Raw genomic sequence first — 115,343 nt, 5'->3', positions numbered from 1 at the left:
CTGCAGGATGCTGCCTCCAACGGTATATTTTAAATGAATTCCTGATATCCCAGGTATAGCAATGAATAATCTCAGAAGGCTCGATCTGAACCTGCTCGTCACGCTCGACGTGCTGCTCGCCGAGCACAACGTCACGCGGGCGGCCGAGAAACTGAACATGTCGCAACCGTCGGTCAGCGTCCAGCTGCAAAAACTGCGCGACGTGTTCGGCGATCCGCTGCTGCTGCCGGGACCCCGCGGGATGCGGCCGACCGCGCGCGCGGAAGCGCTGCGCGAGCCGTTGCGGGAGGCGCTCGAGGCCGTCGAGCGGGCCGTGCTTCCGGCCACGCCGTTCGACCCTGCAACCGCGACGAACACGTGGCGCGTGGCCGCGACCGACTACGGCGAATCGACGATCGTGCTGCCCGCGCTGCACACGCTGCGCTCGACCGCGCCCGCCACGCGGCTCGCCGTCGTCGAGCTCGTGCCGCCGCGCATCGAGCAGGATGCCGAACGAAACGGCATCGACCTGGCTTTTCACACGACCGAAGGCTCGCCGCCCGGCATGCGGCGCCTGCCGCTGTTCGTCGAGCGTTACGTCCTGATCGGCCGTGCCGGCCATCCGAAGCTGAAGCGGCGCCCCACGCTCGCGCAGTTCGGCTCGCTCGAACACGTGATCGTGTCGCCCGACGGCGGCGGCTTCTTCGGCGTGACGGACGAAGCGCTCGCGAAGGTCGGCGCCGCCCGGCGCGTCGTGCTGTCGGTGCCGCACTTTCTGTTCGTGATGTCGGCCGTCGCGAGTACCGATCTCGTCGCGATGGTGCCTGAACGGCTGGTGCGCGACGTGCCAGCGCTGCGCGTGGTGGACGCCCCGGTCGAGGTGCCCGGCTATGAAATGTCGATGCTGTGGCACGAGCGCATGCATCGCGATCCGGCGCATCGATGGCTGCGGGAGACGATCGCGGCGGCGGTCTGACACGCCGGTCATGGCGCGGCTGACATCTGCTGTCACCGGGGGCTTGAAAGTCAGCCGATCACTGTATATATTTACAGTGTTTCTGCGTCATTTGACCCGAATTCCATCATCCCGAGACGGTCTTTAGTGAGGCGACCATGTTCCAGTCATCCGCATTCGATCCCGAGCAGCCCGGCTTCAATCCCGTCCATTTCGAGCGCGCCGCGCAGCGGGCGGTCGTCGATCTGCAGCGTGTCGTCAGCGGCCCTGCCCAGCGGGCGCTCGGCCTGCGGCGCCGCACCCACCCGGCCGCCGTCCGCACGATGAGCTGGCAGGCGCTGCTGAACGTCGAGGAGCTGGCATTCTCGAATGCCGGTTTCCTGAGCCGCAACGAGCCGGCCGTCGTCGATGCATTCATCCGACTGCGCGACAGTCGGCTGGTCGCCGCGGACGTCGAGGAGCCGGTCGACTGGCGCCGCGACGACGACGACCTGCCGGCCGTCTATCTGATCGTCAAGGCGATGCTCGAAGCGGAAGAGGAAGAACGGGCCGAAGCGGCCTGAGCCGCGCGGGCCTTGCGCGGCTGCGTTCTGCCGCACGTCGGGTGGCAGCGCGATCGACGCGGCCGCTCATCGCGGTTCGGCTTCCGCGGTTCGACGCATCGGCGCAGCGCGCGACAAGCCCCGCCCGCCGCGGATCACCGCCGGTGACTGCCACCGGGCGAACGGCGCAGCAACGCCCGTTACAGCCGCGCCGCCAGCCGCGCCCCCTGATCGATCGCACGCTTCGCATCGAGTTCGGCGGCCAGTTCCGCGCCGCCGATCAGGTGCACCGAGCGCCCGGCCGCCTGCAGCGGCGCGAGCAAAGCGCGCTGCGGCTCCTGCCCCGTGCAGAGCACGACCGTGTCGGCTTCGATCAATTCGTGATCGGTGCGCTGCTCGCCATACGACACGTGCAATCCGCGTGCATCGATCAGTTCGTAATTCACGCCGCCGATCATCTTCACCTGCTTCATCTTCAGCGTCGCACGGTGAATCCAGCCGGTCGTCTTGCCGAGGCCCTTGCCGAGCGGTGCGGCCTTGCGCTGCAGCAGCGTCACCTCCCGCGCGGGCGCCGACACCCGCGCACGCGTCACGCCGCCGCGCGTCGCGGCCGGGTCGGTCACGCCCCACTCGGCCTTCCAAGCGTCCAGATCGAGCGCCGGCGACTCGCCGTCCTGTACCAGATATTCGGCGACATCGAAGCCGATCCCGCCCGCGCCCACCACCGCGACCCGCCGGCCGACCGGCTGCCTGCCCGCGAGCACGTCGATATAGCTGAGCACGTTCGGCCCGTCCTGCCCCGGAATCTTCGGGTCGCGCGGCGCGACGCCGGTCGCGAGCACGATTTCGTCGTAGCCGCCCGCGATCAGGTCGCTCGCGTCGACGCGGCGGTTCAGGTGCAGCTTCACGCCGGTCAACTCGACCTGCCGGCCGAAGTAGCGCAACGCTTCGTGAAACTCCTCCTTACCCGGGATCCGCTTCGCCATGTTGAACTGGCCGCCGATCTCCGGCGCCGCGTCGAACAGGTCGACCTGATGGCCGCGCTGCGCGAGCACCGTCGAGCACGCGAGCCCGGCCGGCCCCGCGCCCACCACCGCGATGCGCTTCGACTGCGGCGCGGGCGTGTATTTCAGCTCCGTCTCGTGGCACGCACGCGGATTCAGCAGGCACGACGCGATTCGGTTCTTGAACGCATGATCGAGGCACGCCTGGTTGCAGCCGATGCACGTGTTGATTTCGTCGGCCCGGCCCTGCGCCGCCTTGACGACGAACTCGGGATCCGCGAGCAGCGGGCGCGCCATCGACACCATGTCCGCGCAGCCGTCCGCGAGAATCTGCTCGGCCACTTCGGGCCGGTTGATCCGGTTGGTCGTCACGAGCGGAATGCCGACCTTGCCCTTCATCTTCTTCGTCACCCACGCAAACGCGCCGCGCGGCACCGACGTCGCGATCGTCGGCACGCGCGCCTCGTGCCAGCCGATCCCCGTGTTGATGATGGTCGCACCCGCGCGCTCGACCGCCTTCGCGAGCTGCACGGTTTCGTTCCAGTCGCTGCCATCCGGAATCAGGTCGAGCATCGACAGCCGGTAGATCAGGATGAAGTCGCGGCCAACCGCTTCGCGCGTGCGCTCGATGATCTCGATCGGCAAGCGGATGCGGTTCTCGTACGCACCGCCCCACTGGTCGCTGCGCTTGTTCGTATGCATCGAGATGAACTGGTTGATCAGGTAGCCTTCGGAGCCCATGATCTCGACGCCGTCATAACCGGCTTCGCGCGCCAGCTTCGCGCAACGCACGAACGCGCGGATCTGCCGCTCGACGCCGCGCGCGCTCAGTTCGTGCGGCGCGAACGGCGAGATCGGCGACTTGATCTTCGACGGCGCGACCGCGAACGGGTGATAACCGTAGCGGCCCGTATGCAGGATCTGCAGCGCGATCTTGCCGTCCTCCGCATGCACCGCATCCGTGATCTCGCGATGCCGGCGCGCGGCGGCCGACGTCATCAGCGTGCCGCCGAACGGCTTGGTCCAGCCGGCCACGTTCGGCGCGAAGCCGCCCGTCACGATCAGGCCGACGCCGCCGCGCGCGCGCTCGGCGAAATACTCGGCGAGGCGCGGCAGCGTCTTGCGGCTGTCCTCGAGGCCGGTATGCATCGAGCCCATCAGCACGCGGTTCTTCAGCGTCGTGAAGCCGAGATCGAGCGGAGCGAGCAGGTGGGGAAAGGGGGTCGTCATGATGATTCGGCCAGTAAGCGATGCCTGCCATCGTAGGCGGGCGGCGCCTTGAACGTGAGGGGGCAAACAGCCATAATGCTTGTCATTTCCGGCCAAAACGACATGACCTCCCCGTCTCGCAAGGACCGCCTCGGGCTGCGCCGGCCGACGATTCCGGTCGCCTATACGCGCCTGCTGCTGCAGGCGCTGGCCGCACGCGGCGTCGATCTGGCCGCCGTGCGTGCCGGCACGGGCCTGCGCGACGCGGTGCTGGCCGAACCGGATGCACGCGTCGCGCCGTCGCAATGGGGGCGGCTCGTGCTCAACGCGATCGAGATCGGCGGCGATCCGGGCATCGGGCTCGCGTTCGGGCTGCTGCTGAAGCCGACCGTGCACGGCTTTCTCGGCTATGCGACGCTGACCGCGCGGGACATCCGCGAAGCACTGTCGGTCACGCAGCGCTACTTCCGCATGCGCAATCGCCAGTACCGGCTGACCTATGCGGAAGACGAACGCGGCGCGACGCTCGAACTGCACGGCGTGCAGGCGAATCCCGTGCTGCAGCATCACGTGATGTTCGAATTCGTGCTGACGGGGCTCGCGCAGAACATCGCGCAATGGGCCGGTCGCCCGTCGCCGCCGATCAGGCTGCAATTCGCGTGGCCGGAGCCCGCGTATTTCGCGCGCTACCGCGATACGTTGCCGCCGGTGGCATTCGGCTGCGCGGCCAATGCGCTGTGGATTGCGCGCGACGTGCTCGACTGGCCGCTGCCGCTCGCCGATGAAGTCGCGCACCGGCAGGCGCTCGTGCAGGTGGAGCGCGAATATGCGCAGGTGCGGCAGGAGGAAGGCGATCTGGTCGAGCGGGTTCGCGCGGAGCTGGCGCGCGCCGCCGGCGAATACCCGGGGCCCGACATGCTCGCCGAGGCGCTGCTCGTGTCGACGCGCACGTTGCGGCGCCGGCTGGAGGAAGCCGGTTCGAGCTATCGGCAATTGCTCGACGAAGCGCGGTTTCGCGACGCGAAGCAGTTGCTCGCCGCGTCGGACCTCGACCTGAAGACGATCGCCGAGCGGCTGCAGTTCACCGACCCGGCGAATTTCACGCGCGCGTTCCGGCGGTGGGCCGGGCAAACGCCAAGCGCGTTTCGGGAAGCGGCTGCGAGGTAATCGCGTCAGCGGTGACCCGGGCACCGGTGCGCGAATCACGCCGGACCGCTCGCGGCAGGGTGCGGGTGCGGCTGCGCGCGGATTTCAGTGCCACGCGCCGGCCAACCTTTCGCCCGGCAATGCCGGACGGCCCGCCGAAAGCTGTGGCGTATGATGGGCGCCACATCAAAACGACGTCGCGCGGCCCCGCGCCCTCTCCGACCCATGCCCAATCGCACCACCCTGATCGAGGCCACGATCGACCGCGTCGATACCAACCTCATCCGAGTCAAGGCCGATGTCAGGAAGAACCCGCCATACCGTTTGACGATGCAGAACGTCTGCTACTTCGTCACGGCCAGCGACGTCGATGAAGAAGCATTCAAGCAGATCGAGAAACTGAGGCCCGGCATGTCGGTGCGCGCCTGCACATTCGAGCATCGCGGCCGTCGCCGAATCGCGTGGATCAGGAGCGGCAACCTTGCCATCGCGCCGTACGACGTGCGCGCGCAAAAGCGACGGAACCTGTCGCTGCTTGCCTGGTCGTCGTGCCTGCTCGTGCTGAGTCTGGGTATCGCTGCCGCGGCACTCCATTCAGGTTGGGCGTTCACCTCGGCAATGGCCACCGTCGTGGCCACCGTCGGTCTGGTTGGCAACGTGGTCGCCATCGGCGGCTTGTCCGACCTGATCTTCCAGCCGCAGCGACGCGAAGCCCAGGATGGCTGGCTAGGCGAACCGTCCGGTTTCAGCGCGGAGCGGAGCGGCCCATGACGAACCACGACATGCAGACCGTATCCGGCCGCGTGACGGCAATCGGCCAGCAATCGATCGAGACGAAGATCTGGAGCAACAACCTGGGCGCGACGACGCAAAGTATCGAGGAAATCACACTCCAACTCGATTCGCTCGCGTCCCCCCTCGTGTTCAGGACCAACCGGACGACCCGCCTGTTCATCGCCGATGGCGATCGATTGAACGTCGCCTATGCCGACGACCAGGATCGCCAGATCGTCTACGGCATCCGCAACATGACCGACGGTTCGGCTTATCTGCTGCGCCCCGCCAAAGTCGCCGGCGCCCGGGCCGATCTTTTCGTCATGCTCATTTGCGTGGTCGCCGCGGCCGTGGTCAGCGGAATCGTATCCGCGGTGACGCTCAGCATGGACTCGATGTTCGACGTGTTTGCGCTGATCAGCGCGAGTGTAATCGGCTTGTGCGTGCTGAGTGCGATCCTGCGCATCCTGTTCGGCGTGATCGTGTGGCCCGAAATCAGAAGACTGGCGCAGCCGGGCGGCAAACGCGAAATGAACGCGGCAGCTCAAGCGCTGTCGCTCACGCAGGAAGAAACCCGACACGTACGCTTCATCTGACCGGGACAGGTGCGGCTACCGCGCGGCGAACGACGCTGCTCGCCCCGGTTCGCATCGCCGCGGCCACCGCCTGACTCGCCGTCAATGCGCGCCGCTCGTTCAGGTCAAACCGGATCCGCCCGGACGAGCATCAGCGCCCAGATAAATCCGCGCACCGCCATCCCCTTCGCCCGCCTCGATCCGCACGTCGCCCGTCGCGGCGGCAATCGCGTCGTACACGTCGTCCGTCACGCACACCACCGGCACCGCGATCGCATACAGCTCGGCGGCCACGATCGCGCCGATCGAGACGATCAGGTCGCGCTCCTTCAGCACGATCCCGACCGGCCCCGTGCCGTTGCGCACCGCTTCCGCGAGCACGCTGCTGCTCGAACTCGAGCCCTTCGCGTGCGGCATCACCATCACCTTGCCGGCAAGGCTCGCGCCGGCTTGCGGATGCCCACGATCGACGATCCTGCCCGCGCCCGAGTCGTAGCCGCCCCAGAAGCTCAGCGGCTTGTCGAGCACGAACGGACGCGCACACGCGCTGCCCGGCACGAGCGTGTCGCCCGCCAAGAACTTGCCCGTCGCTTCAGTCATCGAATCGCACCTTGCCTTCGTACGCGGACCGCACGCATTCGCGCATGCTGCCGTACGCGACCGTCACGCCGATGTTCGCGGGCGCATATGACGCCCACTTCCCCGAGTTGGTCATCACCAGCCCCGACAACTGCTTCATCACCGGCGTGATGTACGTGCAGGTATCAACGACGATCTGGATGCCGCGCGCGGCGAATTTCTCCGCGAGGCCGGCTTCTTCCAGTTCCCACAAAATGAAACGGCTCGTGTTCACGTAGAAATCGCAGGCCGGCTTGCCGTCGAAGGCGTCGAGCAACGTGTCGAGCGTGCGGAATTCGGCCAGCGAAAAATGCGGCGTGCCGAGCGCGACCGCGACGAGCGCGTCGCCGGCCGCGCCGTGATTCAGCGTGCGGCGAATCTCGTCGAGATCGGCCATCGTGATATCGACTGCGCGTTGCGCGGCGCGCCCGTGCAACGCGGCGTCGAGCGTCGGCGCCTCGGGCGTCACGCCGACCGCATGGAACAGCGCGACGGCCCCGCTCGACGCGGCGGCCGCGCCGAGCGCCTTGAGTTCGTCCTTGGTGGTGTCCGCCGGCAGCCCGACGATCGCCGGCACGACCGCGCCCGCGATCTTGCCGACCGCCAAGCCGAGCGCGGCGAAATAGATGTCGCGCGACGGCAGGCCGGCGAAATCCGGCGCGTTGAACACGATCCGCGCGGCGCGGTTCGCGTCGACATGCAGCCCCGCATACGGCGCGCGCCCAGTGATCGCGGCGGCCAGGTCCAGAAAATCGCCGTAGCGGCTCGTGCGCGCGCCGAGCACCGAGTTCGCGAACACGATCGCATTCGATTCGGCCCACGCGATCTGCTCGCCCAGCGCGGGACGATGCTTCAGTTGATACGGCGCGCACGTGAAGCTCGATTCGCAGCCGAGCCGCAAATGCGCGTCCATCAGGCGCTGCGCATCGCGCTGGATCGTGCGGTCGCCGTGGTACAGCTCGGGATGGATCAGGTCGAGCGACCCGACGTTCAACGTGGTCGGCACCGCGACCTTCGCGCCCGTGTCGACGAAATAGTCGACGAAGTCGAGGCTCGTCTGGCCGTGATACAGACAGCCGTCGATATGGGCGGACGTAATGTCGATCAGGTGAGGCGCGGACATCACTTGCGCGGTGCGCGCGACGATTCGCATCGCACGGGCGACGCCGTCGCCGAAATCCCCGCGCAACATCGCGTCGTCGCGGTCACTCAACTGCAGCATCCGGTTGCTCCTCGTGACGCGTGCCGGCGGCGCCGGCTGCGTGAAATCTGTCAGAGGACTCTACAACTGGAAATAAAAACTGTCCAGATTTTCACGAATCCGGACCCACACAAAACCACTTTCAGCGAAATTCGGCGACCAAATCACATAATGGCTCGCATTCCGATCCAATTCCCCCTAACGCTCCGCAGTCAGGCTGAACAACTCGTCACGCAGCGCCTTCGCGCGATCGCGGCCGAACTGCGCGTCGAATTCGTCCTGCGCGGCCTGCCACGCAACTTTCGCCTGCGCGAACGTGCGCTCGCCGAGCTTCGTGAGATGGAGCGCATGCGCACGCGCATCGTGCTCGGATGCAGCCGTCGCGACGAAGCCGTCGCGCTGCAACGGCTTCAGCGCGCGCAGCAAGGTCGTGCGATCCATCACGAGCGTGTCGGCGAGTTCGCTCATCAGCAGGCCGGGCCGGCGTTTCAGGTTCACCATGATCGAGAACTGGGCGGGCGTGACGCCAACCGGGGCCAGATGGCGTTCGTACAGTTGCGTGACGAAGCGCGCCGCCTGGCGCAGCGCGAGACAGTTGCACGCCTCGGAAATCGGAATGTCGTTCATGTTCCGGAATCTATATGTGCATATGCATAAAGTCAATGTACACTCCGCGGTAACAATGGCCGGCGGCCGGCCATCGCGTCAAGGAGACGGACATGGACTACATCGACAAGCTGCGGATCTTCCGGTCGGTGGTGGAGATGCGCAGCTTCACGCGCGCCGCCGACATGCACGGCCTCGCGCGGCCGGTCGTCTCGCGCGCGGTGGCCGATCTGGAAGCGCGTTTCGGCAGCCGGCTGCTGCACCGGACCACGCGCCAGGTGTCGCTGACCGAGACGGCCGAGCGCATCTACGAGCGTTGCGCGGCCGTGCTCGACGAGCTCGATGCGCTGGAAGTTCAAGCGCAGGCACACACGCGCGAGCCCGAGGGCCTGCTGCGCCTCGTCGCGCATACGACGGCCGCGCTGAACCGGCTCGTGCCGTTGATCGCCGGCTTCAAGGCCGCGCACCCGAACGTGCGCCTCGACGTCACGCTGACCGAGCGCCCTGTCGATCTGGTCGGCGAAGGCTACGACATCGGCATCGTCGTGCCGTACATGCTGACGAGCGAATCGACCGTCGTGCGGCTGATCGAGCGCATTCCGGTCGTGATCGTCGCCACGCCTGCGTATCTGCACGCGCATGCGCGCCCCGAAAGCCCGGCCGACCTCGCCGATCATCCGTTCGTGCCGATCTCGCCGTCGCTGCGCCGCCCGGCGCTGTCCTTCCGCGTCGACGGCGACACGGTCACCGTGCCGTTCCGTTTCGACATCTCGTCGAACAGCCCCGTGTTCAACCGCGAAATGGTGATGCACGACTTCGGCATCGGCGTCGTCCCGAAAACGCTCGTCGAGGCCCAGCTCGCGTCGGGCGCGCTCGTGCAGTTGCTGGAAGGCGCCGATCTCGTCGATGCGTTCGTCGAAATCAAGCTCGCGTACGCGAACCGCTCGCTGCTGCCCGCGAAGGTGAAGGCGTTCATCGACTACACGGCCGCGTATTGCGACCGCGAAGGCTGGAGCGTTCCGGCCGCGGCGTGACCGGGCGCGGGAACGCGCCTTTGCGACGCCGATTGGTACAGCCACGACACCAATCTGATCCTGTCCCGCCCCTCGCTTCGCGCCGCCCCGCCCCCTAACATGTGCACATGCACAAGACTACGCTCACCGATGACGATTGCTTCGCGGTCCGGCAAGCCGCCCGGCGGATCTCGCAGTTCTACGAGCGTTATCTGTCGCGGGCGGGCGTCACGCCGTCGCAGTACAGCATCCTCGCGCTGCTGCGCGACCGGCCCGGCCTGACGATGGCGACGCTGTCGAACGTGCTGGTGATCGAACGCACCGCGCTGCTGCGCGCGCTCAAGCCGCTGGTCGGCGCGGCGCTGGTGACGGGACGGATCGAGCCGCCATGTCGTGGTCAGACGTTCGCGCTGACCGCGCACGGCGAAACCAAGGTGGCCGATGCGCACGTGCACTGGCTCGCCGCGCAGGAAGCGTTCGAGCGGTACTTCGGGTCGGCGCAGGCGGCCCGACTGAGAGACGAATTGTTCCGGATCACGCACAACCTGCCGGAACGCTAACCCCTTCCCCGATCGACGCGACGACGTCGATCGCTTTGATCAGTGCATATACATAGGTGAATCGATGGATACGACTCAAGACGCTGCCTCGTCACGCGAAGCAGCCACAACCGAGCGGCCCGCGAAGCAACAACGCCGCGTGCCGTGGATGCGCATCGCGGCGGGCGCCGTCGTCGTCGTGGTCGCGGCTGCCGCGCTCGACTGGCTGTTCGTGCTGCGCTTCCAGGAAAGCACCGACGATGCGTACGTCGGCGGTGACGTGACGGTGCTCGCACCGAAGGTCAGCGGTTTCGTCGACAAGATCCTCGTGACCGACAATCAGCGTGTGAAGGCCGGCGACGTGCTCGTGCAGCTCGATGCGCGCGACTACGACGCGAAGCTCGCTCAGGCCAGCGCAGAAGTCGACAGCGCGCGCTCCGCCGTGACCGAACTCGAAGCGAAGCAGCAGCTGCAATTCGCGGTGATCGGTCAGCACGCGGCAGACAAGAATGCGTCGTCGGCCGAGTTGACGCGCGCGGCATCCGATCGCGTGCGCTATCGCGAACTCGTGAAGTCGGACGCCGTATCGAACCAGATCGTCGAGCGCGCGGATGCCGATTACTCGAAGGCCGGCGCGGCCGTCGAACGCAGCGACGCCGCGCTGCTCGCATCGAAGCGGCAGCTCGACGTGCTCGGCGCGCAACTCGCCGATGCGCGGGCCCGCGTGAACACCGCGCTCGCCGCGCAGCGCGTCGCGGCGCTCAACGTCGAATACACGACGATCCGCTCGCCGGTCGACGGCTACGTCGGCAACCGCACGGGCCGCGTGGGGATGCTCGCGAACGTCGGCGTACCGCTGCTGACGGTCGTGCCGGCCTCCGGCCTGTGGATCGATGCGAACTTCAAGGAAGACCAGCTTCGCAAGATGCGCGCGGGCGATCGCGTCGACGTCGCGCTCGATGCGTCGAGCACGCGCCTGCACGGCCGCGTCGACAGCCTCGCACCCGCGACCGGCGCGACCTTCAGCGTGCTGCCGCCCGAGAACGCGACCGGCAACTTCACGAAGATCGTCCAGCGCGTGCCCGTACGCGTGCATCTCGATCCGCAGCCGGGCATCGAGCAGGTGCTGCGCCCCGGGCTGTCCGCGGTCGTGACCGTGCATACCGACCACAAGAACTGAGCGGGAGCCGACGATGACCACCGCGTTTTCCGGCGACCCCGCGTCGCAACCGACCAGGCAGCGCGTGTTCGCATTCGCGCTGATGTGCGTCGGGTTCTTCATGGCGACGCTCGACATCCAGATCGTCGCGTCGTCGCTGCGCGACATCGGTGGCGGGCTGTCCGCGAGCCAGGACGAACTGTCGTGGGTGCAGACGGCCTACCTGATCGCCGAGATCATCGTGATCCCGATGTCGGGCTGGCTGTCGAAGGTGATGTCGACGCGCTGGCTGTTCGCCGCGTCGGCCGTCGGTTTCACGATCACCAGCATGCTGTGCGGGCTCGCATGGGACATCAACTCGATGATCCTGTTTCGCGGCATGCAGGGCGCGCTCGGCGCCGCGATGATCCCGACCGTGTTCACCACCGCGTTCGTGCTGTTCCCCGGCAGGCAGCGGCTGATCGCGTCGACGACCATCGGCGCGCTCGCGTCGCTCGCGCCGGCGATCGGCCCCGTGATCGGCGGCTGGATCACCGACCAATGGTCGTGGCACTGGCTGTTCTACCTCAACCTCGTGCCGGGCATCGCGGTGGCCGTGCTGGTGCCGCGCTACGTGCATATCGACGCGCCCGATCTCAGCCTGATCAAGCGCGGCGACTATCTCGGCATCGCGTTGATGTCCGGCTTCCTCGGCTGCCTCGAATACGTGCTCGAGGAAGGCCCGCGCAAGAACTGGTTCGGCGACGACGCGATCGTGATCTGCGCGTGGATCGCCGGCATCTGCGGCTTCCTGTTCATCGTGCATGCGCTGACCGCGAAAGATCCGATCGTCGACCTGCGCGCGCTCGCCGTGCGCAACTTCGGGATCGGCAGCCTGCTGTCGTTCGTGACCGGCATCGGGATTTTCGTGACCGTGTTCCTGACGCCGCTGTTTCTCGCGCAGGTGCGTGCGTTCAGCTCGTTGCAGATCGGCATCGCGCTGCTGTCGGTCGGCGCGTTCCAGTTGATCGCGTTGTGCGCGTATGCGTTCGCCGCGCGCTACTTCAGCATGCGTGCGCTGCTCGTGTTCGGGTTGATCTGTTTCGGCCTCGGCTGCTACCTGTACACGCCGATCACGCACGACTGGGGCTGGCGGGAGCTGCTGCTGCCGCAGGCGCTGCGCGGCATCGGCCAGCAATTCAGCGTGCCGCCGATCGTGACGATGGCGCTCGGCTCGCTGCCGCAGTCGCGGCTGAAATCGGCGAGCGGGTTGTTCAACCTGATGCGCAACCTCGGCGGCGCGATCGGTATCGCGGTGAGCGCGACGATGCTGAACGACCGGCTGAATTTTCACTATCTGCGGCTGAACGAGCACGTGAGCGCCGGCGAACCGCAGATCGCGTCGCTGCTCGACCGCCAGGCCGCGTACTGGGGATCGGTGGCCGGCAATACGCTGAATACCGCGCAGGCCGGGCTCGCGAACCTGCATCGGCTGATCTACCGAGAAGCGCTGACGCTGACTTATGCGGATGCGTACTATGCGCTGTCGCTGTGCTTCGTCGTCGCGCTGCTTGCCGTCGTGTTTTCCAAACCCATTACGTTGAACGCGCCGCCGCCGGACGCGCACTGAGGTCAAGGGATCGTCATCATGAAGAAGTTACTCGTCGCGCTGGCCGTCAGCGCATTCGCCGCCGGGTGTGCGGTGCAGCCCGCGCAGCATCCGGCGCTTCAGGATTCGGTTCGAACGCTCGCGCCTGATGGTTGGGATACCAATGTGCCGCGCGCGGATATCGACGCCGCCGCCTGGTGGGCGCAATTCCACGATCCCGTGCTCGACAAGCTGATCGCCGCGGTGCTCGACGGCAATCTCGATCTGCAAGCCGCGGCCGAACGCGTGAAGCAGGCACAGGCGCTGACCGTGCAGAAACGCGCGGTGCTGCTGCCCGAACTCGACGCGACCGCGCATGCGGCCGACGCGCGGCAAAACACGCCGCCGCCGCTCGGTTACGTGCGGCAGGCCGGCGCCGGGCTCGCGCTGAGCTGGTCGCCCGATGTGTTCGGCGGAGAGCGGCTCGATCTGCTTGCTGCTCAAGCGGAGTTGGTCGGGCAAAAGCATGCGGAAGATGCGATGCGGCTCGCGCTCGCGGCCGATGCGGCATCCGCGTATGTCGATCTGCGCTGGGCGCAGCAGGAATTGAAGATCCTGCAGGACAACGCGAAGATCCGCCAGCATGCGCTCGAACTCACGCGCAAGCGGCAGGCGTTCGGGCTGTCGACGGAACTCGACGTGACGCGGGCGCAGAACCAGCTCGATGCACTCGAAGCCCGGATTCCGCCGACGCAGGCGCAGATTTCGCATCAGCTCAATCTGATTGCCGTGTATTCCGGGCGCACGCCGGAATCGGTCGATCGGCTCGTGCTGGCGCAGGCTGGCGAGATTCCCGCGCCGCCGGCGGGCGCGCCGGGGACGTTGCCTTCGCAAGCGTTGTTGCGGCGGCCGGATGTGCTGACTGCCTATGCTCAAGTCGAGCGTCGTGCGGCACAAGTCGGCGTGGCGAAGGCCGAACGGTATCCGAAGTTTTCGTTGAACCTGACGGACGGGATTCTCGCGGCTTCGTATCTCGGGTTGCCAACGTTGACCGATAACCTGTTCAGCGCGGCGTTGAGTGCGACGAGTCCGATCTTCAACGCGGGACGGATTACCGCCGATATCTCGCAGAGCGAAAGCCGGATGCGCGAATCGGAACTCGGGTTACGACAAACGATGCTGCAAGCGTTGCGGGAAGTCGAGGATGCGCGCGCCAATCTCGTCAGTTCCGATGAGGCGACGCGGAAGTTGGGTAGCGCGCTTTCGGCTTCGGACAAGGCGCTTGGGTTGGCGAATCAGCTTTATAAGGGCGGTGCGACGGATTTTCTGGATGTGCTGTCAGCGCAGGAGGTATATCTGCGCGATTCGGATTCGCTCAACCAGGTCAAGCGCGAGCACGCGCTGGCGGCGGTGGCGTTGTATCGGTCGCTTGGGGGTGGGTGGAGCAGGAACGATGCGGCGGGTGGGCCGGAGGTGGAGGCGGTCGCGAAGAATTGAAGCCGATGCCTGATACAGATGCAGGCCGCGTCGACGGCTCGCACCGTTACTCAACCACGGCGCGGTGGTTATCCGGCATCGGCCAGCGGTAGCCGATCACTTCGTTCAGCGGGTACGCGAGTTCGCGAACTTCTTCCAGTTGATTGCCGCCGAACAGGTGGACGTGTTCGGCGTCGTGACGCAGGTAGAAACCGACGTGCCCTTTCCAGCTCGTCGGGTCGTCACGCGTCAGGATCGCGATGCAGCCGTACACCGGACGCTCCAGCGGTTTGCCCCATTCCAGCCACGAGCGTGCGAGCGCGGAGCCGGTGCCGCGGAATCCGGCGTGCGCCATGCACCAGTTCACGAACGACGAGCACCAGGAAATCTTGTCGTCGTAGCCGACCAGGTTCGTCTGGTTGTTGTACTCGACGATGCGTGGGTTGATGCTGCCCGGCGGGTGGCGGCGGATGCCGAGTTCGGCCAGCGCGACGGGCATCCAGGGTGGGTGGACGGCGTTCACTTTGCTCTCAGGGTTTGATAGGGTCACGTCGTTCTCGGGAACGTGTCGGGGTTGTTTCGCTCAATCTTCGCACGAATATCGCGAATCCACGACGCCCTTCATAGATTACGATTTCCGTCGACTCCCCCCGTATCATGGAGGCAGCGCCCTCGACTCCCTGCCCGCCATGCGCATCACGCCCCTGCCGCCTCTTCAGTGCCTCGTCGCGTTCGAAGCCGCCGTGCGGCACGCGAGTTTCACGAAAGCCGCCGCCGAACTGCACCTGACCCAAAGCGCGATCAGCCGCCAGATCCAGCAGCTCGAGGAATTCCTCGGCCGCTCGCTGTTCGTTCGCGAACACCGTTCGCTGCGGCTGACGATCGCCGGCGAGCAATACGCGGCGCAGGTCCACCATCTGCTCACGCAATGCGCGCAAGCCACGCACGACGTGATGAAGCCGTACGGCGATCTCGAGCTGACGATCGCGTGCTCGTCCGGCGTCGCGCTGCTGTGGCTCACGCCGCGGCTACCGAACTTTCGTGCCACGTATCCGAACATCAAGCTGCGCCTGATCGTGCGCGATAGTCTTGCATCGATGTCGCCCGCGGAATTCGACGTCGGCGTCTACTACGTGCGTCAGCAGGCGCCGGCCGAATACACCGCACGCCGGCTGTTCGACGAAGAAGTGTTCCCCGTCTGCGCGCCCGGCTATCTGGCCGGCCGCACGCTCGACGCGGCCGATCTCGCGAACGAAACGCTGCTGCGCCTCGAAGACGGCCAGCGGCAATGGATGTCGTGGTCCGAATGGTTCGACATGAACGACGTCGACCGGCAGAAGGCGCAGCCGCAGGACATCACGATCAACTCCTATCCGCAGATCGTGCAGATGACGATTCTCGGCCAGGGCGTGTCGCTCGGCTGGCGTTACATGATCGACGCGTGCATCGAAGCCGGGCTGCTCGTGCGCGTGACGGAGGCGTCCGCGAGCCACGGCGGCGGCTATTATGTGATCTCGCCGAACGACCGCGCGCAGAACCAGGCCGCCCGCCTGTTCACCCGCTGGCTGTTCGAACAGGCGGAGCAGCAGACCGGGGCCTGAATGCCCCGAACGCCCGAACACGACGCATGCGTGCAGCGCATGCCTGCATGCGAATCTTTCGTTTCAGAAAAAAATCCGGCTCTCCTTAGTATGGGATTCGAGCGGGGCAGCCGTCCCGCCTTCTGACCAAGGAAGAGACCATGCAAGGAACGCTTTCCCCGCGCGCCGCGCCTTCCGTCGATGCGGCGGTGCAACAGCGCCGCCGCGCCATCGTCGCGACCGTCATCGGCAACGGCCTCGAATGGTTCGACTTCACCGTCTACAGCTTCTTCGCGGTGATCATCGCGAAGCTGTTCTTCCCGACCGGCAACGAACTGACATCCGTACTGCTCACCGTTGCGACGTTCGGCGTAGGCTTCTTCATGCGGCCGGTGGGCGGCATCGTGCTCGGCGTCTATGCCGACAAGGTCGGGCGCAAGGCCGCGCTGTCGCTCACGATCCTGCTGATGGCGGCCGGCACCGCGCTGATCGGGATCGCGCCGACTTACGAACAGGCCGGCATCGCCGCGCCGCTGATGATCGTCGTCGCGCGGCTGCTGCAAGGCTTCTCGGCCGGCGGCGAGATGGGCGGCGCCACCGCGTTCCTCACCGAATACGCGCCGCCGGAGAAGCGCGCGTATTACTCGAGCTGGATCCAGTCAAGCATCGGCTTCGCGGTGCTGTTGGGTGCGGCGACCGGCACGTTCGTCACGACGTCGCTCGACACGCAGGCGCTGCATAGCTGGGGCTGGCGGCTGCCGTTCCTGCTCGGGATCATCGTCGGGCCGGTCGGTTACTTCATCCGCAGCCATATCGACGAGACGCCCGCGTTCAGCGCCGTCGAATCGCAGGCGAAGGAAAGCTCGCCGCTGAAGGAAGTGCTGCACACGTATCCGCGCGAGACGTTCGCGAGTTTCTCGATGGTCATCCTGTGGACCGTCTGCACCTACGTGCTGCTGTTCTACATGCCGACCTATTCCGTGCGCACGCTGCATCTGCCGCAATCGACCGGCTTCACGGCCGGCATGGTCGGCGGGCTGATGATCATGTGCTGCTCGCCGATCGTCGGGCGACTCGCCGACGCGTGGGGACGACGCGTGTTCCTCTCTGGCTCGGCGCTCGCGATTCTCGTGCTCGCGTGGCCGATGTTCTCGTGGATCAACCATGCGCCCGGGTTCGCGTCGCTGATCGTGTTCCAAGCCGTGTTCGGCGTGCTGATCGCGACCTATACGGGGCCGATCCTCGCGGCGTTCGCGGAGCTGTTTCCGACCAAGGTGCTGTCGACCGGGTTGTCCGTGGCGTACAACTTCGCGGTGACGATCTTCGGCGGGTTCGCGCCGTTCCTGATCACGTGGCTCATCGCCCGCACCGGCAGCAACATGGCGCCCGCGTTCTACGTGATGCTCGCGGCGGCCGTCAGTTTCGTCGGTACGCGCTTCGTGAAGGATGCGAAGCGTGCGGCTTCCGCGACTCGATAAGGATTTTTTCCCATGACCATTACCGTGCTTCAAGGCGGCAACGTGCTCGACCTCGAACGAGGCGTGTTGCTCGAACATCATCATGTCGTGATCGAAGGCGAGCGGATCGTCGAAGTCACCGATCGGCCGGTGGATTTGCCGAATGCGCAGGTGATCGATGCGCGCGGCAAGACCGTGATGCCGGGGTTCATCGATTGCCATGTGCATGTGCTGGCGTCGAATGCGAACCTTGGCGCGAATGCGACGCAGCCGAATATTCTCGCGGCGATTCGGTCACTGCCGATTCTCGATGCGATGTTGTCGCGTGGGTTTACCAGTGTGCGGGATGCGGGGGGCGCGGATTGGAGCCTGATGCAGGCGGTCGAGACGGGGCTGATTCCGGGGCCGCGGATTTTTCCGTCGGGGAAAGCGCTGTCGCAGACGGGCGGGCATGGGGATTTCCGGCCGCGCGGCGATGTGCTGGAGCCCTGCTCCTGCTGTTTCAGGACGGGGGCGATTGCGCGTGTGGTCGATGGCGTCGAAGGCGTGCGGCTCGCCGTGCGCGAGGAGATTCAGAAAGGCGCGACGCAGATCAAGATCATGGCGTCAGGCGGCGTGGCTTCGCCGACCGATCCGATCGCGAACACGCAGTATTCGGAGGACGAGATTCGGGCGATCGTCGATGAGGCTGAAGCCGCGAATATTTATGTGATGGCGCATGCGTATACGGGGCGGGCGATCGCGCGAGCCGTGCGATGCGGCGTGCGGACGATCGAGCACGGGAATCTCGTGGATGAAGCGGCCGCGGCGCTCATGCATGAGCGGGGGGCGTTCGTGGTGCCGACGCTTGTAACTTATGACGCGCTGGCCAAGCATGGGGCTGAGTTCGGGATGCCGGCGGACTCCATCGCGAAGGTGGCTTCCGTGCAACAGAAAGGACGCGAGTCGCTTGAGATCTATGCAAAGGCCGGCGTGAAGATGGGGTTCGGGTCGGACCTGCTCGGCGAGATGCATGCGTTTCAGTCCGGCGAGTTCCGGATTCGGGCGGAGGTGCTTGGGAATCTGGAAGCGCTCAGGTCGGCGACGACGGTGGCGGCGGAGATTGTGAATATGACCGGGCATCTTGGGGTGGTTGCCGTGGGGGCGATCGCCGATCTCGTCGTGCTGGATGGGAATCCGCTCGAGGATATCGGAGTCGTTGCCGATGAAGGGGCGCGGGTCGAGTGTGTGTTGCAGCGGGGGGCGGTTGTGAAGCGGCGGGCCAGCGGGCGGTGATGTGACGCCATTCGGTAGTTTCGGTAGGCGCGGCGCGGCCTCACGGGCCTTGCAGTCGTGACAGTTGTTGACGATGGCTATCGGTGTGAGTCGCGGCGTTCGCGACAATGGCCGGGACGGTGTCGCCCCGGCGGTCAAGCGCATTCGGGAAACGCTTGCTTCCCAGTCGCTAGAGCCGCATCAAGCGGCCCTTGCAGACGTTATAGCGGCGACGGTCCTCGGTCAGGATCGTGGTACGACTGCTCTCGCAACGCCAACTGGCTGTAGTCCGGCGTGATCGTGATCTGCCGGGTCACGTAGTTGGTGTCCAGGTATACGCGGTCGCCAGGCTTGAATCCGAAGATCTTGAAATCAATGTCGATCGCCTGCATCCACGGCAGGTACGGCCAGCCCCGCTTGGGTAGGTCCGGGTAGTTGCGCAGGACCAGCTCAAACGTCTTTTGCATGTTGACGGGTTTGTTCTTTCTACGACGTGGCTTAGTATTGGCGTCAGCCATTTCCGACTCCTTTGACGAGTTGGTGGTGGTCAGCGGGTCGTATGGGTTGCCGCCCATGCGGCCCGCGCTTCTTTGTTGCCTCGGGTTTCCCCTTCTTTCTCCCCTCTTCGCTGGGTCTTGTTGGGCAAGACGGCTTTCTTTCGACCATCGGGGCGGAGGGGGCGGTTGCGTTCAGCTTCCGATGGCGAGAAGCAGAGCTTCATGACCAGTGTAGTCGGGTTGGCATCTCAGAAATGGGGAAATGAGGGGGATGGCCATTCGGTATAGGGACGTGCATGCCAAATGTGCGAAGCTGCCTTGTCGAGCACAACCATTATGCGACCCTGCTCTTGATGCAGATCTATTCGGGCGAATCCGATTCGCATTGCGTGCAAAATCGAGGTAATCTCTTAACAAGGCCCCTTCCGCATGGGGCACGAGTGACGATAGAGCCACATTCACGACGAATACGAGACCAAAATGAGTGCAATAGCAACCGCCGAAAGAGCAAAAACAGCCATAGACCTCGGAGAAAGCCACTTCCGAGAATTCAAGAGCGCATTAGATGGTCGCCCCGGGGAAAAGAAAAAACGCCCCATCAAAGAAATCGCCACGGATATCGCACAAACCCTAGTTGCATTCGCAAATGCTGACGGCGGCGAGCTGTTAGTCGGAGTAGAAGATAACGGAGATATAAGCGGCATACCCACACTTTCAGCCAGCGAATGGGAAATCCTAGATAATGCAGCTCGAGATAGAATACATAAAGACACTCCACTACCCTCAGTAAAGCGACAAAAGATTTCGATTGACGGGAAAACACTACTATACCTCTCGGTCCCAAAGAGCACTGAATATGTCCACGTAACATCAGATGGGCGCTGCCTCCAGCGGCGAGACCTTGAGTCAGTTCCAGTTTCTGCCGAAGTTATTCAATTCGACAGACGTGAGAAAGGGTCACGAGAATATGACAGGCAATTTGTAGACGGTGTCACCGCCGACGATCTCGATCTTGATTTAGTCCGCATCGTGGCGGATCAGCTAATGAAAGGAATGTCAGTCGAGAAATGTCTTCAATATCTCGAGTTGGCTGAGTACGGCAATTCCCAACTTCGCTATCGACGGGCGGCATTGCTCCTTTTTTCCAAAGATCCTTCAAAGTGGCATCCGCGCCTTCAAGTAAGAATTCTAAAGGTAGACGGTGACGAAGTAAAAACCGGAGAGGCTTACAACATCGTATCGGACAATATAACTCGAGGAAACGTACTCCGATTAGTCGACTCCGCCTGGGAAGCACTGCGTCCACACCTAGTGCAAACGAAGATAGACAAGCAAGCACGCTTCGAGCAAAGATCGATATATCCTGAGCTCGCATGTCGCGAAGCAGTTCTTAATTCGATTGCACATCGCGACTATTCGGATGAAGGCCGAGGAACGGAGATATACATTTTTGACAACACCCTTGAAATCCGAAATCCCGGAGCACTTCTTTCAACGATCAGAATTCGAGACATTATGGAGCGAAAGGGGGTCCATCAGTCTCGCAACACGTACGTTTCAAGAGTCCTGAGAGAGCTTGGATATATGCGAGAGTTAGGAGAAGGAATGAGGCGCATATATGATTTAATGCACTCAAATGAACTAGCACCCCCACAACTCGAAAGCACAACAGATGGCTTTAGCATCACACTAACAAATAAAGCCATGTACTCACAAAATGACTTACTTTGGCTAAGTCAATTCGATGACTTCGATCTCGACAGAAAACAAAAAGCCATCGTATTACTAGGACAGGGCGGACGCATCTTTTCCGCCGCTAACGTATGGGATGCAGTCGGAATTGTCGACACAGAAGATTATCGAAAACTGGTCGATTCACTTCTTAAAATGGGAATTCTTCAAAACGAAGTTGAACGCAGCGTTGCGCAAAAACTTGCACGAAGAAAGAAAATTCCATATAAAGAATACCCTCGCTACAAGATTGGCTTACCTCAACCCGAAAAAACGGACACCAAGACCGTCGAATCTACGCATTCATCCATCAAATCCGAAAACTCAACCAACGAACCCAGCAACATCGATTCCTGCCGAATATTCATAGGAAATCTTCCGTCCGACATCGGAAATCAAGAATTATTTGATATCTTCTCAGAAATCGGAGACATTGTAGACCTTCGCGTACCTCGCTACGGAACTCGCTCGAAAGGTTTTGCCTTTATTGAATTCTCATCACCGGAGTCAGCAAAAATCGCAATCAACAGAACCGAAAACGATCCAATTTTATACAAAGACAGAAAATTAGTAATAAATTCCGCCCTTCGAAAAACAGGGAAAGCAACCCGCTAACATAATTTCGAGAGAAAAGGTGGTCGCCAACAGTATTTTTACTGACATATTAAGAGACCATACACCCGACAAAAACAAGGGCGACCACCGATCTGTTAATTTATTTTACTACCCCTCGCCGATCGCGTCATTATCGACAGCAACATTAGATTAATTCACATGCATTGTAGACGCGGCCTATTCAATGACTGCAACTACCAAGTCTCAGGCTCCCTACACCAGCGATTGATAGCTTGCCCAGCTAACAAATTCTTTGAAGAGAAACAATATTGCCGCCGCTCCTCAGCCACTCTCCCACTACACGTCGCCCCACGGCACCGCCGCATCGCCCACAGGATATAAATCCTCTCCCATTTAACCGACGCCACCCACGTATTCGCCCCCTCTGGCACTTCATCCTCGCTTTCACAACAGAAAAGCCTTCATCACGGCGTCAACCGACTTCAACTCGGCAAATCGGCACGTCGCCGCATCGTCGGCGAACATGTCCGTATAAACGTCTCGTTATCGAAGACAACGGCTAACAACATCATGTTGACTTGAGCCCGCCTCCGTCGTCTTCACCGTAGCGTTCAAAAGCGTAACTTTCGGAACGAGAAGATTCACCTTCCCGTCATCCGACTTGAGGAACCGCCTGCGCATGTCCGGCCCCGACGCCATCCCGTCACCGGCGATAGCGCTCTGCACATTACTCTCTGCCTCCCCGGAAAGCCCTTCCGCCGTGCCCGATCCTGGATCGGAGCCTAACTAAAAGCCTCGACAGTTTTTCGGCTCGACGAGATAAGCATGAATTGATGCCCCCTTCGCCCCGACCGTACCAACCAACGCGAACAGCGCAACTGCGCCACCGGCAACTTTCAGTCCCGAAAGGCTTATTATTTTTCATGACACCCGCGAACCTAGACCCAAATGCAAAAACGGCCGCCGTGAACCAACGGCAGCCGCCCTCAAAAACACGCCCCAACTCTGAACTGCTGACTCGCCCTTACTCACCCACCTTAAAAGCCGAAACCAGCTTCGTCAATTCCGCCGCCTGCTGCTTCAAACTCTCCGCCGCAGCCGCGCTTTCCTCGACCAAAGCCGCATTCTGCTGCGTCATCTGATCGAGCGACTGCACCGCGTCCCCGATCTGATCGATCCCGGCACTCTGCTCCAGGCTAGCCTCTGCAATCTCGCTCATCATCGCGCTAACGCCCTGAACCTGCGAGACAACATCACTCATCACCTTCCCCGCCTCACTAACGAGCCGCGACCCGGCACCCACCGTCCCCGCGCTGTGCTCGATCAGCGATTTGATCTCCTTCGCCGCCTGCGCACTGCGCTGCGCCAGATTCCGCACCTCCGAGGCAACGACAGCAAACCCACGCCCCTGCTCCCCCGCCCGAGCCGCCTCCACCGCGGCATTCAACGCCAGAATATTCGTCTGAAACGAAATACTGTCGATCATCACGATGATCTCGGAGATCCGCTGCGAAGCGTCACTGATCTGCTCCATCGTCGTCACGACCTCGCCCACCACCTGCCCCCCGCGCGCCGCCGTATCCGCCGCGCCGTTGATCATCTTCGCAGCCGTCGTCGCCGTCTCGGTGTTGTTGCGCACCACGGCCGTGATCTCTTCCATCGACGAAGCCGTCCGCTCCAGGTTGCTCGACTGCCCTTCGGTACGCTCGCTCAGATCAGCATTCCCCGAAGCAATCTGCGCCGACCCGGTCGCAATCGACGCCGAAGCCGCACGAATCCGATGAACCAGCGTCGACAGCGACGACACGAACCGGTTGAACGCATCCGACAACTGCCCGATTTCGTCCTGGCTCTCCACCGCCATGCGGCGCGTCAAATCACCCTGGCCGCTGGCAATTTCCGACAGCAGCGTCGCCGCACGCCTAATCGGCGCAGCAATCGCACGCCCCACCAGCCAGATCACGAGCAACGCAACCCCAAGCCCCACCACCGCCGCGACCAGCGCCGCGCTGCGAATCGCACGCGTCACCGGCCCGAGCAGTTCGGCCTGCGGCACCTGAACGACCACATACGCATTCAGCTCCGGAATGAACGACGTCGCGATGAAGCGCGCGCCGCCATCACCCTCGTAGCTCAGGTACGCATACGGCTTGCCCACAAGCAACGTCGCCGACGCATCACCCGGCAGGCCCGGCTCATCCTTCAGGAAATGCTTGCCGTCGATCAGCGACGTATCGCGATGCATCATGATCGCGCCGTCGGGACGCACGAGATACGCAAATCCGGTCTCGCCGATCCGGTAAGCGGAGATGCCCTTCGCGAGCGCATCGACGGACAGGCTCATGCTTGCCGCGCCAACCGGCACGCCGTCGAGTTCCACGCGGCTGTTGATGAACATCATGTAGCCGCCGACGGTCACTTCGCGATCCATGTTCACGTCGTACGCCTTGCCCGACGACAGGAAGCTGGTGAGCCACTGATCCTTGTCGGTCACCTTCCGCTGCAGGCCGGCTTCGTTGTAGTAGTTGCCGCTCTTCACCGACACCCACTGCACGGACGCGGCTTTCTGCTCGTCCTTCACGTTCTTCGCGAGCTGGATCCAGTTACGCGTGCCGGCATCGGGTTCGCCGTCGGCTTCCCACTGCAGCAGAAACGCATCGCGCGCGAGAATGCGCGACGCGGCGATCGGGCCGGCCATCTGGCGCTGCACGTCGGCGCGGATGCCGTTGACGGCGGTCGGCAGTTCTTCGCGCACGACGCGATCGCGCACCGCGTTGCCGATCAGTCGAACGCTGAGCCCACTCGAAATCGCGACGAACACGAGCAGGCAACTCGTCATGCTGAGAATCAGCTTGTTCTGAATGGAAAGCTTGCGCCAGAAATGCATGGGGAACCCTCGATAACCGCTCGGTCTGAGCCAGATTGGGTTATCGGCAGGCGGGCGCAGAAACGCATCGCTGATTTCAGATAGCGATCATTCGAGATTCGTTATGTTGTTGTCGGGCTGGCATATGCGGCCGCCTATATAGGCAGAAACGGCGCAACCTGAACGCCAATCAATACGCGACGAAAATCGTCACGCGCCGGTTTCGCGCTCTTGATGCCGCATCGTCCCCCGCGACGAGCATTGAAATGCCTGCCACGATCGCCCGCGTCAGGTCAGAACTCCATATCGAGTTCGTCGATGTCTTCGTGCTCGGCCTTCGCCGCGTCGATCCACTCGGCGACGAACGGGTGCGTGAGCACCTGCATGCAGTACTCGGCGACGTCCGGTTCGAGCTTCACGTCATAGGTCAAAAAGCGCGTGACGACCGGCGCATACATCGCGTCGGCGATGCCGATCTCGGCCCCGAACAACCATGGGCCGCCGTACTCGGCCAGGCACTCGCGCCAGATCGTCACGATCCGCTCGATGTCGTGCTGCGCGCGCGACCAGATCCGGAAGCCGGGGAAATGCCCGCGCAGGTTCATCGGCAGCGCGGATCGCAAGGCGCTGAAGCCGGAATGCATTTCGCCGCAGATCGACCGGCAATGCGCGCGAGCATGGCGTTCGTCGGGCAGCAGCCGCGCCTGCGGCCTGATCTCGTTCAGGTATTCGGCGATCGCGAGCGTGTCCCACACCGCGTTGCCGTCGTGCGTGAGGCACGGCACGAGGATCGACGGCGACAGCAGCAGCAGCTCCGCGCGCGAAGCGGCATCGATCGGCACGCTGATCGTCTCAAACGCGAGCCCGCTCAGCTTCGCGAGCAACCAGCCGCGCATCGACCACGACGAGTAATTGCGGCTGCTGATGGTCAGCGTCGTCCGTGCGTTGGATTCCATGTCGCTCACCCTGCTGAATGTCGTTCGTGCCCCTGCACCGTAAACGGACGCGCCGCATGACCGCGCGCACCACGCCCGTGCAATCCGCTCGCCGAAGTGGCGCACCGTCACACGGCATCGCGACAGGTGTCGCGCGCCCGACCAGCAAGGCAATGCATCGCCTTCGCCCGCTGATCACCTACCGCGCGCGTCGCCGCGCTCCCGAACCGCTGCAACGCGCGTGCCAGCTTCATGCTGGCATACGGCTTGCCTCGTTCCTTGCAATGCAGCATCACGAGCGACGGTCATGAATCTGCTTGCCTATCCGTTTTATCAATGGTCTGCGGAATGCCTGCGCCCGGCGCGTGCATGGGCAGCCGCCACGCGCGCGACGATGTCGCTGTGGCCGCCGGCGACGTCGACGCCAACGGGCCGCATGGTCGACGCGCTGTGCGAACTGCTCGAATGCTGCGCGTTCTCGCATCGGCGGCCGCCGTTCGGGATCGCGTCGGTCGTCGTCGACGGCGAAACGGTGCCGATCGTCGAGGAAGCGGCCGCGGCCACGCCGTTCGCGACGCTGCTGCATTTCCGCAAGGCGCGGCCGGTCGCGCGCCAGCCGCGCGTGCTGATCGTCGCGCCGATGTCCGGGCACTTCGCGACGCTGCTGCGCGGCACGGTGCGCACGATGCTGGCCGATCACGACGTGTACATCACCGACTGGCACAACCCGCGCGACATCCCGCTGGCGGCCGGGCGTTTCGGTTTCGACGAATACGTCACACACGTGATCGACTTCATCCGTCACATCGGCCCGGACGCACACGTGCTCGCCATCTGCCAGCCGACCGTCGCGTCGCTGGCCGCGGTCGCGCTAATGGCGGCCGGCGGCGATCCGGCGCAGCCCGCGAGCCTCACGCTAATGGCCGGCCCCATCGACTGCCGCGTGAATCCGACGAAGGTCAACGCACTCGCGACGAGCCAGCCGATCGAATGGTTCGAGCGCAACCTGATCAGCGTGGTGCCGGCGGGTTTCGTCGGCGCGCAGCGGTGCGTGTATCCGGGCTTCGTGCAGGTCGGCGCATTCATGTCGATGAATCCGGAGCGGCATGCGGCGTCGTTCGCCGATCTGTACTACGAACGCGCGAAAGGCGACCCCGCGAAAGCCGACACGTTGCGGTACTTCTACGACGAATATTTCGCGACGGCCGATCTCACCGCGGAGTTCTATCTGGAAACGGTCGAGAAGGTGTTCCAGCAGTACGCGCTCGCACGCGGCGAACTGACGGTCGACGGCACGCTCGTCGAACCGGCGGCGATTCATCGCACCGCGCTGTTGACGATCGAAGGCGAGAAAGACGATATCTGCGCAGTAGGCCAGACGGTGGCCGCGCAGGAATTGTGTTCGGGATTACCGTCGTACCTGAAGACGCACCATGTACAGACGGGTGTGGGGCACTACGGCGTGTTCAACGGCAGTCGGTGGGACACACAGATCTATCCGATCGTGCGGGCGACGATCCACGACAACGAGCCGTACGATCGCACCGCGGATACGCAAGGCGACATGAGCGGCGCGCACTACGTCACGCTGCGTGCGCTGCTCGATGCACGTGCATCCGGGATCGACGAAGCGACCGAGGCGGAATCGGATCACGCGCACTGAACGCGGCTGGCGCCACGGTGAATTGCCCCGCCCCGCCAGAGATGCGGGGTGATGTTGGCCGCGACATTCGAGCGGCGTGCGAGCAAAACCCCTCGCGCGGATCTTCGCAACCCTTTGGAATTCGAAGCAATGTGCGGGAGCGAAGAACGGACCGCAGAAGTCAGCGGATCAATAAAAAACCGCCTGAATGCAGGCGGTTCTTCGAAAACGCACACCCAACCGGCCAGCTAGGCACCGGCCTCACCCCACGGCGTCGGCTCCGGCACCGCGCACGGGCCTTCGACGTCGATCGATTTGAAGTCGGCGGGCCCGACGATCTCCAGGTACTCCATGTCCGGCGAGTAGTCGAACAGGTAGTGAACGATCCCCGGCGCCTGATGCACGCAGTCTCCGGCCGCCACCAGCGTTTCCTGTTCGCCGTACATGAAGCGCGCCCAGCCCTTCAGCATGATCACGATATGGAATTCGGCTTCGTGACGGTGCCAGCCGGTGCCCGCCTCCGGTGCATGATTGGCCCTGACGAGTTGCGCGACGACCTTGCCGTTCGTCGCGGCGGCGATACCGAGATCGCGGTACAGGAAAAAGTCGCGCAGGCCCTCGCCTTGAAAGGCGGTGTCCTGCGGCTTCACGTGGGAAAAAGCAGTGGTGGTCGGCGTGCTCATCGCGGTGCTCCTTCATCGAAAGGATCACGCGAGACAAGCATTTAGCGTTCCAGTTTGCGGCGGCGCGAAACGCGCGCGGGCTTACTTCAACCGTCCCGACAGAAACTGCCTAAGCCGCTCGCTCTTCGGATTCACGAGAATCTGCTGCGGATCGCCCTCTTCCTCGATCTTCCCCTGATGCAGGAAGATCACGTGGTTCGACACGTTGCGCGCGAAGCCCATCTCGTGCGTGACGACGACCATCGTGCGGCCTTCCTCGGCGAGCTTCTGCATCACCTTCAGCACCTCGCCCACCAGCTCCGGATCGAGCGCGGATGTCGGCTCGTCGAACAGCATCACTTCCGGCTCCATCGCGAGGGCGCGCGCAATCGCGACGCGCTGCTGCTGGCCGCCCGACAGGTGCGATGGATACATGCCCTCGACGCGCGGCGCGAGCCCGACCTTCTCCAGATACGTGCGCGCCCGCGCGGTCGCCTCGTCCTTGCCGACCCCGAGCACGGCCATCGGCGCCTCGATCACGTTCTCGAGCACCGTCATGTGCGCCCATAGGTTGAAGTGCTGGAACACCATCGACAGCTTCGTGCGCATCCGCTGCAGTTGCTTCTGGTCGGCCACGCGCAGCGAGCCGTTGCGCTCGCGCGTGGTCTGGATCGGCTCGCTGCCGATCGTGATCTGCCCCGAGCACGGCTGTTCGAGGAAGTTGATGCAGCGCAGGAACGTGCTCTTGCCGGAGCCGCTCGAGCCGATGATGCTGATCACGTCGCCGGCCTTCGCCTTCATCGACACGCCCTTCAACACCTCGTTGTCGCCGAATTTCTTGTGCAGGTTGTCAACGGTAAGCTTGTACATGCGGAGTCCTTCGTTGCGGATCATGCGAATGCGTTAATGGCTGCGCGGCGCGAGGTACGCGAGCCAGCGCGTCTCGAGCTTGCGGAACGCCCAGATGAGCGCGAACACGACGACGGCGTACAGCACGGCAGCGATGCCGTAGGCCTGGAACGACATGTACGTCGCCGAATTGACGTCGCGCGTGACCTTCAGGATGTCGGGCACGGTCGCGGTGAACGCGAGCGTCGTCGCGTGCAGCATCAGGATCACTTCGTTGCTGTAGCTCGGCAGCGAGCGGCGCAGCGCGGACGGCAGGATGATGCGCGTATAGAGCTTGAAGCGCGACATCCCGTAGGCCATCCCGGCCTCGATCTCGCCGGCCGACGTCGCCTTGATCGCGCCCGCGAAGATCTCGGTCGCATACGCGCATTCGTTCAGCACGAACGCGAGCAGCGTGCAGTTCATCGCGTTGCGAAAGAATGTGTCGAGGAGCACGTGGTCGTGCACGACCTGCAGGCTGTAGATGCCCGTGTAGCACATGAGCAGTTGCACGTAGAGCGGCGTGCCGCGGAACACGTACGTGTAGAGCCACACGGGGCCCGAGATCCAGCGGTTCGACGACGCGCGCGCAATCGCGAGCGGCACGGCAAGTGCGAAACCGAGCGCGATCGAGACGACCAGCAGCCACAGCGTGATCGCGAGGCCGCTGAAGCGGTAGCCGTCGGTATAGAGAAAGTTTTGCCAGTACTGGCTGACGAGTTCGATCACAGTGCAAGCCTCCGGACGCCGACGGAATAACGCTTCTCGAGGTGATGCAACACGACGTTGGACACCGTCGTGATCGCGAGGTAGATCGCGCCCGCGGCCAGCGTGAAGAAAAAGAAATCGAGCGTGCTCTTGCCGGCGTCCTGCGACGCCTTCACGACATCGGCAAGGCCGATGATCGACACGAGCGCGGTGGCCTTCACGAGCACCTGCCAGTTGTTGCCGATGCCCGGCAACGCGAAGCGCATCATCTGCGGAAACAGGATGCGGCGAAACACGCGCCAGCCGCTCATGCCGTACGCGAAGCCGGCTTCGAGCTGGCCGCGCGGCACCGCGAGGAACGCGCCGCGGAACGTTTCGGTGAAGTACGCGCCGTAGATGAAGCCGAGCGTGATGACGCCGGCGACGAACGGATCGATGTCGATCTGGCGCCAGCCGAGCGCGTCGGTGACGTTGTTCAGCAGGATCTGCATCCCGTAGAACAGCAGCAGCATCAGGACGAGATCGGGCACCGCGCGGATCAGCGTCGTATAGAAGGTGCCGATCGACTTGAGCATGCGGTGGGTCGACAGTTTCGCGCTCGCACCGATGAGGCCCAGCACGAGCGACGCGGCGAGCGACAGCACCGCGAGCTTCACGGTCTCGACCGTGCCGGCCCACAGCAGCGGGCCAAATCCTTGAAAGATCATATGAAGAATCCGGAACGATGTGGCTGGATCGTCAATAGCCATTAACCGCGCATCAAACGAGTTTTGCGCGCTGACTGATGCACCTGCTCATCAGCCCGGGCGCAGCGCGCGGCGCGCGGGCCGATCAACCGCCGTAGACGTCGAATGCGAAGTACCGAAGCGGATCGTCGACCCATCGTTGGCATGGGCACCGACCGCGATGCAAGCGGGGGCAATACTGAGCGCGAGTTTCTTCATGGCGTTCCTGTCAGAGGCGAACTGGGCGGGCCCTGTCGGGCAGCCCGCGCCGGCGCCGCCGGCACCGCGCCCCCGCCGCGAACCCTGCCAACCCGGCGATCGCCCCTTCGGGCGACGCTCAAAGTTGTACATACAACTTTGCCTTTTTCGAGGAATGCCCGGCAATCCGGGTTTATCTCTAGTCGTCGGCGGATTCTTGCATCGATGAAATTTTTCCCTTGTTTTTCAACCAATTGCGCATCACATCAAGTCAAACACGGGACTTCTCCCAACGATCGACCCAGACTAGAGACGCGCCCTCACTTGTCTATACTTATCCAGCCATCGTCAGGTTTCCCGTTCGCCGAGCCGACCGTTCCCGGCCCGACCAGCGGGCGGGCGAATGGCGATTCCGCTGGTGGATGCCCGGGCCGAATCGGCCGCGGTTGGCATGTGCGGCGCAAGTTCGCCGTGTACCCGCGCACGCCGCGCAAGCGAATGCCTTTACGAGAAGACCGAACTCGTCGGGGCGGAACCAGGCGGTATCGCGTTTTTACGGGTTCTTTTCGGGGTGGGCGCGAGTCTATACACCGCATCGTCACCGCGCTTCCTAGAATGGGCGCCATGTCCGATATGCGATCTCTGCAGTGCGGAGCACGATGCGACCCGGGGATGAACACATGAAATCGACCAGAACCGAATGCGCTGCTTCACGCGGTCTGCCGCTCGCCCGTTCGCGGCGTCGTTGTGCCGCGGACCCGCTCGTGCTGCTGTCGATCCGCGTCGAATCGGACGACCTTGCGCTCGTGCGGCGCCAGTTGCATCAGGCCGTCGGCGCCGCGCTCAACTGCTACGCGGCCTCGCTCGACAGCCGCACCGGGCGCGCGTGCATCGAGCTCGAAGTCGCGCGCTCGCAGGCGTCGCCCGCGATCCTGTCGATCCTGCGCGTGCTGCCGGCCGCCGAGTTCGGCACGATCCGCCTGTTGCAGCACTAGCCGGCATTCGCCGCCGCGCGTGACACGTGTCACGCGCTCCCGCTTTCATCGATTCGCACACGTGTGCCCGCGCGGGCACGCGTGACGGATCGCCGTTCCCGTCGCAACGGGCCTTTCCAGGAAATACATGCAATGAAAAAAGCAGTTGTCGGAACTCTCTCGCTTGCACTCTTCAGCGCCGCCGCGCACGCGCAAAGCAGCGTCACGCTCTACGGGATGCTGGATGCCGGTATCGCCTATACGAACAACCAGTCTGGCAAAAGTACGTGGCAGCAAGGCAGCGGGCTGCTGTCGAATACGGTCTTCGGGCTGAGCGGCAACGAGGATCTCGGCGGCGGCCTGCACGCGCTGTTCCGCCTCGAAAGCGGCTTCAATCTGAACAACGGCACGCAGTCCTATCGAAATACGACGTTCGGCCGCCGCGCGTACGTCGGGCTGCAGAGCGACCGGTACGGCGCGCTGACGCTCGGCCGTCAATACGACGCCGTGGTCGACTATCTCGGCCCGCTCGCGATGGCGAACAACGGCGACGGCAACAACCTCGCGTCGCATCCGTTCGACAACGACAACATCGACGATTCGTTCTACATCGACAACGCGGTGAAATACACGAGCCCGACGCTCGCCGGCTGGCAGTTCGGCGGCCTGTACGGGTTCAGCAACGCGGCCGGCGGCTTCGCGAGCAACCGCGCATACAGCGCGGGCGTGTCGTACGCGAACGGGCCGGTCAGCCTCGGCGCCGCGTACCTGCAGCTCAATCGCGGCGGCCTGACGGCCGGCGGCGCACTGTCGACGAACGACGCGCCGAACTTCCCGGCCGTCCGGCAGCGCGTGATGGGCGCCGGCGGCAGCTATGCGTTCGCCCGGCTGACGATCGGCGCGTTGTGGACGCACTCGATGTTCGACGAGACGGCCGCGTCGTCGCTGCCCGGCGCGCTGAACGCGCTGCGCTTCGACAACTACGAGGTCAACGCGCGCTACGCGCTGACGCCGGCGGTCTCGTTCGCGCTCGCCTATACGTTCACCGACGGCCGCTACGACGACGCAACCGGCAGCCACCGGCCGAAGTGGCACCAGGCGACGCTGATGGCCGACTACGCGCTGAGCAAGCGCACCGACGTGTACGCGGAAACCGTGTACCAGCACGCGTTCGGCGTGCCGTCGGGCGCGACGCTCGGGTTCGCGAACGTCACGGGGCTCGCGGCTTCGTCGACGCGCACGCAAGTGGTCGCAACGGTCGGCATCCGGCATCGGTTCTGATCGCGCGCGAGCCGCCGCGGGCCCGCCGCTCTGTGCAATCCCGCATGGACGCGCGCCGGCCGAACAGGGATCATTCGGGGAATCCGGGCCGGCGCGCCCGCGAAACCGGTACACTCGGCGCCGGGCGCGCGCCGGATCGGCATTCGGCGGCGGCCCGCCGCCGACTCTGAATCGTGATCCCATGACCACACCGATCTATCAGGAAATCAAGGACTTCATCCTCGCGCGCATTCATGCCGGCGAATGGGCGGAAGGCGACCAGGTGCCGTCGGAGAACGAGCTCGCGCGCGAATTCAACGTCGCGCGGATGACCGTCAACCGCGCGCTGCGCGAACTGACCGCCGAACAGGTGCTCACGCGCACGCGCGGCTCGGGCACTTACGTGGCGTCGCCGAAATACGAATCCACGCTCGTCGCGATCCGCAGCATCTCCGACGAAGTCGCCGCGCGCGGCCACGGCTATCGCGCGCAGGTGCTGCAGGTCGGCGCGGCCGTCGCCGACGCGAAGCTCGCCGACGAACTGCGGCTCGACGCCGGCAGCCCGATCTTCCATTCGCGCGTGCTGCATTTCGAGAACGACACGCCCGTACAACTCGAGGAACGCTGGGTCAATCCGGCCTGCGCACCCGAATACGCGTTGCAGGACTTCACGACGACGACGCCGAACCAGTACCTGACGCGCGTCGCGCCGCTGCAGCGTGTCGAATACCGGATCGAGGCCGCGATGCCCGACGCCGAAACGCGCCACCACCTGACGATGGACGATCGCGAGCCGTGCCTGCTGCTGCACCGGCGCACGTGGTCGCAAGGGATGGTCGCGTCGGTCGCCAATCTGTGGCACCCTGGCAGCCGTTACCGGTTCACCGGGCATTTCTGATGCCGATGCGCGCGCTCACCTCGCGCGTGGTTGCGCCCATCGTCCGATCGCGCTGACGGCCAGCTTCAAGCCATCCTCCCGCGCGAGGCGCGCACCGAGTTCCGTCGCACGCGCCTTCGTGTCGCCGCGCTCGGCAAACGCGATCGCCCGCGCCAGCGCGGCAGCGTCCATGCGCCTGCCGGCGATCGGCGCATCGGCGACACCGAGCCGCTGCAGCCGGTTCGCCCAGAAGAACTGATCGCCCGCGAACGGCACGACCACCGACGGAATGCCGGCCCGCGCCGCCGAATGCGTGGTGCCCGACCCGCCGTGATGCACCGCCATCGCGACGCGCGGGAACAGCCAGTCGTGCGGCGTGTCGTCGATCACGCGGATGTGCGCGGGCAGCAGCGACGCATCGATGCCGCTCCAGCCCGGATAAAACAGCGCGCGCCGGCCGGCCAGTGCATGCGTCAGCGCGGCGGCCAGCGCCGCACGATCGAAGCCGGCCATGCTGCCGAACCCGATGTACACGGGCGGCTCGCCCGCGTCGAGAAACGCCGACAAGTCGGGCGGCGGCGCCCATGCATGCGCATCGATTCGCCACTGGCCGCATGCGTGCACGTTGGCCGGCCAGTCGGCCGGGCCGGACAACAGCGCCGGCGACACGCCATACAGCATCGGATGATCGGTCCACACGCGCTTGCGCGGCGGCAATCCGCATACGCCGGCGCGCGCGGCATTCGTCGACTTCCTGAACGCCTGCCACAGCAACGCGTTCACGAGCCGATGGCTCGCGCGATTCAGCCCGCGCGGCAACTTCCCCGGCGGCAGGAACGGAGACGCGAATTCGGCGGTCGGCGTGATCGGGATCATGCCCGTGCCGATCGCAGGTATGCCGCGATATTCGGCGACCGACAACCCGACGAACGATGCAAGCCCCGACACGAGAAGCGCGTCGCGCCCGGCCGACGCGTCCGCGACTTCGCGCATCCACGCGGCCGTGTTCGCATTCGCGATCGCGGCAAGCGCCTTCGACGTATCGTGGAAGCCGCCGCGCCCGCGCACCGCATCGGCCAACACGCCTTCCGGCGCAATCGCGCGACGGATGTCGCCGGACAGCGGCGCCGACGGCACGCCGAGTGCGTCGGCCGACCCGAGCGTCGCGGCATCGGCCAGCAGGCGGACGTCGTGGCCGGCGTCCATCAGCGCGCGGCCGAGCGCCGCGAGCGGACGCGTGTCGCCTTCGGTGCCGTAGGTGGCGATGACGAGTTTCATGCGGGGCGCCTCGTACACGGCGGAAAAGCCGAAAAGGTTGGATTCAAAAAACGTGCACGTCGTATACTAATGCAATCCGTACACTTTCAGTCAACCCCTGCCATGACGATTCCGACCGACGATCCGGGCCGCCGCGCGCGCAAACGCATTCAGATGCTCGCGCATCTTGCCGCCACCGCCGCGCGCCTGTTCGACGCGCACGGCTACGAAGCCGTCACGATGGAGCAGATCGCCGCCGAGGCCGATGTCGCGAAGCGCACGCTGTACAACCACTTTCCGACGAAGGAAGCCGTGCTCGCGCACTGGCTCGAAGGCGAACTCGCGCGCGATCTCGCGCATCTGCAGCACGACGTCGCGCGGCGCAAGACCTTTGCGTCGCGCATCGGCTGCGTGCTCGACGCGTCGGCCGCCTGGTGCGAGCAACATCCGGCGTACCTGCTCGCGTACCTGCGGCATCGCTTCCTCGGCATCGGCGCGGCCGAACCGGAGCGTGCGGGAGAGAACGGCGGCGATATCGCGCCGGTGTGGCGGCAACTGATCGCAGCCGGTCAGCAGGCCGGCGAACTGAACCGCACGCTGCGGGCCGACCAGCTCGCAACCTGGTTCCATCACCTGTATCTCGCGGCGATGCTGCGCTGGCTGACCGTGCCGGGACTGTCGCTGAAACGGGAGTTTCAGGCGGTCGCGAAGTTGTTCATCGAAGGCGCGGAAGCGAAACGGTGACGCAGCACGACCGGCAGCGGGACGCGGCCAACGCGTCGCGCGGCGCATACACACTGTTACAACGAACACACGCATTGCATGCCAAATTCCGCGCGCAGCAGTATGCTGATGACGTACGGCTGCGCACTGTGCCTCGGGCAATCCCCTGGTTCGCACGCAATCGCGCCGCCGTCGCGACCGCAATCATGCGTTGCAAGGAGGGTTGTGATGGCTACCACGCATCAGCACTTCCACCTCGAACTACGGCACGCCACCGCGCCGACCTACTTCATCAGTTACCTGTTCCCTGCGTTGTTGTTCGTCTACGAACTGCTGCGCGTCGGCCAGTGGATCCGCGATCACGGGATGCAATTCGTCGCGTTCAAGCAGATGGGCTACGAGTATCTGCTGATGCTGCTGTTCGTCGGACTGCAGATCGTCGTCGAGGCGATCTTCCTGCTCGGCGCCGCGATGCGCAAGGATCATCGCGATTTCGAGCACCGGTTGCCGAACGTGATTCTCGGCATCGGTCTGTCGATCGCGTTGCTGGCGATCGATCTCGCGATCCAGCTTTCGTTCTGACGGCCGGCGGGCGGACGCCCGCCGACGATGGCGAGCGCGCTCAGGCGCTCGCGTCGCGCAGCAACGTCGCGACGGCGGCCAGCACGTCGTCCGTTCGCTCGCGGTGCGGCATGTGCCCGCAGCGGGCGAGCAACAGAAACGACGACGGCCCCGCGACGCGCGCGGCGATCCGCTTCGGATGCACGTCGGACCCGTATTCGTCGTCCTCGCCGTGAATCGCGAGCGTCGCGCACTGCACGTGCGGCAGGTCGCCGTCGAGATTCCAGTCGCGGAACGCCGGCGACAGCCACGTGTCGACCCACGCGCGCAGCACCCATTCGGCCTTGTCGCCGTGATAGCGCGCGAGCCGGTCAAGCTGCCCCGGCTCGTCGAACTGCCGCCCCGCGTCGCGAATGCCGGCCAGCGTGCGATCCTCGACGAACGCCTGCGCGGCGACCGTCACGAGGGCGCGGCAACGCGCCGGATGCGCGGCCGCACAGCCGACCGCCATCCCGCCGCCGACGCTGTGCCCGAACGCGACGAACGCATCGACGCCGAGCTGTTCCAGTACCGCGACGAACGCATGATCGGCCTCGTCGCGCACGAATGTCGTGCCGAGCTGGCCCGGATGACGATCCGAACGGCCGAAACCGAGGCGGTCGTATGCGATCACGTCGCGTTGCGTGGCGCGTGCAAGCTGCGCGGGAAAGTCGCGCCACAGGTCGACGCAGCCGAGTGAATCGTGCAGCAGCACGATCGGCGCGGCCGGCTTAGGCGCGGCCGGCTTAGGCGCGGCCGGCTCAGGCGCGGCCGCGTGGTGCGCCGGCTCCGCACGCCAGCGTTTCGCAAAGAGACGCCCTTGCGGCGTCTCGACGGTCATCTCCTCGGTCACGATATCGGTCATGTGTCGGTCGTCTGCATGAAAGCGGCCGCCGGTCGGCGGCCGCATCGAATCGGAACATGGTGGCCTGCCGGCGCGCGCGGCGTCAAGCAAGCCCAAGCCTCTTTTGCCTCCGCACTCATTCGGGCTGCGGCGGCAGATACTCCATCTGGGCTTCGTCGTACAGCCGGTAGATCAGCGCCTGCATCGCGCGGATGTCCTCCGATTCGTCGAGCATGCGCATGCTCATGATGATGGGCGATACGAGGTTCGGATCGTCGAGCGGCTTGTAGCTGATGTCGTCGCGCTTCAGCCCGTACACGCTATGCGGCACGACGGACACGCCCTCGCCCATCGCGACGAGGCCGAGCGCGATCTGCAATTCGCGCGTCTCGTAGATCCGGCGCGGTTGCAGCGCGCGATCGTGGAAGGCCGCGAGCACCTGGTCCGCGTAGCTCGGACGCGGCGCCTTCGGAAAGATGATCAGCGTGTCGTTCACGAGATCGTGCAGCGACAGCACGGGCTTCGCGCTGTCGAGCACGTGACCGACCGGCAGCGCGACGATCATCCGCTCCTCGCGCAGCACGACGCGCCGCACGCTCGGGTCCTCGTGGCGGATGCGGCCGAACCCGACGTCGATACGCCCGTCCTTCAGCGCCTTGATCTGATCCATCGTCGACATCTCGTGCAGGCTCAGCTCGACGGCCGGATATTCGCTGCGAAAGCGCCGGATGATCTTCGGCAGCATCCCGTACAGCGTCGAGCCGACGAAACCGACCGACATGCTGCGCTCGATCTTGCCGACCCGCTTCGTCATCGATTCGAGCTCGGTCGTCTGCGCGAGCAACTGCACCGCGTGCGAATAGAAGAAGCGCCCCGCGTCGGTCAGCTTCAGCGGCCGCGCGTTGCGCTCGAACAGCGGCACGCCGAGCGCTTCCTCGAGTTGCTGGATCTGCCGGCTCAGCGGCGGCTGCGCGATATGCAGCCGTTCCGCCGCCCGTGTGAAATTCCGCTCTTCGGCCACCGCGACGAAGTAGCGGAGGTGTCTCAACTCCATGTTCGAATCCTCCCGGGACAGGCGCCGGACGCTCCTTCGGCACCGCACGGACAGTGCCCGCACCGGTCACCGTCGCCGGCCATCCGTACCGGCGTCCTCGATCGCCTGCTTCCCGATCCCGTCACGATACCTCAGCCGGCGCCGATCCCGGCGCAAGCAGCGTCGTGCCCGCGGCGACGTCCCGGGGCTGCCCCAAGCAAAACGGGAAGCCCGCAAGCTTCCCGTCGTTTCATCGCCGCGGCGGCCGCGGCGGCGCGACCGCGCATCACACCTCGGTCGCGTACAGCGCGTCGCGCTGCTCGTGGCTCAACGAGTCGAGCGGCACGTCCGGCAACTGGTAGCAGATCATCTTGCCGTACAGCTCGGCGAGGCAGTTGCTGCCCGCGTCGAGCGCGTAGCCGTCTTCGCCGTTCGGCGCCGGCGGGTAGACTTCGCGCCACGCGTTGATCGCGGCTTCGATTCGCACGATGGAAACGGGTCCGGCCTTCCGCTCGGCGGGTGATGCGCTCATGGATTCCTCTAAGTTGCGCGCTCCGCGGGCCGTGCCGGCCCGGATGGAACGATGAAAACGCCGGGCCACTCGCCGGCCGCCGCACGCGGCGCGCGCCGGATGCCGATCCGCGCCGCGCCTGTCGCGCCGGCCGGGCCGTGGCCCGGTAGGGTCGGGCAATATAACCGGCTTTGACCCCGTGCAGGCAAAAGCCGGGCAAAAAAAACGGGAAGCGCGCGGCTTCCCGTTTCGTCCCGTCGCGCGGCCGCCTGCCGTGCCGGCGTCAGCCCGCGGTTTCGCGGTTCGCCACCGGCGGCCGCTGCGCGCCGCGATTCGCGGCGACCCACGGCGCGATCTCCATGTCCTCGTAGCGCACGAACCGGCTCTTCTTCAGGAACCGGAAGCCGAGCCACACGACGATGAACAGCGGAATGCCGACATAGGTGGCGGCCACGCCGGCCCAGTCGATCCGGTTCGCGAGGAACGCCTGATAGTCCTGGCCGAGCGCGATCACGAGGCACAGCACGAACGCGAACAGCGGGCCGAACGGGAACCACTTCGACTGGTACGGCAGTTGATCGAGCGCGTAACCCTGCTTCACGTAACCCTTGCGGAACCGGTAATGGCTGATGGCGATGCCGAGCCACGCGATGAAGCCCGTCATCCCCGACGTGTTCAGCAGCCACAGGTACACGGTCTTGTCGCCGTACAGCGACGTGAAGAAGCACAGCGCGCCGACGGCGGTGGTCGCGTACAGCGCGTTGCGCGGCACGCCGCCCGGCGACAGCTTCGCGAATACCTTCGGCGCGCGGCCTTCGGTGGCGAGGTTGTACAGCATCCGCGTGGATGCATACATGCCCGAATTGCCGGCCGACAGCACGGCCGTGAGGATCACCGCGTTCATCACGCCGGCCGCGAAGGCCAGGCCCGCGTGGCGGAACACGAGCGTGAACGGGCTCACGCCGATGTCGGTCACGTCCGTCTTCAGCAGGTTCGGGTCGGTATACGGAATCAGCACGCCGATCACGAAGATCGCGAACACGTAGAACAGCAGGATGCGCCAGAACACCTGGCGCACCGCACGCGGAATCGTCGTGCGCGGGTGCTCCGATTCGCCGGCCGCGACGCCGATCAGCTCGGTGCCCTGGAAAGAGAAGCCCGCGATCATCGCGACGCCCATCAGCGCCGGCAGGCCGCCCGCGAACGGTGCGTCGCCGATCGTCAGGTTGCCCCAGCCGTTGGCCGGTGCGCCCTTCAGAATGCCGAAGATCATCAACAGGCCGACGCCGATGAACGCGACCACGGTGACGACCTTGATCAGCGCGAACCAGTATTCGGCCTCGCCGAAACCGCGCACTGTGAGCGCGTTGAGCAGGAACATCACGGCGAGGAACGCCGCGCTCCACCACACGCCCGGCACGTCCGGAAACCAGTAGTGCATCACGAGCTGCGCGGCGACGAGCTCCACCGCGATCGTCACCGCCCAGTTGTACCAGTAGTTCCAGCCGAGCGCGAAGCCGAAGCCTTCGTCGACGTATTTCGCGCCGTAGGTCGCGAACGAGCCCGACACCGGCATGAACGCGGCCATCTCGCCGAGGCTCGTCATCAGGAAGTAGACCATCAGGCCGATCAGCATGTACGCGACCATCGCGCCGCCGGGGCCGGCCTGCGAGATCGACGCGCCGGACGCGACGAACAGGCCCGTGCCGATCGAGCCGCCGATGGCGATCATCGTCAGGTGGCGCGCCTTCAGCGCGCGATGAAGCTTGGGTGGGTTCGCGGGCGAACCGGGTGGGTCGGAATTCGGAATTGCGGACATAAACGAGACGAACGTTGAGCGAGCCGGCATCCGTAGCCGGCGCATGCGGAATCGGAGCGCGGCGCGCGTCCTGCGATGCATTCGATGCGGCCCCGATACGCGTTGCGCGGCGGGCGCCTGCGGCGAAGCGCGGATTCTACCTGATTCGACAGGGGGACAGCCGAGGTCGGCGCGCCCGCTGCCGCGCCGGAGATTTCGCGGAATCAACGGGTTGGCCGCGTCGGCCGCCGCGATTTCCTCATACGTTGCAAAAACCACGATTGCGACCGGGTCATTCGATTTTCATTTGTCGCGGTCGGCAGGTAATCCTGTCCCGATCCGCCAAATACCGCTGCAATAGGCAAAATCGACTGATGATTATGCGATTAATCAGACAAAAAGACCGACACTGTTAATTGATTCAAATCAAGTTGCCCGTACGCCATGCGGTAATGATGCGTAACCATCGCGCGTCACGCTGTCTACATGCATGTTTTGCATGTACGCGCGAAATTCGGGAATTCGCGGGATAATGACGTTTAATTCGAAATAATCCGCGCGCGGAACCGCCAACGATGCGAACAGCCGCCGCCCCCAGCCCCCGAGGATGAAGTCATTCCCGCTGCCCGCCACGCTGCGCCGCCAAACCGCGTCGATCGTGGCACGCATTCTGTCGCCCCGCGGCGTACTCGTGGCGGGCATCGTCCTGCTGATGTTCAGTTGGGGACTTTCCACGTCGCTATTAATCGAGGCGCGACGCGACGCGTATGACCATGCGGTCGAAAATGCGCGCAACCTGATGCTGCTGATCGAACGCGACATCGCGCGCAATATCGAACTCTACGATTTGTCGCTGCAAAACGTCGTCGACGGCGTGGCCGATCCGGAACTGATGACATTGCCGCCGCGCCAGCGCCACCGGCTGCTGTTCGACCGCGCGGCGACCGGCGCCTATCTCGGCTCGATTTTCGTGATGGATGCGCACGGCAATATCGCGATCGACTCCAGCGCGTCGCCCGCGCGGCAAGGCAATTTCGCCGACCGCGACTATTTCGCCGTGCACCGCGACCGGCTTGCCCCCGGCCTCTACATCAGCCGGCCGTACGCGTCGCGGCTGCGCGGCGGCGCACTGACGATCGCGCTGAGCCGCCGGATCAACCGGCCCGACGGCACGTTCGGCGGGATCGTCGTCGGCACGCTCAGCATCGACTACTTCCGCGCGCTGCTCGACGGCATCGCGGTCGGCCGGCACGGCAGCGCGGCGATCGTCGAGGACAACGGCACGCTCGTGTCGCGCCTGCCGTACGACACGCGGGTGGTCGGCCTCGACCTGCACGACTCGCCGCTGTTCGTCGACGCGCAGCGCGGACGCGCCGGCGAGCTGACGGGCGTCGGCGCCATCGACGGCGTGCGGCGCGTCTATGTTTACAAGCATCTCGCCGGGCTGCCGCTGATCGTCGACGTCGCGCCCGCCGAAATCGACATCTACGCGTCATGGCGCCACCGCGCGGTCTGGACCGTCGTGCTGATGAGCCTGTTCACGGCGTTCATCGCGTGGGGCTCGCTCGCGCTGTCGCGCGAGCTGAAGCGCCGGCAGGACGCCGAATCCAAGCTGTACCGGCTCGCGCACACCGATTCGCTGACGGGCCTCGACAACCGCGGCACGTTCGACGCGGTGCTCGCGAAGGAGGCCCAGCGCGCGTCGCGCAGCGGGCGCCCGTTGTCCGTGCTGTTCGTCGACGTCGATCACTTCAAGGCGTTCAACGACTACTACGGCCACCCGGCCGGCGACGACGTGCTGCGCCAGGTCGCGCAATCGCTGTCGCGCTGCCTGCGCCGCGACAGCGATCACGTCGCGCGCTACGGCGGCGAGGAATTCGTCGTCACGCTCCCCGACACCGACGCGCAAGGCGCGGCGACCGTCGCCGAAAGCATCCGGCGTACGATCGCGGGGCTCGAGATCGAACACGTGAAGAGCCCGTACGGGCGCGTCACGGCCAGCATCGGCACGGCCACCGCCGCCGACGGCCGGATGAACGCCGCGACGCTGCTGCGGCGCGCCGACGAAGCGCTGTACCGCGCGAAGTCCGGCGGCCGCAACCGCGTGCTGGACGCGCAGTCGAGCGCGGCCGATGCTTGACGCGACGTGATGCGCCGTGATGCTGGCTGCCGCGTGACGTGACGCGGCCGCCTGCCGCCCGGCCCCGCGGCCGCGCCGTGGACAGCCCGCGCGCGTTCGGCTAGCGTTACGTCTGCTGCGCATGCGGCGCGGCGCCGGCCCGCGCGGCCCGCCGTGCGCGTTCCGGCCACTCCTGCTCCGTCATGACCGCCCCGCTCCCGACCCGATTGCCGCCGCTCGTGCGCCACGCGCTTCGCCCGCTGCTCGATCCGTACCGCCGCTACCGCCACGCGAAGCTGATCCATGCGGCGCGCGTCGCGCTCGCGATTCTGGTGTCGATCGCGCTGTCCACGGGGCTGAACGTACCGCACGGCGAATGGTCGACGATCACCGTGCTGATCGTCGTCGGCGGGCTGCAGCACCACGGCAACATCCGCAAGAAGGCGGCCGAACGCGCGCTCGGCACGTCGATCGGCGCGCTCGCGGGCCTCGCGCTGATCCTTCTCTATTCCGCTTTGCATGCGCCGTTCGTCATCTACCTGCTGATGGCCGTCGGGTGCGGCGTCTGCGCGTATCACGCGATCGGCAAGGCCGGCTACATCGCGCTGCTGTCGGCGATCACGATGGTGATCGTCGCCGGGCACGGCGACAACGAGATCGTCGACGGCCTGTGGCGCGCGGTGAACGTGCTGGTCGGCATCGCGATCGCGCTGGCGTTCTCGTTCGCGCTGCCGCTCTATGCGACCTACTCGTGGCGCTACAAGCTCGCCGACGCGCTGCGCGCGTGCGCGGCCGTGCATGCGCGGCTCGCGGGCGACCGCCCGGTCGGCGACGACGCGCACCTGAAGGAAATGGCCGCGCTGAGCGCGCTGCTCGTGCAGTTGCGCTCGCTGATGCCGTCGGTGTCGAAGGAATGCGAGACGTCGATGACGCAGCTCGAGGCGATCCAGCGCAGCCTGCGCCTGTGCATCGGTTATCTGGAGATCCTGTCGAGCGCGCTGCCGGCCCGCGACGACGCGGCGGCCCGCGAATACATGCGCGTCGAGATGAAGCCGTTGAACCGGCGCATCCGCGACACGCTGGTCGGCGCGAGCCGCGCGCTCAAGTTCGGCACGCCGAGCCGGCTCGCCCCGCGCCGCCGGCCGGTCGAGCCGCTGCACGACGCGCCGCCGCCGCAGTTGTCCGGCTACGTGTCGATCACCGCCAAGCTCGCCGGCGAAGTGGACCAGCTGCGCGAGCGGCTGCTCGATACCGCGCGGTCGTGGAATATCTGACGTTCCGGGAATCCGGGGTTCACACGTCTTTCTTTCATTTGCCTTTCTGTGTGACGCGACGACACGCCGGCGGCGATGATCGGGGGCTCTCGCCCGATCCGGCCCCGGAAATCCCGCTGCCGCCCCGGCGCGGGCGTGCGTGTTTCGGCGGCGATGCAACGCCATCCAGCACGGCGTTCTCCACCCGGTTAACCGCCCGTCAGGCCCGCCGCGACAGGCTCGACGCCGGTTCCGCACCAAAATCAACCCTTGCTCCAACTTCCCGGACAGCCGATACTCGCATATTCCGCGAAATACGATCCCACCGGCTTCAATCCACGGTAATTCCTATGAGCACGATTCTCGAAAGCCTCCCGACCGGCCAGAAGGTCGGTATCGCCTTCTCCGGCGGCCTGGACACCAGCGCCGCGCTGCACTGGATGAAACTGAAGGGCGCCGTCCCGTACGCATACACGGCGAACCTCGGCCAGCCCGACGAAGACGATTACGACGCGATCCCGAAACGCGCGATCGAATACGGCGCAGCCGGCGCCCGCCTGATCGACTGCCGCGCGCAGCTCGTCGCCGAAGGCATCGCGGCGCTGCAAAGCGGCGCGTTCCACATCACGACGGCCGGCGTCACGTACTTCAACACGACGCCGATCGGCCGCGCCGTGACGGGCACGATGCTCGTCGCCGCGATGAAGGAAGACGGCGTCAACATCTGGGGCGACGGCAGCACGTACAAGGGCAACGACATCGAGCGCTTCTACCGCTACGGCCTGCTCGTGAACCCGGATCTGAAGATCTACAAGCCGTGGCTCGACCAGACGTTCATCGACGAGCTCGGCGGCCGCGCCGAAATGTCCGAATTCATGAACCAGGCCGGCTTCGCGTACAAGATGTCGGCCGAGAAGGCCTATTCGACCGACTCGAACCTGCTCGGCGCGACGCACGAAGCGAAGGATCTGGAAAGCCTCGAAAGCGGCATCAAGATCGTGAACCCGATCATGGGCGTCGCGTTCTGGCGCGACGACGTGAAGATCGCCGCCGAGGAAGTGACGGTGCGCTTCGAAGCCGGCCAGCCGGTCGCGCTGAACGGCGTCGAGTTCAAGGATCAGGTCGAGCTGCTGCTGGAAGCGAACCGCATCGGCGGCCGCCACGGCCTCGGCATGAGCGACCAGATCGAGAACCGCATCATCGAGGCGAAGAGCCGCGGCATCTACGAAGCCCCGGGCCTCGCGCTGCTGTACATCGCGTACGAGCGTCTCGTCACCGGCATCCACAACGAAGACACGATCGAGCAGTACCGCGAGAACGGCCGCCGCCTCGGCCGCCTGCTGTACCAGGGCCGTTGGTTCGACCCGCAGGCGATCATGCTGCGCGAAACCGCGCAACGCTGGGTCGCACGCGCGATCACCGGCGAAGTGAAGATCGAACTGCGCCGCGGCAACGACTACTCGATCCTGAGCACGAAGTCGCCGAACCTCACGTATCAGCCGGAACGCCTGTCGATGGAGAAGGTGGCGTCGACGTTCTCGCCGCGCGACCGGATCGGCCAACTGACGATGCGCAACCTCGACATCACCGATACGCGCGACAAACTGCGCGTGTATTCGCAAGTCGGGCTGCTGACGCCGGGTGAAGCGTCGGCGCTGCCGCAGATCAAGGGCGACAGCGACAAGTAAGCCAGTCGCTTTCGCCAGCGGCCGGGCGGCGTGACAACCGCCCGGCTGCGTGCAGTACTTCCCTTCCCGCTTTTTCTTCAAGCACTGCCGGATTCGGAACGCGTATCGCGACGATCCTGCAGGCGCGTCAAAGTTTTTTCGACACCGTGGCCGTCGCAGTGGCTGCGGGCCTCGTCATCGTCGTGGAAGCGGTGGCATTGGCCGGCGCCGACGCCGGCGTGCGCGCCAGATCCTGACCGATCATGTCCGCGACCGACTTCTCGCACGACTTGATCCCTTCCACCGACTTGTCGAAATTCTTCTCGAGATCGCTGAAGCTGCCGTACGTGTACGCGAAATCGCTGTCGATGTGGACGCTGTTCGCCTTGACGTCGTAGCCGCACGCGAACGTCTTGTAATAGAGGTCCTGCTTCGTCTTCGCGTCGAGAATGCGCGCGCGGATGACGACCCACGGGATGTAGTCGAGCTGCTGAGGCGGCGAGATATAGCCGAACGACGTGAACCACACGTTCATGATCGCATCCGCGTCGGTCTGGATCGCCGAGTAGTCGTCCGACTTGCCGTCATCGGCAAGCTTCACCTTCTGCCCGTCCAGCTTCACGACCTGATAGCCGTTGCCGGTGAGGCGGCCCGCCACGCCGTCCGCGATGTCCGGTGCGAAGAGGATCTTGCCGGCGGCCACGTGGTCCGTGTACGTGCTCGTATGGCTTGCGTTGACGGCGCCTTGCGCGAGCGCGCCGATCAACCCGAACCCGGCCGCCGCGCCGCCGAAATTGACGACCGCGACACGCTTCGGCTCGATGACGTCGAGCATCGCGATCGAATGCAGCTTCTGACGCGCCTCGGGCGTCATGTCCGTGTTCGGCACCGTGGTGCAGGCGGACAGCAGCGTCACGAGCAGGCCGCAACCGACCAGGGTGGCTTTGGAAGAGTTCTTCATTGGATGGGTGGCTTTCGTTGTTGACGGAACGTGTTCATCGGGCCGCCGCACGCGGCGCGTCGACGCGCCGTGTGCGGTGCGACCGTGCGTTTACTGTTTGATCACCTGACCGTACGCGATGAAGCTGTAATCAGCCGCGCGCAGCACGTAGAGGATCGAGCGCTTGAAGCCGTTGGTTCCCGTGATCGGCACGAACATGATCGCGGCATTGCCCGACAGCGGAACGCCGGCCGGCAGCTTGCAGCCCGTCGATGCGGAGGCCGTCACCGTCATGTCGTACATGTTCTGGCTCGAGCCGGGCGTGGAAAGCAGCAACGTGCCGCTCAGGTTGCAACCGCTCAGCGTGCCGGTCAGCGTACCGCCCGATGCAATCGCGAACGATGCGTTGGTCGTCGCCCACGTGCCCACCACGCTGTCCTGCGTGACGGCAAGTGCGTTCGCGGCGTTGTAGGTCCACGTGAAATTCGACGCCGTACCGTTGCGGGTGATCGTGCCGGACAACGTCTGCTTCGGGCTGTATGCGCCCGAGCCCGAATCGATCTTCGTGACGATGCCGCTCGTTCCTGCGAAGTTGATACCCGGGGCAAGCGACCACGTCGAACCGTTGACGGTCAGATTCGTGAAATCGTCGGACATCACGAACGATCCGAGCAGATTGAGCGTGCTCAGGTTGTTGTGCGGGTCGACCAGGGCGATGGTCGAGTAGCCGAGGTTGCCGGATGCCGACCAGATCCCGACCGGGCCGGTTGCCGTTGCGGCCGTCGAACCGTCTTGCGGGGTCGTCAGGCTAGGCAGCGCCTCGCCAACCGTCACCGGCTGCGACGATGCGACGGGGGCGCTTGCCGGGGGAGCCGCGAGCGGCGTGGACGCGACGGACGGTGCGCTGGCTGCGTTGTTGGCGCCGCCGGTGTTGGCGGGCGTGCCGCTGCTTGCGTTCGACGAGCCGTCGCCGCCGCCGCAACCAGCGACGACGAATACCGAGATCGCGGCTGCGGTCAGCAGACAAAGGGAATGCTTGTTCAATTCAATCCTCGATTTTTTTGATGCGTTTTTTTTAGTGGTTCAGATTCGAATCGGGTTACTTTTCGGGTGTGGTGTGTGGGCCTCCTCGAGTGACGTTGAGTGCGTGGTGTGATGTGTAGGGGAAGAGCAATGCGGGATTCGTCGGTTGCCGGATATTCGGCACGACGGATACGAGCGTGGAGGTGTGGTCGTGCGGGAACGCGCACGCAACGGTGAGAACCGCATGCAGCAGCAGGCATGCCGCGGCAAGGCAAAGGCACAGCGCGCGCGAGCCCCCGGTGCCTGCGCGCCCCATCGAATCGGTGCATCCCATCTTCTGGTCATGCGCGCGGCCTCGCCGGCCGGGCGCCCCCTCGGTTATCTGGTCGTGTGGTTTGGTCCTACAGCTCTGGTAATACTTTTTTTGAGCTACCGAGGAAGGGTAACGGCGGCGGCGAGGATTTCTTTAGGGGGGTTTATCGAGGGAATTTTCTAGGGGATTTGTTCCGGGGCTCCGTAAGGCCCCTTGCTCGGCCGTTGGCTCGAGCGATGAAGTCAAACCCACGTTTGAATTCAATCTGTCGATCGGGAAAACACTTCAGTCGCGACGCAGCGGCACAAGAACATCCCAGGCTACGGGAGCAGCGTTTTGCAAGTACCAGAGCCAGTATGATCGACGGCGTTCGGCGCCTCCCTTGGCTTCCCAGATCGCACTGCCCGATACCGCGAGCGCTCCGTAATAGCCGGCATCCCAATCGTCCGGAGGTACGCTCTGTTCGCTTTCGCCGACTACATCGAAGTTCGTGTCGTACAAAATCGTATTCATCGCCGAGAAAACGGCCATGCCCGCATAAACGGAGACAAAGGCCGGTTCGCCATGTTGGAAAAGATCGATAACCTTCGTGTGGTACTCGCCGTTGGCTATTTCGAGGGTGGGAAAATCGCATTTTCCCGATAACGCGTCGATGCCGCTCGCCAGGATCGCTTCGGCCGCCGTCAACACGCTCGGATACGGACTCAGCCGGCCTAGCACCTCTCTCGCACAGATCACAGCCAATCGCGCGCGGCGCAAGTACCCCGCATCGGCGTGTTCGGTCACCGATAGAGCTTCGATTAACTGAAGAAGGTCTTTTCGGGTGGCGGCCGGGAGTTCACCCTCTGCTGTAATCGACGTCGCGGCTGTCGATAATGCGTTTGTCAAATGTTGTGGAATATGCATCACTTGTGTTGATTCTCCGCGGCCAACGGCGCCAACAATGCCGAAAGACGATCCGGGTTTCAAATCCATCTTGAAAATTAGATAGCTCACCACCAAAAACAAAACCCACTCAAATCATATAGCTCGACATAAACTCAAATTCATCGAAATACGCCTTCGGTCCAATTTCCGAAATCCATTCCATCGGCACGTATGCACTATCAACATCCACCTCATAACCACTCCGCCAAACAAGCTTGCTATAAATAACCGCCGGAGCACAAATTAAGTTGAAAAAGAAACCCCCATCCAGAGATGCACGCTCGCAAATTGATTTCGGCGAAACCAATTCATCAATTGCATCCTTCATCCCATTAATATCCCCTTCCGCGAGTGCCAAATAAAATTTATGATCCACTAAAAATTTCCTCTCCCTACTGCCCTTTGGCGGATTTGAAATTACCCGTTCACTGCGCCCCCCTCAAAACACCCCAATCCCCACGTAATGCAACAAAAAACTGCCCCGTCCAAAAATCAAATAAATTATGATTATTTATTCTTTTGATGTCGAATTCAGAATCAATTCCAGCATACCAATCAACCAATCCCTCATGACCCGAAATCAAATAATAAATCCCATTAATCGCCCTGCACTCACATGCCAATGCGCCAATAGGCTCATTATATTTCGGCTGCGAGAGAATATACTCCAGCTTTGCACGGACATAGAACCATTGCTTAAAGGCTGCAACATCGCCAGTCTCATACCATACCGAAATTGCCGATGCCTCCGCATAACTCATTAACGTACGCAGACATCCGGACGGATCACCCAAATCACCTTCTATATTAGCAATACAATTATCCAGCACACCACTCGAAACATCGAACGCACGCCTCTCCAAGACATGATTCAACCGATTAGCCGCTTCCTCGGTAGTTGGAATTTTCGTCACAAATCTCTCCTTCACTTTACTTTTACAGGCACAATCACCAAGTTTCCAGTTGCCTTATTTACACCAGCAACCGCCGTGAAAATTTGCTCATTGCTTCGGGCAACTCTACAGCTCGTTCGTTACCGTTCTCCTCGGCAACTGGAGAAGTTACTCCTTCGCCGACTCGCAGACCGCACCAAGTAGTGCGACCCGCTCCAAGAAGGATACTTCGTCAATGTAATCGGCTCGCCCTGAAGTACAGTACCCACACATTGCTTTCCTTCAGATAAAGAGAAGCCGCAGAACTCTCGAAGTAGCGAGCCAAACTAAATTTGGTAAAAACCGGTTTTCCAGACAGTCACTCGGAATACCGTCTTAGGTTACCCCGATCTTTATGCCGCAGCGGCTGTCCGCGCAAGCAGAGGCGGACAGCAGATTGCAGCCAAATCCCCTAAGCATGGAGACCTGCAAAGTCAATTTCCCGCTTGGAAATTGCAACCCAATCGCCCCTCAGAAAATCACCACTTTCCCGCCGTCTATTTTTGATATCCGATCGTCACAAAAACCTCCCCAGTTTCATCATCACACATAACCCGTGCCGGCACCGACACATCACCGAACTCCCTCTGCAATTTCACATTCCAGCCATCGACGATCAATTTTGCGAGTTCGGCAGCCTGGTCGGTATCAATGTCATCGAACATCCCGGTTATTTCAAGCAGATTTATCCAGAACTGAATCTCATGAATGGCCTTCCCTTTGCTCAACAAATCCCCGTACTCTTCATCGCTGAACAATTCAGAAACAAATACCCCACCGCCAAAAACCCTAGAATCCGGGAAGAATAATTTTGCAAAATGAAAGACGAAGTCGTACACCAGCCCATGAGCCTTATAGACAGTATGCACGTAGTCAAGCCCAGAAACACTACCCGGCGGATTGGCAGCAACAAATGAGGCGAAATCGAATGACTTGTCGTTATACATTACCTTCCTCCTGGAAATTCATCTGATCGGGGCTCACGCACCTTGGGCTTTCCTATGAACTGGCTCCCATCTGGAGCATTGTTTATCCCAGTTTCCTTGACATTTGGGCGTGCAATATTTCCATGGTCTTGACCAGAGCCGCGATACTGCTTCCAAGTTCCATCCTTCACTGACGACGCAGCAGCCGATCCCGCCGCCTTTGCCCAGTTCACCGTCTCCTGCGGACTCTGCGATGCAACCGACGCCGCAGCGCGGCCGCTCAGAGCCCTCATCGCAACAGGCAGCGAAAACCCGTATTGAGACGCTTCACCAGCGAAGGCTATGGCGGCATTTACGAATTTCTGTAGCTTGTCATGTAATCGATGTCGCGGCTGTCGATAATGCGTTCGACAAATGTTGCCGAATGCGCATCGCTCATGTTGATTCTCCATAGCACCCGATGGACATGATGATTCGAGCGTCGTGGCGAGGCGCGATGGACGAGCTATTCGTCGCTATCGCCTCGTTCCGAGTTCTTCACTAGCCCGTGACAAAATGCGGTCGTTTTACGTTCGGCATGTCATCGTATGCCTTCAGGACGGTTTGCAACGGTGTCAGCGATGGGTCGCGATTCCCGTAGACGATCTTGAGCCATGTCGCACCGCGTATGAACTGCCCCGCACCGAACCATTGCGATTCGAGGTTCGCCTTCAACATACGTCGGCCCGCTTCGAACAAAGCATCGGGCGTGTAAGCGTTGGCGTGAGCGATCTCTGGACGGCAGCCATATAGACACAGGGCATAGGCGTACTCGCGTGGCTTGAGCGTCTTCGCAAGACTGGGCGGCTTGTCGTTGACCCAATGTTCGTACATCTGGATACCGTTTTCGAAGCCCTCCATACCGTCCGGCGTAGCATCGTCGCCTGTTTGATAGGCGAACGCCATGTAGTCATCGAGGCACTCTCGAACGATCTCGTTCATTGGCCACGGGCGGGCTTCATTGCGCCAGGCGGCCTCTTCGAGGATTCTCGCGTTCTCCCACTCGGCACTGTTCCAGCCGGTATCCATCCACTCGGCGATCGCTTTCGCCCAATGCAACGTAACTCGATGAAGATCTCTGTTCACCCCGAAGTCCTCATCCGATGCGATTGCCTTTTCAATCCAACTAAGCGAGCGAGAGATTACTGGGGTAGCCTCCTCAGCCAACCCCACCAGCCATGCCCGAACCACATCGGACATGTTATGCGCAGCAATATTTCCGATCGGTTGTCCGTCCGGGCAAACGGTGCGCATAACTCGGGGAAGAGTTCCCTCAATCATCACCTCTCTTGTACGAACTGGATCAAAGAGCATACATGCCTAAACAAAGTTTCCACTGCGGTGCCGATTATGAAAAAATTCCTTTAGCCTGTCGGACCTTACGGGCTTCGTAGCGGCAATTCGTGCTGGTGGGTTGACGATCTTGCGTGGTTGATGCCGACATTGTTCAGGTCCACGCGAACTTCGAAACGTTAAATGATGACGGTTTCGGTGATCATAGGTTGCTGTGAAGAGGATGGCCCAAGTTCCGCCGTCGACACAATGCCGTTCAACACCACAAAGTGCGAACTCGGCTCGCCGCCGAGTTCGCATAATCGGTTGATATCGGAGAGACGCCGACCCCCAATCAGGCTACGTTATTTCGTCATTCGTATATCTTCGCAGCATAGAGAATATCGCCCAACGTTCTCCAATTCGGAGTTACCGGAACTTCTTGGTTAGTATTTTTGTAAAAACCATCCATAGATCTGATCCAACTTTCCATTGCAAGAAGAAATCGCTCAAGCGTTGGATTTTCCCACTCGGTTCTATTTTCCTCCAGATCCTTTAGCAGCTGGCCCACAAAATCCGCCAACTCCTCTTTGGATTCAATTCTTGCAACCAGCTCCGACAGTTCCATGTCTTTCTCCTACGGCTTGGGTCCACCTTTCACGCAAATGATGCACCCTTGATTTCGGGTCGTAAACTTCCACCCCTCTTTCGAAACCTCTCGGGGGGTAGCCGGGGTTATGTTAACCTGAGTTCCGGCCTGATACGTAGCAAATAGTCGCCGATTGTCGAGCGTGTACACAAGTCCGTCTTTTAAATACACACGAATGGCAGGCAAATCGGCCGGCGAGACCACACCTGATTGCAAAGCCGCGATCGTGTCTTGTAGCGACGTTCCGTCCTTAAACGTTGAGCTAATGCTATCTTGCGTAAAACGAATCGAATTCGGATTCGCCAAACCACTTAGGCTGGTCGGCACGCCATTTTTTGTGGCGCCTCCAAACGCCATCGGATTCGGGCTAAGGACGCTGACGCCGTCCCCTTCATCGACGATCGAACTTTCGCCGAGTTGGGCTTTCTCCTTACTCTGTTGCTTATGTAGTTCATCTTGCTCGCGCTGGGCCTCGCTCTTGTTTTGGCCCCAGTGGTCCGCGCTATTGTTTAGCGCCTCGTTCTGCGCAGCCGTCGCGCCCGCCCCCGCATTCTGACCTGCAAGGCCGGCAAGACCACCACCTGCAAACGTCGCAACTGCTCCGAGCAACGCCACTTGTCCTTGATCAAGCGGCGCGTGCGTCGGGTCGATCGCACCTAGTACCAGAGGCGACAGCACCGCACTTGTTGCTCCCCCGATCGCCCCACCCGCACAGCCGGTACCGCTCGCAGCACTCGCAGCACACCCGAGTGCCGCATGCGCCGTCACATACCCGACTTTGCCGAGCTCGCCATCCCCAAATAGGTGGAGTTGATCGAATTGCCCAATTGCACTCGCCCCAACAGCCGCGAGATCGCTAACAACGCTCCCTTTCAACGCGGTCCCGAAGCTACCCCCATACGCGACCGTATTCACAGTGGCCGATACCAACCCCCGACCTGCGATTTCGAACGCACCCTGAAGAAGCTGCTCCGAGGTGATCGTATTCGATGCGATGTTGTTTCCGATCGTCTGCATCGGCAACGCGTTGAGGTCCAATCCTTCCATCAACCCCTGCGTCAAATCAGCGATCACGCCGGCTTTGATAACTTGCCCCAGGCTGAACCCTTGATCGCTGAACGCCTGATTCATCGCGGACGCCACCATGGCGCCAACGACAGGCATCCCCATCACGGACAGCGCGACAGAGGCCGCCATCGAAAAAAGTTGCTCCGGACCGAACCCACCCTGCTGTACGAAATCCGAATGCAGATGGTCCGCTACCGTCTCTTGCGCGAAGCCGCCGCCGAGTTGATGTTGCAGCGATGCAAGCATCGCCTGCGTCGAAGCTGCGTCAACCGTCCCGTCCGCGTTGAGCTTCTGCAGCGCCCCACCAATCTGATTGAGCGCCTGAACATTCAACTCCATGTTCGCCGCGCTCATGAACCCGCCCGGCTGCACCACTGTGCCCGTCGTCTTCAGATACCCGCCATCGACCTTCTGCCAGATCTCCCCCACGTTGACCTGATTCGCCTGGTTCGTCAGCGTGTGCGTGTCGACGCTCAGCGTCCCCGACGCCGTGATGCTCCCCGTGTTGAGAATGCTGCCGTTACCGTCCTGATTGAACTTCAGCGTGACGTCGTGTCCGGAGATGTTGCCGCCCGCCGACATCGCCTGCGTGTCCTGCGGCAGATACACCTGCGGCATCAGCGCCGTAATCGTCGGGCACGACGCCGTGCCCGTCGCGTGACACGTCGGGTCCGGCACCGTCTGCTCGACGTACCACAGCATCGGCTTGTCGAGCGTGTTGATCTGCTCCTGCGTCAGCGCGGCGCCCAGTTGCAGGTCGTGCGCCTTCGAGTAATCGACCGCGTTCTGGTACAGGTACATCTTTTCCTGCGCCGTCACCGACAGGTTTTTCTCGTTGTCGTACGTCAGCCCGTCGACGAAGCTCGACTTGCCGGTTTGCTTCAGCGCCGCCTGCTGCAACAGCAGATCCTCTTCCTGCGGGTTGTAATAGAACAGCGTCGACGAAGGCTGCAGCGCCGACGGCAGATTGTTCAGCAAGTCCTGCGGCCCGAGCGAGCCCAGCACGGAACCGCCGAGCGACGCGTCGACGTACGACGCAGCGCCCGCGACCGGTGTCGGCAGCTTGCCGGTGCCGACTGCACGAGGCACCGACAGGTTCAGCCCCGGCAAGTCCACCGGGCTCAGCGAAATGACCTGCGACGGCGCATTGACACGCGGCGTGTAGGTGTTCGCGGTCGTGATCCCGTTGATCAGCTTCTGGCCCGTCAGCGACACGTACGTGCCGATCACGTTGCCGACGTTCTGGATCTGTCCGTTCGACGAGATCGACAGGTTCGGCGCCTGAATGGTCGCCGCGATATTGCCGACCGGCGTCGGCGGATCGATCGTGCCGCCAGTGCTCGTGTATGCGCTCCCGTACAACGCCTTGCACTGCTCCGGCGTGCCGCACGCCCAGATGTCGTGACGCTTGTCGCTGCTGAACATGCCGGTTTCCTGCACCCAATGCGAGTGCCAGTAGGCGTTCAGCACCTGCGCCTCATTCACGACGGGGCCTGCGACGGCGATCGTCGCGTTGTTGCCGGCCGCGATCAGGCTGCCGATGTTCGTCAGGCTGCCCGCATTGATCTGCAGGTTGTTGCCCGCGCTGATCACCGACGAGCTGCCCGACTGCTGGTCGACATAGCCCTCGCAGTAGCTTTCCTTGTAGCCGCCGGCTGTCATGCAGCCCGAGTATTGCTCGTGCTTGCCGTAGTTCTCGTGTACCGGCACGGGCGGCGGCAGATTGTTGGTGATCGCACCCGAAACGTTGAGCTTGATGTCGTTGCCCGCGACGATGTTGCCGGACGTGTTGTTCAGGCTCTGTGCGGGCGTGGTCGAACTCGCTGTCGTGCCGACACCGCCGATGACGATGTCGTGGCCCGCGAGCAGGTTGCCGTACGTATTGTTGATCTGGCCGGCTGCGATCACGAGATCGTGGCCGGCATAGATCGTCGCGTCGTTCTGGCTGTAGCCGAACGTCGTCGTGGTCGGGTTGTTGCCGCGCGGTTGGCCTGCGTTGCCGCAGGCGGAGTTCGGCACGCCGGAGGCGCAGCCGACCTGGCTCGAATAGTTCTGCTGGTTGCCCCCCTGGTTGGTCAGGGTACCCGATGTAATCGCGACATTGTTGCCTGCGTAAAGCAGGCCCGAGTTGACGAGATTTCCGCCGCCCACTGACAGGTCATTTCCGGCCGCAATCATGCCGGTCGGTGTAGACGAGCTCAGGGTCCCAGTGGACGTTGGGGCAATACTGTTGACCGCAATTTTAAAAGTCGTTACCGGCAAACCATCCGACGGGCTGCCCGACCCCTTCACGAATACCGGGCCAAAAGTGCTGTACATCCCGCCGAGCCATGCACTCTGCGATCCCGTTTTCGCCAGTGTGTCATTGAGCTGCGTCAGGAACGCCGTGTACTGTGCTTGATCGACTTGCCGAACCGTTTGATTGACGAGTGTAGGCGCTACTGCACTGTTGTCCAGCCATTGGACATTCAGCCGTATATCGCCCTGCGCCGCAATCTGACCGCCTCGGTTCGAGAGAGACGATGCCGTGAGCGAAATCGAATTTCCTGCGGAAATGACGCCCGAAGTACCAGCCTGCTGGCTTGTGACCGTTTCGTGAACAGTCGGCAGCGTGAAGGTCTGCGTAGTGGAAGAAGGCGTCGTCGCGCCCGTTTCGATCGCCCATCTGGGAGCAGCGCTATCAATGGCGTTCCCTGTTCCCAGGTACGCGTTGTACTGGCCAAACGTGATAGCTCCAGAACCAGCCGCGGGCTGTGTACCCACGATAAAGCACCGGTCCAAACCGGCACACTGCCGATTGGCAGAGTCCGTCGACAACCCGGATGGCGAAAGAAGATCTCCCAGGGTCGCGCTGACGGTATGCGGGCTGGGCACATAATATCCACCGCTATCGCCCGGCGCCGGAACACGCTGCAACTGCCACTCGGTCTTCGTCCCTACCGCCCCCGACCATAGCAACTCGGGATCGACAACGTCCCGCGTCGTCGTAGTAGCGACACCCGGGGCCGTCTGATCGTTCACGACCGATGCCGCCGAAATATCGACATTCCGCTGCGCAAAGATCGATCCACCCGTGTTCTGCAGCGTCCCACCCAAGCGAAACACCGCATCGCCCTTCGACTGCGTCGTCGCGCCCTGGTTGTCGTAGTTGCCACCATTGACGTTGAGAACGTTCCCCGCCTCAACCGTCCCGCGGTTCGTCGTATCGCCGTTCAGCGTCAACGCGTTATCTGCATGCATCACCGCCCCGGCCGCATTATTCAGCGTGCCGTTGAACGTCACATCCGACCCGGTAACCTGCCCGTGATTCTCGAAGCTGCCGCCTGCCGTCAGCGTCAACGGCGACGTCCCGGTGATCGTGCCGTCGTTCGTGATCCCGTTCAGCCCCGTCAGCGAAACGCTCTGCCCGCCGTAATTCCACGTGCCGCCGACATTCACGTACCCGGCGGTGATGGACAGGTTGCCGCCCTGGCTGATCGTCCCCTGCGACGGATCGAAGGCCATGTTGACCGCGCTGATCCCCATGTCCCGTTGCGCGAGCAACTGTCCGCCCGCGTTGTAGAACGCGCCATTGCCGCCATTGATCGTCAGCGACACGTCGCCGGTCGCACCGGTCGCGGCCTTCGGATTGCCGGCAAAAACGATCCCGTTCTGGTTGTTCAGCGTACCGGTATTGACGTTGAGTGCGTTCACCGCCATCAGCGAACCACCGACGTTCGTCAGCGCGCCCCCGACGGTGACGTTGGTCGTCGTCCCGTTCACCAGCCCGGCGTTCGCGAAGCTCGACGCATTGACCGTCGTCGTGCCGATCGACGCGAGCGACGCACCGGCCGCGTTCGTCAGGCTCGGCGCCGACACGTTGAGCGATCCGGCCAGCACGTTCGCGGCGTTGTACAGCCCGTTCTGCGAAGCCAGCGTCGCGTTGCCGACGACGTTCACCGCCTTGCCGCCCGCCAGCGTGAGCTGGTTCGACGCCTGCGCGGTGAGCGCGCCGCCGACCGTCGCATTGCCGAGCGTCACGTTCGAGCCGTTCACCTGCAGGTTCTGCGATGCGACGAGCGATGCATTGCCGGCATCGACCGTTCCCTGCGCGGAAACGGTCACGTTCTTCGATCCGACGGCCGAACCGCTCAGCGTGACGTTGCCGCCCGACACACCCAGTTGCCCGGCCACGATGCTGTTGCCGGTCAACGCGACGGTTTGCCCCGCATGCAGCGTCGCGTCGCCGTTCGCCGACACGCCCGCGACCGACACGTTGCCGCCGATGCCGTTGATGTCGACCGTGCCCATCGAACCCACGCCGCCCGCGAGCGACACGTTGTTCGCAGCCTGTACCACGACATTGCCGCCCGACTGCAACAACCCGCCGAACGACACGCTGCCGGCGGTCGACTTTGCCGACACGTCGCCGACCGCGGTGGTCGCACCGAGCGACATGTCGCCGCCGGACACCGCCGTCAACTTGCCGGCGCCCTGAATCGCGCCGAGCGTGATGCTGTTTCCGGCATTGACGGCGATGTCCTTGCCGTACGTCAGTGCCGCGCCGCCGCCGAGCGCACCGCCCGCGTCGATAGTCGCGGCCCCGAGACCGAACAGCGCGCCGCCGAGCGTCATCGCGCCGCCCGACGTCAACGTCGTATCGCCGTTCACGAGCCCGCCGGAAAGCAGCGCGAGGCCGCCGCCCGCATTGGCCCGGAGATTGCCGGTCGACACGACCGCGCCGCCGACGCCGAGATTGCCCGCCGTCGCGGTCAGCGTCGCGTCGCCGGTCGAATGGATCGCGCCCGCGACACCGAGGTCGCGTCCCGCCGTCACGTTCAGCGCACCGCCGCTGGATGCCGCACCGATACCCGCATCGCGCGCGGCCGCGATCGTCGTCGCGGTGCCCGACGTCACCGCGCCGTTCACCATCACGTCGCCGGCGCCGTTGCGGCCCTGCGCCTGCAATCCGATTGCGCCGCCCGCCTGAACCGAGCCGGCCGACAAGTCGTTGCCGGCGGTCATCGCGAGATCGCCGTTGGTCGCGACGTTGCCCGTTACCGCAATATTGCCGCCCGCGTTGACGTTCGCCTGGTGCGCGAACGCGATCGCGCCGGCATTCACCGAGCCGCCCGCCGTCAACGTGCCGCTTTGCTGCGCGCCAACGCCTGCGAGCGTCATGTCGCGGCCCGCGTTCAGCGAAGCATTGCCGCCCGCGACACTCTGCCCGGTCACCGCGATGTCCTGTGCCGCAACGACGTTCAGGTTGCCCTGCGTCGTCAGGCTCGTCGCGCTCGCGTTGCCGCCCGAAGCGGTTACGGCGAGATCGCCGGCCGAATTGACGGCCGAAAGCGCGACACTGCGCGCCGCATTGATCGTCGTCGTGCCGCCGGTGTTGATTGCACCCGCAACGGAAGCGTCCCGCGCGGCTTGCAGTTGCATCGCGCCGAACGCGGTGGCCGCCCCGCCGATAGTCACATCGCCGCCGCCGGCACCGCCCTTCGCCGTGACGTCGAGATTGCCGCTGACGGCCTGAATCGTGCCGAGTCCTGCATTGTTGCCGCCCGTCACGTTGACGGCCGCCCCTTGCAGCGCGCCCGTCAGCACGACGTCGTGCGCGGCATCGAGGGTCGCCGCCTGGGCGAATGCCGCCGAGCCCACACCGTTGATGTCGCGGCCCGCGCTCAGCGTGCCGTCTCGTTGACCCGCGAGTGCCCCCGTCAACGCGATATCGCGGCCGGCCTGCACGTTCGTCGACTTCGCCACCGCGATCTGGCCGCCGAGCTGCGTATCGAGCCCGGAGGTGGCGTTGAACGCGCCCGCGGTCGTGGTCGCCCCCGTGAGCACGACGCTGCCGTTCGCGGCGGTTGCCGTCAGATCGCCGTTCGACTCCACGCCGCCGCCAACCGCCACGTTGCGTTGCGCGCTCAATGCAAGCGCTCCGCCGCTGCCGAGCGTGCCGCTGATCGACACATCCCGCGCGCCCGTCACGTTCGCCGCTCCCTGCGCGGACGCCGCCCCCGTGACGCCCGCATCGCCTTCGCCGGCGTTGCCGTTCGCGGTCAGCGTCAACGTGGTCGACGACGACGCATCGTGCAGCGTCGCGTTGTTCCCGCCCGTCACCGTGATCGCCGCCGCCTGCATGCCGCCGGTCAGCGCGACGTCATGCTGCGCCGCATAGTTCGCGGTCGCGGCAAACGCCTGCTTGCCGCCGCCGTTGATGTCGCGCGCGGCCGTCACCGTGCCGTTGGCCTGTCCGACCATCGTGCCGTTCAGCGTGGCATCGCGGCCGGCCGTCAGCGTCGCGTCGCCGATCGCGCTGGTGCTCGCGCCGAGCGACAGGTCGAGGCCGGTCGCGATGGCGAGCTTGCCGCCGCTGTTGATGCCGCCGGTTGCGTTGAGGCTGCCTTGCCGCGCGGCCAGCGCCGTATCGCCGACCGACTCGATCGCGCCGCTCACGGCGATGTCCCGCTGCGCGGTCACGCCAACCGTCGAACCGCTCGCGGCCTTGCCGCCGATCGCGACATCGTTCTGCGCGAACGCCGTGATCGCGCCCGCGGCGGCGACCGAACCGTCGATGCGCAGATCGCCTGCGCCCGTTGCGGTGTTCGTACCGTTCGCGCGCAGCGCGATCGTGCCGGTCGACTCGACGTTGTTCACGGCCGCGTTGCCGGCCGCCGTCACGCTGACCGACTGTCCCTGGATCAGCCCGCGCTGCGCGACGTCGCGCCCGGCGTCGAGCGTCGCCTGCTGACCGAACGTCAACGTGCCTGCGCCGACGATGTCGCGCGCCGCATTGACGACGCCTTGTCCCTGCCCGGCCAGCGACCCGCTGACGTTGACGTCGCGTCCGGCCGCGAGCGTCGTGTCGCGCGACACGGTCGTCTTGCCGCCGAGGTTGATGTCACTGCCTGCCTGTGCGTCGAACGCGCCATTGCTCGCGATCGCCCCCGTCGATCCGATGCTGCCGCCGGTCGCGAGCAGCGACGTGTTGCCGGCCGACTGCAACGAACCGCCGATGTCGATATTGCGCGCCGCGGCCAGCGCCACGTCCGCGCCGCCCGTCACCGCACCGGTCACGCTCAGGTCGGTCGCCGCATCGAGCGCGAGCGTCGACGCCGCCTGCACGTCGTGCAGCGTGGCCGAACCGCCCGCCGTCGTCCGCACGTTGCCGCCGCGCAGCGAACCGGTGAGAGTCGTATCGCCGCCGGAACCGACGTTCGCCGCGAGCCCGAACGCAATGGCGGCCGCGCCGCCTATCGCGCCGCCGGCGTTCAGCGTGCCGTTGCCCTGTGCGACGACGGAGCCGTTCATCGTCAGGTCGCGGCCCGCGTCCACGGTCAGGTTGCCGAGCGACGACGTCGATTGCGCACCCAGATCCACGGACTGCGCGGCCGTCACCGACAGGTTGCCGCCCGACTGGATATTGCCGGTACTCGTCAGCGAGCCGGCCGCATTCGTCAGCGCGACGTTGCCGTTCGACTGGACCGTCCCGCCGATCGACGTATTGCGGCCGCCGCCGATGGCCAGGCCGCTCGCCGTGCGCAGCGTGCCGTTGACGATCACGTCGCGCGCCGCGTCGATCGTCCCGTTCGTCAGCGAGTTCACGTTGCCGCCGATCGAAACGTCGCCCGTGCGGGTCGCGAGCTGAAGCCCCGCGTTGGCCTGCACGTCGTTCAGCGCGATCGAACCGGCTGCCGTCATCGAGACGGCGCGCCCCTGGAACGCCCCCGTCACGTCGATGTCGCGCCCCGCGCTCAACACCGTGTCCTGCGCGAAGCCGCTGGTGCCGCCGGCGACGACGTCGCGCGCTGCCGTGAGCGTCGCGACGCCCTGCCCCGCCAACGCGCCGCCGATCGTGAGATCCCGGCCGGCCGTCGCGGTCACGTCGCCGGTTACAGTGGTCGCGCCGGTCAGCGAGACATCCTGCGCGCCCTGCACCGTCAACGCGCCCGCGCCGTTCAACGTGCCGGCCGACGCGACGCTGCCGCTGGTCGCCGTCATCGCCAGATCGCCGACCGCCTGCACGGTGCCGCTGCCGCCGACGATCACGTTGCGCTGCGCGGCAAGCGCGACCTGCGCGCCGCCGGCGAGCGTGCCGTTCACGACGACATCGCGCGACGCGTGCACGTCGGCGGTGCCAAGCGCGGCCGCGTTGCCGTTGAATACGACGTCGCCGCCGCCGGCGCCACCGCTTGCCGTCACGCCGAATGCGCCGCCCGCCTGGACCGTCGCGAGGCTCGCGCTGTTGCCCGCGTCGACCTGTAGGCCATTGGCGAGCAGCTTGCCGGTCAGCGCGACGTCATGCGCGGCGTTCAACGCGCCGCTCTGGCCAAACGCGATCGAGCCGCTTCCCGTGATGTCGTTGCGTGCGCTCAGTGCCCCGTTGCGCTGGACGATCACGACGCCCGACGTGTCGACGTTGCGCCCCGCGTCCACGCGCGCGTCGGTTCCGACCATCAGCGAGCCACCGACCGACGCATCGCGCGCGATATCGGCGGCGAACGTCGTTCCGCTCGCGAGTGAACCGCTTACGCTCAGGTCGCGCCCCGCCTGCACGCTGACGGCGTTCTGCGCGGTCGCCTGCGACGCGACGACGGTATCCTGTCCGGACGTCAGCGCAAGATCGCCACCGCTCTTCATCGCGGCATGCGTGGCGACGTTGCCCTGCGTCGCCGTCAACGCCAGCGCACCGGACGTCTGCAGCGCCGCGTTGACCGTCGCATCGCGTTGCGCGGTCGCGCGCAGCGTGCCGCTGTTCGTCTGCCCGTTCACGTTGACGTCGCGGGCCGCCTGCACGGTCGTTGCGCCGGTCACGACCGACGTGCCGTTCAGGTTGACGTCGCCCGTGCCGTCGGTGCCGCGTGCGGTAACGGCCAACGCACCGCCGCCCTGTACGTCGCCGAGCGTTACGTTCGTGCCGCCGGCGACCGTCATGTCGCCGTGCGCCTGTGCATTCGCGACGTTCACGTTGCCGCCTGCCGCCACCGCCAGCTTGCCGCCGGACTGGATCGATCCGGTCGACGTCACGTCGCCGTTCGCATCGATCGCGTAACCGCCGACCCCGATGTGCGCACCGGTCATCGACACGTTGCCGGCGCTATGAACCGTCGCCTGCTGCTGCGCGGCCGAACCCGCGACCGACACGTCGCCGTTCGCCGATAGCAGCAAGTCGCCCGCATTCGCGGCGAGCTGCGCGTCGGTCCTTACGCCCATCCCCGCCGCGGTGCTGACGACCTGGATCTGCCCCGCCGTCATCGCGCCGAACGCGGTCGCGTCGATCGCGAGAGAACGGTTCGCGCCGCCGTTCGCGGGATTGATCGCCGCGGCGGAGTTGTCCGAGCCGTTCGACGCCGTGCCGTACGTGGTGCCATACGTATCGACGGTGGCCGGCGTCACGAACTGACGCCCGGCGATCACGTTGATGCGCGTGCCCGCATAGAGCGGCGCGTTGATACCGATCGTCTCGCCGATCAGGTCGATCGTGCCCACGGTCCCCTCGATCCCCGCGCCGGGCCCGTTCACGCCGGCATTGCCTTCGATCTGCAGGTGACCACCGGTCACGTTGTAGCCGAGCGCCTTCGCGTTCGCGAAGTCGGTCGCGGTGCCGCCGACGCCATTGAGGAACTGCGGCGCGCCGGTCGACAACGTCACGCCGATCGTGTTGGTAAAGCCGGTGCCGCGCGTCGTGATCCCGTTCGGGTTCGCGATCACGACGGCCGCGGGCGCGCCGAACACTTCGAGTGGACCGTTCAGCAAGCTCGCGTAGGCATTGCCGGTCGACGTGACCTGATTGACGATCACGCTAGCCGTGCGGCCGTTCAGGTTCGGATTGGCCTGCACGTTGCCGCCCGTCAGCGACGTGCCCGACATCAGGCTGTTGTTCAGGATCAGCCCGACCGGATCGATGTTGAATTGCTGATACTGGTTCAGCGAAATACCGGCCGCGTTCGGCGCGGTGATATTGACGACGGGCACGCCGCCGCCCGCGCCGGTCGACTGCGTGATGGCCGGCTGAAACGAGATCGGCGCCGTGGGGTCCGTGATCGGCGCGGCAGCCGCCAGCTGCATCGAGAATCGCACGCGCAGCGACGCGAGATCGAGCAACCGCTGCCATGCGTCGTCGTCGACACGGCGATTGCCCGCGCCGAGCACGCCGGCCGCATCGCGGCACTGCTCGACGGTGACCGTGATCGGCCCGATGAACATCGTCAATGCGACGAGCGCGCTCGTCGCACGCTGCCACCAGCGGTACGATCGCGCGGCCGGCTCGACCGCGAAGCATCGCGGCGCACCTGCCGCCGACTGCGCACGTGCGCCGATTCGCGCCGCGCCGGCGGCGGCAAGCTGCTGCAAGGTCTTACGCTTGGACGTGTTCATCTTCTGTTGTTCGCTTCGTTCGATGGCCCCGCGACGACGCCGTCAGCCGATCCCCGACCGTGGCGCCGCGCGATGCCGGGTTTCCCCGCCCGGCATCGCGTGCGTGTTCGCCGGGTGGCTGCCCGACGCTGCTACGTGCTACCTGCTGCTTGCCGCCTACTGCTGGATCCGCGCGTTGCGGATCAGATCCGCAACGACCTGCGCGGTCGCCTTCTCCATCGCGACCTGCTCGAGTTGCTGGCGCAGCGTGTCTTTCGCCTGGTCGAACGGCGGCACCTGCGTCGGCCGCTTGTCGTCGGCACGCACGATCCAGTACGCATCGCCGACCTGCACGGGCTCGCGCGTCATGCCGCCTTGCGGCAGTTTCACGAGCGCTTCGGCAAGCGGCTGCGGCCAGTTCTGCGTGTGGCCTGCCTCGATCGGCGTCTTGAACGAGATCCAGTTCAGCGCGCCACCCTGCGCCGCGGCCGGCCCCTTGCTGAACTGCCGCGCGAGGCCGCCGAAGTCCTCGCCTTTCTTGAGCCGCGCGAGGATCTGCCTGGCGGTGTCCGCGTCGTTGACGGCAATCACGCTCGGCTTGTATTCGTTCTCGCCGAGCGTCGCGACGACCGCGTCGTAGCGCGCCTTGACGTCCGCGTCCGTGACGGGTGCCGGCTTGATCTGATCGCGCAGGTACGCCTGCGTCATCGCGAGCGCCTTCGCCTGCTCGACGGCGGCCACGACCTGCGGCTTCGTGTCGTAGTGCTGCTTGAGCGCCGCCTGTCGAAACAACTCGCGCGCGATCAGCTGGTTCTTCAGCGCCGCGCGCAGCGCCGGCGTATCGGGCGCCTTCGACGCGCGCACGGCTTCGTCGACCTGCGCTTGCGGAATCGGCACGCCGTTCACGCTCGCGATCGCATCGGCCGGCATCGCGGCGGCTGCATCGGCGGGTTTCTTCGCCGCCTTGGGAACCGCATACGCGTGCGGAGCGACAGCGGCGCACAGCGTCGCCGCGACGAGCGTGACGCCGATCTTGCGAATACGCGCCGACAGGTTGGATTGCATCGCGATCTCGCGACCGTTCGACAGGCGATTCATGAAGTTCTCCATCAGTCCGTCCAGTTGAGTGTGGCCAGCAACACGCTGGCCTTCTTGCCGAGTGCGGCCGGTTGCGCGAGCGCCTGCCCGACCAGCACTTCGGCCGACAGGGTTCCGCCTTTCAAACGCCATTGCGCGCGCGTGCCGACACCCGTGCCGACGAGCGACGGCCAGCCGCCCTGTGCGTTCAGATGCGTCTTGCCGCCGTCCAGAAACACGTAGGGTTCGATGCGCGCGTCGTGCCACGCCGGCACGTTCTGCCAGGCCAGCTCGTTGCGCACGAATGCGCCGCTGTCGCCCGCGATCCCGCCTTCGGTAAACCCGCGGACCGAACCCATGCCGCCCAGAAAGATCTGCTCGTTGCCGAACAGCGCGACGCGGCTGTACTGCGCGCGCAGCGTGCCGCGATACGCCCACAGGGAACCGGCGAGATTGCCGAGCGTGAACTGCAGCGTGCCGGTCGCATCGAGCTTCGTGAACTGGCTGTGCGCGTCGTCGATGCCGATGTCCGACGCATCGTGGTTGGCCGCCAGCCAGGGCAGCCCCTGCGACACGCCGACATCCCAGGTCGCGGCCGCGCCCTGATCGCGCATGACGAAGCGGGACAGCCCGTTCAGCGCGACCCGCAGCACCGTCAGGTTCTGCGGCGACAACGGAATGCCGTTGAGGTCGCGCTCGGTGCGCAGCTTGTTGAGCGTGACGTCGACGCTCATGCGCCCGCGCGGCGACCGCACCAGCACGTCGTTCCAGCCGAGCATCTGGCTGAACGTGCGCCCCGCGAGCAGCGCGACGTCGCCGATCGCCTGCTGGTACTCGGACATCGACGCCGTGTAGCTGAAAGTTTGATACCCGTACGGCACCGCCGCCGACAACACGACCGCGTTCGTGTCGGTCGTCCCGACGTAGCTGAACGACAGCGATTCCTGCAGTCCGATCACGTTGTCGGCTTCGACACCGGCGCGATAGCGCGTCCTGCCGGTCTGCGAGCTGCCGTAGTTGTCGATGCCGAAATCGTAATGAAGACGATCGCCATAGCGGTTCGAGATCGCAACGATCGAATCACCCGGCGCTTCGCCGGGGAGAATCCGGATTTCGGCCTGATTGCGCCGCAACCGGTTGATCTGGTCGACGCCCTGCTCCAGGTCGGGCAGGCGCAGCACGTCGCCCGGCGTGCTCGCGAACGCCCAGGCGGTGCCGGCTTCGGTCAGCAGCCCGCCGCCGCGCACTTCGTACCACTTCTCGTCGGGATCGCGCGGCCTCAGCGGCTTGCCGTTCAACGTCAACGCGGCCACGCGACCGGGGACGAGGTTGATCTTCAGCGTGCCGGACGCAAGATTCTGCGGCCCGAGGTACGCACGCGTCGTGATGTAGCCGCGCGAAATGAACGCTTCGGTCAGCCGGCGCAGCAGCAGATTGATCCGGTTGCGCCCGAGTTGCTTGCCGATGAACGGCGCCGCGATACGGTCCAGTTCGGGCTGCCCGAGGATCGCGTCGCCGGTGAATTCGATCCGCTCGATCGGGAACGTCGGCGCGACGTCCGGCAGCGTGTCGACGTCGGCGCCCGGCGGCAGGTCGGGCATCGCCGGCTGCTCGGGTACCGCGATCTGCGCCGGCGGTTGCGCGAGCTCGTCGCGGCGCTGCCGGTCGCGCTGCTCCTGCAGCAGACGCTGCGCGGGATCCTGCTCCGCACGCGGCACCGCGAACCCGGCCGGAAGCGCGCCGAGGCCCGGCGGCGCGCCGGCCGGCGGTGCGCCCGCGAGCTGTGCGTGCGCGCACGGCGACATCGCGCCGAGCGTCAACGCGAGCGCGGCGGCGATGCGGTGGTCCGTCTGCGACATCACAGGCCGAACCACGACACGAGGCCCATGTGATTGCGGTTGCCGATCGTCACGAGATCGCGATGGGGCGGCCGGATCGTCACGATGCCGCGCGCCGCGAGCACACCTTCGGGCGCGCTGTACGCGCCGCCGTCGATGTCGGCCTCGCCGGTCAGGCGCACCTTGCCGGTTCCTCCGGTGAACACGCCGCCCGTGTCGGCTGCATAGATCGCCGCCCAGCGATTGCCGAACCACGCTTTCAGGTCGTGGTCGCGGTTGACCACCGTGTAGCCCGGTACGCCCTGCGCGAGCGTTTTCGGTGCGTCGAGCGTCAATGCGCCGAGCGCGAGCACGGTTCCGCCCGTGTTCGTGATCTGCGTACCGGCTTTCAGCTGGATGTCGGCCTTGGCCTCGATCACGCCGCCGAACGCCTGCACGTTCGACGATGCGCTCGCGCGGCAGAACACGAAGCACGAGCGCCGGTACGCTGCCTGCCCGGTGAAAACGGCTTGCGTGAGAATGTTTTCGCGCGCGGCGATATCGATCGCGCCGCCATTCGACAGGATCGATCCGCCGATATTCGTCACGTTCGCGGCGCGCACGGTCACGTTGCCCGCATCGGCCGTGATGTACGCGAGTTTCGATGCGTCGGCCAGCGCGCCATAGTCGACGGTGAAGCCGTCGCTACGATGCTTGAAGAACAGGAAGCGGCCGCCCTGCTCGGAGAAGCCGACCACCGCGCCGTTCTGCACGCCGGTGCTGTGGTCGACGATGTTCTGCAGGTCTCCGCCCGCGGCGATCGAAATGCTCTGGTTCGACAGGATCCGCGCATTCCGGTTGACGACATCGGCGCCCGCGGTCAGCGACACGTCGCCCTGAACGCCGAACAGGATGCCGAGCCGCGTCTGCGGCAACGACTCGTTCAGGATGCGGCCCGCCGCGTTCAGCGTCACCGCGCCCATCGAATCCGGGTCAGCGTCGATCGCGGTCTGCCCTTGCACGAGCGACCCGACATTCACGATGTCCGCCGCGCTCTTGAGCACCACGCCGCTTTGCGACGATGCCACGGTCGCGCCCTTCATCGCATCGTCGGGATTCAGCGCGATGCCCGCGCCGTTCATCTTCACGCTGCCCGACGCCATCAGGCTGCTGCCCGTCAACGCGATCGCATCGGCTGCCGACACGTTCGCGTGGCCGCCCTTCGCCTTCATGTCGGTGCCGGTCAGCGTGATGCCGCCCTGCACGGTCACGTCGAGATCTCGCGCGACGTCGACCTTCGCATGGGACATCTCGACGTTGCCGTTCGACGCCAGCGTGAAATCCCCCAGCGACGCATTCATCGCGCCGGCGCTGCGCACGCCGGGGCCGCGGTCCGTGACGATCAACTGCACGCGCCCGCTCGTCACGCTGCCTGCGGCAGTGATGTCGATCGCGTAGGACGACGCGGTGTCCGGCTGGGTCGTCGCGGTACGCGAGAGCCAGTCGTTCGCGTTGTCGTTCGGCGACAGCCCCGTGTTCAGCTCGACACGGCTGCGGCCGGCCAGCAGGCGCACACCGGCCGTCGCCGACGAAAACGTGTTGTCGATCGCGCCGTCGACGACGATGTTCTTCGCGATCAGATCGAGCCCGATCAGCGCGCCGGCCAGGCCGCCCGGACCGACGACGATCGTGCCGGTCGACGTATCGAGCACGATGTTGCGCTGGATCACGCCGGGGGCGATCTGCAGGTCGTTGAAGCTCACGTTGCCGGTGGACAGCGCGACGTGCCCTGTATTGACGAACGATCCGCCGTTGACCGTGATGCCGTTCGGGTTCGCGAGCACGACGTTCGCGCGCGGCCCCGCCACCGCGATCTCGCCTTCGATCAGGCTGCGGTTGGTGCTCGTCACCTGGTTGACGATCGTGCGCGCGTTGATGCCGGCGTTGTTCAGCGTCGCGCCGGCGGTCGTCACGTTGAACGACGAATACGTGTTGCTCGATACGCCGGCGACCGCCGGCGCAAGATTGACGAACTGCCGGCCATTCGGCCCGACCGACACGCTCGTGGGCGTGCCGCCGTCCGGGACGATCCCCGCGGCGGCGGCGCAATGCGGCAGCAGTCCGGTTACGGCAAGGCAAAGGCACAGCGCGCGCCAGCCCCCGGTGCCTGCGCGCCCCATTGAATCGGTGCATCCCATTCTGATCCCGCGCACGGCTTCGCCGGCCGTGCGCCCTCGGTTTTTTGGTCGTGTGGTCGTACTGCTTTCGTCATACTTTTTTGAGATACCGAGGAAGAGTAACGGCGGGGCCACGACTTTCTTTAGGGCGCTTTATCGAATAATTTTTCTAATTCGTTCGGACTGGATATTACAAATTCATTTCGCATCGAGGCACAATGAAAGCATTCAGTCAATCTCGCGCCTCATGCTCTCTACATCGACGAACACGCCGCTCACCGTCATCCATCTGAACGGCCCGATCAACAGCGGCAAGACGACGATCGGTCGCGCACTCGCACGCGTGCTGCCCGATGCGCGCTTCATCGACGGCGACGATCACGACGCGCCCGAATCCGCGCCGTTCGACGTGCAATGGGCCATCGCGCTGGAGCGGCTCGTCGCGCAGATCGCGCAAGCGCGCGAACGCCACCTCGTGATCGCCTATCCGATCGGCGAAGCGGAATTCGAGCGGCTGCGCACGGCGTGCGCTGCGCGCGATGCGCGATTGTTCGTCGTCACGCTCGCGCCGCCCGAAGCGGTCGCGGCATCGAATCGCGGCACGCGTGCGCTGACGGACTGGGAGCGGCAACGGATCGCCGAGATGTATCGGGAAGGGTATGCGTCGCGCAGGTTCAGCGATTGCGTGATCGATACGTCGAACGCATCGCCCGACGTGTGCGCGACGGAGATCGCTCGCCGCGCTCAGTGATGCCGCTGTATGCCGGACACGATCTGCTCGCGCGCCCCCTTGCGGCTCAGCATCAGCGTGACCACCGCCGATACCGCGAGCGTCCCCGCAACCACATACAGCCCCGCCGCATACCCGCCCGTCGCATGCTTGAGCCAGCCGATCGCGAACGGCCCGACGAAGCCGCCGAGATTGCCGATCGAGTTGATCATCGCGATGCCCGCCGCCGCGCCGGCCCCCGACAGGAACGCGCTCGGCATCGCCCACAGCGGCGCCTTCGCGGCGCTGATCCCGACGTTGACGACGACCAGCGCGAGCACGGTCGGCAGCGCGGTGCTCGCCTGCCCCGCGAACACGAAGCCGATGCACGCGAGCACGCACGGAATCGCGACGTGCCATGTGCGCTCGCCGGTGCGATCCGAATGCCGCGCCCACACGATCATCGCGACCACGGCGGCCATGCTCGGAATGCCGGTCAGCAGGCCCGTTTGCACCGCGCTGAAGCCGAACTGCCTGATCATCAGCGGCGCCCACAACCCGAGCGTGTACAGTCCGGCCGACGTGCCGAAGTAGATCAGCGCGAGCGCCAGCACGCGCGGATCGCGCAGCGCCTGCCACGCGCCGGCCGTATGCCCGGCGTGCGTGTGGCGCGCGTCCGCCTCCGCCTTCAGCTTCGCGATCAGCCAGTCGCGCTCGTCGGACCGCAGCCACGCGGCCTGCGACGGCGCATCGGTCAGGTACTTCAGCACGACGAAGCCGAGCGCGACCGCCGGCAGCGCTTCGACGATGTACAGCATCTGCCAGTCGGCAAGCCCGAACATCGGCGGCATCTGCATGATCGCGCCCGACAGCGGCGAACCGATCGCGGTCGAGATCGGCGCGGCCGCCATGAACCACGCGGCGGCCACCGCGCGCTGCTTCGCGGGAAACCACAGGCTCAGGTACAGGATGATGCCGGGGAAAAAGCCGGCTTCGGCCATGCCCAGCAGAAAGCGCAGCACGTAGAAGCTCGTCGGCCCGGTCACGAACGCGGATACGGCCGACACGATCCCCCACGTGATCATCACGCGCGCGATCCAGATGCGCGCGCCGACGCGATGGAGAATCAGGTTGCTTGGCACTTCGAACAGAAAATAGCCGATGAAGAACAGGCCGCCGCCGAATCCGAACGCGGTGGGCGACAGGCCGATCGCCTTGTTCATCGTCATCGCGGCAAAGCCCACGTTGACGCGATCGAGAAAGCTGACGAAGTAAAGCAGCATCACGAACGGAATGATGCGCCACATCAGCTTCCGCGCGACGCGGGTTTCCAGATCTGCTTGCATGTGTCTCCTCCTTCGAGGTCGGGCCGTGCGCCGTCGGTCGGTGGACCGCGGCGCCGGCCGGCGCCCGGCTCGCGTCGGATGCGCGAGTCGCAGGCAGAAAATGCCTGAGTGAAGCGAACGCGCGACGCTCGGCTGCGCGCAGGCGCGGCCGTCAGCGCCACACCGCCTCGCCGCCGTCAGGCCGCGGCGGCCGCGTGCGCGACGCGCTCGCAGACGGCCAACGTCACCTGCGCGGTCGTCGCGCTGCCGCCGAGGTCGCGCGTATGCAGCGACGGGTCGGCCGTCACGGCCTCGATCGCGTGCATCACGCGCGCGGCGGCTGCCGTCTCGCCGAGATGCTCGAGCAGCATCACGACCGACCAGAACGTGCCGACCGGATTCGCGAGCCCCTTGCCCATGATGTCGAACGCGGAGCCGTGGATCGGCTCGAACATCGACGGATAGCGGCGCTCCGGATCGATGTTGCCGGTCGGCGCGATGCCGAGGCTGCCCGCGAGCGCGGCGGCGAGATCGCTGAGGATGTCCGCGTGCAGGTTGGTCGCGACGATCGTGTCGAGCGACGCCGGGCGGTTGACCATGCGCGCGGTCGCCGCATCGACGAGTTCCTTGTCCCACGCCACGTCGGGAAATTCCTGCGCAATCTGTTTCGCGATCTCGTCCCACATCACCATCGCGTGCCGCTGCGCGTTGCTCTTCGTGATCACGGTCAGCAGCTTGCGCGGCCGCGACTGCGCGAGCCGGAACGCGAAGCGCATGATGCGTTCGACGCCGGCGCGCGTGAGGATCGACACGTCGGTCGCGGCCTCGATCGGATGGCCCTGGTGCACGCGACCGCCGACGCCCGCGTATTCGCCTTCCGAGTTCTCGCGCACGATCACCCAGTTCAGGTCGTCCGGCCCGCAGCGCTTCAGCGGTGCATCGATGCCCGGCAGGATGCGCGTCGGGCGCACGTTCGCGTACTGGTCGAAGCCCTGGCAGATCTTCAGGCGCAGGCCCCACAGCGTCACGTGATCGGGCACGTCCGGGTCGCCCGCGGAACCGAACAGGATCGCGTCCTTGCCGCGCAGCGCGTCGAGGCCGTCGGCCGGCATCATCGCGCCGTGCCGACGGTAGTAATCGGCGCCCCAGTCGAAATCCTCGAACTCGAACGCAAAGCGGTCGCTGCCGCGGGCCAGCGCTTCCAGCACCTGCTTGGCCGCAGGCACCACCTCCTTGCCGATGCCGTCGCCGGGAATCGTTGCGATACGGTAGGTCTTCATGCGGACATCCTCGATTGGTCGTGAGCGTGAACGCACTTTACCGAACCGGCAGTACGGAAACCGTGGCTATACTCAAAGCATCTTTAACTTCAATTCACGAATCTCGTCATGGCGGATACCGTTCAGCCGGCCGATCTCGGCTTCTTCTCGACGCTGGCCGCGTCGGGCAGCCTGAGCGCGGCCGCGCGCGAGCTCGGGCTGACCGCGGCGGCCGTCAGCAAGCGGCTCACGCAGATGGAGCGGCGCGCGGGCGTGACGCTCGTCAATCGCACGACGCGGCGGATGATGCTGACGCCCGAAGGCGACGTGTATCTCGAATACGCACGGCGAATCCTCGACCAGATGGACGAACTCGGCGAACTGCTCGGCAGCGCGAAGCAGCGGCCGAAAGGCCTGCTGCGCGTGAACGCGACGCTCGGGTTCGGGCGCAGCCACGTCGGCCCGGCGATCTCGCGCTTCGTCGCGCGCTATCCGGAGGTGTCGGTGCAGTTGCAGTTGTCGGTGATGCCGCCGCCGCTCACCGACGACACGTTCGACGTATGCATCCGCTTCGGCGAGCCGCCCGACACGCGCGTCGTCGCGCGGCGGCTCGCACCGAACCGTCGGCTGCTGTGCGCGGCGCCCGCCTATCTGGCGCGGCATGGGACACCCGGCACGCCGCAAGACCTGACGAGACACAACTGCATCGGCATCCGGCAGGGCGACGAAGGTTACGGCGTGTGGCGCCTGACGACCGGGCGCGGCGCGGCCCGCCACACGGAGGCCGTGCGGATCAACGGCAACCTGACGACGAACGACGGCGAGATCGCGGTGAAGTGGGCGCTCGACGGGCACGGGATCCTGATGCGCGCGGAATGGGACCTGCGCGACTATCTCGCCGACGGGCGGCTGGTCGTCGTGCTGCCCGACCATGAAACGCCGGGTGCCGACATCTACGCGGTGTATGCGCAGCGTCACCAGATGTCCACGCGGATTCGCGCGTTCGTCGATTTCCTGGCGGAAGAATTGGGGCGGCCGAAGGCGACGTAGGGCGTCGGTTACGCCCGCTGCGGGCCAGGGCATCGGGTAAGCGATGCCGGGGCGAGCACATGGCTTTTCGGCTCACGACACGTGTCCGAGCGTATGGCCGCCAAGCGATGGAGTCAATATTCTGGCAAATCTCGCATCGTAGAGCCAAAATATTTACACAAACCAGCGCAGCGCCTCGACGAAAGTCACTGACACGCTGCGCTAAAGTGCTATTATTTTAGCTCTATTGCACCGAAAAAACTGAAATATTAGCGCCATCATGGCAAAGAAAACCGCCCCTCTCTTGCCCGCATCCAGTCGGTTGCTCGTCGAATTCGGCGAGCGGCTCAAGCTCGCGCGTCTGCGCCGGAAACTGACGGCCAAGCAGGTCGCTGAACGCGCGGGAATGTCGCCGATGACACTTCGCTCGCTGGAGGGAGGCGGTTCGGGGGTCACGATCGGCGCCTATCTTGCCGTCATGCAAGTACTGGGCCTCCAGGGCGATCTGGAGAAGCTGGCCGCAGCGGACTCGTTCGGCCGCCAGCTTCAAGACGCTCGCCTCGTCAAACCGCGATCCGTGAAACGAGTTGCCCTGCGGTCGTCCGCCGAGTCGCCACGCATACCTGATCGGCGCGATCGTGCCACCACGACCACGCCCCCGGCCCCGGCCCCCGCCAGGAAAGCACCGGGATCGGCGTCCAGCATCCCGGCGCCCGACCACCATCGCGGTACGACGGCCGCGGAACTGGCCGCGCTGTTGAAGCCAGCGAGCAAACACCTGGGGAAATCTCGCGAGAAATGACGACCATCTCCGTTTACGCAGACTGGAGCAGCCTGGCCGCTCCCCGGAAACTCGGCCTTCTGCACAGCCGACAGACGCGGGCAAGCGAACATTTCGAATTCCAGTACGACGCAACCGCCTTGAGCGCTCCCGAACTCGCCCGGGTTCAGCTCGATCCCGGCATCGGCCTCTTCGAAGGACCACAATATCCACCTCCGCCGCGAGACTCGTTCGGTGCGTTCGCCGATTCCAGCCCCGATCGGTGGGGGCGCATGCTGATGGACCGTCGGCTGGAGCGAGACATTCGTGCAGGCCTTCGACCGAAGGGCACTCGGCTCCGTGAATCGGATTACCTGCTGGGCGTCCACGATCTCTACCGCGTCGGCGCACTGCGTTACAAGCTCGACGACGAAGGAGAGTTTCTCGACGACCGCGTTGATCTCGCCGCGCCGCCATTCGCGGAAATCCGTGAACTGGAACGCGTCAGTCGGGCGCTGGAAGAGGATGTCGACAACATCGCCCCGGACGGCCGCGACTGGCTCTCGATGCTCATCGCACCTGGCGGCTCGCTCGGCGGTGCACGACCGAAAGCAAGCGTGGCCGACGATCAGGGGCGTCTGTATATCGCGAAGTTCCCCAGCGCAAGAGACGATTACGACGTAGGCGGTTGGGAAATGGTCGTCAATGCGCTCGCGGTCGGCTGCGGCCTGAATGTCGCCCAAGCCGAGGCACGAAAGTTCGCCAGCGACCATCATTGCTTCCTGGTCCGTCGCTTCGACCGGACGGCCGATGGACGGCGCCTGCATTTTGCCTCGGCGATGACCATGACCGGTCACGTCGACGGCGACGATGCCTCCACCGGCGTCAGCTATCTCGAACTGGCGGAAGTCCTCATGCAACATGGTGCGCAACCGAATGCCGACCTCCGAGAACTTTGGGCGCGGATCGTCTTCAATCTTCTCGTGTCGAATACCGACGATCATCTTCGCAATCACGGATTCATTCTGGCACCGGGCAAGGGCTGGCGGCTCTCCGCGGCTTATGACATGAATCCGGTCGCGATCGCCGACGGCCTCAAGCTCAATATCACGGAAGCCGACAACGCGCTGAACCTCGAGCTTGCCCGTGAAGTCTGCGAATTCTTTCGGCTCGGTCTGAGCGATGCCGACGAGATCATCGACGACTTCCGTGGTGTCGTCAGTCAATGGAGAACGCTCGCGACGCGACTCGCGCTGCCGGCTCGGGAACAGGATCGGATGGCCAGCGCGTTCCGCCTCGCAACCGCTTGAGGCTTTTCCGTCCGCATCCCGCCGTCACGCCACCGCCACCAGCCCGCCGTAGCGATCGGGGGTAACGACTGCACCCGGCGCCGGCCGCCATCCCACCGCCCCCGCCGCCGCCAGCCCCGCCTGCTCGTGTCCGGCCTGCACGAAACGCTCGGCGATCCAGTCGACGAACGCGCGCACGCCGGGCGACACATGCGGGCGCTTCACGTAGACGACCGACACGGCCAGCGCATCGGGCTGCCAGCGCGCCAGCACTTCCCGCAACCGCCCCGCGTCGATCAGCGCCTGCGCGGCGACGCGCGTCGGCTGGATCAGCCCGAGGCCGTGCACGCCGCAGGCGAGATACGCCTGCTCGTCGTCCACGCCGACGATGCCGTCGAGCCGCACCTTGCGCACCGCGTCGTCCACCGCGAACTCGAGCTCGGCCGGACGCTGGCCGAAGACGTGCGCCCCGCCTACCGCGCGATGCCCGCCCAGATCGTCGGGCGTGCGCGGCACACCGAAGCGGTCGAGATACGCGGGGCTCGCGCACGTGACGCGCTCGAGCGAGCCAAGCCGGCGCGCGACGAGCGACGAATCGGGCAGCGCACCGAGCCGGATACTGCAGTCGATCGCGTCGCCGACGCGATCGCCCGCGCGCCCGGCCACGGCGAGCATCAGTTCGAGATCGGGATGCCGCACATGGAATTCGCCGAGCGCCGGCAGCACGATCGCGCCCGCCACCGACGCCGGCAATTCCACGCGCAGCGGCCCGCTCGGATGCACCGCGGCGCCGCGAATGCTGGCTTCGAGCTCGTCGACGTCCGCGGTGATGCTGACGCAGCGCCGGTAATACGCGTCGCCTTCGGGCGTGGCCCGCAACGCGCGCGTCGTGCGCACCAGCAGCGGCATGCCGAGCGCCGCTTCGAGCTCCTGCACGGTGCGCGTCGCGGTGGCGCGCGAGATGCCGAGCGCCTGCGCGGCACGGGTAAAGCTGTTCATTTCGACGATGCGCGTGAAGATGCGCATCGCGCGGATCGGATTGTCCACCGGACACCTCTACGGGGTTGCGACAGGCCGCGGCGCGCGTTTGCGCACCGCGCGTGCGTGTCGATGTCGACGCAAGCCGCGCGAGCGGCGCGGCCGCCGGGTCAGGCGTTCGCCGCCGCGACGCCGGGCGCCGGTTCGGCGAGCAGCCGTTGCGCGAGCGCCAGCGCGTCGTCGCGGCTCGCCGCCGCGTTCAGCGGATAACCCCAGACCTTCTCGAAGGCGCCCGAAAAGGCATTGAGCGCCACGCGCCGCGCCGCATCGGGCTCGATCGCGATCATCCCGGGGATCCGTTCGCGCGACAGCGCACGGTTGGCCTTGCTCCACTTCGCGAGCTGCTTGCGCATCTCGTGATCGTTATCGGCGCGATCGTCGCCGGACGGCGCATCGTCGGTCAGAAGAACGAAGCGTTCGCGGCGCGCGAGCAGCGCGTCGAGTTCGGCAATCAGGCGGGCAGGATCGGTGTGGGTCGAGCCGCTGTAACGCAGCCAGACAAACGGGAATTCAGTCGTGACGATTTGCATGTCGGCCTCCAGATGAGAACGATTCTCATTTTATGGAGCCGGACCGCCTGCGTCATTTCTCGTCCCGGCCAACTGCTTTTTCAATCCGGCCAAACGGGCACGGGCGCGATCCGGCGGTTCAGCGCTGCCGATCGGTGAGGAATTGCGTCGGCGGCTTGCCGGTCGCCTTGCGGAACATCGTGACGAAGCTGCTTGCGCTCTCGTAGCCGAGATCGATCGCGATCTGGTGCACGCGGCGGCCGGTCGTCAGCATCCGCAGCGACAGCGCGACGTGCAGCCGCCGGCGCCAGTCGCCGAGGCTCATCCCGAGCTCCTTCGTCGCGAGCCGCGTCAGGCTGCGCTCGCTGATGCCCGCACGCCGCGCGAGCTCGGGCAGCGGCGACTTGTCGGCCGGATCGTCGAGCAGATGGTCGATCAGCTTGCGCAGCCGGCGGTCGGCCGGCATCGGCAGGTACAAGTCCTCGACCGGCGCCGCGACGAGCTCGTCGAGCAGCGTCGCGACCAGCCGCCCTTGCGGCCCGTCGACGTCGTACAGGTTCGGGAAACTGGCCGCCTTCAGCAGCAGCTCGCGCAACAGCGGCGACATGCCCAGCGTGCAGCAGCGCTTGGGCAAGTCGAGCGCCGCGTCGGGTTCGACCAGCACCGCGTAGAAGGTCGCGCCGGCCGAGCCGCGCGCCGCATGCGCGACATCGCCGGGAATCCAGACCGTGCATTGCGGCGGCGCGGTCCACACGCCGCCGTCGATCTCGCAATAGACGACGCCGGTCAGCGTGTAGAGCAGTTGCGCCTGGCGATGGCTGTGCCGCTCCAGCCGCCATTCGGGCTCGACGACGGAGCCGCCGAACACGACGAGCGGACGCGGCACGTGATAGACGTCTGCGTCCGCGGCGGGATCGGTGATCGGTGGAAGGTCGCGCATGGAACGGCGGGCTGTGGAAAAGGCCGGACGCCGGCGCGTCCTGTCGTGCTTATACCAGAAAGGCGCCGGCGCAGCCGTGCCGTTCGGGGGCGTCAGCGGCCGCGCGCCGAACCGAATACAATGCGCCGATCCCCTTGCCGCCGCGCCAACCCGCCGGAGCCGCCATGTTCGACCTGACCACGCTGACCACCTTCACGGCCGTCGTTCTGGGCCTGTTCCTGATCCCCGGCCCCGCCGTGCTGCTCGTGCTGAGCCGCACCGTGCAGGGCGGGCGCACGACCGGCATCCTGACCGGCCTCGGCGTCGCGAGCGGCGACTTCGTGCATACGCTGTTCGCGGCCGTCGGGCTGTCCGCGCTGCTGATGACGTCAGCGCTCGCGTTCAACATCGTGAAGCTGATCGGCGCTGCGTACCTGATCTATCTCGGCGTGCGCGCGCTGCTGGAGAAGCCGTCCGATCCGTCGCTGCCGCGGGTGGCGGCCGTCACGCCGCTCAACGCGTACCTGCAGGCGATTCCCGCTGAAGTGCTGAATCCGAAAACCGCGCTGTTCTTTCTCGCGTTCATGCCGCAATTCGTGCATCCGGAACGCGGCTCGACGTTCGTGCAGTTCGCGGTGCTCGGGCTGATCTTCGTCGTGCTCAGCTCGCTCTACACGACGCTGATCGCGTGCTCGATCCGCCCGCTCGGCCGCATCGTGAAGCGGCTCACGTGGCTCACGCGCTGGCAGGGCAGGATCATCGGCTCGATCTTCATCGCGCTCGGGCTGCGCGTGGCCGTGCAGCAGCGCTGATGGGCGCGACCGCATGACGCGCGCCGACGCGGATCTGCTCTACACCGACCCGCGCCTCGTCGCGGTGTACGACCTGTTCAACGCGGGCGATCGGGACTTCGTGTTCTATGCCGCGGCGATCGGCGCCTCCCGGCAACGCATTCTCGATCTCGGCTGCGGCACCGGCACGTTCGCGCGACGGCTCGCGTCGGCCGGGCATGACGTCGTCGCGATCGATCCCGCGCCTGCGATGATCGATTACGCGCGACGGCAGCCGGGCGCCGCCGCCGTCCGCTGGCTCGCGTGCGCGCTCGACGGCCTGCCGCCCGGTGCGCGATTCGATGCGGTCGTGATGACCGGGCACGCGTTTCAGTGCCTGCTGACCGACGACGATATCGACGCGACGCTGCGCGGCGTGCGACGCGTGCTCGCCGACGGCGGCCGCTTCCTGTTCGAGACCCGCAACCCGCGCACCGAACCGTGGCGAGCATGGACGCCCGCGCAGTCGGCACGCAGCGTCGAATCGCACGCATTCGGCATCGTCGATCTCCATCACGCGGTGCGTGCGATCGACGACGCGATCGTGACGTTCGACACGCACTACCGCTTCCGCCGCGACGGCACGGTGCTGACGAATACGAGCCGGCTGCGTTTCATCGCGCATCCCGACTTGCAACGGCGCGTGACGGCGGCCGGATTCGCGTCGGCCGACTGGTGCGGCGACTGGGACCACGCACCGTTCGACGCAGCGACCAGCGCGGAGATCATCGCGATCTGCCGCGCGTAACGGGCGCGGCGCAGACGTCATGCGCCTCGTTCGCCACGCGTCATCACGCGCGATCGAGCGCACGCCGCACACCGCCCCAATCGAGCCCGAACCGCGCGAGATACTTGCGCAGCCGGTCGGCATCGTTCGGCTGCTTCTTGCTCTGGCGCGACACCGCGAACAGCGTGCGCCCGGCTTCCGACAGGCTCGCCGACGTCCGGCACACGTCGAGCACGCGTTCGAGCTGCGCCCGGTCGAACAGGTCGAGTTCCGCCGCACGCGCGCCGAACACCGCATCGACGCACTCATCGGCTACCCCCGCGCCGCCCGGCGACGACCACGTGCGCGTCAGCCGTTCGACTTCCTGCTCGGCAAGCGCCTCGGTAATCCGCCCGGCATCGGCCAGCGTCGCCATCCGCGTGACCGAGGCCGACAATTCGCGGAAATTGCCGGCCCACGCCGCTCGCGGCGATGTCGCGAACGCGAGATAGCGCCGCTTCGCCTCCACGTTGAACCGCACCTGCTCGCCCTGCTCGCGGCCGAAACGGTCGAGCTCGAATTCGAGGTTCGGCTCGATGTCCTCGCGGCGCTCGGCGAGCCCCGGCAGTTCGTAGGTCCACAGGTTGATCCGCGCATAGAGATCCTCGCGGAACGTCCCGGTCGCCACCATCTGCCGCAGGTCGCGATGGGTGCCCGCGATCAGTTCGAAATCGCTGGTCGCCTCGACGTCCGCGCCCACCGGCAGGAAGCGCTTCTCCTCGATCGCCTTCAGCAGCATCGCCTGCTCGTCGAGCCCGAGTTCGCCGATCTCGTCGAGAAACAGCAGGCCGCCGTCCGCGGCGCGCAGCAGCCCCGCCCGCGCCGACTGCGCGCCGGTGAACGCGCCCTTCACGTGACCGAACAGCGTCGACATCGCCGCGTCGCCGCGCAGCGTCGCGCAGTTGATCTCGATGAACGGCCCGGCGAGCCGATGCCGGCCGCGCTTCAGCTCGTACACGCGCTTCGCGAGAAACGACTTGCCGGCCCCCGTCGGCCCGACCAGCAGCATCGGCGCGCGCGAACGCACGGCCACGCGCTCGAGTTGCTCGATCAGCGCATTGAAGCGCGCGTTGCGCGTCGCGATGCCGGCCTTCAGGAACGACACCGTTTCGTCGCGCTCGCGCGTGAAGCGCTGCGCGATCCGGTTGTAGCGGGACAGGTCGAGATCGATCACCGAGATCGTGCCCGGCCCGCTCGGCCCTTCGTCGGTCCGCTGCGGCGGCCCCGTCTGCACGAGGCGCGCGGGCAGGTAGCGCGCTTCCGCCAGCAGGAACCAGCAGATCTGCGCGACGTGCGTGCCGGTCGTGATGTGGATCAGGTAATCCTCGTGTTCGAGGTCGAACGGATATGCGCGTGCGTAGTCGTGCAGCGTCGCGTAGACCTCCTCGAAATCCCACGGATCGCGGATCGTGACCGGCGTGAGCCGCACGTCGGTATGCGGCGACACGCGCGCGAGATCGTCCCGCACCTGGTTGGCGAGACGCGTGTAGTCCGGCGAATGCAGCAGTTCCAACCGATCGATCGGCAACTCCGGCTGCTCGCACAACGAAATCGTCGGCCGCCATTTGCGGTAACGGCGCGGCGCGCGGCCACCCTGGTCGAGCACCGTGCCGAGAAACCCGATGGCGACAGTCTTTCGCATATTTATCTCGCAGGATAAGAGGCGATCCGATTATATCGTATTATCGTGATGACCCTTTGGGCACGACGTCGATCTCCAGCCACGCACAATAGATAAATCCCTTTTGTTTTCAATCGTTTAAAAAATCCACAAAGCCCCGACACGCCCGCTGGCACGCTCCTCGCTAAATAGAAGACGCCGGATGTCCCGCTGGCCCACGAGCCAGGGTTCAACAAGCCCTGCTGGTGCGCCGCCGCCGAACCTCGTTCGTCGCCGCAGCGCATGCCGCCATGGACAGACGAAGGCAAACGGGCGCGCGTCAGGACGCTTCGTCCGGGTTCGAATCCCGGAGCGCCCATTGTTCGGAAGCTCAGCCAGGTGGAGCAGCCGGCGAAAGCCGGCCGGTGGCGGGTTCGAATCCCGCTCGAACGCTGTCCGCAAGGACGGTCTCGTATGAAAAGCAGTACCCGCCGGTGCGGGCCGCGAGGCCCGCCGCGCGTCGGACCGGTTGCGGTTCCGCGCGATCGGCCGGGCGGCCGCACGGCCAGCGCACGGAGGCGCACGACGACGCAATGCCACACGCGTCGCCCTGTGCTTCGACGCCGGCCAGCGCGCCGCCCGCCCGATTGCGTCGCACCGCGATCCGCACGATGCGCGTCACCCGGCGGCCATTGAAGAAAAGGACAAGAATATGTGGATGCGACATGTAGTGAAAAAGAACGAGCGCGCGCTGCTGATGAATGAGGGCGATTTCGTGAAGGTGCTGGAACCGGGCGTGTTCAAGGCCTTCGATCCGTTCAAGCGTTTGTCGGTGCAGACCGCGCGTCTCGACGCGCCGCTCGCCGACGAAGCGTTGGCCGACTATCTGCGTCACGACGCACAGGATGTGCTCGCGCAGTATTTCGTCGCGATGGATCTCGCCGACGATGAAGCGGGCCTGCGCTACGAAGACGACGTGCTCGTCGAGATCCTCGCGCCGGGCACGCGCCGGCTGTACTGGCGCGGCCTGACCGCGCATCGGCTGGAACGTGTCGATCTCGCGCGGCACAGCATGCTGCCCGACGCGCTCGTGAAGCGCATCGCGCAACCGGCGCTGCGTGCGCGCGGCGTGGCTGGCCTGACGGGCGTGCTGCTGGCGCAGGTGCCGGCGCACCACGTCGGTGTACTGAAGATCGACGGCAAGATCGAGCGGTTGCTGGACGCGGGCACGTCGGCGTTCTGGCGCTTCAACCGCGACGTCGCGGTCGAGCTGGTCGATCTGCGCGTGCAGGCGATCGAAGTCGGCGGGCAGGAAATCCTCACGCGCGACAAGGTCGCGCTGCGGCTGAACCTGTCGGCGACGTGGCGCTATGCGGACGTGCTGCATGCGTTCGGCCAGTTGCAGAAGCCGGTCGAACACCTGTATCGCGAGTTGCAGTTCGCGCTGCGCTCGGCGGTCGGCACGCGCTCGCTCGACGAGCTGCTGGAGGACAAGCAGTCGCTCGACGACGTCGTGATCGCGCAAGTACGCGCCCGTCTCGACGGTTCGGGCCTGGACGTGCGCAGCGTCGGCGTGAAGGATATCGTGCTGCCGGGCGACATGAAGACGATCCTCGCGCAGGTGGTCGAGGCCGAGAAGTCCGCGCAGGCGAACGTGATTCGCCGCCGCGAGGAAACGGCGGCCACGCGTTCGCTGCTGAACACCGCGAAGGTGATGGAAGAGAACCCGACCGCGCTGCGGCTCAAGGAGCTGGAAACGCTCGAACGCGTCGCGGAACGGATCGACCGCATCTCGGTGTTCGGCGGCCTCGATCAGGTGCTGAACGGACTCGTCAGCATCAAGGGCACGTAATGCGGGATCCGGCGCGATGCAGGTGACTCGCGCCGGATACCGAAATGAATCAGGTGAAGCAAATGACAGACACGGATTACCAGGTAATGGAACTGGCGAACGGCAAGCCGGTGAAGATGTGGACGCAAGGCGTCGCCGTCGAGGAGGAAGCGCGCGCGCAACTGCGCAACACGGCACAGATGCCGTTCATCTTCGGCCACGTCGCGGTGATGCCGGACGTGCACCTCGGCAAGGGCTCGACGATCGGCAGCGTGATTCCGACGAAGGGCGCGATCATCCCGGCCGCGGTCGGCGTCGACATCGGCTGCGGGATGATGGCCGCGCGCACGACGCTGACGGCGTCCGACCTGCCGGATTCGCTTGGTGGGCTACGCGGCGCGATCGAACGCGCGGTGCCGCACGGCCGCGCACCGGGCCGCCGCGACCCGGGCGCATGGGGCGATCGCGCGCCGGCCACCGTGACCGAAGCATGGAAGTCGCTGCAACCGGGCTTCCAGCGGATCGTCGACAAGTATCCGAAGCTGGAAAAGACGAACCACTACGCGCATCTCGGCACGCTCGGCACCGGCAACCACTTCATCGAAGTGTGCATCGACGAAGCGGACCGCGTGTGGTTCATGCTGCACAGCGGCTCGCGCGGCGTCGGCAATGCGATCGGCAGCCTGTTCATCGAACTCGCGCAGGCCGACATGCGGCAGCACATCGCGAACCTGCCGGACCGCAATCTCGCGTATTTCACCGAGGGCAGCCGGCACTTCGACGATTACGTCGAGGCGGTCGGCTGGGCGCAGGACTACGCGCGGCGCAACCGGCAGGCGATGATGGACGCGGTGATCGGCGCGGCGCGCGGCGTGATCGCGAAGCCGTTTTCGGTCGACGAGCACGCGGTGAACTGCCACCACAACTACGTGCAGCGCGAACGCCACTTCGGCGAAGAGGTGCTCGTCACGCGCAAGGGCGCGGTGTCCGCGCAGAAGGGGCAGCTCGGGATCATTCCGGGGTCGATGGGCGCGAAGAGCTTCATCGTGCGCGGGCTCGGCAATCCGGAAAGCTTCTGCTCGTGCAGCCACGGCGCGGGCCGGACGATGAGCCGCACCGAAGCGAAGCGCCGCTTCACGGCCGACGATCAGGCGAAGGCGACGCAGGGCGTCGAATGCCGGAAGGACGCGGGCGTCGTCGATGAAATTCCGATGGCGTACAAGGACATCGACGCGGTGATGGCGGCCCAGCGCAGCCTCGTCGAAGTGGTGCATACACTGCGCCAGGTGGTGTGCGTGAAAGGATAGCGCGGTGCGCGGCCAATGGCCGGCGGCCGCGCGCAACAAAAGGGAAACAACAATGAAAACGGAACAATTGACGCCCGTGCGCAGCGCGCACCCGGTCGATCCGGCCGTGCGGGCGCGCGTGATGGCAGAACTCGCGGAAGTCGAGCGCCGCCACGACGTGACCGTGCTGTTCGCATGCGAATCGGGCAGCCGCGGCTGGGGCTTCGCATCGCCGGACAGCGACTACGACGTGCGCTTCGTGTATGCACACCGGCGCGACTGGTACCTGAGCGTCGAACCGCAGCGCGACGTGATCGAGCGGCCACTCGACGACGAACTCGACGTCAGCGGTTGGGAACTGCGCAAGGCGCTCCAACTGCTGCGCCGCTCGAACCCGACGCTGCTCGAATGGCTCGACTCGCCCGTCGTGTATCGCGAAGACGCGCGCTGGGCGCCGCGGCTCAGGTCGCTGGCGTCAGCGTTCTTCTCGCCGGTGCGCGGGCGTCATCACTACCTCGCGATGGCCAAGAAGAACTTTCGCGGCTACCTGCAAGGCGACACGGTGCGTTACAAGAAGTACCTGTACGTGCTGCGGCCGCTGCTCGCGGTACGCTGGATCGACTCCGGGCTCGGGATGCCGCCGATGCGCTTCGTGGATCTCGTCGACGGCACGGTGCACGAGCCGGCGGTGCGCGCGGAACTCGACGCGTTGCTCGCGCTGAAGATGAGCGCGAACGAAAGCGAATACGGGCCGCGCCGGCCGGCGATCCACGCGCTCGTCGAGACGATGCTCGCCGATGCCGAACACGATCGCGAATACAAGCGACCGTGGGGCGACGTGGCGATGCTCGACGCGTTCCTGCGCGACGTGGTCGATGATCGATGAAAGGCGAACGGCGCGACGCCTGCGGGCATCGCGCCGTATTTGCATCCGCACCTGCCCGGCCCATGCACGCGAGCAACGGTCGTGCCCGCACACTACGCGTCGTCTTCACGATCGCAACGCATTGCGGCGGTATACTCGATGCCGTTCGGTGACGCGCGCCGCCGCATGCGCCGCAGCCTTCGACCTGCCCGCTTGCTGACGATGCGCTTGCAGCCCGACGTCTTCCGCGCGCCCATCCACAGTCGATACGAAACGTCATGTCGCACCGCCTTTCGCTCGCCATCGCCGCCCTCCTCGCCGTTTCCCCGATCGTTGCCCAGGCTCGCCCGCTCGCGCGGCCGCCGGTCGAGCGCGAATTCAAGAGCTGGTCGGTCGTCTGCGACAACGGCAATCGCTGTATCGCGGAAAGCCATGCCGACGATATCGACGATGCACGCACCGGCCTGATCCTGCGCGTGACGCGCGATGCCGGCCCGGACGCGCAGCCCTCGCTCGATCTCTACGCATCGGCGCCGATCGACTTGCGCACCGCACGCGTCGATGGCCGGCCGTTCGATGCGATGCCGGCGCAATGGCATGCGTTCGGCGACAAGTCCAGCGATCAGGCGCACCCGTTCCGGATCCGGACCGACGATCCGGCAACGGTGGCTGCGTGGCTCGCCGCGGCGCGCAATGCGCAACTGCTGAGCTTCGGCGATCCGGCATCGGCGCCCGCCGCTCGCACGCCGTTGTCGGGACTGAATGCCGCGCTGCTGCTGATCGACGACACGCAAGGCCGCGTCGGCACGGTCACGGCGTTGCTGCGCCCGGGCCTCAAGCCTGCGTCGTCGGTACCGGCCGCGCCCGCGTTGCCGCCCGCGGTCACGCCCGCCCCGCCGCCCGTGTCGAATCTGTCGGCCGCCGAACAGCGGCCGCTGGTCGACGCGGTACTCGCGAAATTCGGCGCCGACGTGAAGCAATGCGCGGCCGATGTCGAAGACGAAATGTCGGCGAGCGATCGCAGGAAAGCGTCGAGAGCCGTCGCGATTTCGTCCGACGAGGCGCTCGTCGCGATTCCGTGCCAGACAAGTAGCCTATATAACCACACCGACCTGTGGTATCGCGTGCGACGCACCGCCCCCTACGCGCCGGCCGCGATGAACTTCGGCGAGAACGCGAGCGCGGGTCTCGATGCTGCGTCGTTCGCGAACGAACTGACCGACGCCGGCTACGATCCCGCGAGCGCGACGCTGTCGAGCACGGTCCGGCTGCGCGGCGCGGGCGATTGCGGCTCGACCGCGTCGTGGGTCTTCGACGGTCGGCGCTTCGTACTCGACGGCCTCGCGACGCACAGCACGTGCAACGGCCTGTTCCGGGACCAGTGGCCGCGCCTGTATCGCCGGGCCGATGCGGCAGGAAACCGCTGACGCACGCATCGCACCGAAACACGCCGGCAGACATAACCGATAACAAACCGAGGGGCCGTACCATGTATCTCCCGTTCATCGACGCGTCGCGCAACCCGACCGCGACGCGGCGCACGCGCGGCTGGCGTGGCGCGCGTGCGTTCGCGCTGGTCACCGTCACCGCAGTCACCGCGTTCGCCTTCTCGCCAGCAAACGCGGCAAGCACCGGCGATTCAGTCGAAATCCCGTTCTGGTCGCGTAACTGGACCGGCACGATCGGCAACCGGCATGTCGAAGTCTCGCTGTCGCGCGTGGCCGACACGGTATCGGGCTCGTACTGCTACGCGCCCTGCACGTCCGACAAACGCTATCGGCTCGCGTTGAAGGGAACGCTCGACGCGCACGGTGTCACGCTTTCGGAACGCGACAGCGGCGCGAAAGCCAACGCCGATCGCGTAACGGGTACGTGGCGCGCGGCATCCTTCGACAACGCCGTGACCGGCACGTGGGCATCGCCGGACGGCAAGCGCACGCTGCCCGTCTCGCTCGCACCGAAACAGGACGGCAGGCCGTTCCCTTACGAGGTCCGCCTCGTCGCCGACAAGCTGCCGGACGACAGCAGTTCGTGCAACGACCCGCCGCACGTCTTCGCGATTCGCCTGTACGACCGCGGCCGCCTCGTGCAGACACTGCAGACGGATTCGCAAGGCACCTGCGGCCTGCCCACGCCCGAATTCGCCGACGTGAACTTCGACGGCTGGCCCGACCTGATGCTTGCGCAAGGGATGGGGGCGAGCCCGAACATTCCGTACCAGACGTGGATCTTCAACCCGAAGACGCGGCGCTTCGTCGATGCGCCGCAGGGACTGCAAGACATCACGTCGCCGGATTTCGATCCGGTGCACCGGATCATATGGACGAACTGGCGCGCGAGCTGCTGCGAGCACGGCGTGACGACGTACCGCTGGCAGGGCAACGACGTGAAGGAGGTCGACTCGGCGAGCAGCTACTTGCTGCCCGTGCTCGACGGGAATACGCGTCGCTATTGCTACGTCGTACCCGGCTACGGCGACGGTTACATCGAGTTTCCGCAACGCATCGAGCAGACCGATGCCGGACTGCGCTCGACGCTCGGTGCACCGAAGGATTGCGAGGTGGGCGATTCGCCGCAGATGTCGCGCGTGTATATCGACATCTGGAAGCCGGGCGCGGCGGGCAGCGCCCCGACGCTCGTGCGTACCGAAAAGGTCGCTTGGAAACGCACGTCAACGCGCGCCGGCATGAAGTTCTGCCCCGACGTGCCGTTCTACGACAACGGCCGCATCCGCCGCATCCTGTTGCGCGACGATCCCGACCAGTGCAGCGACTCGAATCCCGACGAGAGCTAGCATGCGGTACGCCCGCACGGGCGTACCGGCGTCATGTCACGCGGCGCCGACGATCGAAATCGACGGCACGAGCGTTGCCGAGAAGTAAGCATCCAACTGGTTCCAATGATCCTGATTCATCAAGTATCCCTTGTGCGCGGAAGAAGGCATTTTATGCACCGCCCCGCCATAAGCAACAAACCATTCGTTCTAAGGGTTGCCGCGCACGTGCTCCTATAATCGCTCGACCATCACAACAACAGAAGGAGCACCCATGACCGATCAGGCCGTATCGAACTGGCGCCTCGAAACCATCGCAGTACACGGCGGTTATCGTCCCGACCCGACCACGCGCGCGGTCGCCGTCCCGATCTACCAGACCGTTGCGTACGCATTCGACGACACGCAGCACGGCGCGGACCTGTTCGACCTGAAGGTCCAGGGCAACATCTACACGCGGATCATGAACCCGACGACGGACGTGCTCGAGCAGCGGATCGCCGCGCTCGAGGGCGGTATCGGCGCGCTCGCGCTCGCGTCGGGGCAATCCGCCGTCACGTACGCGATCCAGACGATCGCCGAAGCGGGCGACAACATCGTGTCCGCGAGTTCGCTGTACGGCGGCACCTACAACCTGTTCGCGCACACGCTGCCGCAATACGGAATCACCACGCGCTTCGCCGACCCACGCGACCCCGCGTCGTTCGAGCCGCTGATCGACGCGCGCACGAAGGCGATCTTCGCGGAATCGGTCGGCAACCCGCTCGGCAACGTCACTGACATCGCCGCGCTCGCCGAGGTCGCGCATCGCCGCGGCATCCCGCTGATCGTCGACAACACGGTGCCGTCGCCGTACCTGCTGCGCCCGTTCGAGCACGGCGCGGACATCGTCGTGCATTCGCTGACGAAGTATCTCGGCGGGCACGGCACGAGCCTCGGCGGCGCGATCGTCGATTCGGGCAAGTTCCCGTGGGCCGAGCACGCGGACCGCTTCAAGCGGCTCAACGAGCCGGACGTCAGCTATCACGGCGTCGTCTATACCGAAGCGTTCGGGCCGGCCGCGTATATCGGCCGCGCCCGCGTGGTGCCGCTGCGCAACATGGGCGCGGCGATCTCGCCATTCAATGCGTTCCAGATCCTGCAGGGAATCGAGACGCTCGCGCTGCGGGTCGAGCGCATCAGCGACAACGCGCTGAAGGTCGCGCAGCATCTCGCGCGCCACGAACACGTCGAATGGGTGAATTATGCGGGCCTGCCCGATCACCCCGACCATCCGCTCGTCGCCCGCTACCTGTCGGGCCGTGCGCCGGGCATCCTGACGTTCGGCGTGAAGGGCGGCCGCGACGGCGGCGCGAAGTTCCAGGATGCGCTGAAGCTGTTCACGCGGCTCGTCAACATCGGCGACACGAAGTCGCTCGCGACGCATCCGGCATCGACGACGCACCGTCAGTTGTCGCCGGCCGAACTCGCGAAGGCCGGCGTGAAGGAGGAAACGGTGCGACTGTCGATCGGCATCGAGCATATCGACGACCTGCTCGCCGATCTCGACCAGGCGCTCGCGCAGCTTTGAGCGAAACGGGCGCGCCGGCTTGCCGGTGCGCCCGCATCGAACCGCTTGACCCTGGAGCGGCTTCAAGGTGTTCAATCCCCGGTTGATGCCGGGGCGACGCCCGGCGCGTACGATCGTGCAACGCCCCCTGCGCTGCGATACGCCAACCGCCGAGAGACCCCATGACACCGACCGCGAAGCTTGCGCTGCTCACGTTACCGCCCGTGCTGGCGGCCTGTTTTGGCGCCCTCGCGGCCGCGTGGCGCGCGCCCGGCCCGAAAACGTCGAGCGTGATCCAGCATTTCACCGGCGGCATCGTGTTCGCGGCCGCCGCGCTCGAACTGCTGCCGCAGGACCGCGCGCATGCGCTGTTTCCGGTCGTCGTCGGTTTCGTGCTCGGCATCGCGCTGATGCTGGCGATTCGCGCGCTGTCGGGCGCGATCGAGACACGTTTCGAGGAAGCGCGCTTGCCGGTGAGCCTGATCATCGTCACCGCGATCGACCTCGTCGTCGACGGCCTCGTGCTCGGCATCGCGTTTTCCGCGAGCGACGAAAGCGGCATCATCCTGACCGTCGCGCTGACGCTCGAGGTGCTGTTCCTCGCGCTGTCGGTCAGCGCGGCCTTGGCCGCGGCCGGCATCGGCCGCATGCTGTCGATCGTCGTACCGGTCGTGCTCGCGGCGCTGCTGAGCGTCGCGGCCGTTGCCGGCAATGCGGCGTTCGCCGGACTGCCCGCGAATATCTATGCTGCCCTTCTGGGGCTGGGTACCGTCGCGCTGCTGTACCTCGTCACCGAAGAACTGCTGGTCGAAGCGCACGAGGTGCCCGAAACGCCGTTCGCGACGGCTTCGTTCTTCATCGGGTTCATCGTGTTCTTCCTGATCGAAGGATCGGTGAAGGCCGGGTAAGCCGCGTGCGATGGCGCGACGGTTACCACGTCGTCGCGCCGGTCGGATAGGTATCGACGATACGTGTGCCGTTGACCGGCGTGACGCCCTCGTTGCGCAGCGCGGTCCACAGGTCGATCGCATGTTCGCGCGACTTGCGGCTGCCGTCGTCGGTCAGCACGTTCAGCGCGATCACTTCGTCGCGCGTCGTCAGTTGCAGCTGTTCCTTGAGCTTGCGCGACTGATGCGACGCGCTACGGACGTCGCCGAGCACGATCCGTTTCTCCGTGACGGTCGGCGCGTCGCCGGCATCGGCCGGCACGAACGTCAGCCGGCCGCTGGCGACTTCGCATTGCCCGCGCGCGAATGTCGCGGTCCACGCGCCAGCCGGCACGGCAGCCAACTCGCAGCGCATCCGCTCGTTCACGCGACTGCCAACGTCGTGCGCCGATGCGTGCGACAGCGCACGTTCCGGCCAGCCTGCGGCCATTGCCGCCGTCGACATCAGACACGCCGCCAGCACGATCCCTTTTGCGATAGTACGCATCGTATGCTCCTCTTCGTATGGAGTGCGGTGGCCGGCACAGCGCCGGCTGACAAAAATGTCATGTTGCGATCAGGTTCGCGATGCGCCGCGTCGCTACCATCGAACGCGTCACGGGCCAGCCCGTTCCCACCCACGCAGCGGGTCGCGGCCGCACGGCACGATCACGCATTAGGCCCGGGCTCGTCGAGTGCCGGGCCGTTTTTTTACGCGTGTCCGACACTCACCGCACCGAATTGCGCTGCGGGTACACGCACGGATGCGCTTTCACATACAGGTTCGGATTGCCGCAGCGATGCCCGGCATAGTCGACCTGCTCGCCGGGCATCAGGCCGGACGGCACGGGTTTGCGGCCGACTGCGGCGGCAGTGGTCGCAGTGTCGGAACGTGTCGGCGCACAGCCCGCGAACAACGGGACGATCAAGGCTGCGATCAAGGCGAGGCGAATGACGGGACGATGCAATTTTCGGTCCGGAATGAAGGGCTGAACGGCGCCGCCCGCGATCGATGCCGCTATCGCGACCGGCATGCACGCCGCCGGCACGGTCGGCCAACGGCAGACTTCATGTTCCGCTTCCCGCTCATCGCACCCATGACGCGAACATGACGGTTGCGTCATGTCGGGTGTGTCCACACGGGGCCCGCTCGCGCCCCGCAATCTGACGCATTTTTCATCTCGCGATCACGATCACGCATGGCTGCTTTCGCATACTGGGTCCATGGTTCGCCACCCCGGCGGCCCTGATCAAGGAGAGCATTCAATGAAAAGCGCAAACCTCGCAGCATGGTTGGTCGTCGCCACGCTGTCGCTCGGCATGGCCACGCAGGCCGCATTCGCCCAGACGCAAACGCAGGGCAAGACCCGCACGCAGGTCGTCAATGAACTGAAGCAGGCGCAGCACGACGGCATCGTGCCGATCAGCAAGACGCAGTACCCGCCGACCGGCGAGCTCATCGCGCGCAACAAGGAGCTACACGAGATCTCGGTGCATGGCGGCGAGCAGAAGCCGCAGACCGACGACCACGACAGCCTGGCCGCGAAGCAATGATGCGCGGCCGCACGGGCGCCGGCAGCGCGCGCCGCGCGGCTGTCTCACCGCGAACGCGCAGGCGTGGCCGCGCGCGCTGTCAGGTGCGAGTAGCGGCCGGCCGCTCCGGTTCGGCCGGCCTTCGCGGAAAGCGCAGCCAGAAGGTCGTGCGGCGGCCCGGCTCGCTGTCGACGCCGCATTCGCCGCCGTGGTTGTCCATGATCGACCGGACGATCGCGAGGCCGAGCCCCGTGCCCGACGCCGAATTGTGCCGCGACGGATCGACGCGATAGAAGCGCTCGAAAATCCGCCCGACATGTTCCGCGGCGATGCCGGGCCCCGTATCCGACACGGCGATCGTCGTCGCGCCGCCCTGCTCGACGCAATCGATCGTCACGACGCTGCCGCGCGGCGCATAGGTCAGCGCATTCGACAGCAGGTTGCTCAACGCGCGCTGATACAGCGTCAGATCCGCGTCGACCCACGCGTGGCCGTCGACCTTCACGGTCACGCCTTCATCTTCCGCCAGCGGCTCGTAGTATCCGGCCACCCGCTCCGCCTCCTCGGCCGCATTCAGCCGCCGCACGCCGATCGACGTGCCGGCCTGTTCCGAACGCGCGAGAAACAGCATGTCCTCGATCATCCGCGACAACCGCTGGTATTCGTCGATGCTCGACTCGATCACGCTCCGGTATTCGTCCGCGCCGCGCGGTTGCGACAGCACGACCTGCGCGGCCGCCTGCAGGTTCGTGAGCGGCGTGCGCATGTCGTGCGCGAGATTCGACGAGAACTGGCTCAGCCGCGTGAACGATTCGTTCAGCCGTTCGAGCATCCCGTTGAACGCATGCTCGAGCTCCTTCAACTCGCCGGACGTATCGAGTTCCGGCAGCGGATGCGCGAGCCGGCTCGTCGACATCTGCTCGGCACGCGCCGCGAACCGCCGCAGCGGGCTCAGCCCGAGCGCCGCGATGCCGTACGCGATCGCGGCCGCGAGCACCACGCCGAACACCTCGATCACGACGATCGTGTAAGCATGCGTGCGCAACAGCAGCACGTCGGCGCTGCGATCGTACTGCACGGCGACGCGCACCACGGGCGCACCCGCGCCGGCGAGCGGTACGGCCGTCAGCAGGTACTGGTGCCGTGCGCCCGGCGGCACGACGCCGACCGGCACGCGCCCGGTGTTCATCGACAGCAGCGGCGCGTACGGGCGGAAGCCGGGCGTGCCGACGACGCGCGCGCCGCTGGCATCGAAGATCGCGAGGTCCATGTTCGGGTGACCGTGCAACTGGTCGATCCAGATGTCGGTGTCGCGCGCGACGTCGGCCGTCGTGCGCGCCTCGGCCAGGTGCGCCCCCAATGCGGCGGAAATGCCGGCCATCTGCTCGGCTGCCGTCGTTTCGACGCGATTGCTCAGCGCTTCGTACAGTGCGACGCCGCTCGACGCGAGGATCACCGACGTCGACAGGATGATCAGCGCGGTCAGCCGGCCGCGCAGCGTCCGCGGCAGCAGGCGCGCGATCATGCGGCCGCGCCGCCGCGCGCTTCGAGCACGTAGCCCATCCCGCGCACCGTGTGGATCAGCTTCGGTTCGTACGCGTCGTCGATCTTCGAGCGCAGCCGGCGGATCGCCGAATCGACGACGTTCGTGTCGCTGTTGAAGTTCATGTCCCACACCTGAGATGCGATCGTCGCGCGCGGCAGGATCTCGCCTTCGCGGCGCATCAGCAGCCACAGCAGCGCGAACTCCTTCGCGGTCAGCAGGATCGTGTCGCCCTGCCGCGTGGCCTTGCGGCGCGTCAGGTCGAGTTCGAGATCGGCCACGCGCAGCGTGTTCGAATCGCGCGGTTGGCCGCGCCGCAGGATCGACTTGATGCGCGCGGTCAGCTCGACGAAGTCGAACGGCTTCGCGAGATAGTCGTCCGCGCCGAGCTCGAGCCCCTTCACACGATCGCCGACGTCGTCGCGCGCGGTGAGGAACAGCACGGGCGTCGACTTGCTGCGCCGCAGGTTCTGCAGCAATGTCCAGCCGTCCTGCCCGGGCAGCATCACGTCGAGCACGAGCAGGTCGTACTCCTCCGTTTCGGCCTGATGCTGGCCCGTGATGCCGTCCTCGACCCAGTCGACGACGTAGCCGGCCTCGGTCAACCCCTTGCGCAGATACGCGCCCGTCTTCGGTTCATCCTCGACAATCAGAATTCGCATCACGCATTACCCTTGAAGAAACGCAGCCGGCGCATCATGCCCGCGCCGAACCCGCCGCGCAACGCCGCGCGCCACGACACCGCGTGGCTGACACGGTACAGCACCGGCAGCACCAGCAGCGTCAGCGCGGTGGACGACAGGATACCGCCGATCACGACCGTCGCGAGCGGGCGCTGCACCTCGGCGCCGGTGCCGGTCGCGAACGCCATCGGCAGGAAGCCGAGCGACGCGACCAGCGCGGTCATCAGCACGGGCCGCAGTCGCGTGAGCGCGCCGTCGCGCACCGCGGCGTCGAGCGGCACCCCTTCGTCGCGCAGGTTGCGGATGAACGAGATCATCACGAGACCGTTGAGCACGGCCACGCCGGACAACGCGATGAAGCCGACCGCCGCCGTGATCGACAGCGGAATCCCGCGCAGCCACAGCGACACGACGCCGCCGCTCAGCGCGAACGGAATGCCGGTGAATACGAGCAAGCCGTCCTTCACGTTGTTGAACATCACGAACAGCAGCACGAACACCATGAACAGCGCGAGCGGCACGACGAGCTTCAGGCGCTCGCTCGCGCTTTGCAACTGCTCGAACTGCCCGCCCCACGACACCCAGTAGCCGGCCGGCACGCGCACGTCCTGCTGCAACTGCTCGCGCGCATCGGCGACGAACGAGCCGACGTCGCGCCCGCGCACGTTCGCGCTGACGACCACCCGCCGCTTGCCGTCCTCGCGGCTGATCTGGTTCGGGCCGGGCGCCACGTCGATCGTCGCGAGCTCCGCGAGCGGCACGTACGGCGCCGCCGCGAGCGGCGCGCTGGCGCCGGCCGTCGGCGCGGGCAGCGCGATCGGCAGCCGCTTGATCGCCTCGATGTCGGTGCGCAGCTCGTCGGGCAACCGCACGACGATGTCGAAGCGGCGATCGCCCTGGAACAGCGTACCGGCCTTCTGCCCGCCGACGGCCGCGGCCACCGAATCCTGCAGGTCGGCGACGCTCACGCCGTAGCGCGCGAGCTTGTCGCGGTCGAGGTTGACGGTCAGCACCGGCAGGCCCGTGGTCTGCTCGACCTTCACCTCCGACGCACCCGGCACCTTCCGCAACGCGGCCGCGATCTGTTCGCCGGTCTGGTTCAGCACGGCCATGTCGTCGCCGAAGATCTTCACGGCGACGTCGCTGCGCACGCCCGAGATCAGTTCGTTGAAGCGCAGCTGGATCGGCTGCGAGAACTCGTAGGCGTTACCCGGCAGCTCGGCGAGCGCTTCCTCGATCTCGCTCACGAGCTGCTCGCGCGGCTTCTTCGGGTCGGGCCACGTATCGGCCGGCTTCAGCATGATGTAGCCGTCCGACAGGTTCGGCGGCATCGGGTCGGCCGCGATCTCGGCCGTGCCGGTGCGCGCGAACACGCGCTCGATCTCGGGGAAGCGCGCCTTCAGCGTCTTCTCGATCGACTTCTGCATCTCGACCGACTGCGACAGGCTCGTGCCGGGAATTCGCAATGCGGCAACGGCCAGGTCGCCTTCGTTGAGGCTCGGGATGAACTCGCTGCCGAGCCGCGTGGCGAGTCCGAGCGTGGCGAGCACGATCGCGCCCGCCCCGATCATCACGCGTGCCGGGCGCGTCATGAAACCGGCGAGCACCGGTTCGTACGCACGCCGCGCCCAGCGCATCAGCCGGTTCTCCTTCTCCTCGACCCGCTCGCCGATGAATAGCGCGACGGCTGCCGGAATGAACGTGACGGTGAGCACCATCGCGGCAGCGAGCGCCATCACGACCGTGATCGCCATCGGGTGGAACATCTTGCCCTCGACGCCGGTCAGCGCAAAGATCGGCAGGTACACGACCATGATGATCAGTTGCCCGAAGATCAGCGCGCGGCGCGCCTCCTGCGATGCGCCGAACACTTCGGCGAAACGCTCGTCGCGCGTGAGCGGCCGCCCGGCCGCCGCCTGCGCATGCGCGAGCCGCCGCACGCAGTTCTCGACGATCACCACCGCGCCGTCGACGATGATCCCGAAGTCGAGCGCGCCGAGGCTCATCAGGTTCGCGCTCACCTTCGCGTTGACCATCCCCGTGAAGGTCATCAGCATCGACAGCGGAATCACGAGCGCGGTGATCAGCGCCGCGCGAATGTTGCCGAGGAACAGGAACAGCACGGCGATCACGAGCACCGCGCCCTCGAGCAGGTTCTTCTTCACGGTCGCGACGGCCTTCTCGACGAGCACCGTGCGGTCGTACACCGGAATCGCGTTCACGCCGGCCGGCAGCGTGCGGTTCACGTCCTCCATCTTCGCGGCGACGGCCTTCGACACCGTCCGGCTGTTCGCGCCCATCAACATGAACACCGTGCCGAGCACGACTTCCTCGCCGTTCGACGTCGCGGCGCCCGTGCGCAGTTCGCGGCCGACGTCGACGACGCCGACGTCCTTCATCCGCACCGGCACGCCGCCGACGTTGGTCAGCACGATGTTCGCGATGTCGTCGACGGTGCGCGCCTGGCCCGGCACGCGCACGAGATACTGCTCGCCGCGCTTTTCGATGTAGCCGGCGCCGACGTTGTCGTTGTTGCGCTCGAGCGCCCGCACGACGTCGGCGAGCGTCAGCCCGTACGACATCAGCTTCGCCGGATTCGGCGCGACGCGATACTCCTTCACGTAGCCGCCGATCGAGTTGACCTCGGTCACGCCGCGCACGTTGCGCAGTTGCGGCCGCACGACCCAGTCCTGCAGCTCGCGCAGGTCGGCCGCCGTGTAGCGCGTGCCGTCGGGCTTGCGCGCATTGGCGTCGGCTTCGACGGTCCACAGGTAGATCTCGCCGAGGCCCGTCGACGTCGGGCCCATCGCGGGCGCGACGCCGGCCGGCAGCTTGTCCTTCGCTTCCTGGATGCGCTCGTTGACGAGCTGCCGCGCGAAGTAGATGTCGGTGCCGTCCTTGAAGATCACGGTGACCTGCGACAGCCCGTAGCGCGAGATCGAACGCGTCTGTTCCAGCCCCGGCAGCCCGGCCATCGCGGTCTCGACCGGATAGGTGATGCGCTGCTCGGCCTCGAGCGGCGAGTAGCCGGGCGCGGACGTGTTGATCTGCACCTGCACGTTCGTGATGTCGGGCACCGCGTCGATCGGCAGCCGCTGGTAGCTGAACACGCCCAGCGCGGCCACGGCCGCGATCGCCAGCATCACGAGCCAGCGGTGCGCGATCGCAAAGCGGATCAGGCGCTCAAACATGTCGGGATTCCTTGAAACGGGGTACGGTCGCACGCGCCGGACGCGCTGCGCGGCCGGTCAGGCGGCGGATCGGAAAGCGCGCCGCATATCGGGCCGCCAGTCGCGCCACGGCGCACGCGTATTGCTGCTCATTCATGTTCCGCGCTCCCCTTGCCGAGTTCGGCCTTCAACACGAAGCTGTTCGTCGCCGCGTATTCCTGGCCCGGCTCGAGCCCCTTCAGCACTTCGGTCGCGCGTTCGTCGCGCCGCCCCGTTTCGACGGCCTGCGCGACGAAACCCTTCGGCGAACGCACGAACACCGCCGGCGCGCCGTCGACGTCCTGCAGCGCGTCGCTCGCGACCGCGAGCGGCACGCCCTGGCGGCCCGCGTCGACCGACACGTTTACGAACATCCCCGGGCGCCACACGCCGTCGGGGTTCGGCAGCACGACGCGCGCCGGCGCGGTGCGCGTCTGTTCGCCGAGCAGCGAGCCCACGTACGCGATCGGGCCGCTCGAACGCGATTCGAACGCGGTCGCGCTGACGGTCGCATCGCGGCCCACGCGCACGTCGTTCAGCCGCTGCGCCGGCACGGCCATCTCGGCCCACACGGTCGACAGGTCGGAGATCACGAACATGCTCGCATCGGCGGCGATCGCCTCGCCGGGCGTCGCATGCTTCTCGACGATCGTGCCGGCGAACGGCGCACGCAGTTCATACCGGTTCAGCGCGCCCGCGCCCGCCGGCGCGTTCAGCGCGGCGAGCTTCTGTCGCGCGTTCTGCACGGCGATCTCGGCCTCGCGCAACTGCACCTGCGCCTGCTGATAATCCTGTTCGGCCGAGATGCGCTCCTGCCACAGCGTGCGTTCGCGCTCGTAGGTTGCGCGCGCACCCGACAACCGGCGCTCGGCCGTCAGCAGTTCGCTGCGGCGGTCCGCCAGATCGGTGCTCGCGATCACGGCAAGCACCTGCCCCTTCGCGACGTTCTGCCCGAGCGACACCGATACCTGTTCGACGATGCCGGCCACACGCGGCACCACGTGCGCGGTGCGATCCTCGTTGAACTTGATCTCGCCCGGCAACTGGAACGGCGTCGCGATCTGCGCGGGGCCGGCCTTCGCGAGCGCGATCTTCGACGTCGCCAGTTGCGCGTCGGTCAGCGCGACCGCGCCGTCGGCGCGCGCGAACGGGAACGATGCGGCGTCGTTGCCCGCCTTCACGTCGATCGTCGCATCGAATACGTGCGGCTTCGCGATCGACTGCGCGGACACGAATTTCTGGCCGGCCGCGTCGAACCGCAGCGGCTCGTGCGTGCGGTCGTACCGCACCAGCGTGCCGGACACGGTCACGCCGTGGGTCGCGGGCTTGCCGTCGACGAACGGATAGACGACGAGCCGCGCATCGCCGGGCTTTTCCGTCATCACGATCTCGACGGACAGCCTGCCGCGCTTGAGCACGACACCGCCGTGCGCGCCGGCGCCGTCGGCCGCCTGGGCGGATTCGGCGGCCGTCGGCGCCGATGCGCCGCTCCCGCCCCGCGCGACGGCGAGCGCGCCGAGCACGATTCCTGCGCCGCCGAGCACGGCTGCCGCAATGATGAAAATTCTGCTGCGTGACATGGTGATCCTTCAGTCAAGAGGGGCGCTCATTGCGCGCGGGCAGCGAGCGGCGTGCCGACGAGCCGGTCGATATCGGCACGGGCCGTATGCGCGTCGGCGAGCGCACGGACGTATTGCGACTGCCCCTGGAACAGCGTGCGCTGCGCGTCGAGCACGTCGAGGAAGCTGAACTTGCCGAGTTCGTAGCCGCGCGACATCGCGTCGAGCGCGACGCGCGCGGCCGGCAGGATGTCGGACTTCAGCCGCTGCGCTTCCTGCTCGGCAGCCGCGAAATTCGCGTACGCCTGCGTCAGTTCAAGCCGCAGCCGCGTGCGTTCGCGGTCGAGATCGGCGCTCGCGCGCTCGGCCTTGTGCGTCGCCTCGAGCAGCGCGCCCTTGTTCGTGTTGAACAGCGGAATCGGGATCGACACGCCGACCACCGCCTGGTTGTCGGGCACGCCGCCCGTGGTCACGCGCTTCACGCCCGCGCTGACGGTCACGTCCGGAATGCGGCGCGCGCGCTCCAACGACACGGCCGCGTTCGAGCGCAGCATTTCGGCACGCGCGATTCGCGCGAGCGGCGCATCGTCGAGCCGCGCGATGAGCGCGGACAGCGGCTCGACCGACGGTACGGCTTCGAGATCGCCGAGCACCGCAAGCGGGGCGTTGCGCGCTTCGCCCATCACCGCGTTCAGCTTCTCGCGCGCAACGTCGACACGGCCGCGCGCGGTCACGACTTCGATCTGCACGCCGGCCGCCGCCACCCGGGCCTTGGTCGCCTCGACCGGCGACACCTTGCCGGCCTGCGCGCGACGGGCCGCCAGATCCGCGGAGCGCGCGGCGATAGCGGCCGATTCCTCGGTCACCTGAAGTTGACGCTGCGCGGCGAGCAGCCCGTAGAAGGCTGCGATCACGTCGGCGCGCACCGCCGCGCCCTGCTCGTCGAGCGACGCGCTGGCCGATTCGCTGCCGTACGATGCGACGTCGAGCCGTGCGCGACGCTTGCCGCCGAGTTCGATCGTCTGGTTGATCAGCGCGGTCGACGTGCGTTCCGCTCGGCTGAAACCTTCCTGCAGGAACGACACTTCGGGGTTGGGCCGCGCGCCGGCCTGCATCAGTGCGCCGGCCGATGCATCGACATCCGCGCGCGCGCCGCGCAGCGCCGGGTTGTTGCGGGCGGCGACGGCGAGCGCGTCGGCAAGCGTCAATGACGACGCAGGACGTGCGCCGGATGGCGGTGCGCCGATCGGGGCGGCAGCAGCCGGAGCCGTGGCCGGCCCCGGCGACAGCGATGGCTGCGCATGAGCCGTCGCGGCCATCGCGAATACGGCGGCCACGGCGAGGTTGAGCTTGAACATGTTCGGTTCTGCGGTAACGGTTTGCGACCGATGCTACGGACCGGCCGCAGTGCGAACATGAGGCGAAGATGATATTTCCGTCATGTTGGGCGCAACCGTACGCAGACGTGCGGTGCCCTGCGGGGACGGCGTCCCCTCTCGACGATCAGGAAGATGCGGTGAGCGCGCGGCACGATGGCCGCACGAAAGAATGCAGACGTTCGGAAATGCGACACGCGCGGGCCATACGCCCCGCGCGCGAATCAGGTGACGTGCTGCTTTCCCCGCCGCCGCTGCACGAGCCAGTCCAGCAACTGCCGCCCGTCGCGTTCGCCGAACCACCTCGCGTGCCCGATCAGGTAACCGTCGTACGCCACGTCGACGATATCGGGCGCGTTGACGATACAACCGAAATACGCGACTTCCGACAGCGCGAACTCCGTATGTACGATCGGCAGCAGCGCGACCAGCGCCGCATATGCGTCGTCGCTCAGCGGTTCGAGCGATTCGTAGCCGTCGAGCAACGCGTCGATCTGCTCGTATTCGATGCGCCGCGCATCGGCCGGCGCCATCCAGTCGACCGTGTTGCGCTCGATCGCGAGCGCGAGGTCCATCACGGCGCAAGTACGATCCGACAAGCCGAAGTCGAGCACGGTCCGCACCTGCGCGCCGGGCCCGGCGTCGGCCCACAGCAGGTTCGACGCATGCCAGTCGCCATGCGTCCACAGCGGCGGCAACGCAGGCAGCAGCGGCACGAGGCGCGCGTGATACGGGCCGATCGCGTCGGCTACGTCGCCGCGCCAGTCGCGCGCGCCGAGCGCCCTGACGAGCAACGGTTGCGCCGTGACCCAGCGTTCGAGCGCACCGACAAGATCGCTCGACGACAACACGCGAAAACTCGACAGCAGCGGGCGAACCGGCCGCGCCGGCGCATCGTAGCCGGCCGACGCGCGATGCAGCTCAGCGAGCGCGCGGCCGGCCGCATACGCATGCGAAGGATGCGTGAACGGCTTCCACGACATCACGCCGCGATACGCGTCGACACCCGGCGCGACCACGTGCACTTCATACGTCCAGTCGCCGGATGCGAACGCGGTTGCGCCGTCGCGACCGGCGAGCACGTCCGCCACCGGCACGCCGTGTGCGCGCAGATGCGCGATGAAGCGATGCTCTTCCTCGAGCCCCGCGACGTCGCGCAGGCTCGCATGATGACGCTTGACGAACAGCGCGCGCTCGTCGGTCGTGCGCACCAGCACGGCCGCCGAGAACGGCCGCGGGCTGTGCCACGTGAGGCGCGCGGGCGCGCCGGCGCCATCGATCCGCGCGAGCACGGCCGCGACTTCGTCGTGCGTGATCAGCGGCCAGTCGCGTTCGGCCTGTTCGCCGTCGACGCCGAACTGCGGCGGCGCGACCTCGCGCGCCTGCGCGGCGTCACGCGATGCCGGCGCATCCGGTTCGAGGGGAAATGACATGAACGACGTAGCTCCGTGGTTGAATCGGCTGCGAATCAGCCGGCCGGGCTCGCGCTCGCGCGCAGCGTCGCGGCCGTGCGGCTCCAGTCGCGCCAGCCGACCACGGCCAGCCCGATGAACAGCGCATAGAGCCCGGCCGTCAGATACAGCTCCTTGAACACGAACATCCCGACGTACACGACGTTCACGACGATCCACAGCCCCCACGACGCGATGTAGCGCCGCGCCGTCCAGTATTGCGCGACGAGGCTGAACGCGGTCAGCGACGCGTCGACGAACGGCAGCGCCGCATCGGTCCAGCGCGCCATCATCCCGCCGAGCAGCGCGCTGCCGACGACGGCCGCGACCAGGTCGGGCAGCATTTGCATCGGGCGCACGCCGGTGACTGGCGCGACATCGCCGGCAGGCGCCGCCTTGCCGTCGGCACCGCCGTCGGCCTCGCTCGCCCGCTGCGCGAGCCAGCGCTGCCAGCCGTACACCTGCAGCACCGCGAACGCGCCCTGCAGCAGCATGTCCGAGTACAGTTTCGCGTCGAAGAAGATCCAGCCGTACAGCGCGACCGACGCAAGGCCGACCGGCCAGCACAGCATGCGCCGCTTCGCGGTCAGCCAGATCGCGAGCGCGCTGACGATCACGCCGGCGATTTCGAGTGGGGACATCGTCCGTGCTCTCCTGGTGGGCTGCCGGGGCCGCGCGTCATGCGCCCGTTTCCGGCCGATCAGAAATCATAGGTCAACGACACGCGCGCGGTGCGCGGCGCACCCGGGAACAGGTACGCATCGCCCTGCTGCTCGCCTGCGTCGCGCCAGTAGAACTTGTTGAACAGATTGTCCACCGACACGCGCAACACCGTGCGATGGCCGCCGATCTTCGTCGTATAACGCGCGCCGAGATTGAACACGAACCACGACGGCACGCGCGCGGTACCCTCTTCGTTCGCGTTGCGCGCCGCGCTGTACTCGACGCCGCCGAGCACGTTCAGGCCCGCGACGTCCGGCACCGCGTAGTCCGCATACAGCGACGCGCGCAGCGCGGGCACGTTGATGATCTGATGCCCTTCGTAGGCCGGCGACCCCGAATCGTATGCGCGGGCGCGAATCGCCGCGACGCTGGCCGTCAGCCCCAATCGTTCGGTCACGCGCCCGGCCGCGCCGAGCTCGATCCCCTGGTGCCGCTGCGTACCGCGCTGCACGAACGTATAGGACGATCCCGACGCGTCGGGATCGGCGAACTGGAACGGCTTGCTGATCGAGAACACGGCGGCCGTGAGGCTCAGCCGGTCGAGCCAGTCGTATTTCGCGCCGACTTCGATCTGGTGCGATTCGACGGGCGGCAGGAACGCGTACGCGTTGGTCGCGCGCACGGGCGCCTGGTCGCCGAGCGACAGCGCCTTGCTGTACGACGCATACAGCGACAGCACGTTCACCGGTTTGTAGACGAGCGCGACCTGCGGCAGGAACACCGAGCGGTCGGTGTGCGTCGTCTCGCCGTCGAGGCTGCTCCAGCTGCGCTGGCGCAGCAGCACTTCCTTGCCGCCCGCGAGCACCTGCCAGTGTTCGCCGAGGCTGATGCGGTCGAGCCCGAACACGCCGTACTGCCACGCATCGAGGCGTGGATACGACGGCCCGGGCGAATTCGGCGACGGCGGGAACGTCAGGTCCGGCCCGTAGATATTCTCGCTACCCACGTAGTCGTACACGGCGTCCGCCATGCTCACGACGCGGCGCTGCACGCTTACGCCGAGCGTCAACTCGTGCCGCAGCGGCCCCGTCGCGAACTTGCCCGTCGTGACCGCGCGCAGATCGTCGTTGCGCCGGTATTCGCCGGGGCTGCGGAAGTCGTACACGTCGTAGTCGCCGTTCGCGCCGAAGAAGAACGGCGACGTCGCACCGGCCGCGCAGCTTGCCGCATACGAACAGCCGTACGCGAACGCGCTGTTGTCGTCGATCATCGTGCGGCTGCGGCCGGCGGCGATGTACGCGTTCCAGTCGTCGTTGAACCGATAGTCGAAACGCGCGTTCAGGTTCAGCGCGTCGGTCGTCACCGGTTTCGCCCACGGCTGCGTGCCGAGCGCTTTCGACGTCGTCTTGACCGACGGCACGACGGTGCCGCCGAGCAACTGGTAGCCGGGCGCGGAACGCTGGATCCACTGCTGGAATTCGGCGTTGAGCTGCAGGCTCGCGCGCGGGCTGATGTCCCAGTCGGCGGCGATCGACCCGAACGTGCGCCGCCCGTTCGTGCCGTCGATATAGGAGTGCATGTTCTCCTTCGCCGCATTGATCCGGAACCCGAACTGATGGTCGGCACCGAAGCGGCGGCCAATATCGACGGCCGCCGACGTCGAGCCGCGGCTGTCGACGCCAGCTGTCACGCTCGCGACGTTCGCGGAGCGCTTCGTCACGAAGTTGATCACGCCGCCCGGCGCGACGATGCCGCTATCGATGCCCGCGAGCCCTTTCAGGATCTCGACGCGCTCCTTGTTCTCGAGCGGCACGTTCTGCTCGCCGGACACCGTCAGCCCGTCGATCCGGATCGCGCTCGCGAGATCGACCGGAAAACCGCGGATCGCGAAGCCTTCGAAATAGCCGACCGGCGCATAGTCGTTGACGACCGACGCATCGTTGCGCAAGACGTCGCTCAAGCGCTTCGCCTGCTGATCGTCGATCAGCGCGCGCGTGATGACGTTCACCGACGCGGGCGTGTCGCGCAGCGGCGCGTCGTCGAACCCCGCGACCGACGCTTCGCGCGCCCGCAGCGGGTGGCCGCGCTCGCCGCTCACCGTGATCGCGGGCAGCGTCGCGCTGCCGGCCGCGTCCGCGCCCGATGCGGGCGTGTCGCCCGGAGCCGCGGCGGCCTGCGCCGCGAAAAGCGTGACACCGAGCCCGACGCCGAGCCCGACCGTCGCGCGCCGCCGCCGTGCGCGTACCGCTGTTGTTCTATTCACCGTCATTGTTCTGGATGGAAAACTCGCCACTCGACCCTGTCGAAACCCGTTACGAAGCTGCAAATCGTGCGCCCGCGAACGCCGCCGCGCCCGTCGCCGGACGCATGCGTCGATACGATATTCATCAGACGAACCGGACGATACAGCGCGCAAGCGGGCAGACCGATCGGAAACACGCAGGATGGGACATCGGATTCGGATGACGCGCCGGAAACCGACGCAGCGGCCGACAGGTTCGTCGAGGGCGGGTCGGAAGGCCGGCTGCATCGCGCGGTCGTCATGCGGGGGACGCTTCGAACGCCCCGGTGCGGGCGGCGGACACTGGCGCCGGCCGTTCAACGGAACGGCGGCGTGCCCGGCTCGCGCGACATCGCGGCGTGGCGCGCATTTTACCCCGGGCGGGGCGAAGGGCCGCGGAACCGGGCGGAACGGGGAACAGGAGACAGGAAAGGCGGGAACGGGAACAAGCGGCTCGGGCAGCGCGACAACGGCGGCAATGCGGTCGCGATGCGCGTCGTGCGTGCCGGCCTCCGGCGCCGGCGTCGTATGCGCCGGTCGAGCGGCCTGAAACCGGAGCGGAGAAAGCGGCCCGCTACCGGTTCGCCGGCCGTTCGCTCAAAAGCCCTGCATCGTCACGGTCGGATCGACGACCAGATGCACGACGCCGTAAATCACCGCGCCAACCAGCAGCGCAAGCAAAATCGCGACGAACGGCAACAGCGTGAAGTTGGCGTTCGCGAGATCGGTCGCGTGCGCCTTGCTGTTGCGCACGCCGAAAAAACTCCACAGGACCAGGCGGACCATGCCGAGCAGTTTCATGATGAGCTCCTTTCATCGAATCGGTTGACGCTATCGTCGATCCGGACGGCATCCGAAAAAAGAAGCAGTTGCGCGCGCTTTTCGCGCAGCAGGCGATCTGCGGCGGCATGTCGCACACGCGTCAGCAGTCGAGCACGAGCGGCTCCCTGGCCCCTTGCGCGGGCCGCGCGACACACGGCAGCGCGCAGCCGGGTTCGATCGCCGCATCGGGCGCTCGCTCGTAGTCGACCGCGCCGGACAGCACGCGTGTCGCGCACGTGCCGCACGAACCGGAGCGGCATTCGGACGGCACGCTCACGCGCTGCCCTTCCGCGAATTCGAGCAGCGTGCCGTCGGCGGGCGTCCACGCGGCCTCGCGCCCCGCGCGCCGAAATACGACCGGCACGCCTGCCGCCGCGGGCGTGGCAGCCGCGCGGGTCGCACTGCGCGAGACGCTCGACGGCCCGAATGCCTCGAAGCGGATGCGCTCGTCCGGCACGTTCAGCGCGCGCAGCCCGTCGTACAGGTCGCGCATGAACGCCGCCGGCCCGCACAGGTAGAAATCGTAATCGTCGAACGAAAGGAGCCGCTTCAGTTGCGCGACGTCGATCCGGCCGGCCCGCGCGGCCGAGCGTTCGTCAGGACGACTGTCGAACCAGTGAAGCGACATGCGTGCATCGGCGGCCGCGATGCGCGCCAACTCGGCGGCGAACGGCCGGTCGGCCGCTTCGCGCGCGCCGTGCACGAACACGATGCGGCGCGACGGCGTATCGTCGGCCAGTGCGCGGCGCAGCATCGCGACCATCGGCGTGATGCCGATACCGGCCGACACGAGCACGGCCGGCCGCGGGCTCGCGAGATCGAACGTGAAACGGCCGCGCGGCATCTGCGCATCGAGCGTCATGCCGGCCTGCGCGTGGTCGTGCAGCCACGCCGATACGCGTCCTTCCCGCTTCACGGTGATCCGGTAATGCGCGCCGCCCGGTGCGTCGGACAGCGTGTAGCTGCGGATCGTCGGTGCATCGCTGCCCGGCAGCGCGATGCGCAGCGTCAGGTGCTGCCCGGCTTCGTACGCAGGCAATGCGCCGCCATCCGCGGGTTCGAAATGGAACGACCGGATCGCGCGCGCTTCGTCGACGATTTTCGCGATCCGCAGCGGCCGCCATGCGGGCGCCTTTACCGGCGCGGCCGCGGACGGCACCGGTCCGGCCGTTGCCGGCGCGGGACCCGACGCCGCCGCCATCGCCGCGAACTGCGGCGCACGCTCGACCGCCGACCACCGGAACGGCAGCACCGCCCGCATGCGCCGCACTTCCCGCACATGAAACCGCACGACGCGCTGCGCGCCGTCGAACGACGCGACGACCGGCCCGTCCCACACGATCTCCGCGTGCGCGGCGACATACAGCAAATCGCCGCTTTCGAAATCGATGAACAGCAGCCCCGCGCGCGGATCGTGCCGCAGGTTGCCGAGCGTATTGAAGAACCGATTGCCGCTGAAATCCGGCGTGGTCAGCGTGCGCGCATCGTCGACGCGCACGAAGCCCGGCATCCCGCCGCGATGCGACACGTCGGCGCCGCGCGCCGCACCGGCCTGCGCCGACGTGTTCGCGCTCGCGACGAAGAACGTGTCGGCCTGCGCGAGCAGCGCACGATCCGCGTCGCTCAGCGCATCCGACACGTCGGGCGCGACGGCGGCCCCGACCTCCCGCGCGACGAAAGTCGGCTTGCGGCCCTGGATGTATTTCGCGCAGTTGCCGAAGCTCTGCTCGACCGCGATCGTCAGCGCATCGCCGTCGACCGCGCGCACGACGCCGTTCACGCGATTGCGGCGCCGCGTATCGAATTCGATGCCGAGCCCGCCGAGCGGCGCGCCCGCGTGCCATGCGCCGGCGAGCGGATCGCCCGGCAGCGCGGGCGCCGCGATGCGCAGCGTGCGCGGGTCCGGCGACGTGACGAAACCCGGCGCACCGGCCCGCAGCGTCGCCCACGGCTGGCCGTGCGCATCGACGCCGCCGAGCACGAAGAACGGCAGTTGCGCGAAAAACGTCCGGTGCTGGTCCGGCATGAAGCGCCGGATCCCGCGCCGGCCGGCCGCGCCCGCCGCGTCCGCCACGCCTGCGCGCTGCTGCACGGCAAGCTCGCCCGCGTGAAACGGCGCGGTATCGAGTTCCCACCCCGGTACGACGGCGGTCGGCGCGTTCATCTCGTTCTCCGTGGACAGATGCGTTGGCGGCAGGCGTTACGCGGCGAGCAGGCCCGCGCGCGTCGTCGGCATCGCGACGAAACCCGGCAGCGCCTCGATACGCGCCAGCCACGCGCGCACGTGCGGATACGGTTCGAGCGACACGCCGCCTTCCGGTGCGTGCGCGATGTACGTGTACGCGGCGACGTCCGCGATCGTCGGCTGCGCGCCGGCCGCGAACGGCTTGCCGGCCAGCTCGCGATCGATCACGTCGAGCACCTTCGCGGCCGTACGCTTGGCCGCTTCCGCGTCGAGTTGCGCGCCGAACACGGTCACGAGCCGCGCGGCCGCGGGGCCCGACGCGATCGGGCCGGCCGCGTACGACAGCCAGCGCTGCACGACGGCCGCGCCGACCGCGTCGTCCGGCAGCCAGTGTGCGTCGCCGTAGCGCTTCGCGAGATACACGAGGATCGCGTTCGAATCGGCGATCACGGTGCCGCCATCGTCGATCACCGGCACCTGCCCGAGCGGATTCAACGCGAGAAACGCCGGTTCGCGTTGCGCGCCGGCCGCAAGATCGACGTCGATGGTCTTCGACGGCAACCCGAGCAGCGACAGGAACAACCGGACACGGTGCGCGTGCCCGGACAACAGGAACGAATAAACGCGGATCGGCGAGGCAGGCTTGCTGGCGGCAGACATGGAAACACTCCGGAATCTCGCGTCGCCGGGAATCGGCGACGAACGGCTCCAGCGTAGCGCTCGCCGTTCGTCTCCATAAGACGGATAATCGCGGAAACATTATCCGCTTGCATAGGACAATCGACGATGGCTGATCTGCGCGACGTGAACCTGAACCGGCTGGCGATCTTCGTCGCGGTGGTGGAGGCCGGCTCGCTGACGGCCGCGGCCGAGCGGCTCGGCCTTGCGAAGACGGTCGTCAGCACGCACATGCAGCGCCTCGAATCCGAGGTCGGCGCGAATCTGCTGGTGCGCACGACGCGGCGGCTGAGCGTGACCGACGCCGGACGCGTGTTCTACGACGCGTGTCGCGACATCGTGCGCGCCACCGAAGCCGCGCTCGACGCGGTGTCGTCCGACGCCGGGCCGCTGCGCGGCACGCTGCGCGTGAGCGTGCCCATCGACTACGGCGCGCTGGTCGTCGCGCCGGCCGTGGTCGCGCTGCGCGACCGGCATCCGGCGCTCGCGGTCGAACTCGTCGCGAACGACCGCGTGGTCGATCTCGTCGCGGACAACCTCGACGTCGCGATCCGCATCGGCCGCCTCGCCGATTCGAACTATCGCGCGGTGCAGCTCGGCACGTACGAGAAATGGCTGGTCGCGAGCCCGGCGTTCGTCGCGCGGCACGGGCTGCCGCGCGATCCGGATGCGCTCGCCGCGCTGCCGTTCGTGATGTTGTCGTCGCTGCCGCGCCCGCATACGCTCGAACTCGATCACGTGCGAGGCGGCCGCGCGTCGGTGCGCTGCGTCGCGCCGGTCGTGTCGAATACCGCGACCGCGTGCCGCGCGATCGTGCTCGCGGGCGGCGGCTTCGGGCTGCTGACGGATTTCTCGGCCGCGGACGACGTCGCGACCGGCCGGCTCGTGCGGCTGCTGCCGGGCTGGCGCACGGCGCCCGCCGGGATTCATGCGGTGTTTCCGTCGACGCGGCTGCCGTCGCCGAAGGTACGGGCGTTTGTCGATGCGATGAAGGCGAGGCTCGGGGTGACGGCGGCGGCACCGATTACGCGGCGCGCAAGTTCGAAACCACGGAGGGCGGGATCGTGAAACGAGGAAGAATGGCGATCGCGCTCAATGAGCGACCACAAGCCGCCTCATCAGCAAGGACTTCAGATCCCTGCGCGTATCGCAAACGATATGCACGTGAATGGTGTCGCCTCGCACGTCATAAATGATGCGGTTCATTCCGGCAATGACTTCGCGATACTGACCGAGGCTGATATTCGCGAGTTCATCAGGAATCCTGCCGTGATTCGGAAAAGCGCGAATCGATGCAATGGCGTCCTTGATCTGCCGGTAGCTCGTTTGCCAGGTAGCCGAACCGAAATTCGATACGAGATAGCGCTTCAACCTCTTCAGATCTTCTTCCGCCGAACGAAGAACGACAACCCGCAGTGTCATTGATCGTCGTCCTTGTCGAGGTCCGCAAAGACATCCTCGACTGGACGGAAGTGGCCCTGCTCGATCTCCCGATTGCCGAGTGCAAGCAGCCGAAGAAGCGCAAGCGTCTCTTCATGCTCCTCATACGACTTGACGTCCATGACAACGAGCTTCGCCTCTCCGTTCTGGGTAATCAGCATCGGCTCGCGGCTTTCCGAGATGTCCCTGACGATATCGGCGGCGTGGCTCTTGAGATAGCTGATGGGCTTGACCTGGGTAGAGAATTTCATGGAACACGTCCTGTGCCAGTCCATAACAAGACTGATTATAGTCCGAATTTGGTCTCGTCCGGCCAATGAGCCCCGTTTTCCCGCGCGTCCCTAGTCGCGCGCCTGCAACGTCCCCAGCAGCACCTTCCTGCAACTGGAAATCATCAGTGCCTCCGGATCGCGATAGTCGGTCAGCAGCCACGCCGCGCCGACGTTCGTCATTGCGCCCACCAGCGCGAGCCCGATCAGCCGCTGCTCACTGCGCTCGCCAGGCGTCGCGGCCTCGCCCGGCGCGCCAATCGCCATGATCAGCTTGCCGAAGTCGATCAGCATGCGCTGATACGTCATGTCGGTATCCGCGCTCACGCCCATCACCTCGAGCAGCAGCACGCGCGCCGCGCACGGGTCGCGCAAAAACGCGAAGAACGCCGCGAGCCCCGCGTCGACGCGCTCCCGCAGATCGCCGCCGCGCGCGGCGACCGCCTGCGCGACCGCGTCATGCAACTGCTGCGCGTGATGCAGGTAGGTGCAGCGCAGCAAATCCTCGGTGCTGTCGAACGCCGCATAGAAATAGCGGTCGTTCAGCTTCGCTGCCTGGCAGATCGACCGCACGGTCGCCTTGCGAAAACCCACCGTACCGAACACGCGCGTCGCCGCGCGGATCAACGCGTCGCGCCGCTCGGCGGCCCGTACCTCGGGCGCCACGCCGCCATACGACCGGCCCCTTCTTTCCGTTTCGAGTGCTTTCTCCATTCCGCTATTTGACATCAGGACACCCGAAAACTAAAGTGGTGACGAACAACACCACAATAGATGCGCCGCCGGTACAGCGCAAGCGGAACGGGAGGAACGACGGATGAAGGGATTTTCCGGCAAGGTCGCCGCGATCACGGGCGCCGGTTCGGGCATGGGCCGCAGCCTCGCGGTGGAGCTTGCGCGGCGCGGCTGCGAGGTCGCGCTCGCCGACGTCAACGATGTCGGGCTCGCCGGCACGGCGGCCGCCTGCGCACGGCACAGCGTGCGCGTGAGCACGCGGCGGCTCGACGTCGCCGATCGCGACGCGGTGTTCGCGTGGGCCGAGTTCGTGCGCGCCGAGCACGGCAAGGTCAACCTGATCTTCAACAACGCAGGCGTGTCGCTGGCCGCCAGCGCCGAAACCGCGCGCCTCGCCGATCTCGAATGGATCGTCGGCATCAATTTCTGGGGCGTCGTGCACGGCACGCAAGCGTTCCTGCCGCATCTGCGCGCGTCGGGCGACGGCCATGTCGTCAACACGTCGAGCCTGTTCGGGCTCGTCGCGATGCCGACGCAAAGCGCGTACAACGCGACCAAGTTCGCGGTGCGCGGCTTCACCGAGGCGCTGCGGATGGAACTCGAACTCGACGGCGCGCCGGTGAGCGCGACGTGCGTGCATCCGGGCGGCGTCGCGACGAGCATCGTCGATGCTGGCCGCGTCGACACCAGCATCCACGCGCTGACGGGCCAGGACGAAGCGACCCATCGCCGCCAGGCCAACCGCCTGATCAACGCGACGACGGCCGACGAGGCCGCGCGGCAGATCCTCGCAGGCGTCGAGCGCAATGCGCGCCGCGTGCTGGTCGGCGCCGACGCGCGCCGGCTCGACCGGATCGCGCGGCTGCTCGGCGCCGGTTACCAGTGGCTGATGCTGCGCCATGTGCGCCGCGCTCGCGCACGCAACCTCGAACGCGCCCACGCTCCGGCCGCGCGCCCGACCACGCCGACCCAGGACCCCGCATGATCTCGACGACGACCGACCGGCGCGACGCGCCGCCCGCCCCCGACGCCCGCCGCGACAGTGACGAAAACCGCGACCTCGACGTGCTGATCGTCGGCGCAGGCCTGTCCGGCATCGGTGCCGCGTATCACCTGAAGCAGCGCTGCCCGCATGCGAGCGTGGCGATCGTCGAGGCGCGCGACGCGATCGGCGGCACCTGGGACCTGTTCCGCTATCCGGGCGTTCGTTCGGATTCCGACATGTTCACGCTCGGCTACAGCTTCCGCCCATGGCATAGCGAGAAGGCGATCTCCGACGGCCAGACGATCCTCGACTACATCCGCGACACCGCGCGCACCTACGGCATCGACAAGACGATCCGCTACGGCCGGAAGGTCGTCGCGGCCGACTGGGATTCGAGCCGCGCGCGCTGGACGGTACGCATCGAGCGCACGCAAAACGGCGCGACCGACACGCTCGTCTACACCTGCCGCTTCCTGTTCATGTGCAGCGGCTACTACGACTACGACGCAGGCTACCTGCCCGACTGGGCCGGCATGGACACGTTCGAGGGCAAGCTCGTGCATCCGCAGCACTGGCCGAAGGATCTGTCGTACGCGAACCGGCGCGTGGTCGTGATCGGCAGCGGCGCGACGGCCGTGACGCTCGTGCCGTCGATGGCGGCCGACGCGCGGCACGTGACGATGCTGCAGCGCTCGCCGACCTACATCGTGTCGCTGCCCGCGCGCGACCGGATCGCGAACGCGCTGCGCCGCGTGCTGCCGTCGCGGCTCGCGCACCGGCTGGTGCGCGTGAAGAACGTACTGCTCACGATGTACCTGTACAACGTGTCGCGCCGCAAGCCCGAGCAGACGAAGAAGTTCATCATCCGCGCGGCCCGCAAGCAGCTCGGCCCCGACTTCGACGTCGCAAAGCACCTGACGCCGCGCTACATGCCGTGGGACCAGCGCGTGTGCCTCGTGCCGAACGGCGACCTGTTCAAGGCGATCCGCGCGGGCCGCGCGTCGATCGTCACCGACGAGATCGAGCGCTTCACGCCGACCGGCCTCCGGCTGAAGGGCGGCCAGCAGCTCGACGCGGACGTGATCGTCACCGCGACCGGGCTGAAGGTGAAGATGCTCGGCGGCGCGCGCGTGACGGTCGACGGCCGCGTGGTCGATTTGCCCGAGACGGTGTCGTACAAGGGCATGATGTACAGCGACGTGCCGAACCTCGCGTCGTCGTTCGGCTACACGAATGCGTCGTGGACGCTGAAGGCCGAGCTGATCGCGCGCTACGTGTGCCGGCTGCTCAACCACATGCGCGCGAACGGGTACGACACGTGCGTGCCGCGGCTCGGCGCGGGCGATCTCGGCGACGTGCCGGCGGTCAACCTGAGCTCCGGCTACATCCAGCGCGCGGCCGGCATCCTGCCGAAGCAGGGGCGCCGCAAGCCGTGGAAGTTCCACCAGAACTACGTGCTCGATCTCGCGTCGCTGAAATTCAGCGCGCTCGCCGATTCCGCGATGCATTTCGAACGCCGCGCCACAACCGGCCCGGCCGCCACCGCGCCGGCTGCCGAACCCGCACTCGAAACCCGCTGAGGCCGACATGACCCCTACGCTCCATCTGATCCAGAACGTCCTGCTCGGCGTCGTCGCGGCGCTCGCCGCGCTCGCGCTGTTTTCCGCTTACGTGGCCCGTCGCGTGACGCGCGCGTTTCCGCCTGAAGGCCGCTTCGTCGACATCGACGGCGACCGCATCCACTACGTCGAATACGGCAACGGCCCGCCGATCGTGTTCGTCCACGGGCTCGCGGGGCAATGGCGCAATTTCGCGTACCTGCCGCTCGCGCGGCTCGCGCAGCAGCATCGCGTGATCCTGATCGACCGGCCCGGCGCCGGCCGCTCGCTGCGCGGCGCGGCCTCGCAGGCGAACGTGTTCGCGCAGGCCCGCACGGTCGCCGCGTTCATCGACGCGCTGAAACTCGACAAGCCGGTGCTGGTCGGCCACTCGCTCGGCGGCGCGATCGCGCTCGCGGTCGGCCTCAACCATGCGGACCGCGTGAGCCGGCTCGCGCTGATCGCGCCGCTGTCGCACGAGCAGACCGAACCGCCCGCGCCGTTCAAGCCGCTGATGCTGCCGTCGCCGCTCGTGCGCCGTTTCGTGTCGTGGACCTTCGCGATTCCGCTGACGATCCTGACCGGGCGCAAGGCCGTACGCCAGGTGTTCGCGCCGGAGGACGTGCCGCGCGACTTCCCGGTCAAGGGCGGCGGCCTGCTCGGGATGCGCCCGCACGTGTTCTACGCGACGGCGACGGACCTGCTGTCGGCGCCCGTCGATCTGCCCGCGATGGAGCGCCGCTATCCGGAACTCGCGCTGCCGGTCGACGTGCTGTACGGCCGTGCCGATCCGATCCTGAACTGGCGCGCGCACGGCGACGCGCTCGCGCAGAAATCGGCGCGCGTGCGGCTGAAGGTCGTCGAAGGCGGGCACATGCTGCCGGTCACGCTTCCCGAAGCGACGGCCGACTGGTTGCTCGAAGTCGCCGCCGCGCCGGTCGACGTCGCCGCGCAGCCGGTGCGCATCGCGTAGGTCGCGGCGGCGACGCAGGGCCGGATTCCGATGCCGTGCCGGGCAGCCGGCGCCGCATCGGGTTCAGGCTCCGTCGTCGGGTATCGACAGCCCGAGATCGGCGATCACCTCGCGCGCGTTGCGAAACGCCTCGACCGCGGCAGGCGCCCCTGCGTACAACGCGCTGTGCAGCAATACCTCGCGAATCTCGACGAGGCTCGCGCCGTTGTTGAGCGCGCCGCGAACATGGCCCTTCAGCTCCGTGCCGCGGCCGAGCGCCGCCAGCATCGCGCACGTGCACAGGCTGCGCGTCTTCAGGTCGATCCCGCCGCGCTGCCACGTGCTGCCCCACGCATGCTCGTTCAGCCAGTCCTGCAACGGGCGCGAAAATCCGTCGAGGTCACGCATCGCGCGCTCGACGAACGCCTCGCCCATCACGTCGATCCGCCGCGCCTTGCCGTATTCCCTGTCCTGTTCGCTCATGTCGATGTCCTGGTTGGAGTCGGGACCGCTTCGGCGTCGCCGGCGGCCGGAAGATGTCGCGCCATGTTCGGGCGAGGCGCGCGTTTCGTCAAAGGTGCGGCGCTCGGTTCGCGGCCGGTCGCGTAACGGGCGGCCGAACGCTACGTAACATCCGGGAGCGCGTTACGGCGCCTGACGGGAACATCGCAGCCGCGACGTGCGCGCGCCGCACGCGCCTGTCGCGCGAAACCGCCATTCCTCCGTTTAAATCGCGTCGATATTCGCGGTTTCCGCAATAAATCGCGACACCGTTTCGCGAAGCCTGTCGTGGCGCGGAATTTGCAGTGAAGGCCTGGGACACACTTCCAATGTCGAGGCCAACATGCACACTCTCTTCAAGAAGACGACGGTAACGATGGCCGTCTCGTCGCTGCTCGCGCTGTACGGCTGCGGTTCGGTCGACGGACCGACGACCCCGCCGACGATCAAGCCGAGCACGTCCGGGACGAGCGGCAGTTCGGGGACTTCGGGTACGTCGGGCGGCGGCTCGTCGGGGACATCGGGCGGCGGGAGTTCGGGTACTTCCGGCACCTCGGGTACTTCCGGCACTTCGGGTACTTCCGGCACTTCGGGTACTTCCGGCACTTCGGGTACTTCCGGCACTTCGGGTACTTCCGGCACTTCGGGTACTTCCGGCACTTCGGGCACTTCGGGCACTTCGGGCACTTCGGGCACTTCGGGCACTTCGGGCACTTCCGGCACTTCCGGCACCTCGGGTACTTCGGGTACTTCGGGTACTTCGGGTACTTCGGGTACTTCGGGTACTTCCGGTACTTCGGGTACTTCGGGTACTTCGGGTACTTCGGGTACTTCGGGTACTTCCGGTACTTCGGGTACTTCCGGTACTTCGGGTACTTCCGGTACTTCGGGTACTTCCGGTACTTCGGGCACTTCGGGCACTTCGGGCACTTCGGGCACTTCGGGCACTTCGGGCACTTCGGGCACTTCGGGCACTTCGGGCACTTCGGGCACTTCGGGCACTTCGGGCACTTCGGGTACTTCGGGCACTTCGGGTACTTCCGGCACGTCGGGTACTTCCGGCACGTCGGGTACTTCCGGCACGTCGGGTACTTCGGGCACTTCGGGTACTTCCGGCACTT

The 115,343-nt window shown here is 65.9% G+C and carries 96 protein-coding genes, 1 tRNA gene and 1 pseudogene (1 of these 98 cut by a window edge); 43 read left to right on the top strand and 55 right to left on the bottom strand.

The window, feature by feature from the left end; all coding sequences use genetic code 11:
• Positions 1-61 precede the first annotated feature (61 nt).
• Together CFB35_RS19150 and CFB35_RS19145 are read left to right on the top strand one after the other, a co-directional pair.
• On the top strand, positions 62-955 hold the full coding sequence (locus CFB35_RS19150) for a LysR family transcriptional regulator (protein WP_089465439.1): 894 nt from the start codon (positions 62-64) through the stop codon (positions 953-955).
• 137 nt (positions 956-1,092) lie between these two features.
• Positions 1,093-1,497, top strand: coding sequence for a DUF2471 family protein (locus tag CFB35_RS19145; RefSeq protein ID WP_059575323.1), 405 nt, complete (start codon positions 1,093-1,095; stop codon positions 1,495-1,497).
• A 179-nt stretch (positions 1,498-1,676) separates the two neighbouring features.
• Here CFB35_RS19145 and CFB35_RS19140 read toward each other — a convergent pair whose 3' ends face one another.
• Positions 1,677-3,710 (bottom strand): NADPH-dependent 2,4-dienoyl-CoA reductase, encoded by a 2,034-nt coding sequence (locus CFB35_RS19140; protein WP_059575320.1) that lies wholly within the window; start codon positions 3,708-3,710, stop codon positions 1,677-1,679.
• A gap of 75 nt (positions 3,711-3,785) precedes the next feature.
• Here CFB35_RS19140 and CFB35_RS19135 point away from each other — a divergent pair, with 75 nt between their 5' ends.
• The 3 genes from CFB35_RS19135 (at position 3,786) to CFB35_RS19125 (ending at position 6,205) form a co-directional block, all read left to right on the top strand.
• A complete protein-coding gene (locus tag CFB35_RS19135) occupies positions 3,786-4,856 on the top strand; it encodes an AraC family transcriptional regulator (protein WP_059575318.1) in 1,071 nt (356 codons plus the stop codon).
• 204 nt (positions 4,857-5,060) lie between these two features.
• Positions 5,061-5,606 carry a hypothetical protein gene (locus CFB35_RS19130; protein ID WP_226094224.1) on the top strand — a complete coding sequence of 182 codons (546 nt, stop codon included), beginning with the start codon at positions 5,061-5,063 and terminating at the stop codon, positions 5,604-5,606.
• Positions 5,603-6,205, top strand: a complete 603-nt coding sequence (locus CFB35_RS19125; RefSeq protein ID WP_060009524.1) for a hypothetical protein — start codon at positions 5,603-5,605, stop codon at positions 6,203-6,205. The genes CFB35_RS19130 and CFB35_RS19125 overlap by 4 nt, the downstream gene beginning before the upstream one ends.
• 99 nt (positions 6,206-6,304) lie before the next feature.
• Here the strand turns inward: CFB35_RS19125 and CFB35_RS19120 are convergent, their stop codons facing one another.
• The 3 genes from CFB35_RS19120 to CFB35_RS19110 form a co-directional block, all read right to left on the bottom strand.
• Positions 6,305-6,784 carry an aconitase X swivel domain-containing protein gene (locus tag CFB35_RS19120; RefSeq protein ID WP_060009527.1) on the bottom strand — a complete coding sequence of 160 codons (480 nt, stop codon included), beginning with the start codon at positions 6,782-6,784 and terminating at the stop codon, positions 6,305-6,307.
• Entirely contained in the window at positions 6,777-8,024 is a 1,248-nt protein-coding gene (locus CFB35_RS19115; protein WP_089465438.1) for an aconitase X, read from the bottom strand. The genes CFB35_RS19120 and CFB35_RS19115 overlap by 8 nt, the downstream gene beginning before the upstream one ends.
• Positions 8,025-8,201: 177 nt before the next feature.
• A complete protein-coding gene (locus tag CFB35_RS19110) occupies positions 8,202-8,630 on the bottom strand; it encodes a MarR family winged helix-turn-helix transcriptional regulator (RefSeq protein ID WP_060967826.1) in 429 nt (142 codons plus the stop codon).
• A gap of 92 nt (positions 8,631-8,722) precedes the next feature.
• Between CFB35_RS19110 and CFB35_RS19105 the strand changes: the two genes are divergently transcribed.
• The 5 genes from CFB35_RS19105 to CFB35_RS19085 all read left to right on the top strand — a co-directional run bounded on the left by CFB35_RS19105 (position 8,723) and on the right by CFB35_RS19085 (position 14,384).
• Entirely contained in the window at positions 8,723-9,643 is a 921-nt protein-coding gene (locus CFB35_RS19105; protein WP_059575302.1) for a LysR family transcriptional regulator, read from the top strand.
• A 107-nt stretch (positions 9,644-9,750) separates the two neighbouring features.
• On the top strand, positions 9,751-10,182 hold the full coding sequence (locus CFB35_RS19100; RefSeq protein WP_089465437.1) for a MarR family winged helix-turn-helix transcriptional regulator: 432 nt from the start codon (positions 9,751-9,753) through the stop codon (positions 10,180-10,182).
• A 64-nt stretch (positions 10,183-10,246) separates the two neighbouring features.
• Positions 10,247-11,341 (top strand): HlyD family secretion protein, encoded by a 1,095-nt coding sequence (locus CFB35_RS19095; RefSeq protein ID WP_089465436.1) that lies wholly within the window; start codon positions 10,247-10,249, stop codon positions 11,339-11,341.
• Between the two features lie 13 nt (positions 11,342-11,354).
• Positions 11,355-12,929 carry a DHA2 family efflux MFS transporter permease subunit gene (locus tag CFB35_RS19090; RefSeq protein WP_089465435.1) on the top strand — a complete coding sequence of 525 codons (1,575 nt, stop codon included), beginning with the start codon at positions 11,355-11,357 and terminating at the stop codon, positions 12,927-12,929.
• A gap of 18 nt (positions 12,930-12,947) precedes the next feature.
• Positions 12,948-14,384, top strand: coding sequence for an efflux transporter outer membrane subunit (locus tag CFB35_RS19085; RefSeq protein ID WP_060009540.1), 1,437 nt, complete (start codon positions 12,948-12,950; stop codon positions 14,382-14,384).
• Between the two features lie 46 nt (positions 14,385-14,430).
• Here CFB35_RS19085 and CFB35_RS19080 read toward each other — a convergent pair whose 3' ends face one another.
• Complete coding sequence (locus CFB35_RS19080; RefSeq protein ID WP_059575291.1) at positions 14,431-14,862, bottom strand: TIGR02594 family protein; 432 nt, start codon at positions 14,860-14,862, stop codon at positions 14,431-14,433.
• 190 nt (positions 14,863-15,052) lie between these two features.
• Between CFB35_RS19080 and CFB35_RS19075 the strand changes: the two genes are divergently transcribed.
• From CFB35_RS19075 to CFB35_RS19065, 3 genes are all read left to right on the top strand, one after another.
• The gene (locus CFB35_RS19075) at positions 15,053-15,964 is read left to right on the top strand and encodes a LysR substrate-binding domain-containing protein (protein ID WP_059575289.1); all 912 of its coding nucleotides are present in this window, start codon (positions 15,053-15,055) and stop codon (positions 15,962-15,964) included.
• 140 nt (positions 15,965-16,104) lie between these two features.
• On the top strand, positions 16,105-17,421 hold the full coding sequence (locus CFB35_RS19070; protein WP_059575287.1) for an MFS transporter: 1,317 nt from the start codon (positions 16,105-16,107) through the stop codon (positions 17,419-17,421).
• 12 nt (positions 17,422-17,433) lie between these two features.
• A complete protein-coding gene (locus tag CFB35_RS19065; RefSeq protein ID WP_059575285.1) occupies positions 17,434-18,675 on the top strand; it encodes an amidohydrolase family protein in 1,242 nt (413 codons plus the stop codon).
• Positions 18,676-18,875: 200 nt separating this feature from the next.
• On the opposite strand, the gene CFB35_RS19060 is transcribed toward CFB35_RS19065, so the two are convergent.
• Positions 18,876-19,172: a hypothetical protein gene (locus CFB35_RS19060; RefSeq protein WP_059575284.1), complete on the bottom strand. Its 297-nt coding sequence runs from the start codon at positions 19,170-19,172 to the stop codon at positions 18,876-18,878.
• A 459-nt stretch (positions 19,173-19,631) separates the two neighbouring features.
• Here CFB35_RS19060 and CFB35_RS19055 point away from each other — a divergent pair, with 459 nt between their 5' ends.
• A complete protein-coding gene (locus CFB35_RS19055) occupies positions 19,632-21,497 on the top strand; it encodes an ATP-binding protein (protein WP_081066525.1) in 1,866 nt (621 codons plus the stop codon).
• Between the two features lie 985 nt (positions 21,498-22,482).
• On the opposite strand, the gene CFB35_RS19050 is transcribed toward CFB35_RS19055, so the two are convergent.
• The 3 genes and pseudogenes from CFB35_RS19050 to CFB35_RS19045 form a co-directional block, all read right to left on the bottom strand.
• On the bottom strand, positions 22,483-24,345 hold the full coding sequence (locus CFB35_RS19050; protein WP_059575282.1) for a methyl-accepting chemotaxis protein: 1,863 nt from the start codon (positions 24,343-24,345) through the stop codon (positions 22,483-22,485).
• 169 nt (positions 24,346-24,514) lie between these two features.
• Positions 24,515-24,583: pseudogene (locus CFB35_RS34485) on the bottom strand (motility protein B); the annotation flags it as partial.
• Positions 24,584-24,617: 34 nt separating this feature from the next.
• Positions 24,618-25,280, bottom strand: a complete 663-nt coding sequence (locus tag CFB35_RS19045) for a glutathione S-transferase family protein (protein ID WP_059575280.1) — start codon at positions 25,278-25,280, stop codon at positions 24,618-24,620.
• A 286-nt stretch (positions 25,281-25,566) separates the two neighbouring features.
• Here CFB35_RS19045 and CFB35_RS19040 point away from each other — a divergent pair, with 286 nt between their 5' ends.
• Complete coding sequence (locus CFB35_RS19040; RefSeq protein WP_059575279.1) at positions 25,567-26,922, top strand: polyhydroxyalkanoate depolymerase; 1,356 nt, start codon at positions 25,567-25,569, stop codon at positions 26,920-26,922.
• Positions 26,923-27,149: 227 nt separating this feature from the next.
• Here CFB35_RS19040 and CFB35_RS19035 read toward each other — a convergent pair whose 3' ends face one another.
• The 5 genes from CFB35_RS19035 to CFB35_RS35400 all read right to left on the bottom strand — a co-directional run bounded on the left by CFB35_RS19035 (position 27,150) and on the right by CFB35_RS35400 (position 30,103).
• Positions 27,150-27,584 (bottom strand): cupin domain-containing protein, encoded by a 435-nt coding sequence (locus CFB35_RS19035; protein WP_059575277.1) that lies wholly within the window; start codon positions 27,582-27,584, stop codon positions 27,150-27,152.
• 81 nt (positions 27,585-27,665) lie between these two features.
• On the bottom strand, positions 27,666-28,433 hold the full coding sequence (locus CFB35_RS19030) for an ABC transporter ATP-binding protein (RefSeq protein WP_059575345.1): 768 nt from the start codon (positions 28,431-28,433) through the stop codon (positions 27,666-27,668).
• Positions 28,434-28,466: 33 nt separating this feature from the next.
• Positions 28,467-29,180, bottom strand: coding sequence for an ABC transporter permease (locus CFB35_RS19025; protein ID WP_059575275.1), 714 nt, complete (start codon positions 29,178-29,180; stop codon positions 28,467-28,469).
• Positions 29,177-29,866 carry an ABC transporter permease gene (locus CFB35_RS19020; RefSeq protein WP_059575273.1) on the bottom strand — a complete coding sequence of 230 codons (690 nt, stop codon included), beginning with the start codon at positions 29,864-29,866 and terminating at the stop codon, positions 29,177-29,179. Before CFB35_RS19020 ends, CFB35_RS19025 begins: the two co-directional genes overlap by 4 nt.
• A gap of 90 nt (positions 29,867-29,956) precedes the next feature.
• Entirely contained in the window at positions 29,957-30,103 is a 147-nt protein-coding gene (locus tag CFB35_RS35400; protein ID WP_226094222.1) for a hypothetical protein, read from the bottom strand.
• A gap of 659 nt (positions 30,104-30,762) precedes the next feature.
• Here CFB35_RS35400 and CFB35_RS19015 point away from each other — a divergent pair.
• From CFB35_RS19015 to hutC, 3 genes are all read left to right on the top strand, one after another.
• The gene (locus CFB35_RS19015) at positions 30,763-31,077 is read left to right on the top strand and encodes a hypothetical protein (RefSeq protein WP_081066526.1); all 315 of its coding nucleotides are present in this window, start codon (positions 30,763-30,765) and stop codon (positions 31,075-31,077) included.
• Between the two features lie 132 nt (positions 31,078-31,209).
• Positions 31,210-32,337, top strand: a complete 1,128-nt coding sequence (locus CFB35_RS19010; RefSeq protein ID WP_059575268.1) for a porin — start codon at positions 31,210-31,212, stop codon at positions 32,335-32,337.
• Positions 32,338-32,518: 181 nt separating this feature from the next.
• Positions 32,519-33,214 (top strand): histidine utilization repressor, encoded by a 696-nt coding sequence (gene hutC / locus CFB35_RS19005; RefSeq protein WP_059575266.1) that lies wholly within the window; start codon positions 32,519-32,521, stop codon positions 33,212-33,214.
• A gap of 15 nt (positions 33,215-33,229) precedes the next feature.
• Here the strand turns inward: hutC and CFB35_RS19000 are convergent, their stop codons facing one another.
• Complete coding sequence (locus CFB35_RS19000) at positions 33,230-34,471, bottom strand: glycosyltransferase (protein WP_059575264.1); 1,242 nt, start codon at positions 34,469-34,471, stop codon at positions 33,230-33,232.
• A 102-nt stretch (positions 34,472-34,573) separates the two neighbouring features.
• Between CFB35_RS19000 and CFB35_RS18995 the strand changes: the two genes are divergently transcribed.
• Together CFB35_RS18995 and CFB35_RS18985 are read left to right on the top strand one after the other, a co-directional pair.
• Positions 34,574-35,194: a TetR/AcrR family transcriptional regulator gene (locus CFB35_RS18995; RefSeq protein WP_060967847.1), complete on the top strand. Its 621-nt coding sequence runs from the start codon at positions 34,574-34,576 to the stop codon at positions 35,192-35,194.
• Positions 35,195-35,401: 207 nt separating this feature from the next.
• Entirely contained in the window at positions 35,402-35,755 is a 354-nt protein-coding gene (locus CFB35_RS18985; protein ID WP_050018066.1) for a hypothetical protein, read from the top strand.
• Between the two features lie 40 nt (positions 35,756-35,795).
• On the opposite strand, the gene CFB35_RS18980 is transcribed toward CFB35_RS18985, so the two are convergent.
• The 5 genes from CFB35_RS18980 to CFB35_RS35020 all read right to left on the bottom strand — a co-directional run bounded on the left by CFB35_RS18980 (position 35,796) and on the right by CFB35_RS35020 (position 40,628).
• Positions 35,796-36,638 carry an alpha/beta fold hydrolase gene (locus CFB35_RS18980; RefSeq protein ID WP_089465434.1) on the bottom strand — a complete coding sequence of 281 codons (843 nt, stop codon included), beginning with the start codon at positions 36,636-36,638 and terminating at the stop codon, positions 35,796-35,798.
• A gap of 115 nt (positions 36,639-36,753) precedes the next feature.
• On the bottom strand, positions 36,754-37,671 hold the full coding sequence (locus CFB35_RS18975; protein WP_059575258.1) for a LysR family transcriptional regulator: 918 nt from the start codon (positions 37,669-37,671) through the stop codon (positions 36,754-36,756).
• A 265-nt stretch (positions 37,672-37,936) separates the two neighbouring features.
• Positions 37,937-38,182 (bottom strand): DUF3717 domain-containing protein, encoded by a 246-nt coding sequence (locus CFB35_RS18970; RefSeq protein WP_059575255.1) that lies wholly within the window; start codon positions 38,180-38,182, stop codon positions 37,937-37,939.
• 262 nt (positions 38,183-38,444) lie between these two features.
• Positions 38,445-39,980, bottom strand: coding sequence for an amino acid permease (locus tag CFB35_RS18965; protein ID WP_059575253.1), 1,536 nt, complete (start codon positions 39,978-39,980; stop codon positions 38,445-38,447).
• A gap of 405 nt (positions 39,981-40,385) precedes the next feature.
• On the bottom strand, positions 40,386-40,628 hold the full coding sequence (locus CFB35_RS35020) for a hypothetical protein (protein ID WP_179231755.1): 243 nt from the start codon (positions 40,626-40,628) through the stop codon (positions 40,386-40,388).
• On the opposite strand from CFB35_RS35020, the gene CFB35_RS18960 reads away from it, so the two are divergent.
• From CFB35_RS18960 to argG, 3 genes are all read left to right on the top strand, one after another.
• Complete coding sequence (locus CFB35_RS18960) at positions 40,567-42,099, top strand: sensor domain-containing diguanylate cyclase (protein WP_059575252.1); 1,533 nt, start codon at positions 40,567-40,569, stop codon at positions 42,097-42,099. The genes CFB35_RS35020 and CFB35_RS18960 overlap by 62 nt on opposite strands.
• A gap of 182 nt (positions 42,100-42,281) precedes the next feature.
• Positions 42,282-43,352: an FUSC family protein gene (locus CFB35_RS18955; protein ID WP_059575250.1), complete on the top strand. Its 1,071-nt coding sequence runs from the start codon at positions 42,282-42,284 to the stop codon at positions 43,350-43,352.
• Between the two features lie 329 nt (positions 43,353-43,681).
• Positions 43,682-45,019 (top strand): argininosuccinate synthase, encoded by a 1,338-nt coding sequence (argG, locus tag CFB35_RS18950; protein WP_050018060.1) that lies wholly within the window; start codon positions 43,682-43,684, stop codon positions 45,017-45,019.
• A 127-nt stretch (positions 45,020-45,146) separates the two neighbouring features.
• Here the strand turns inward: argG and CFB35_RS18945 are convergent, their stop codons facing one another.
• From CFB35_RS18945 to CFB35_RS18890, 12 genes are all read right to left on the bottom strand, one after another.
• Positions 45,147-45,959, bottom strand: coding sequence for a hypothetical protein (locus CFB35_RS18945; protein WP_059575248.1), 813 nt, complete (start codon positions 45,957-45,959; stop codon positions 45,147-45,149).
• A 90-nt stretch (positions 45,960-46,049) separates the two neighbouring features.
• Positions 46,050-46,982 carry a hypothetical protein gene (locus CFB35_RS18940; RefSeq protein WP_081066527.1) on the bottom strand — a complete coding sequence of 311 codons (933 nt, stop codon included), beginning with the start codon at positions 46,980-46,982 and terminating at the stop codon, positions 46,050-46,052.
• Positions 46,983-47,559: 577 nt separating this feature from the next.
• The gene (locus tag CFB35_RS18935) at positions 47,560-48,249 is read right to left on the bottom strand and encodes an Imm5 family immunity protein (RefSeq protein WP_143328747.1); all 690 of its coding nucleotides are present in this window, start codon (positions 48,247-48,249) and stop codon (positions 47,560-47,562) included.
• Between the two features lie 40 nt (positions 48,250-48,289).
• Positions 48,290-48,577, bottom strand: a complete 288-nt coding sequence (locus CFB35_RS18930; protein WP_179231764.1) for an Imm49 family immunity protein — start codon at positions 48,575-48,577, stop codon at positions 48,290-48,292.
• Between the two features lie 49 nt (positions 48,578-48,626).
• Entirely contained in the window at positions 48,627-49,115 is a 489-nt protein-coding gene (locus CFB35_RS34475; protein WP_143328746.1) for a hypothetical protein, read from the bottom strand.
• Positions 49,116-49,630: 515 nt separating this feature from the next.
• Positions 49,631-50,080: a hypothetical protein gene (locus tag CFB35_RS18925; protein ID WP_059575244.1), complete on the bottom strand. Its 450-nt coding sequence runs from the start codon at positions 50,078-50,080 to the stop codon at positions 49,631-49,633.
• A 519-nt stretch (positions 50,081-50,599) separates the two neighbouring features.
• Positions 50,600-51,379 (bottom strand): hypothetical protein, encoded by a 780-nt coding sequence (locus tag CFB35_RS18915; RefSeq protein ID WP_226094221.1) that lies wholly within the window; start codon positions 51,377-51,379, stop codon positions 50,600-50,602.
• Positions 51,380-51,743: 364 nt separating this feature from the next.
• The gene (locus tag CFB35_RS18910) at positions 51,744-51,998 is read right to left on the bottom strand and encodes a hypothetical protein (protein ID WP_081066629.1); all 255 of its coding nucleotides are present in this window, start codon (positions 51,996-51,998) and stop codon (positions 51,744-51,746) included.
• A 9-nt stretch (positions 51,999-52,007) separates the two neighbouring features.
• On the bottom strand, positions 52,008-63,446 hold the full coding sequence (locus tag CFB35_RS18905; protein ID WP_059580308.1) for a filamentous hemagglutinin N-terminal domain-containing protein: 11,439 nt from the start codon (positions 63,444-63,446) through the stop codon (positions 52,008-52,010).
• 156 nt (positions 63,447-63,602) lie between these two features.
• Entirely contained in the window at positions 63,603-64,523 is a 921-nt protein-coding gene (locus CFB35_RS18900; RefSeq protein WP_081059323.1) for a peptidyl-prolyl cis-trans isomerase, read from the bottom strand.
• An 11-nt stretch (positions 64,524-64,534) separates the two neighbouring features.
• Complete coding sequence (locus CFB35_RS18895) at positions 64,535-66,361, bottom strand: ShlB/FhaC/HecB family hemolysin secretion/activation protein (protein ID WP_059580305.1); 1,827 nt, start codon at positions 66,359-66,361, stop codon at positions 64,535-64,537.
• The gene (locus tag CFB35_RS18890) at positions 66,361-68,499 is read right to left on the bottom strand and encodes a filamentous hemagglutinin N-terminal domain-containing protein (RefSeq protein ID WP_226094220.1); all 2,139 of its coding nucleotides are present in this window, start codon (positions 68,497-68,499) and stop codon (positions 66,361-66,363) included. Before CFB35_RS18890 ends, CFB35_RS18895 begins: the two co-directional genes overlap by 1 nt.
• A 244-nt stretch (positions 68,500-68,743) precedes the next feature.
• Between CFB35_RS18890 and CFB35_RS18885 the strand changes: the two genes are divergently transcribed.
• On the top strand, positions 68,744-69,247 hold the full coding sequence (locus CFB35_RS18885) for a shikimate kinase (RefSeq protein WP_089465432.1): 504 nt from the start codon (positions 68,744-68,746) through the stop codon (positions 69,245-69,247).
• On the opposite strand, the gene CFB35_RS18880 is transcribed toward CFB35_RS18885, so the two are convergent.
• Together CFB35_RS18880 and CFB35_RS18875 are read right to left on the bottom strand one after the other, a co-directional pair.
• Complete coding sequence (locus tag CFB35_RS18880; RefSeq protein WP_089465431.1) at positions 69,241-70,551, bottom strand: MFS transporter; 1,311 nt, start codon at positions 70,549-70,551, stop codon at positions 69,241-69,243. The genes CFB35_RS18885 and CFB35_RS18880 overlap by 7 nt on opposite strands.
• A 176-nt stretch (positions 70,552-70,727) precedes the next feature.
• A complete protein-coding gene (locus tag CFB35_RS18875) occupies positions 70,728-71,810 on the bottom strand; it encodes a tartrate dehydrogenase (protein ID WP_089465430.1) in 1,083 nt (360 codons plus the stop codon).
• 108 nt (positions 71,811-71,918) lie between these two features.
• On the opposite strand from CFB35_RS18875, the gene CFB35_RS18870 reads away from it, so the two are divergent.
• From CFB35_RS18870 to CFB35_RS18860, 3 genes are all read left to right on the top strand, one after another.
• A complete protein-coding gene (locus CFB35_RS18870; RefSeq protein WP_089465429.1) occupies positions 71,919-72,839 on the top strand; it encodes a LysR substrate-binding domain-containing protein in 921 nt (306 codons plus the stop codon).
• A 259-nt stretch (positions 72,840-73,098) separates the two neighbouring features.
• Entirely contained in the window at positions 73,099-73,620 is a 522-nt protein-coding gene (locus tag CFB35_RS18865; protein ID WP_059580292.1) for a helix-turn-helix domain-containing protein, read from the top strand.
• Positions 73,617-74,888, top strand: coding sequence for a type II toxin-antitoxin system HipA family toxin (locus tag CFB35_RS18860; protein ID WP_089465428.1), 1,272 nt, complete (start codon positions 73,617-73,619; stop codon positions 74,886-74,888). Before CFB35_RS18865 ends, CFB35_RS18860 begins: the two co-directional genes overlap by 4 nt.
• A 24-nt stretch (positions 74,889-74,912) precedes the next feature.
• Here CFB35_RS18860 and CFB35_RS18855 read toward each other — a convergent pair whose 3' ends face one another.
• The 3 genes from CFB35_RS18855 to CFB35_RS18845 form a co-directional block, all read right to left on the bottom strand.
• The gene (locus CFB35_RS18855) at positions 74,913-75,914 is read right to left on the bottom strand and encodes a LysR family transcriptional regulator (protein WP_089465427.1); all 1,002 of its coding nucleotides are present in this window, start codon (positions 75,912-75,914) and stop codon (positions 74,913-74,915) included.
• A 101-nt stretch (positions 75,915-76,015) separates the two neighbouring features.
• A complete protein-coding gene (locus tag CFB35_RS18850; protein WP_059580286.1) occupies positions 76,016-76,435 on the bottom strand; it encodes a hypothetical protein in 420 nt (139 codons plus the stop codon).
• A gap of 118 nt (positions 76,436-76,553) precedes the next feature.
• Positions 76,554-77,354 carry a helix-turn-helix domain-containing protein gene (locus CFB35_RS18845; protein ID WP_059580284.1) on the bottom strand — a complete coding sequence of 267 codons (801 nt, stop codon included), beginning with the start codon at positions 77,352-77,354 and terminating at the stop codon, positions 76,554-76,556.
• 164 nt (positions 77,355-77,518) lie between these two features.
• Between CFB35_RS18845 and CFB35_RS18840 the strand changes: the two genes are divergently transcribed.
• On the top strand, positions 77,519-78,145 hold the full coding sequence (locus CFB35_RS18840; RefSeq protein ID WP_059580281.1) for a LysE family translocator: 627 nt from the start codon (positions 77,519-77,521) through the stop codon (positions 78,143-78,145).
• A gap of 13 nt (positions 78,146-78,158) precedes the next feature.
• Positions 78,159-78,911 (top strand): bifunctional 2-polyprenyl-6-hydroxyphenol methylase/3-demethylubiquinol 3-O-methyltransferase UbiG, encoded by a 753-nt coding sequence (locus tag CFB35_RS18835; protein WP_059580279.1) that lies wholly within the window; start codon positions 78,159-78,161, stop codon positions 78,909-78,911.
• A 43-nt stretch (positions 78,912-78,954) separates the two neighbouring features.
• On the opposite strand, the gene rtcR is transcribed toward CFB35_RS18835, so the two are convergent.
• Complete coding sequence (gene rtcR / locus CFB35_RS18830) at positions 78,955-80,571, bottom strand: RNA repair transcriptional activator RtcR (RefSeq protein ID WP_059580276.1); 1,617 nt, start codon at positions 80,569-80,571, stop codon at positions 78,955-78,957.
• Positions 80,572-80,909: 338 nt separating this feature from the next.
• Between rtcR and CFB35_RS18825 the strand changes: the two genes are divergently transcribed.
• From CFB35_RS18825 to CFB35_RS18790, 8 genes are all read left to right on the top strand, one after another.
• Positions 80,910-80,982: transfer RNA gene (locus tag CFB35_RS18825), tRNA-Phe, on the top strand.
• Between the two features lie 259 nt (positions 80,983-81,241).
• Positions 81,242-82,381 (top strand): slipin family protein, encoded by a 1,140-nt coding sequence (locus CFB35_RS18820; protein ID WP_059580273.1) that lies wholly within the window; start codon positions 81,242-81,244, stop codon positions 82,379-82,381.
• 62 nt (positions 82,382-82,443) lie between these two features.
• Positions 82,444-83,667 carry an RtcB family protein gene (locus CFB35_RS18815; protein ID WP_059580335.1) on the top strand — a complete coding sequence of 408 codons (1,224 nt, stop codon included), beginning with the start codon at positions 82,444-82,446 and terminating at the stop codon, positions 83,665-83,667.
• Between the two features lie 52 nt (positions 83,668-83,719).
• Complete coding sequence (locus CFB35_RS18810; protein WP_059580270.1) at positions 83,720-84,532, top strand: nucleotidyltransferase domain-containing protein; 813 nt, start codon at positions 83,720-83,722, stop codon at positions 84,530-84,532.
• 257 nt (positions 84,533-84,789) lie between these two features.
• A complete protein-coding gene (locus CFB35_RS18805) occupies positions 84,790-85,938 on the top strand; it encodes a DUF1176 domain-containing protein (RefSeq protein WP_059580267.1) in 1,149 nt (382 codons plus the stop codon).
• A 62-nt stretch (positions 85,939-86,000) separates the two neighbouring features.
• Positions 86,001-87,305, top strand: coding sequence for a hypothetical protein (locus CFB35_RS18800; protein ID WP_059580264.1), 1,305 nt, complete (start codon positions 86,001-86,003; stop codon positions 87,303-87,305).
• A gap of 253 nt (positions 87,306-87,558) precedes the next feature.
• A complete protein-coding gene (locus tag CFB35_RS18795) occupies positions 87,559-88,854 on the top strand; it encodes an O-acetylhomoserine aminocarboxypropyltransferase/cysteine synthase family protein (protein ID WP_059580261.1) in 1,296 nt (431 codons plus the stop codon).
• 161 nt (positions 88,855-89,015) lie between these two features.
• Positions 89,016-89,741, top strand: a complete 726-nt coding sequence (locus CFB35_RS18790; RefSeq protein WP_059580259.1) for a ZIP family metal transporter — start codon at positions 89,016-89,018, stop codon at positions 89,739-89,741.
• Between the two features lie 22 nt (positions 89,742-89,763).
• On the opposite strand, the gene CFB35_RS18785 is transcribed toward CFB35_RS18790, so the two are convergent.
• Together CFB35_RS18785 and CFB35_RS18780 are read right to left on the bottom strand one after the other, a co-directional pair.
• Positions 89,764-90,267, bottom strand: coding sequence for a hypothetical protein (locus CFB35_RS18785; RefSeq protein ID WP_089465426.1), 504 nt, complete (start codon positions 90,265-90,267; stop codon positions 89,764-89,766).
• Positions 90,268-90,487: 220 nt separating this feature from the next.
• Positions 90,488-90,883, bottom strand: coding sequence for a hypothetical protein (locus CFB35_RS18780; protein ID WP_226094218.1), 396 nt, complete (start codon positions 90,881-90,883; stop codon positions 90,488-90,490).
• 142 nt (positions 90,884-91,025) lie between these two features.
• Here CFB35_RS18780 and CFB35_RS18775 point away from each other — a divergent pair, with 142 nt between their 5' ends.
• The gene (locus CFB35_RS18775; RefSeq protein ID WP_059580250.1) at positions 91,026-91,313 is read left to right on the top strand and encodes a DUF4148 domain-containing protein; all 288 of its coding nucleotides are present in this window, start codon (positions 91,026-91,028) and stop codon (positions 91,311-91,313) included.
• A gap of 79 nt (positions 91,314-91,392) precedes the next feature.
• On the opposite strand, the gene CFB35_RS18770 is transcribed toward CFB35_RS18775, so the two are convergent.
• The 11 genes from CFB35_RS18770 to CFB35_RS18715 form a co-directional block, all read right to left on the bottom strand.
• Complete coding sequence (locus tag CFB35_RS18770; protein ID WP_059580248.1) at positions 91,393-92,817, bottom strand: heavy metal sensor histidine kinase; 1,425 nt, start codon at positions 92,815-92,817, stop codon at positions 91,393-91,395.
• On the bottom strand, positions 92,814-93,497 hold the full coding sequence (gene irlR, locus CFB35_RS18765; protein WP_006490455.1) for a heavy metal response regulator transcription factor IrlR: 684 nt from the start codon (positions 93,495-93,497) through the stop codon (positions 92,814-92,816). Before irlR ends, CFB35_RS18770 begins: the two co-directional genes overlap by 4 nt.
• Positions 93,497-96,709 carry an efflux RND transporter permease subunit gene (locus tag CFB35_RS18760; protein WP_059580245.1) on the bottom strand — a complete coding sequence of 1,071 codons (3,213 nt, stop codon included), beginning with the start codon at positions 96,707-96,709 and terminating at the stop codon, positions 93,497-93,499. The genes irlR and CFB35_RS18760 overlap by 1 nt, the downstream gene beginning before the upstream one ends.
• Positions 96,710-96,837: 128 nt before the next feature.
• Entirely contained in the window at positions 96,838-98,307 is a 1,470-nt protein-coding gene (locus CFB35_RS18755) for an efflux RND transporter periplasmic adaptor subunit (RefSeq protein WP_179231763.1), read from the bottom strand.
• A 26-nt stretch (positions 98,308-98,333) separates the two neighbouring features.
• The gene (locus tag CFB35_RS18750; RefSeq protein ID WP_089465424.1) at positions 98,334-99,644 is read right to left on the bottom strand and encodes a TolC family protein; all 1,311 of its coding nucleotides are present in this window, start codon (positions 99,642-99,644) and stop codon (positions 98,334-98,336) included.
• Positions 99,645-99,886: 242 nt separating this feature from the next.
• Complete coding sequence (locus CFB35_RS18745) at positions 99,887-101,095, bottom strand: phosphotransferase enzyme family protein (RefSeq protein WP_060011758.1); 1,209 nt, start codon at positions 101,093-101,095, stop codon at positions 99,887-99,889.
• Positions 101,096-101,130: 35 nt separating this feature from the next.
• Positions 101,131-101,754 (bottom strand): nicotinamide riboside transporter PnuC, encoded by a 624-nt coding sequence (gene pnuC / locus CFB35_RS18740; RefSeq protein ID WP_059644631.1) that lies wholly within the window; start codon positions 101,752-101,754, stop codon positions 101,131-101,133.
• A 59-nt stretch (positions 101,755-101,813) separates the two neighbouring features.
• Positions 101,814-104,045 (bottom strand): TonB-dependent siderophore receptor, encoded by a 2,232-nt coding sequence (locus CFB35_RS18735; protein ID WP_089465423.1) that lies wholly within the window; start codon positions 104,043-104,045, stop codon positions 101,814-101,816.
• A gap of 609 nt (positions 104,046-104,654) precedes the next feature.
• Entirely contained in the window at positions 104,655-104,858 is a 204-nt protein-coding gene (locus tag CFB35_RS18725; protein WP_006486164.1) for a DUF2970 domain-containing protein, read from the bottom strand.
• Between the two features lie 121 nt (positions 104,859-104,979).
• Positions 104,980-107,043, bottom strand: coding sequence for a pyridoxamine 5'-phosphate oxidase family protein (locus tag CFB35_RS18720; protein WP_089465422.1), 2,064 nt, complete (start codon positions 107,041-107,043; stop codon positions 104,980-104,982).
• Between the two features lie 36 nt (positions 107,044-107,079).
• Entirely contained in the window at positions 107,080-107,724 is a 645-nt protein-coding gene (locus CFB35_RS18715; protein WP_059580227.1) for a glutathione S-transferase family protein, read from the bottom strand.
• A gap of 126 nt (positions 107,725-107,850) precedes the next feature.
• Between CFB35_RS18715 and CFB35_RS18710 the strand changes: the two genes are divergently transcribed.
• The gene (locus CFB35_RS18710; RefSeq protein WP_059580224.1) at positions 107,851-108,810 is read left to right on the top strand and encodes a LysR family transcriptional regulator; all 960 of its coding nucleotides are present in this window, start codon (positions 107,851-107,853) and stop codon (positions 108,808-108,810) included.
• A gap of 24 nt (positions 108,811-108,834) precedes the next feature.
• Here the strand turns inward: CFB35_RS18710 and CFB35_RS18705 are convergent, their stop codons facing one another.
• The 3 genes from CFB35_RS18705 to CFB35_RS18695 form a co-directional block, all read right to left on the bottom strand.
• Positions 108,835-109,164, bottom strand: a complete 330-nt coding sequence (locus CFB35_RS18705; RefSeq protein ID WP_050014473.1) for a type II toxin-antitoxin system RelE/ParE family toxin — start codon at positions 109,162-109,164, stop codon at positions 108,835-108,837.
• A complete protein-coding gene (locus CFB35_RS18700) occupies positions 109,161-109,433 on the bottom strand; it encodes a type II toxin-antitoxin system Phd/YefM family antitoxin (protein ID WP_050014516.1) in 273 nt (90 codons plus the stop codon). Before CFB35_RS18700 ends, CFB35_RS18705 begins: the two co-directional genes overlap by 4 nt.
• 90 nt (positions 109,434-109,523) lie before the next feature.
• Positions 109,524-110,180: a TetR/AcrR family transcriptional regulator gene (locus CFB35_RS18695; protein WP_063892428.1), complete on the bottom strand. Its 657-nt coding sequence runs from the start codon at positions 110,178-110,180 to the stop codon at positions 109,524-109,526.
• Positions 110,181-110,268: 88 nt separating this feature from the next.
• On the opposite strand from CFB35_RS18695, the gene CFB35_RS18690 reads away from it, so the two are divergent.
• The 3 genes from CFB35_RS18690 to CFB35_RS18680 are packed head-to-tail and all read left to right on the top strand — an operon-like array spanning position 110,269 to position 113,742.
• A complete protein-coding gene (locus CFB35_RS18690) occupies positions 110,269-111,171 on the top strand; it encodes an SDR family oxidoreductase (RefSeq protein ID WP_059580219.1) in 903 nt (300 codons plus the stop codon).
• Positions 111,168-112,751, top strand: coding sequence for an NAD(P)/FAD-dependent oxidoreductase (locus CFB35_RS18685; RefSeq protein WP_089465421.1), 1,584 nt, complete (start codon positions 111,168-111,170; stop codon positions 112,749-112,751). Before CFB35_RS18690 ends, CFB35_RS18685 begins: the two co-directional genes overlap by 4 nt.
• A 7-nt stretch (positions 112,752-112,758) precedes the next feature.
• Positions 112,759-113,742, top strand: coding sequence for an alpha/beta fold hydrolase (locus tag CFB35_RS18680; protein WP_089465420.1), 984 nt, complete (start codon positions 112,759-112,761; stop codon positions 113,740-113,742).
• A gap of 63 nt (positions 113,743-113,805) precedes the next feature.
• Here CFB35_RS18680 and CFB35_RS18675 read toward each other — a convergent pair whose 3' ends face one another.
• Positions 113,806-114,204: a carboxymuconolactone decarboxylase family protein gene (locus tag CFB35_RS18675; RefSeq protein WP_059580213.1), complete on the bottom strand. Its 399-nt coding sequence runs from the start codon at positions 114,202-114,204 to the stop codon at positions 113,806-113,808.
• Between the two features lie 361 nt (positions 114,205-114,565).
• Here CFB35_RS18675 and CFB35_RS35395 point away from each other — a divergent pair, with 361 nt between their 5' ends.
• Positions 114,566-115,343, top strand: partial view of a collagen-like triple helix repeat-containing protein gene (locus CFB35_RS35395; protein ID WP_089465419.1) — the 5' portion only. 1,436 nt of this gene lie beyond the right edge of the window; only the first 778 of its 2,214 coding nucleotides appear in the window; it begins with the start codon at positions 114,566-114,568; its stop codon lies beyond the right edge, outside the window.

It is taken from the genome of Burkholderia sp. AU16482 (assembly GCF_002223285.1).
GTDB classification, from domain to species: Bacteria; Pseudomonadota; Gammaproteobacteria; order Burkholderiales; family Burkholderiaceae; genus Burkholderia; species Burkholderia semiarida.
This window is presented reverse-complemented; position numbering and strand designations above follow the sequence as displayed.

Bases quoted from the DNA above. Each gene is read 5' to 3' on its own strand.
- argG (WP_050018060.1), top strand. From the start codon at position 43,682: ATGAGCACGATTCTCGAAAGCCTCCCGACCGGCCAGAAGGTCGGTATC.
- CFB35_RS18970 (WP_059575255.1), bottom strand. From the start codon at position 38,182: ATGAGCGCATCACCCGCCGAGCGGAAGGCCGGACCCGTTTCCATCGTG.
- CFB35_RS18985 (WP_050018066.1), top strand. From the start codon at position 35,402: ATGGCTACCACGCATCAGCACTTCCACCTCGAACTACGGCACGCCACC.
- CFB35_RS18745 (WP_060011758.1), bottom strand. From the start codon at position 101,095: ATGTCATTTCCCCTCGAACCGGATGCGCCGGCATCGCGTGACGCCGCG.
- CFB35_RS18810 (WP_059580270.1), top strand. From the start codon at position 83,720: ATGAAAACGGAACAATTGACGCCCGTGCGCAGCGCGCACCCGGTCGAT.
- hutC (WP_059575266.1), top strand. From the start codon at position 32,519: ATGACCACACCGATCTATCAGGAAATCAAGGACTTCATCCTCGCGCGC.
- CFB35_RS18705 (WP_050014473.1), bottom strand. From the start codon at position 109,164: ATGACACTGCGGGTTGTCGTTCTTCGTTCGGCGGAAGAAGATCTGAAG.
- CFB35_RS18870 (WP_089465429.1), top strand. From the start codon at position 71,919: ATGGCGGATACCGTTCAGCCGGCCGATCTCGGCTTCTTCTCGACGCTG.
- CFB35_RS19050 (WP_059575282.1), bottom strand. From the start codon at position 24,345: ATGCATTTCTGGCGCAAGCTTTCCATTCAGAACAAGCTGATTCTCAGC.
- CFB35_RS18885 (WP_089465432.1), top strand. From the start codon at position 68,744: ATGCTCTCTACATCGACGAACACGCCGCTCACCGTCATCCATCTGAAC.
- CFB35_RS19075 (WP_059575289.1), top strand. From the start codon at position 15,053: ATGCGCATCACGCCCCTGCCGCCTCTTCAGTGCCTCGTCGCGTTCGAA.
- CFB35_RS19095 (WP_089465436.1), top strand. From the start codon at position 10,247: ATGGATACGACTCAAGACGCTGCCTCGTCACGCGAAGCAGCCACAACC.
- CFB35_RS19150 (WP_089465439.1), top strand. From the start codon at position 62: ATGAATAATCTCAGAAGGCTCGATCTGAACCTGCTCGTCACGCTCGAC.
- CFB35_RS18840 (WP_059580281.1), top strand. From the start codon at position 77,519: ATGTTCGACCTGACCACGCTGACCACCTTCACGGCCGTCGTTCTGGGC.
- CFB35_RS19090 (WP_089465435.1), top strand. From the start codon at position 11,355: ATGACCACCGCGTTTTCCGGCGACCCCGCGTCGCAACCGACCAGGCAG.
- CFB35_RS19035 (WP_059575277.1), bottom strand. From the start codon at position 27,584: ATGAGCACGCCGACCACCACTGCTTTTTCCCACGTGAAGCCGCAGGAC.
- CFB35_RS18975 (WP_059575258.1), bottom strand. From the start codon at position 37,671: ATGGAGTTGAGACACCTCCGCTACTTCGTCGCGGTGGCCGAAGAGCGG.
- CFB35_RS18995 (WP_060967847.1), top strand. From the start codon at position 34,574: ATGACGATTCCGACCGACGATCCGGGCCGCCGCGCGCGCAAACGCATT.
- irlR (WP_006490455.1), bottom strand. From the start codon at position 93,497: ATGCGAATTCTGATTGTCGAGGATGAACCGAAGACGGGCGCGTATCTG.
- CFB35_RS18725 (WP_006486164.1), bottom strand. From the start codon at position 104,858: ATGAAACTGCTCGGCATGGTCCGCCTGGTCCTGTGGAGTTTTTTCGGC.
- rtcR (WP_059580276.1), bottom strand. From the start codon at position 80,571: ATGCGAAAGACTGTCGCCATCGGGTTTCTCGGCACGGTGCTCGACCAG.
- CFB35_RS18775 (WP_059580250.1), top strand. From the start codon at position 91,026: ATGAAAAGCGCAAACCTCGCAGCATGGTTGGTCGTCGCCACGCTGTCG.
- CFB35_RS18790 (WP_059580259.1), top strand. From the start codon at position 89,016: ATGACACCGACCGCGAAGCTTGCGCTGCTCACGTTACCGCCCGTGCTG.
- CFB35_RS18710 (WP_059580224.1), top strand. From the start codon at position 107,851: ATGGCTGATCTGCGCGACGTGAACCTGAACCGGCTGGCGATCTTCGTC.
- CFB35_RS18915 (WP_226094221.1), bottom strand. From the start codon at position 51,379: ATGATTGAGGGAACTCTTCCCCGAGTTATGCGCACCGTTTGCCCGGAC.
- CFB35_RS18955 (WP_059575250.1), top strand. From the start codon at position 42,282: ATGACCGCCCCGCTCCCGACCCGATTGCCGCCGCTCGTGCGCCACGCG.
- CFB35_RS18895 (WP_059580305.1), bottom strand. From the start codon at position 66,361: ATGTCGCAGACGGACCACCGCATCGCCGCCGCGCTCGCGTTGACGCTC.
- CFB35_RS18965 (WP_059575253.1), bottom strand. From the start codon at position 39,980: ATGTCCGCAATTCCGAATTCCGACCCACCCGGTTCGCCCGCGAACCCA.
- CFB35_RS18700 (WP_050014516.1), bottom strand. From the start codon at position 109,433: ATGAAATTCTCTACCCAGGTCAAGCCCATCAGCTATCTCAAGAGCCAC.
- CFB35_RS19110 (WP_060967826.1), bottom strand. From the start codon at position 8,630: ATGAACGACATTCCGATTTCCGAGGCGTGCAACTGTCTCGCGCTGCGC.
- CFB35_RS18875 (WP_089465430.1), bottom strand. From the start codon at position 71,810: ATGAAGACCTACCGTATCGCAACGATTCCCGGCGACGGCATCGGCAAG.
- CFB35_RS18925 (WP_059575244.1), bottom strand. From the start codon at position 50,080: ATGTATAACGACAAGTCATTCGATTTCGCCTCATTTGTTGCTGCCAAT.
- CFB35_RS19085 (WP_060009540.1), top strand. From the start codon at position 12,948: ATGAAGAAGTTACTCGTCGCGCTGGCCGTCAGCGCATTCGCCGCCGGG.
- CFB35_RS19060 (WP_059575284.1), bottom strand. From the start codon at position 19,172: ATGGCTGACGCCAATACTAAGCCACGTCGTAGAAAGAACAAACCCGTC.
- CFB35_RS18760 (WP_059580245.1), bottom strand. From the start codon at position 96,709: ATGTTTGAGCGCCTGATCCGCTTTGCGATCGCGCACCGCTGGCTCGTG.
- CFB35_RS19145 (WP_059575323.1), top strand. From the start codon at position 1,093: ATGTTCCAGTCATCCGCATTCGATCCCGAGCAGCCCGGCTTCAATCCC.
- CFB35_RS19010 (WP_059575268.1), top strand. From the start codon at position 31,210: ATGAAAAAAGCAGTTGTCGGAACTCTCTCGCTTGCACTCTTCAGCGCC.
- CFB35_RS19020 (WP_059575273.1), bottom strand. From the start codon at position 29,866: ATGATCTTTCAAGGATTTGGCCCGCTGCTGTGGGCCGGCACGGTCGAG.
- CFB35_RS19040 (WP_059575279.1), top strand. From the start codon at position 25,567: ATGAATCTGCTTGCCTATCCGTTTTATCAATGGTCTGCGGAATGCCTG.
- CFB35_RS18860 (WP_089465428.1), top strand. From the start codon at position 73,617: ATGACGACCATCTCCGTTTACGCAGACTGGAGCAGCCTGGCCGCTCCC.
- CFB35_RS18890 (WP_226094220.1), bottom strand. From the start codon at position 68,499: ATGGGGCGCGCAGGCACCGGGGGCTGGCGCGCGCTGTGCCTTTGCCTT.
- CFB35_RS18900 (WP_081059323.1), bottom strand. From the start codon at position 64,523: ATGAATCGCCTGTCGAACGGTCGCGAGATCGCGATGCAATCCAACCTG.
- CFB35_RS18675 (WP_059580213.1), bottom strand. From the start codon at position 114,204: ATGAGCGAACAGGACAGGGAATACGGCAAGGCGCGGCGGATCGACGTG.
- CFB35_RS18680 (WP_089465420.1), top strand. From the start codon at position 112,759: ATGACCCCTACGCTCCATCTGATCCAGAACGTCCTGCTCGGCGTCGTC.
- CFB35_RS18835 (WP_059580279.1), top strand. From the start codon at position 78,159: ATGACGCGCGCCGACGCGGATCTGCTCTACACCGACCCGCGCCTCGTC.
- CFB35_RS18960 (WP_059575252.1), top strand. From the start codon at position 40,567: ATGAAGTCATTCCCGCTGCCCGCCACGCTGCGCCGCCAAACCGCGTCG.
- CFB35_RS19140 (WP_059575320.1), bottom strand. From the start codon at position 3,710: ATGACGACCCCCTTTCCCCACCTGCTCGCTCCGCTCGATCTCGGCTTC.
- CFB35_RS19130 (WP_226094224.1), top strand. From the start codon at position 5,061: ATGCCCAATCGCACCACCCTGATCGAGGCCACGATCGACCGCGTCGAT.
- CFB35_RS19065 (WP_059575285.1), top strand. From the start codon at position 17,434: ATGACCATTACCGTGCTTCAAGGCGGCAACGTGCTCGACCTCGAACGA.
- CFB35_RS18690 (WP_059580219.1), top strand. From the start codon at position 110,269: ATGAAGGGATTTTCCGGCAAGGTCGCCGCGATCACGGGCGCCGGTTCG.
- CFB35_RS19055 (WP_081066525.1), top strand. From the start codon at position 19,632: ATGAGTGCAATAGCAACCGCCGAAAGAGCAAAAACAGCCATAGACCTC.
- CFB35_RS18905 (WP_059580308.1), bottom strand. From the start codon at position 63,446: ATGAACACGTCCAAGCGTAAGACCTTGCAGCAGCTTGCCGCCGCCGGC.
- CFB35_RS18910 (WP_081066629.1), bottom strand. From the start codon at position 51,998: ATGGAACTGTCGGAGCTGGTTGCAAGAATTGAATCCAAAGAGGAGTTG.
- CFB35_RS18815 (WP_059580335.1), top strand. From the start codon at position 82,444: ATGACAGACACGGATTACCAGGTAATGGAACTGGCGAACGGCAAGCCG.
- CFB35_RS19045 (WP_059575280.1), bottom strand. From the start codon at position 25,280: ATGGAATCCAACGCACGGACGACGCTGACCATCAGCAGCCGCAATTAC.
- CFB35_RS18780 (WP_226094218.1), bottom strand. From the start codon at position 90,883: ATGACGCAACCGTCATGTTCGCGTCATGGGTGCGATGAGCGGGAAGCG.
- CFB35_RS18805 (WP_059580267.1), top strand. From the start codon at position 84,790: ATGTCGCACCGCCTTTCGCTCGCCATCGCCGCCCTCCTCGCCGTTTCC.
- CFB35_RS19105 (WP_059575302.1), top strand. From the start codon at position 8,723: ATGGACTACATCGACAAGCTGCGGATCTTCCGGTCGGTGGTGGAGATG.
- CFB35_RS18770 (WP_059580248.1), bottom strand. From the start codon at position 92,817: ATGATCGCGCGCCTGCTGCCGCGGACGCTGCGCGGCCGGCTGACCGCG.
- CFB35_RS19030 (WP_059575345.1), bottom strand. From the start codon at position 28,433: ATGTACAAGCTTACCGTTGACAACCTGCACAAGAAATTCGGCGACAAC.
- CFB35_RS19125 (WP_060009524.1), top strand. From the start codon at position 5,603: ATGACGAACCACGACATGCAGACCGTATCCGGCCGCGTGACGGCAATC.
- CFB35_RS18735 (WP_089465423.1), bottom strand. From the start codon at position 104,045: ATGACGGTGAATAGAACAACAGCGGTACGCGCACGGCGGCGGCGCGCG.
- CFB35_RS18800 (WP_059580264.1), top strand. From the start codon at position 86,001: ATGTATCTCCCGTTCATCGACGCGTCGCGCAACCCGACCGCGACGCGG.
- CFB35_RS18820 (WP_059580273.1), top strand. From the start codon at position 81,242: ATGTGGATGCGACATGTAGTGAAAAAGAACGAGCGCGCGCTGCTGATG.
- CFB35_RS18945 (WP_059575248.1), bottom strand. From the start codon at position 45,959: ATGAAGAACTCTTCCAAAGCCACCCTGGTCGGTTGCGGCCTGCTCGTG.
- CFB35_RS18685 (WP_089465421.1), top strand. From the start codon at position 111,168: ATGATCTCGACGACGACCGACCGGCGCGACGCGCCGCCCGCCCCCGAC.
- CFB35_RS18865 (WP_059580292.1), top strand. From the start codon at position 73,099: ATGGCAAAGAAAACCGCCCCTCTCTTGCCCGCATCCAGTCGGTTGCTC.
- CFB35_RS19070 (WP_059575287.1), top strand. From the start codon at position 16,105: ATGCAAGGAACGCTTTCCCCGCGCGCCGCGCCTTCCGTCGATGCGGCG.
- pnuC (WP_059644631.1), bottom strand. From the start codon at position 101,754: ATGTCCCCACTCGAAATCGCCGGCGTGATCGTCAGCGCGCTCGCGATC.
- CFB35_RS19015 (WP_081066526.1), top strand. From the start codon at position 30,763: ATGAAATCGACCAGAACCGAATGCGCTGCTTCACGCGGTCTGCCGCTC.
- CFB35_RS35400 (WP_226094222.1), bottom strand. From the start codon at position 30,103: ATGAAGAAACTCGCGCTCAGTATTGCCCCCGCTTGCATCGCGGTCGGT.
- CFB35_RS18755 (WP_179231763.1), bottom strand. From the start codon at position 98,307: ATGTCACGCAGCAGAATTTTCATCATTGCGGCAGCCGTGCTCGGCGGC.
- CFB35_RS18935 (WP_143328747.1), bottom strand. From the start codon at position 48,249: ATGGATTTGAAACCCGGATCGTCTTTCGGCATTGTTGGCGCCGTTGGC.
- CFB35_RS18785 (WP_089465426.1), bottom strand. From the start codon at position 90,267: ATGCGTACTATCGCAAAAGGGATCGTGCTGGCGGCGTGTCTGATGTCG.
- CFB35_RS18750 (WP_089465424.1), bottom strand. From the start codon at position 99,644: ATGTTCAAGCTCAACCTCGCCGTGGCCGCCGTATTCGCGATGGCCGCG.
- CFB35_RS18720 (WP_089465422.1), bottom strand. From the start codon at position 107,043: ATGAACGCGCCGACCGCCGTCGTACCGGGGTGGGAACTCGATACCGCG.
- CFB35_RS35020 (WP_179231755.1), bottom strand. From the start codon at position 40,628: ATGCGTGCCACGATCGACGCGGTTTGGCGGCGCAGCGTGGCGGGCAGC.
- CFB35_RS19135 (WP_059575318.1), top strand. From the start codon at position 3,786: ATGCTTGTCATTTCCGGCCAAAACGACATGACCTCCCCGTCTCGCAAG.
- CFB35_RS18715 (WP_059580227.1), bottom strand. From the start codon at position 107,724: ATGTCTGCCGCCAGCAAGCCTGCCTCGCCGATCCGCGTTTATTCGTTC.
- CFB35_RS19100 (WP_089465437.1), top strand. From the start codon at position 9,751: ATGCACAAGACTACGCTCACCGATGACGATTGCTTCGCGGTCCGGCAA.
- CFB35_RS18845 (WP_059580284.1), bottom strand. From the start codon at position 77,354: ATGCGCGACCTTCCACCGATCACCGATCCCGCCGCGGACGCAGACGTC.
- CFB35_RS18880 (WP_089465431.1), bottom strand. From the start codon at position 70,551: ATGCAAGCAGATCTGGAAACCCGCGTCGCGCGGAAGCTGATGTGGCGC.
- CFB35_RS19080 (WP_059575291.1), bottom strand. From the start codon at position 14,862: ATGCCCGTCGCGCTGGCCGAACTCGGCATCCGCCGCCACCCGCCGGGC.
- CFB35_RS18695 (WP_063892428.1), bottom strand. From the start codon at position 110,180: ATGTCAAATAGCGGAATGGAGAAAGCACTCGAAACGGAAAGAAGGGGC.
- CFB35_RS18795 (WP_059580261.1), top strand. From the start codon at position 87,559: ATGACCGATCAGGCCGTATCGAACTGGCGCCTCGAAACCATCGCAGTA.
- CFB35_RS18980 (WP_089465434.1), bottom strand. From the start codon at position 36,638: ATGACCGATATCGTGACCGAGGAGATGACCGTCGAGACGCCGCAAGGG.
- CFB35_RS19000 (WP_059575264.1), bottom strand. From the start codon at position 34,471: ATGAAACTCGTCATCGCCACCTACGGCACCGAAGGCGACACGCGTCCG.
- CFB35_RS19120 (WP_060009527.1), bottom strand. From the start codon at position 6,784: ATGACTGAAGCGACGGGCAAGTTCTTGGCGGGCGACACGCTCGTGCCG.
- CFB35_RS19115 (WP_089465438.1), bottom strand. From the start codon at position 8,024: ATGCTGCAGTTGAGTGACCGCGACGACGCGATGTTGCGCGGGGATTTC.
- CFB35_RS18850 (WP_059580286.1), bottom strand. From the start codon at position 76,435: ATGCAAATCGTCACGACTGAATTCCCGTTTGTCTGGCTGCGTTACAGC.